The 115,343-nt window shown below is 60.6% G+C and carries 103 protein-coding genes, 2 tRNA genes and 8 pseudogenes (2 of these 113 cut by a window edge); 48 read left to right on the top strand and 65 right to left on the bottom strand.

Annotated features, from left to right (window positions below; translation table 11 throughout):
* The 3 genes from glmS to V1289_RS44735 all read right to left on the bottom strand — a co-directional run.
* Positions 1–955 carry the 5' portion of a glutamine--fructose-6-phosphate transaminase (isomerizing) gene (gene glmS / locus V1289_RS44745; protein ID WP_334405932.1) on the bottom strand. The gene continues 872 nt to the left of window position 1, outside the view, so 955 of the gene's 1,827 nt are visible here — the first part of the coding sequence; the start codon lies at positions 953–955; its stop codon lies off the left edge, out of view.
* Positions 956–1,164: 209 nt separating this feature from the next.
* Complete coding sequence (locus tag V1289_RS44740) at positions 1,165–2,856, bottom strand: hypothetical protein (protein ID WP_334405931.1); 1,692 nt, start codon at positions 2,854–2,856, stop codon at positions 1,165–1,167.
* Positions 2,853–3,968, bottom strand: coding sequence for a DUF4297 domain-containing protein (locus V1289_RS44735; protein WP_334405930.1), 1,116 nt, complete (start codon positions 3,966–3,968; stop codon positions 2,853–2,855). The genes V1289_RS44740 and V1289_RS44735 overlap by 4 nt, the downstream gene beginning before the upstream one ends.
* Positions 3,969–4,283: 315 nt before the next feature.
* Between V1289_RS44735 and V1289_RS44730 the strand changes: the two genes are divergently transcribed.
* A protein-coding gene (locus tag V1289_RS44730) for an IS3 family transposase (RefSeq protein WP_334395110.1) occupies positions 4,284–5,419 on the top strand; the annotation gives its coding sequence in 2 pieces (ribosomal slippage) (positions 4,284–4,542 and positions 4,542–5,419; 1,137 coding nt in all).
* Between the two features lie 736 nt (positions 5,420–6,155).
* Here V1289_RS44730 and glmU read toward each other — a convergent pair.
* Entirely contained in the window at positions 6,156–7,514 is a 1,359-nt protein-coding gene (gene glmU, locus V1289_RS44725) for a bifunctional UDP-N-acetylglucosamine diphosphorylase/glucosamine-1-phosphate N-acetyltransferase GlmU (protein WP_334405929.1), read from the bottom strand.
* Positions 7,515–7,740: 226 nt separating this feature from the next.
* Between glmU and V1289_RS44720 the strand changes: the two genes are divergently transcribed.
* Both V1289_RS44720 and V1289_RS44715 read left to right on the top strand, forming a co-directional pair.
* Complete coding sequence (locus V1289_RS44720; protein WP_334405928.1) at positions 7,741–9,162, top strand: hypothetical protein; 1,422 nt, start codon at positions 7,741–7,743, stop codon at positions 9,160–9,162.
* A gap of 160 nt (positions 9,163–9,322) precedes the next feature.
* The gene (locus tag V1289_RS44715; protein WP_074276703.1) at positions 9,323–9,703 is read left to right on the top strand and encodes a hypothetical protein; all 381 of its coding nucleotides are present in this window, start codon (positions 9,323–9,325) and stop codon (positions 9,701–9,703) included.
* Here V1289_RS44715 and V1289_RS44710 read toward each other — a convergent pair.
* Positions 9,663–11,288 carry a glycoside hydrolase family 17 protein gene (locus V1289_RS44710; RefSeq protein WP_334405927.1) on the bottom strand — a complete coding sequence of 542 codons (1,626 nt, stop codon included), beginning with the start codon at positions 11,286–11,288 and terminating at the stop codon, positions 9,663–9,665. The genes V1289_RS44715 and V1289_RS44710 overlap by 41 nt on opposite strands.
* 253 nt (positions 11,289–11,541) lie before the next feature.
* On the opposite strand from V1289_RS44710, the gene V1289_RS44705 reads away from it, so the two are divergent.
* From V1289_RS44705 to V1289_RS44695, 3 genes are all read left to right on the top strand, one after another.
* The gene (locus tag V1289_RS44705; RefSeq protein ID WP_334405926.1) at positions 11,542–12,114 is read left to right on the top strand and encodes a beta-1-3, beta-1-6-glucan biosynthesis protein; all 573 of its coding nucleotides are present in this window, start codon (positions 11,542–11,544) and stop codon (positions 12,112–12,114) included.
* Between the two features lie 187 nt (positions 12,115–12,301).
* Positions 12,302–14,998, top strand: a complete 2,697-nt coding sequence (locus V1289_RS44700) for a glycosyltransferase (RefSeq protein ID WP_334405925.1) — start codon at positions 12,302–12,304, stop codon at positions 14,996–14,998.
* 247 nt (positions 14,999–15,245) lie between these two features.
* A tRNA-Lys gene (locus tag V1289_RS44695) sits at positions 15,246–15,321 on the top strand.
* Positions 15,322–15,489: 168 nt separating this feature from the next.
* On the opposite strand, the gene V1289_RS44690 is transcribed toward V1289_RS44695, so the two are convergent.
* Together V1289_RS44690 and V1289_RS44685 are read right to left on the bottom strand one after the other, a co-directional pair.
* Positions 15,490–15,681: a hypothetical protein gene (locus V1289_RS44690; RefSeq protein ID WP_334405924.1), complete on the bottom strand. Its 192-nt coding sequence runs from the start codon at positions 15,679–15,681 to the stop codon at positions 15,490–15,492.
* A complete protein-coding gene (locus V1289_RS44685) occupies positions 15,678–16,274 on the bottom strand; it encodes a twin-arginine translocation signal domain-containing protein (protein ID WP_334405923.1) in 597 nt (198 codons plus the stop codon). The genes V1289_RS44690 and V1289_RS44685 overlap by 4 nt, the downstream gene beginning before the upstream one ends.
* A gap of 761 nt (positions 16,275–17,035) precedes the next feature.
* Here V1289_RS44685 and V1289_RS44680 point away from each other — a divergent pair.
* From V1289_RS44680 to V1289_RS44670, 3 genes are all read left to right on the top strand, one after another.
* Positions 17,036–17,302: a hypothetical protein gene (locus tag V1289_RS44680; RefSeq protein WP_334405922.1), complete on the top strand. Its 267-nt coding sequence runs from the start codon at positions 17,036–17,038 to the stop codon at positions 17,300–17,302.
* Between the two features lie 111 nt (positions 17,303–17,413).
* Positions 17,414–17,827, top strand: a complete 414-nt coding sequence (locus V1289_RS44675) for a hypothetical protein (protein WP_334405921.1) — start codon at positions 17,414–17,416, stop codon at positions 17,825–17,827.
* A gap of 387 nt (positions 17,828–18,214) precedes the next feature.
* Positions 18,215–18,385 (top strand): hypothetical protein, encoded by a 171-nt coding sequence (locus V1289_RS44670; protein ID WP_334405920.1) that lies wholly within the window; start codon positions 18,215–18,217, stop codon positions 18,383–18,385.
* Positions 18,386–18,756: 371 nt separating this feature from the next.
* Here V1289_RS44670 and V1289_RS44665 read toward each other — a convergent pair whose 3' ends face one another.
* From V1289_RS44665 to V1289_RS44585, 17 genes and pseudogenes are all read right to left on the bottom strand, one after another.
* A complete protein-coding gene (locus V1289_RS44665) occupies positions 18,757–19,407 on the bottom strand; it encodes an SPRY domain-containing protein (RefSeq protein ID WP_334405919.1) in 651 nt (216 codons plus the stop codon).
* A 55-nt stretch (positions 19,408–19,462) separates the two neighbouring features.
* Positions 19,463–19,993, bottom strand: coding sequence for a hypothetical protein (locus tag V1289_RS44660; protein WP_334405918.1), 531 nt, complete (start codon positions 19,991–19,993; stop codon positions 19,463–19,465).
* A gap of 131 nt (positions 19,994–20,124) precedes the next feature.
* Positions 20,125–20,484 carry a hypothetical protein gene (locus tag V1289_RS44655; protein ID WP_334405917.1) on the bottom strand — a complete coding sequence of 120 codons (360 nt, stop codon included), beginning with the start codon at positions 20,482–20,484 and terminating at the stop codon, positions 20,125–20,127.
* 71 nt (positions 20,485–20,555) lie between these two features.
* Positions 20,556–21,215, bottom strand: coding sequence for a head maturation protease, ClpP-related (locus V1289_RS44650; RefSeq protein ID WP_334405916.1), 660 nt, complete (start codon positions 21,213–21,215; stop codon positions 20,556–20,558).
* Positions 21,216–21,384: 169 nt separating this feature from the next.
* Positions 21,385–22,341 (bottom strand): hypothetical protein, encoded by a 957-nt coding sequence (locus tag V1289_RS44645; protein WP_334405915.1) that lies wholly within the window; start codon positions 22,339–22,341, stop codon positions 21,385–21,387.
* A 73-nt stretch (positions 22,342–22,414) separates the two neighbouring features.
* A complete protein-coding gene (locus V1289_RS44640) occupies positions 22,415–22,810 on the bottom strand; it encodes a hypothetical protein (RefSeq protein WP_334405914.1) in 396 nt (131 codons plus the stop codon).
* Positions 22,807–23,016, bottom strand: coding sequence for a hypothetical protein (locus V1289_RS44635; protein ID WP_334405913.1), 210 nt, complete (start codon positions 23,014–23,016; stop codon positions 22,807–22,809). Before V1289_RS44635 ends, V1289_RS44640 begins: the two co-directional genes overlap by 4 nt.
* Positions 23,017–23,194: 178 nt before the next feature.
* Positions 23,195–24,676, bottom strand: a complete 1,482-nt coding sequence (locus V1289_RS44630; protein WP_334405912.1) for an AAA family ATPase — start codon at positions 24,674–24,676, stop codon at positions 23,195–23,197.
* 183 nt (positions 24,677–24,859) lie between these two features.
* The gene (locus tag V1289_RS44625) at positions 24,860–25,009 is read right to left on the bottom strand and encodes a hypothetical protein (protein WP_334405911.1); all 150 of its coding nucleotides are present in this window, start codon (positions 25,007–25,009) and stop codon (positions 24,860–24,862) included.
* Complete coding sequence (locus tag V1289_RS44620; protein ID WP_334405910.1) at positions 25,006–25,965, bottom strand: ParB/RepB/Spo0J family partition protein; 960 nt, start codon at positions 25,963–25,965, stop codon at positions 25,006–25,008. Before V1289_RS44620 ends, V1289_RS44625 begins: the two co-directional genes overlap by 4 nt.
* A gap of 696 nt (positions 25,966–26,661) precedes the next feature.
* A complete protein-coding gene (locus V1289_RS44615; RefSeq protein WP_334405909.1) occupies positions 26,662–27,513 on the bottom strand; it encodes a hypothetical protein in 852 nt (283 codons plus the stop codon).
* Complete coding sequence (locus tag V1289_RS44610; RefSeq protein WP_334405908.1) at positions 27,503–28,771, bottom strand: tyrosine-type recombinase/integrase; 1,269 nt, start codon at positions 28,769–28,771, stop codon at positions 27,503–27,505. The genes V1289_RS44615 and V1289_RS44610 overlap by 11 nt, the downstream gene beginning before the upstream one ends.
* Before the next feature lie 681 nt (positions 28,772–29,452).
* A pseudogene (locus V1289_RS44605) lies at positions 29,453–30,294 on the bottom strand (IS5 family transposase).
* 414 nt (positions 30,295–30,708) lie between these two features.
* Entirely contained in the window at positions 30,709–30,924 is a 216-nt protein-coding gene (locus tag V1289_RS44600) for a hypothetical protein (protein ID WP_334405907.1), read from the bottom strand.
* Positions 30,925–31,081: 157 nt separating this feature from the next.
* Entirely contained in the window at positions 31,082–31,207 is a 126-nt protein-coding gene (locus V1289_RS44595; protein ID WP_334405906.1) for a hypothetical protein, read from the bottom strand.
* Between the two features lie 106 nt (positions 31,208–31,313).
* Complete coding sequence (locus tag V1289_RS44590; protein WP_334405905.1) at positions 31,314–31,592, bottom strand: hypothetical protein; 279 nt, start codon at positions 31,590–31,592, stop codon at positions 31,314–31,316.
* Complete coding sequence (locus V1289_RS44585; protein WP_334405904.1) at positions 31,589–32,044, bottom strand: hypothetical protein; 456 nt, start codon at positions 32,042–32,044, stop codon at positions 31,589–31,591. Before V1289_RS44585 ends, V1289_RS44590 begins: the two co-directional genes overlap by 4 nt.
* A gap of 475 nt (positions 32,045–32,519) precedes the next feature.
* Here V1289_RS44585 and V1289_RS44580 point away from each other — a divergent pair, with 475 nt between their 5' ends.
* Positions 32,520–32,750 carry a hypothetical protein gene (locus tag V1289_RS44580; protein WP_334405903.1) on the top strand — a complete coding sequence of 77 codons (231 nt, stop codon included), beginning with the start codon at positions 32,520–32,522 and terminating at the stop codon, positions 32,748–32,750.
* 34 nt (positions 32,751–32,784) lie between these two features.
* Here V1289_RS44580 and V1289_RS44575 read toward each other — a convergent pair whose 3' ends face one another.
* The 4 genes from V1289_RS44575 to V1289_RS44560 form a co-directional block, all read right to left on the bottom strand.
* The gene (locus V1289_RS44575; protein ID WP_334395305.1) at positions 32,785–34,545 is read right to left on the bottom strand and encodes an IS1634 family transposase; all 1,761 of its coding nucleotides are present in this window, start codon (positions 34,543–34,545) and stop codon (positions 32,785–32,787) included.
* Positions 34,546–34,813: 268 nt separating this feature from the next.
* Positions 34,814–35,991 (bottom strand): IS3 family transposase gene (locus V1289_RS44570; RefSeq protein WP_442896102.1). Its coding sequence is split into 2 segments (ribosomal slippage): positions 34,814–35,700 and positions 35,700–35,991, totalling 1,179 coding nucleotides; the frame shifts between segments, so codons are not numbered across the junction.
* Between the two features lie 171 nt (positions 35,992–36,162).
* The gene (gene pbpC, locus V1289_RS44565) at positions 36,163–38,283 is read right to left on the bottom strand and encodes a penicillin-binding protein 1C (protein ID WP_334405902.1); all 2,121 of its coding nucleotides are present in this window, start codon (positions 38,281–38,283) and stop codon (positions 36,163–36,165) included.
* Entirely contained in the window at positions 38,280–43,484 is a 5,205-nt protein-coding gene (locus V1289_RS44560) for an alpha-2-macroglobulin family protein (RefSeq protein WP_334405901.1), read from the bottom strand. Before V1289_RS44560 ends, pbpC begins: the two co-directional genes overlap by 4 nt.
* Positions 43,485–43,783: 299 nt before the next feature.
* Here V1289_RS44560 and V1289_RS44555 point away from each other — a divergent pair.
* A tRNA-Arg gene (locus V1289_RS44555) sits at positions 43,784–43,860 on the top strand.
* A gap of 678 nt (positions 43,861–44,538) precedes the next feature.
* Here V1289_RS44555 and V1289_RS44550 read toward each other — a convergent pair.
* Both V1289_RS44550 and V1289_RS50095 read right to left on the bottom strand, forming a co-directional pair.
* A complete protein-coding gene (locus V1289_RS44550; protein ID WP_334405900.1) occupies positions 44,539–45,201 on the bottom strand; it encodes a hypothetical protein in 663 nt (220 codons plus the stop codon).
* 552 nt (positions 45,202–45,753) lie between these two features.
* Positions 45,754–46,113, bottom strand: a complete 360-nt coding sequence (locus V1289_RS50095) for a DUF2493 domain-containing protein (protein ID WP_442896146.1) — start codon at positions 46,111–46,113, stop codon at positions 45,754–45,756.
* A 290-nt stretch (positions 46,114–46,403) separates the two neighbouring features.
* On the opposite strand from V1289_RS50095, the gene V1289_RS44540 reads away from it, so the two are divergent.
* From V1289_RS44540 to V1289_RS44530, 3 genes are all read left to right on the top strand, one after another.
* Positions 46,404–46,547, top strand: coding sequence for a hypothetical protein (locus V1289_RS44540; protein ID WP_334405898.1), 144 nt, complete (start codon positions 46,404–46,406; stop codon positions 46,545–46,547).
* Between the two features lie 81 nt (positions 46,548–46,628).
* Positions 46,629–46,967, top strand: coding sequence for a PilZ domain-containing protein (locus V1289_RS44535; protein WP_334405897.1), 339 nt, complete (start codon positions 46,629–46,631; stop codon positions 46,965–46,967).
* 306 nt (positions 46,968–47,273) lie between these two features.
* Positions 47,274–47,723, top strand: a complete 450-nt coding sequence (locus tag V1289_RS44530) for a hypothetical protein (RefSeq protein ID WP_334405896.1) — start codon at positions 47,274–47,276, stop codon at positions 47,721–47,723.
* A 138-nt stretch (positions 47,724–47,861) separates the two neighbouring features.
* Here V1289_RS44530 and V1289_RS44525 read toward each other — a convergent pair whose 3' ends face one another.
* The gene (locus V1289_RS44525) at positions 47,862–48,119 is read right to left on the bottom strand and encodes a hypothetical protein (protein ID WP_334405895.1); all 258 of its coding nucleotides are present in this window, start codon (positions 48,117–48,119) and stop codon (positions 47,862–47,864) included.
* A gap of 1,193 nt (positions 48,120–49,312) precedes the next feature.
* Here V1289_RS44525 and V1289_RS44520 point away from each other — a divergent pair.
* From V1289_RS44520 to V1289_RS44505, 4 genes are all read left to right on the top strand, one after another.
* Positions 49,313–50,020, top strand: a complete 708-nt coding sequence (locus V1289_RS44520; protein WP_334405894.1) for a hypothetical protein — start codon at positions 49,313–49,315, stop codon at positions 50,018–50,020.
* A gap of 534 nt (positions 50,021–50,554) precedes the next feature.
* Positions 50,555–50,782, top strand: coding sequence for a hypothetical protein (locus tag V1289_RS44515; protein WP_334405893.1), 228 nt, complete (start codon positions 50,555–50,557; stop codon positions 50,780–50,782).
* A gap of 258 nt (positions 50,783–51,040) precedes the next feature.
* Positions 51,041–51,271, top strand: coding sequence for a hypothetical protein (locus V1289_RS44510; RefSeq protein WP_334405892.1), 231 nt, complete (start codon positions 51,041–51,043; stop codon positions 51,269–51,271).
* A 632-nt stretch (positions 51,272–51,903) separates the two neighbouring features.
* Positions 51,904–53,967 carry a hypothetical protein gene (locus V1289_RS44505; RefSeq protein ID WP_334405891.1) on the top strand — a complete coding sequence of 688 codons (2,064 nt, stop codon included), beginning with the start codon at positions 51,904–51,906 and terminating at the stop codon, positions 53,965–53,967.
* 255 nt (positions 53,968–54,222) lie between these two features.
* On the opposite strand, the gene V1289_RS44500 is transcribed toward V1289_RS44505, so the two are convergent.
* Positions 54,223–54,582, bottom strand: a complete 360-nt coding sequence (locus V1289_RS44500; protein ID WP_334405890.1) for a hypothetical protein — start codon at positions 54,580–54,582, stop codon at positions 54,223–54,225.
* A 422-nt stretch (positions 54,583–55,004) separates the two neighbouring features.
* Between V1289_RS44500 and V1289_RS44495 the strand changes: the two genes are divergently transcribed.
* The 6 genes and pseudogenes from V1289_RS44495 (at position 55,005) to V1289_RS44475 (ending at position 59,671) form a co-directional block, all read left to right on the top strand.
* Positions 55,005–55,721 (top strand): hypothetical protein, encoded by a 717-nt coding sequence (locus V1289_RS44495; protein ID WP_334405889.1) that lies wholly within the window; start codon positions 55,005–55,007, stop codon positions 55,719–55,721.
* 88 nt (positions 55,722–55,809) lie between these two features.
* Positions 55,810–56,832: a site-specific integrase gene (locus V1289_RS44490; RefSeq protein ID WP_334405888.1), complete on the top strand. Its 1,023-nt coding sequence runs from the start codon at positions 55,810–55,812 to the stop codon at positions 56,830–56,832.
* Between the two features lie 131 nt (positions 56,833–56,963).
* A pseudogene (locus V1289_RS50090) lies at positions 56,964–57,200 on the top strand (hypothetical protein); the annotation flags it as partial.
* Between the two features lie 29 nt (positions 57,201–57,229).
* Positions 57,230–58,402: a tyrosine-type recombinase/integrase gene (locus tag V1289_RS44485; RefSeq protein WP_334405887.1), complete on the top strand. Its 1,173-nt coding sequence runs from the start codon at positions 57,230–57,232 to the stop codon at positions 58,400–58,402.
* A 439-nt stretch (positions 58,403–58,841) separates the two neighbouring features.
* Positions 58,842–59,135: a hypothetical protein gene (locus tag V1289_RS44480; RefSeq protein WP_334405886.1), complete on the top strand. Its 294-nt coding sequence runs from the start codon at positions 58,842–58,844 to the stop codon at positions 59,133–59,135.
* 131 nt (positions 59,136–59,266) lie between these two features.
* Positions 59,267–59,671, top strand: a complete 405-nt coding sequence (locus tag V1289_RS44475; RefSeq protein WP_334405885.1) for a hypothetical protein — start codon at positions 59,267–59,269, stop codon at positions 59,669–59,671.
* 69 nt (positions 59,672–59,740) lie between these two features.
* Here V1289_RS44475 and V1289_RS44470 read toward each other — a convergent pair whose 3' ends face one another.
* A complete protein-coding gene (locus tag V1289_RS44470) occupies positions 59,741–60,463 on the bottom strand; it encodes a retropepsin-like aspartic protease (protein WP_334405884.1) in 723 nt (240 codons plus the stop codon).
* Between the two features lie 338 nt (positions 60,464–60,801).
* On the opposite strand from V1289_RS44470, the gene V1289_RS44465 reads away from it, so the two are divergent.
* Entirely contained in the window at positions 60,802–60,990 is a 189-nt protein-coding gene (locus tag V1289_RS44465; protein WP_334405883.1) for a hypothetical protein, read from the top strand.
* A gap of 912 nt (positions 60,991–61,902) precedes the next feature.
* On the opposite strand, the pseudogene istB reads toward V1289_RS44465, so the two are convergent.
* From istB to V1289_RS44440, 5 genes and pseudogenes are all read right to left on the bottom strand, one after another.
* Positions 61,903–62,445: pseudogene (istB, locus tag V1289_RS44460) on the bottom strand (IS21-like element helper ATPase IstB); the annotation flags it as partial.
* A gap of 76 nt (positions 62,446–62,521) precedes the next feature.
* Entirely contained in the window at positions 62,522–64,606 is a 2,085-nt protein-coding gene (locus tag V1289_RS44455; protein WP_334405882.1) for a Vgb family protein, read from the bottom strand.
* Between the two features lie 90 nt (positions 64,607–64,696).
* The gene (locus V1289_RS44450; RefSeq protein ID WP_334405881.1) at positions 64,697–66,079 is read right to left on the bottom strand and encodes a hypothetical protein; all 1,383 of its coding nucleotides are present in this window, start codon (positions 66,077–66,079) and stop codon (positions 64,697–64,699) included.
* A 44-nt stretch (positions 66,080–66,123) separates the two neighbouring features.
* Positions 66,124–68,253, bottom strand: a complete 2,130-nt coding sequence (locus tag V1289_RS44445) for a xanthine dehydrogenase family protein molybdopterin-binding subunit (protein ID WP_334405880.1) — start codon at positions 68,251–68,253, stop codon at positions 66,124–66,126.
* A 15-nt stretch (positions 68,254–68,268) separates the two neighbouring features.
* Positions 68,269–68,718 carry a (2Fe-2S)-binding protein gene (locus tag V1289_RS44440; protein WP_334405879.1) on the bottom strand — a complete coding sequence of 150 codons (450 nt, stop codon included), beginning with the start codon at positions 68,716–68,718 and terminating at the stop codon, positions 68,269–68,271.
* Positions 68,719–69,237: 519 nt separating this feature from the next.
* On the opposite strand from V1289_RS44440, the gene V1289_RS44435 reads away from it, so the two are divergent.
* Positions 69,238–69,945: a response regulator gene (locus V1289_RS44435; RefSeq protein WP_334405878.1), complete on the top strand. Its 708-nt coding sequence runs from the start codon at positions 69,238–69,240 to the stop codon at positions 69,943–69,945.
* 543 nt (positions 69,946–70,488) lie between these two features.
* A complete protein-coding gene (locus tag V1289_RS44430) occupies positions 70,489–70,773 on the top strand; it encodes a hypothetical protein (RefSeq protein WP_334405877.1) in 285 nt (94 codons plus the stop codon).
* Here V1289_RS44430 and V1289_RS44425 read toward each other — a convergent pair.
* Positions 70,746–71,684, bottom strand: coding sequence for an IS630 family transposase (locus tag V1289_RS44425; protein WP_334397836.1), 939 nt, complete (start codon positions 71,682–71,684; stop codon positions 70,746–70,748). The genes V1289_RS44430 and V1289_RS44425 overlap by 28 nt on opposite strands.
* Before the next feature lie 119 nt (positions 71,685–71,803).
* Between V1289_RS44425 and V1289_RS44420 the strand changes: the two genes are divergently transcribed.
* Positions 71,804–72,577, top strand: a complete 774-nt coding sequence (locus V1289_RS44420) for a DUF2927 domain-containing protein (RefSeq protein WP_334405876.1) — start codon at positions 71,804–71,806, stop codon at positions 72,575–72,577.
* Here V1289_RS44420 and V1289_RS44415 read toward each other — a convergent pair.
* The 5 genes and pseudogenes from V1289_RS44415 to V1289_RS44395 form a co-directional block, all read right to left on the bottom strand.
* Positions 72,519–72,755: a hypothetical protein gene (locus V1289_RS44415; protein WP_334405875.1), complete on the bottom strand. Its 237-nt coding sequence runs from the start codon at positions 72,753–72,755 to the stop codon at positions 72,519–72,521. The genes V1289_RS44420 and V1289_RS44415 overlap by 59 nt on opposite strands.
* Before the next feature lie 294 nt (positions 72,756–73,049).
* Positions 73,050–73,811 (bottom strand): enoyl-CoA hydratase-related protein, encoded by a 762-nt coding sequence (locus tag V1289_RS44410; protein ID WP_334405874.1) that lies wholly within the window; start codon positions 73,809–73,811, stop codon positions 73,050–73,052.
* An 85-nt stretch (positions 73,812–73,896) separates the two neighbouring features.
* Positions 73,897–74,163, bottom strand: coding sequence for a hypothetical protein (locus V1289_RS44405; RefSeq protein ID WP_309184714.1), 267 nt, complete (start codon positions 74,161–74,163; stop codon positions 73,897–73,899).
* A gap of 19 nt (positions 74,164–74,182) precedes the next feature.
* Positions 74,183–75,580, bottom strand: a complete 1,398-nt coding sequence (locus tag V1289_RS44400) for a TolC family outer membrane protein (protein ID WP_334405873.1) — start codon at positions 75,578–75,580, stop codon at positions 74,183–74,185.
* Positions 75,581–75,638: 58 nt separating this feature from the next.
* A pseudogene (locus V1289_RS44395) lies at positions 75,639–75,947 on the bottom strand (efflux RND transporter permease subunit); the annotation flags it as partial.
* Here V1289_RS44395 and V1289_RS44390 point away from each other — a divergent pair.
* Positions 75,946–76,212, top strand: a pseudogene (locus V1289_RS44390) (efflux RND transporter permease subunit); the annotation flags it as partial. The pseudogenes V1289_RS44395 and V1289_RS44390 sit on opposite strands and share 2 nt — an antisense overlap.
* A gap of 1 nt (position 76,213) precedes the next feature.
* Here the strand turns inward: V1289_RS44390 and V1289_RS44385 are convergent.
* Positions 76,214–78,265: pseudogene (locus V1289_RS44385) on the bottom strand (efflux RND transporter permease subunit); the annotation flags it as partial.
* Positions 78,266–78,361: 96 nt separating this feature from the next.
* Positions 78,362–78,634 carry a hypothetical protein gene (locus V1289_RS44380; protein ID WP_334405872.1) on the bottom strand — a complete coding sequence of 91 codons (273 nt, stop codon included), beginning with the start codon at positions 78,632–78,634 and terminating at the stop codon, positions 78,362–78,364.
* Between V1289_RS44380 and V1289_RS50085 the strand changes: the two genes are divergently transcribed.
* The 5 genes from V1289_RS50085 (at position 78,524) to V1289_RS44360 (ending at position 81,222) form a co-directional block, all read left to right on the top strand.
* Positions 78,524–78,802, top strand: a complete 279-nt coding sequence (locus tag V1289_RS50085; RefSeq protein ID WP_442896233.1) for a response regulator — start codon at positions 78,524–78,526, stop codon at positions 78,800–78,802. The genes V1289_RS44380 and V1289_RS50085 overlap by 111 nt on opposite strands.
* Complete coding sequence (locus V1289_RS44375) at positions 78,772–79,047, top strand: winged helix-turn-helix domain-containing protein (RefSeq protein WP_442896145.1); 276 nt, start codon at positions 78,772–78,774, stop codon at positions 79,045–79,047. The genes V1289_RS50085 and V1289_RS44375 overlap by 31 nt, the downstream gene beginning before the upstream one ends.
* A gap of 406 nt (positions 79,048–79,453) precedes the next feature.
* Positions 79,454–79,657, top strand: a complete 204-nt coding sequence (locus tag V1289_RS44370) for a hypothetical protein (RefSeq protein ID WP_334405870.1) — start codon at positions 79,454–79,456, stop codon at positions 79,655–79,657.
* A gap of 127 nt (positions 79,658–79,784) precedes the next feature.
* Positions 79,785–79,910: a hypothetical protein gene (locus V1289_RS44365; protein ID WP_334405869.1), complete on the top strand. Its 126-nt coding sequence runs from the start codon at positions 79,785–79,787 to the stop codon at positions 79,908–79,910.
* Positions 79,911–80,496: 586 nt separating this feature from the next.
* Entirely contained in the window at positions 80,497–81,222 is a 726-nt protein-coding gene (locus tag V1289_RS44360) for an outer membrane protein (RefSeq protein ID WP_334405868.1), read from the top strand.
* A gap of 250 nt (positions 81,223–81,472) precedes the next feature.
* Here V1289_RS44360 and V1289_RS44355 read toward each other — a convergent pair whose 3' ends face one another.
* Positions 81,473–81,742, bottom strand: a complete 270-nt coding sequence (locus V1289_RS44355) for a hypothetical protein (RefSeq protein WP_309184703.1) — start codon at positions 81,740–81,742, stop codon at positions 81,473–81,475.
* Positions 81,743–82,669: 927 nt separating this feature from the next.
* Here V1289_RS44355 and V1289_RS44350 point away from each other — a divergent pair.
* Positions 82,670–84,211 (top strand): ABC transporter substrate-binding protein, encoded by a 1,542-nt coding sequence (locus V1289_RS44350; protein ID WP_334405867.1) that lies wholly within the window; start codon positions 82,670–82,672, stop codon positions 84,209–84,211.
* A 311-nt stretch (positions 84,212–84,522) separates the two neighbouring features.
* Complete coding sequence (locus V1289_RS44345; RefSeq protein WP_334405866.1) at positions 84,523–84,756, top strand: hypothetical protein; 234 nt, start codon at positions 84,523–84,525, stop codon at positions 84,754–84,756.
* An 822-nt stretch (positions 84,757–85,578) separates the two neighbouring features.
* On the opposite strand, the gene V1289_RS44340 is transcribed toward V1289_RS44345, so the two are convergent.
* The 4 genes from V1289_RS44340 to V1289_RS44330 form a co-directional block, all read right to left on the bottom strand.
* On the bottom strand, positions 85,579–85,806 hold the full coding sequence (locus V1289_RS44340; protein WP_309184699.1) for a hypothetical protein: 228 nt from the start codon (positions 85,804–85,806) through the stop codon (positions 85,579–85,581).
* Positions 85,807–86,251: 445 nt separating this feature from the next.
* Positions 86,252–86,509: a hypothetical protein gene (locus tag V1289_RS44335; protein ID WP_334405865.1), complete on the bottom strand. Its 258-nt coding sequence runs from the start codon at positions 86,507–86,509 to the stop codon at positions 86,252–86,254.
* A gap of 645 nt (positions 86,510–87,154) precedes the next feature.
* Entirely contained in the window at positions 87,155–87,397 is a 243-nt protein-coding gene (locus V1289_RS50080) for a GCG_CRPN prefix-to-repeats domain-containing protein (protein ID WP_375144036.1), read from the bottom strand.
* A gap of 362 nt (positions 87,398–87,759) precedes the next feature.
* Positions 87,760–88,977 (bottom strand): IS256 family transposase, encoded by a 1,218-nt coding sequence (locus V1289_RS44330; protein ID WP_334407198.1) that lies wholly within the window; start codon positions 88,975–88,977, stop codon positions 87,760–87,762.
* 294 nt (positions 88,978–89,271) lie between these two features.
* Here V1289_RS44330 and V1289_RS44325 point away from each other — a divergent pair.
* Both V1289_RS44325 and V1289_RS44320 read left to right on the top strand, forming a co-directional pair.
* Positions 89,272–90,113: pseudogene (locus tag V1289_RS44325) on the top strand (IS5 family transposase).
* A 250-nt stretch (positions 90,114–90,363) separates the two neighbouring features.
* Positions 90,364–90,717 (top strand): hypothetical protein, encoded by a 354-nt coding sequence (locus tag V1289_RS44320; RefSeq protein ID WP_334405864.1) that lies wholly within the window; start codon positions 90,364–90,366, stop codon positions 90,715–90,717.
* A gap of 475 nt (positions 90,718–91,192) precedes the next feature.
* On the opposite strand, the gene V1289_RS44315 is transcribed toward V1289_RS44320, so the two are convergent.
* The 4 genes from V1289_RS44315 to V1289_RS44300 all read right to left on the bottom strand — a co-directional run bounded on the left by V1289_RS44315 (position 91,193) and on the right by V1289_RS44300 (position 94,854).
* Positions 91,193–92,410 (bottom strand): IS256 family transposase, encoded by a 1,218-nt coding sequence (locus V1289_RS44315; protein WP_334407198.1) that lies wholly within the window; start codon positions 92,408–92,410, stop codon positions 91,193–91,195.
* A 22-nt stretch (positions 92,411–92,432) separates the two neighbouring features.
* Positions 92,433–93,665 carry an O-antigen ligase family protein gene (locus V1289_RS44310; RefSeq protein WP_334405863.1) on the bottom strand — a complete coding sequence of 411 codons (1,233 nt, stop codon included), beginning with the start codon at positions 93,663–93,665 and terminating at the stop codon, positions 92,433–92,435.
* Positions 93,666–94,281: 616 nt separating this feature from the next.
* Positions 94,282–94,545 carry a hypothetical protein gene (locus V1289_RS44305; protein WP_334405862.1) on the bottom strand — a complete coding sequence of 88 codons (264 nt, stop codon included), beginning with the start codon at positions 94,543–94,545 and terminating at the stop codon, positions 94,282–94,284.
* A 132-nt stretch (positions 94,546–94,677) separates the two neighbouring features.
* Positions 94,678–94,854, bottom strand: coding sequence for a hypothetical protein (locus tag V1289_RS44300; protein ID WP_171985903.1), 177 nt, complete (start codon positions 94,852–94,854; stop codon positions 94,678–94,680).
* A gap of 208 nt (positions 94,855–95,062) precedes the next feature.
* On the opposite strand from V1289_RS44300, the gene V1289_RS44295 reads away from it, so the two are divergent.
* Positions 95,063–95,287 carry a hypothetical protein gene (locus V1289_RS44295; RefSeq protein ID WP_334405861.1) on the top strand — a complete coding sequence of 75 codons (225 nt, stop codon included), beginning with the start codon at positions 95,063–95,065 and terminating at the stop codon, positions 95,285–95,287.
* 63 nt (positions 95,288–95,350) lie between these two features.
* Here the strand turns inward: V1289_RS44295 and V1289_RS44290 are convergent, their stop codons facing one another.
* Positions 95,351–95,533, bottom strand: coding sequence for a hypothetical protein (locus V1289_RS44290; RefSeq protein WP_334405860.1), 183 nt, complete (start codon positions 95,531–95,533; stop codon positions 95,351–95,353).
* A 123-nt stretch (positions 95,534–95,656) separates the two neighbouring features.
* On the opposite strand from V1289_RS44290, the gene V1289_RS44285 reads away from it, so the two are divergent.
* Positions 95,657–96,016, top strand: a complete 360-nt coding sequence (locus tag V1289_RS44285; protein ID WP_334405859.1) for a DUF6481 family protein — start codon at positions 95,657–95,659, stop codon at positions 96,014–96,016.
* An 82-nt stretch (positions 96,017–96,098) separates the two neighbouring features.
* Here V1289_RS44285 and V1289_RS44280 read toward each other — a convergent pair whose 3' ends face one another.
* Positions 96,099–96,353 (bottom strand): pentapeptide MXKDX repeat protein, encoded by a 255-nt coding sequence (locus V1289_RS44280; RefSeq protein WP_334405858.1) that lies wholly within the window; start codon positions 96,351–96,353, stop codon positions 96,099–96,101.
* Positions 96,354–96,740: 387 nt separating this feature from the next.
* Here V1289_RS44280 and V1289_RS44275 point away from each other — a divergent pair, with 387 nt between their 5' ends.
* Genes V1289_RS44275 through V1289_RS44265 form a run of 3 tightly spaced genes read left to right on the top strand, consistent with a single transcriptional unit; the run spans position 96,741 to position 99,669 of the window.
* Complete coding sequence (locus V1289_RS44275) at positions 96,741–97,763, top strand: TRAP transporter substrate-binding protein (protein WP_334405857.1); 1,023 nt, start codon at positions 96,741–96,743, stop codon at positions 97,761–97,763.
* Positions 97,760–98,314 (top strand): TRAP transporter small permease, encoded by a 555-nt coding sequence (locus V1289_RS44270; protein WP_334405856.1) that lies wholly within the window; start codon positions 97,760–97,762, stop codon positions 98,312–98,314. Before V1289_RS44275 ends, V1289_RS44270 begins: the two co-directional genes overlap by 4 nt.
* Positions 98,311–99,669, top strand: coding sequence for a TRAP transporter large permease (locus V1289_RS44265; RefSeq protein ID WP_334405855.1), 1,359 nt, complete (start codon positions 98,311–98,313; stop codon positions 99,667–99,669). Before V1289_RS44270 ends, V1289_RS44265 begins: the two co-directional genes overlap by 4 nt.
* 129 nt (positions 99,670–99,798) lie before the next feature.
* On the opposite strand, the gene V1289_RS44260 is transcribed toward V1289_RS44265, so the two are convergent.
* Genes V1289_RS44260 through V1289_RS44250 form a run of 3 tightly spaced genes read right to left on the bottom strand, consistent with a single transcriptional unit; the run spans position 99,799 to position 104,320 of the window.
* On the bottom strand, positions 99,799–100,707 hold the full coding sequence (locus V1289_RS44260) for a hydroxymethylglutaryl-CoA lyase (protein WP_334405854.1): 909 nt from the start codon (positions 100,705–100,707) through the stop codon (positions 99,799–99,801).
* The gene (locus V1289_RS44255) at positions 100,707–102,713 is read right to left on the bottom strand and encodes an acetyl/propionyl/methylcrotonyl-CoA carboxylase subunit alpha (RefSeq protein WP_334405853.1); all 2,007 of its coding nucleotides are present in this window, start codon (positions 102,711–102,713) and stop codon (positions 100,707–100,709) included. The genes V1289_RS44260 and V1289_RS44255 overlap by 1 nt, the downstream gene beginning before the upstream one ends.
* Positions 102,714–102,715: 2 nt before the next feature.
* Positions 102,716–104,320 (bottom strand): carboxyl transferase domain-containing protein, encoded by a 1,605-nt coding sequence (locus V1289_RS44250; protein ID WP_334407918.1) that lies wholly within the window; start codon positions 104,318–104,320, stop codon positions 102,716–102,718.
* 267 nt (positions 104,321–104,587) lie between these two features.
* Here V1289_RS44250 and V1289_RS44245 point away from each other — a divergent pair, with 267 nt between their 5' ends.
* Positions 104,588–105,235 (top strand): TetR/AcrR family transcriptional regulator, encoded by a 648-nt coding sequence (locus V1289_RS44245; protein WP_334405852.1) that lies wholly within the window; start codon positions 104,588–104,590, stop codon positions 105,233–105,235.
* Positions 105,236–105,269: 34 nt separating this feature from the next.
* Positions 105,270–105,751, top strand: a pseudogene (locus tag V1289_RS44240) (Lrp/AsnC family transcriptional regulator).
* A gap of 34 nt (positions 105,752–105,785) precedes the next feature.
* On the opposite strand, the gene V1289_RS44235 reads toward V1289_RS44240, so the two are convergent.
* Positions 105,786–106,091, bottom strand: a complete 306-nt coding sequence (locus V1289_RS44235) for an ETC complex I subunit (protein WP_334405851.1) — start codon at positions 106,089–106,091, stop codon at positions 105,786–105,788.
* Positions 106,092–106,321: 230 nt separating this feature from the next.
* Here V1289_RS44235 and V1289_RS44230 point away from each other — a divergent pair, with 230 nt between their 5' ends.
* Entirely contained in the window at positions 106,322–107,473 is a 1,152-nt protein-coding gene (locus V1289_RS44230) for an OpgC domain-containing protein (protein WP_334405850.1), read from the top strand.
* A 33-nt stretch (positions 107,474–107,506) separates the two neighbouring features.
* On the opposite strand, the gene V1289_RS44225 is transcribed toward V1289_RS44230, so the two are convergent.
* Positions 107,507–108,373: a VOC family protein gene (locus tag V1289_RS44225; RefSeq protein ID WP_334405849.1), complete on the bottom strand. Its 867-nt coding sequence runs from the start codon at positions 108,371–108,373 to the stop codon at positions 107,507–107,509.
* 886 nt (positions 108,374–109,259) lie between these two features.
* On the opposite strand from V1289_RS44225, the gene V1289_RS44220 reads away from it, so the two are divergent.
* Both V1289_RS44220 and V1289_RS44215 read left to right on the top strand, forming a co-directional pair.
* Positions 109,260–111,506 carry a TOMM precursor leader peptide-binding protein gene (locus V1289_RS44220; protein ID WP_334405848.1) on the top strand — a complete coding sequence of 749 codons (2,247 nt, stop codon included), beginning with the start codon at positions 109,260–109,262 and terminating at the stop codon, positions 111,504–111,506.
* A gap of 46 nt (positions 111,507–111,552) precedes the next feature.
* Entirely contained in the window at positions 111,553–112,989 is a 1,437-nt protein-coding gene (locus V1289_RS44215) for a SagB/ThcOx family dehydrogenase (RefSeq protein WP_334405847.1), read from the top strand.
* Here V1289_RS44215 and V1289_RS44210 read toward each other — a convergent pair.
* The 3 genes from V1289_RS44210 to V1289_RS44200 form a co-directional block, all read right to left on the bottom strand.
* Entirely contained in the window at positions 112,986–114,101 is a 1,116-nt protein-coding gene (locus tag V1289_RS44210; protein WP_334405846.1) for an amidohydrolase family protein, read from the bottom strand. The genes V1289_RS44215 and V1289_RS44210 overlap by 4 nt on opposite strands.
* A gap of 65 nt (positions 114,102–114,166) precedes the next feature.
* Positions 114,167–114,943 carry a cyclase family protein gene (locus V1289_RS44205; RefSeq protein ID WP_334405845.1) on the bottom strand — a complete coding sequence of 259 codons (777 nt, stop codon included), beginning with the start codon at positions 114,941–114,943 and terminating at the stop codon, positions 114,167–114,169.
* A gap of 35 nt (positions 114,944–114,978) precedes the next feature.
* Positions 114,979–115,343: the 3' portion of a fumarylacetoacetate hydrolase family protein gene (locus V1289_RS44200; protein WP_334405844.1), read on the bottom strand. Its footprint extends 634 nt past the window's final position; the window shows 365 of its 999 coding nt (coding positions 635–999); its start codon lies off the right edge, out of view; the stop codon is at positions 114,979–114,981.

Genomic DNA, 115,343 nt, shown 5'->3' with positions numbered 1-115,343 from the left:
CCCGCGCCAGCCGTTCAAGCCAGTACTTGCCGATGTATCCAGCATAGCTTGCGGTACCGCAGGCGGTGATCGAAATTCGCTGGATATCCTTGAAGTCGAACGGCAGCTTCACCGGCAGCAACACGCGGTCGGTCGCCATATCGACGTACCGGGCAAGGGTATGGCCGACCACTTCCGGTTGCTCGTGGATTTCCTTGGCCATGAAGTGGCGATAGTTTGCCTTGTCGACCAGCGAGGTCGACGCGCTGTGCTTGATCGCGTCGCGGTGAACGATTGCGTTGTCCTTGTCGTAGATCGTGGCGCCCTTGCGCGTCAGCACGACCCAATCGCCGTCCTCGAGATAGCTGATGGTGTCGGTGAACGGCCCGAGCGCAATCGCGTCGGATCCCAGATACATTTCGCCGTCGCCGTAACCAATCGCGAGCGGCGGGCCATTGCGGGCGCCGATCATCAGGTCGTCTTGGCCGGCGAAAATGAAGCCGAGCGCGAACGCGCCGCGAAGTTCCGACAGCGCCGCCTTCACCGCTTCGACCGGATTGATACCCTGGCTGAGATAACTGTCGACGAGATGCAGGACGATCTCGGTATCGGTCTCGGTCTCGAACACCGCACCTTTCTTCTGAAGCGCTTCGCGCAATTCGCGAAAGTTCTCGATGATGCCGTTATGGACCACGGCGACCCGATCGGTGGCGTGCGGATGCGCGTTGTTCTCGGTCGGCCGGCCGTGGGTGGCCCAGCGGGTATGTCCGATGCCGGTGTGGCCCGCGAGCGGTTCGGCCTGCAGCCGCTTTTCCAGGTTCTTGAGCTTGCCCTCGGCGCGGCGGCGTGCGAGGTGATCGCCTTCCAGCGTGGCGACGCCTGCGGAATCGTAGCCGCGATATTCAAGGCGTTTAAGCGAATCCACCAACTGCTCCGCGACCGGACCGCGTCCGAGAATGCCGACAATGCCGCACATGCGGTTTGATATCCCCAAATCGTCGAAAATTTGCCGAACCAGCGCCACGTTCTCTTAACGAGAAACGCGGATGTCGAGATACTCAATAATTATTGCGGATTGAGACAGTGTTAAGTGGAAAGCTTAACAAAGTCCGGCGCTGCTGCCATTTGGCGGTTTGTTGCGCGTTTCGCAAGGCGCAGCCGGCCACGGCGCTCGACGGGCCCCCATCATTGAAGTAGCCTCGCGTAATAAGGCCTTAAGATTTCATGGACTTCTTCGTGACGAGCCGTTTTTAGCAACTTGTTCTTCGTGTCAGTTTCAACAACATGTCCATTATATTTAACGCCATGAAGGCTGACAGTACCTAGGATCAGCTGCGAGTCTGGCGGAGTTTCACTGAGACAAAAGCTTATCATACGCGCAGCGTTTGTCTTATCCTGATCTTGCTGCACGGGTGTGTCGATTACGATCGGGCAGAACGCGGATGTCGAGTGCCGCTTCATGGTGTGAATGAAGGCATAATAGTACGCCAGAAGAGCGCGTGGCAGATCACTGCCTGTTTCGCGGATGATGCTGTCGATTGCCTTATAACTGTCTTCCGAAAGATTTGGGACTCCCAGTTGTTGAACGAACGAGTTCATCTTCTGTAAGTAGAAGCCTTTGATGTTGTCCTGCCGCTTTTTGTCCTCATACGACTTCATGGCCTGAGCCGCTTCGTCGGATTTCATTTCTTGCGCGCCAATCTGAGAGTCGATCTCTTTCTCTTCAGCCGAGAAAGTAGCATCCATCAATTTTTCGCTCTCTCCCTCGATCAAGTCGCGAAGCTTTAGTTCACCCCTCTGTTCATCGAGAATGTTGTTAATTTTATCAATGGAACTAGCGAACGACCCCATCTTCTCCTTCTCGACAGATATTTGCGCTTCTACTGCGTCGATCTCGCGACGAACCTCGATCAGAAATCCGCGGCAGGTATCGACGTCGGAAATTAAACTAAACTTATTGGCAAAGTCATTCGAATGGACCGTTCCGCACGTCGGACAAACAATCTCGTCATCAGTCTCGCGTCGGAGGAACTCGTAGTCTGCGTCAAGATCGGCGAGCGCGTTTTCCGCGATCACAGACTGCTCCGCAAGGATCGCCCTTTTTGAATTTAGTTCTGACAGGATGCGCTGCAGCTTATCCTGCTCACCTTGCAAGGCTTGGCACTCGGCAACGAGGGCGTCGATTTGGTCGACAAACTGATCGGGAGAAAGATTGACGTGTAGTTGCACTCGGTTTGCGCGCAAGCGTTTGCTCGCCCGTTCAAGTGCACGGCGCTCAACTTTTAGGTCGTCTTTCGCCCTGTCGGATGACGATTTCAGTGCCTTTGCCTGGTAATATTCATTTGGGCGTAGTCCAGCGTGAAAATTCGCTACGTCCTTCCGATAATTTTTAAACATTTGGAGGTTAGCGAAGGAAATCCAATTTCCACCCCAACTGACATCCTGATCGACATAGAACGGCAGAAACAGAAACGCTGGCGGAGGTATTAGCAATTCGCCCTGACGATCTGGAAGTGTAAGCTCAAAACTCAACAGCCGAGCAAGCTCCGGACCGATGCCGCGTGTGACGCCTGAACCAGACCAAATGGCATCGCCCTTGCCATTGAAGAGACCGTAATTCGTGCTAGATCGCAATATTCGATACGGTACTCCATCGACTGTGAATTCTACAAAGATATCAACTTTCGCATTGACCCAAGTCGGATTGATTTTAGCTGGGTCTGCACCAAAGGCAGAATATATCGATTTGATAAGACACGACTTGCCAGTATCATTTTCGCCCAGGACCACTGTCGTTTGGGGATCGAATTTGATCAGTTGAGCTGCCTTCTCGCGTGCGGACAGGAGAAGTAGCCTTTGCAAGCGAAAGCTTTTCATGGCTTTTGGTCCGAAGGCTTCTGATCAACTTTTTGTACATTTCCTGGCGCTTCATAGGTCATCACCTCATAGATGATCATCACCTTAACTCGGCTCACACTAATTCCCGAGATTGTTGTCTTTGCAAAATTCCAGACTTTAGTGAACACGTCATCTGTCAGCGGACCTAACGCCAGCGGGGATCCTGCAAGCTGTCCTAATTCGGAGCGGATTCTGGTCCGAACGCGGTTTATGGCTTCATTGCCGGCGCCTAATGCGAGCGTCCTATACAGCTGCCACTGCTTCGCAAGATCGCTTTTTTCCATTGCGCCGAATGTCAATTCACCGCTGAAGGTCGACCATTCCGGGGCGGAGTGACTAAGCTGAATTTGTGAAAGCCAGCCATTGACCTGACTCTTTGTAACGGCTTTGTGCTTGATCAAGTCTGCAAAGGTATCGATGGTACCAGTGTATTTTGATTTTGTACGGCACTCTTCTATGATCGCTTTATAGAGAGTGTCCGGACTATAGCTGATCGTCCCGACTTGGCTCGTTACGAATTCCTGCATCAGTCCCTTTAAGTGCGCTGACGCATCATGTAGGCTTAGGTTAGCTCTGACAAAGTGCATCAGTTTTGCCGTGCTCTTGGTAGCGGCAGGATATTCGACCTTTAACTTTTTTAGGAATTTCGCGAAATCTTGGGGAGCGCAATTTGCGAAACAATGGACCGTCGCGGACGCGTCGATAAATTGGCAGGGAAGGTTTGAGACGAAACTTAGTCTTTCAGTTTCATCGGGAAACAGCGAATAGTTGTCGTACATTTTGCCGATAAACGACGGCAGGAATGCAGTTCCATCCTTGGACTTCTTTCTCTTACCAAGGTCGGTGAGCGTCCAATGGCCGCTTAGTTTCGTTTTGACCTGATAGAATCGCGCATGAGTTGGCACCGAACTACTGTTCAGCCGAACGATGTCATCATGAAATTCGAACGCGATTGCGTAGTCGTCGAGTTCGGCGTGACTCTCAAAAATTAGAGCAAGGCCCCAACTTGCTTGATAATCGTATCGCTCATACCCGGTCTCGCCAGACTTCTCACGCCGCGGCGTTTGGACCAGCTTGTCCGCAAATAACATCAAAACCCCCAACGTGAGCGGTACCTTAGCTTGTCGTTCGAGGAAGACAACCATGACGAGAGTTGCGGGAAGTCCGCGCGGTGAATGCCCATCACCAATGCGCAGAGGCAGTGACGCTATATGCACCTCTTAAGGCCAAGAGTTAGACCTTTCTGTTGAATTATCAAATAGTTATGAGAGATTACCTTACGGATTGAGACGGTCCCAAGCGGAATGCTTAACAAAGTCAGAGCCGGCTCCGGAAATCTGAACAGGGCGATAAGTGGAGTTTCTGCCTGACGGCGGGCAAGATTGGCCCGCGAATCAGGAGAGACGATGAGCAGACGAGCACGCCGGAACCACACCCCGGCTTTCAAGGCGAAGGTGGCACTTGCTGCCGTCAAGGGCGACCGAACACTGGCTCAACTGGCGGAGCAGTTCGACGTCCACCCCAATCAGATCACATCGTGGAAAGCGCAGCTTGAAGGCGGCGCCGCCGATGTGTTTGGGCCAGGTCACGGTAACGCTACGCGGTTACCCGCGATTGATGTGAAGTCGCTGCATGCCAAGATCGGGGAACTGACGCTGGAGAACGATTTTTTAGAAGGAGCGCTCACCAAGGCGGGATTGCTGAGCGCAAAGCGATGATCGACCGTGAGCACGATCTGCCGATCACCAAGCAGGCGAAAGTTTTGAAGATCAGCCGCGGCAGCGTTTATTATCTGCCGCGCCCGGTGTCGTCTGCCGACCTCGCGATCATGCCGCGGCTCGACCGGCTGCACCTGGAGTTTCCTTTCGCCGGTTCGCGCATGTTGCGAGGCCTGCTGGCTTTGCAGGGGTGCAAGATCGGCCGCCGGCATGTCAAAACGCTGATGCAGCGGATGGGGATAGAGGCGCTCTATCGCCGTCCGCGCACCACCAAGCCCGAGCCCGGCCACAAGATCTATCCATATCTGTTGCGCGGCATGGAGATCACGCGCCCGAACCAGGTCTGGGCAATGGACATCACCTACATCCCGATGGCACGCGGCTTCGTGTATCTCGCTGTCGTCCTCGACTGGGCGACCCGCCGGGTTCTGTCGTGGCGGCTGTCGATCACGATGGAGGCAGCCTTCTGCATCGAGACCCTGGAGGACGCCCTTGCTCGTCACGGCAAGCCCGAAATCTTCAATACCGATCAGGGCTCGCAGTTCACCGGCGCGGCCTTCACCGGCGCGCTCGCCAGCAACGGCATCGCGATCAGCATGGATGGCAAAGGAGCATGGCGGGACAACGTGTTCGTCGAGCGGCTGTGGCGCAGCGTCAAATACGAGGAGGTCTATCTGCGGGCCTACGAAAGCGTCGGCGAGGCACGACATTCGATCGGCCGGTATCTCGATTTTTACAACGGCCGACGTCCTCATTCGAGTCTTGACGACATGACCCCGGATCAAGCCTACTTCAACCTTCCGTCGCCCCGCGCGGCGGCCTAACCCCGGCAGAGGCTCCACTTATCGACGCGGAATTTTTGTTCAGACAACCGGGGCCAGCTCTGTCCGCCGCCATACGGCGGTTTGTTGCGCGTTTCGAAACAAGCGACGTGGCCACGGCGCCCGACGGGCAAATCAGCCAAAACCTGTCCAGCCCTGCGCGAAAAAATATTCCGCTTGCCCCGTCGGGGCAAATCAGTGGCATTTCTTCGCCGTCTCACCCGACAAGAGGGGCGGCTCGCGATCGTCACGAAACGCGCGGTGGGATGCGGTGGACGCGGATGTGCCTTTGACGAACGGCGCTGACGCGGACGGCGAAGTCGTGTGGTCCTGGCGCCCGATGCTGGCGCCAAGTTCGTGAGAGCCAAGCTTCTCGCGGGCGATGGTGGCAAAAGAGCCCGGCTCACCAAGGAGAGCGCGAAGTAAGCCGTAAAACCACTGCGCAGGGAAGGCCGGATGCTCTCCGCTGAACCTGTATGCTCGTGTGCGTTTTGCTATGTGCATTTGCACGCGAGACCGCGGGTGCAGCGCGCACCCGGCTTTCCCTGCGCCCTCTGTTCTCGAAGAGGGTGGAAGATATGCAAACCTCGGGCACTTCACGCCGCGAGAACGCGAAAGCCTGTCCAGAATGCCGTCATTGCGAGGAGCGTCAGCGACGAAGCAATCCATACCTTCCTCGCGGCCCGATGGATTGCTTCGCTTCGCTCGCAATGACGATCTCCATCGTACGTTTACGCCGTCAACTCTCTTTCGGCTTCTTGCCCCGCATCTTCATCTCGCGGTAGCGCTTGGCGCCGCCCTCGCGGTTGTTCTGCGGGCTGCGCTCGACGGCCATCGCATCGTCGGGCACGTCCTTGGTGATCACCGAGCCCGAACCGATATAGGCGCCATTGCCGATCTTCACCGGCGCCACCAGCGAGGAGTTGGTGCCGACGAAGGCGCCCTCGCCGATGATGGTCCGGTGCTTGCTGAAACCGTCATAGTTGCAGGTGATGGTGCCGGCGCCGAGATTGGAGTTGGCGCCGACATGGGCGTCGCCGACATAGGAGAGATGATTGACCTTGACCCCGGCTTCGAGCGTCGCGGCTTTGGTCTCGACGAAATTGCCGACCCGCGAACCTTCGCCCAGCGACGTCCCGGGCCGCAACCGCGCATAGGGCCCGACGGAAGCCTTCTTGCCGATCGAGGCCTGCACGATGTGCGAGAAGGAATGGATCACCGCGCCGTCGGCGATGCTGACGCCGGGGCCGATCACCACGAAAGGCTCGATCGTGACGTCGCTGCCGAATGTGGTATCGGCGGCGAGATAGACGGTTTCCGGCGCGATCAGCGTCACGCCGGCATCGAGTGCGGCCTTGCGCAACCGCGCCTGCATCACCGCTTCGGCTTCGGCGAGTTGGGCTTTTGTGTTGATGCCGCGCACTTCATCCTCGCTGGTTTCAATCACCACGGCCTCCCATCCAAAATCCCTGACGATGCCGACCGCATCAGGCAGATAATATTCGCCCTTGCTGTTGGCGCTACCGATCTTGTCGATGATCTGAAGCGCCTTGCGGCCGTCGAATGCCATGACGCCGGCGTTGCACAGCGTCACCTTGCGTTCTTCAGGCGTCGCGTCGGCATGTTCGCGGATCGCCACCAGATGGTCGCCTTCGGCCAGCAGCCGGCCGTAGCCGGTCGGATCGGCGGCGCGAAAGCCGAGCACGGCAAGTGCGGCGCCATTTTTCAGCGGCGCGCGCAGCCGCGCAAAGGTCGCGGCCGAAATCAGCGGCGTATCGCCGAACACGACCAGCAGATCGTCGGCGCCGCGGGCGATGGCCTCGCGGGCCGCCAGCACCGCATGCGCGGTGCCGAGGCGCTCGCGCTGGATGAAGGTCTTGGCATCCGGGCGCACCCGCGCGACCTCGTCGGCGACCGCCTTGTGGTCCGGCCCGACCACGACCGCGAGTGCTGCGCCGGCACCTTGAGGCGCCGCATCCAGCACATGCGAAAGCAACGACTGGCCGGCCACGGGATGCAGGACCTTCGGCAGCGCGGAGCGCATCCGTGTGCCCTCACCGGCCGCGAGCACCACCGTCAGGCTGGATCGATCGGTCATTCACATCCCTTGTTCAAAGCGCTTGTTCAGAGCCCTTGCTCAAAGCCTGTCCTTGCTCAAGCCCTTGGGCGTCAGGCCAATGGCGCCCGGCGCCGTCTTTAATTGTTTTCCCCGGGAGATGAAACCGATTCGCGTCCCCCTGCACGCCCGGATTCAAGTGCGGGGCGCAATTCCTGTTAATGTTTGTTCCGTGATTCGGCAGGCCTCGAGGAGGGCCACAGACGTTTTGGCCAAAGACCCCGACAATCTGGCGCGCAGCTTCGACACCGAAAACACCGGCGGCCTGCTGAGCGGTTTTCTGGCCGAGGAAGACGAACTCGATCGCCACGCGCTGTGGCGGATCGGCTCGTGGGGCGTTGGCGCGGTGGGCGCCGTGATCATTGCCGTGCTGGCCAACCAGTCCTCGCTCGGGTGGCGCCGCGAGCAGATCGCGGCCGTCGACCTGACGCGGCAGGCGCAGCAAATCCAGATGGTCGCCAGGGAAAGCCAGAACGAGACGCGGCGGCTGGCCTCCGCAATCGATACGCTCAGCGGCGACCGCGACCGGCTGTATTCGCGCGTCACCTCGCTGGAACAGGGCCTGGACTCCGTGACCGGCGCGATCGCGCGGCAAGGTCCGGCTCCGACCTCGCAGGCGGCCCCCGCAACCTCCTCCACCGCGGCCGAGCCGCCATCGGTGGCGCCAAGCCCGGTGCCTGCTCCAGCGGTGGCGCCGGTCGCATCAACCCAGCCCGCCGCCGCACCAGCCGACAAGCCCGCCACGGTCGAAAAGCCGCTGGCCTCCGCCGACACGGGCGGGGCGATGGTTTCATCGGTTGCCAAGGACCCGCCGAAGAAGACTGAAACCGCCAAGTCCGATCTTGCCAAGTCCGATCCTGCCAAGTCCGATCCGGCCAAGGTCGCGCCTGTGAAGATCGACGCAGCCAAGACCGACTCGCCGAAGGCCGACAGCGCCAATACGGAAGCCGCCAAGACCGATGATACCGCAAAGACCGATCCCGCAAAGCCTCCGGCGGCGACGCCGTCGACGCCGCTGGTGGCGTCGAAATCGATCATGGCGCCGCCCGACCCCTCGGCCACAAAACTGATCGAACCCATGCAACCGCCGAGCGTGGTGACGGCCGCGCCGATTTCGGAGGTGGTCGCTTCAGCGCCGCCGGCCGATGACGCCGAGCCGGACGAGGCCACGGCTCCGAAGGTCGCGCTCCATCGCACCGAGTTCGGCGTCGATCTCGGCAGCGCCAATTCGCTCCCCGGCCTGCGCGCGCTGTGGCGCGGGCTTTTGAAATCGAGATCCAATGCGCCGCTGGCTGCCTTGCGCCCGATCATCGTGATCAAGGAAGGCACCAACGGCCTCGGGATGCAGCTCCGGCTGGTGGCCGGGCCGCTGAACGACGCCGGCGCGGCGGCCAGGATCTGCGCGGTTCTGACCGAAAACAAGCGCAGCTGCGAGACCGCGATCTTCGACGGACAGCGGCTCTCCGTGAACGGCGACGATCCAGCGCCGGTTTCGACCACCAAGCCTGCGCCACGCCGCCGTGGCGGCGGCAAGCATACCGCCGCGGCCATGGTCGAGGAACCACCGAAGAAGCCGGAGCCGTCCGGCACATCGACGATCTCGTCGTGGTTCGGTAAAAAGGGACAATAATATTTGGCTGCAAGGCATTACGGCCGAATTCTCACCTGTTTTCGCGCACCTGATGTGAGCTTCGGCTTGTCCTGCCAACTATTCCCGACCATATTCGCCGATCATTGGTTGGACGCATTTTCGTGCGGCTAACCGGAACCCACTCCGGGAAAATGCGCACGTGAAGAAAACTCCGTTCCGGCTGACGCCCTACCAGGTCCAGTTTCTGTTGATCGTCGGCTTCGTCACCGTCGGCTATGCGCTCTATCTGCGCTATCTCGCGGTCGAGTATTCGCCCGTCGCGCTGGCCTGCGACGCCGGTCTGCAATCCCTGCTGTGCAAGGCGCGGGTGCTGGCGACCTATCTGTTCAAGAATTCGGTGTTCGGCATTGTCGCGCTGGTCATTGCGACGCTGCACGTGATGCGGCCCTCGATCGTGCTTTTGACCGGCGGCTTGATCGCCGCAGGGCTCGGGATCGTGCTCTACAATATCGCGCTGTCGGGAATTGCGATCGGCCTGCTTATTTTGGGCTTTGCGCGACCCGCGCCCGCCACAGCGTAAGCGCCAGCAGCAGGTAGATCGCGCAGGTCCACATCGACTGCCAGTTGGCGGCGCCCTCGTTGAGGCCGGTGTACAGCGCGGTCACGACCAGCAACCCGGCAAAGCTGGACTCCGCGATCGGCCGCACCCCCGCCTGCGGGCGGTTGAGCAGCATCAGGCCCGCGAACGGCATCACCGCCATCGTCAGCGCGGCGAACGGGAAATCGCGGTAGCGCGGATCGAAGGTGAAGCCGAGCGCGGTTTCGGTTGCGATCAGCGTGGTGACGGCGAGCGCGATCGCCAGCAACGCCGTCGGGAAAGATCCGCCCCTGAACTCGCGCGGGCCGAGCAGTTCCAAAAATGTCGGCAGCGATCGGCCCGACATCGCGGCATGGGTACAGAGCAAGGGCGAGGCGATCGCCGCCGCCAGCAGCGCCCCCCATTGCAGCCAGCCGCCGACGCCGTAGCTCTCGTAGAACATCTTGTCGGCGGCGATCCCGAACAGGATCCCACCCGTCGTCGCCCATAGGCCGACCGCGATCCAGGACGTCGGCCGCGGCGTCCATGGCCGCCGCCGCAGCGTCAGCCACGCCGCCAGGAACACGGCCACGCTGAGCGCCATGCCGCCGCCCATCTGCCATTTCCATAATGGATAATTGCTGATGACCTGGCCTGGCGGATATTTCACCACCCGCTTGGCGGCATCGAACAGGCCCCAATAGCCGCCGACGGTGCCCTCGAGCTGGCGCTTCCAGGGCTGGTCATAGGCTTCGATCAGGTTGACGCGAAAGCCTTCGCGCTTGGCCAGATCGAGGATATCGGAGACGATACGCGCCTGATTGGTCCGCGACGGCAGCGCGCCCTCGCGCATCCGCCCGGCACTCGGCCAGCCGGTCTCGCCGATCAGGATTTCCTTGCCCGGAAACGCCACCGCCATCCGCTTGCGGATCTCATCGACATGGGACGCCGCGAATTTCGCCTTGACCGGAATGTCCTCCCAGTAGGGCAGGATGTGAATGGTGACGAAATCGACCGCGTCATAGATCTCGCGGTTCTTCAGCCAGAATTCCCAGACATCGGCATAGGTGACGGGAACGGTCACCTGCGCCTTGACCGAGCGGATATTGGCCGCGAGGTCGGCGGTGGTCATCTCGCCGCGCAGCAGCACCTCGTTGCCGACCACCAACGCCGTAATGACCTGGGGATATTGCTTGGTCAGGCCCACCGCGATCGAAATCTGCACCAGATTCTTCAGCCGGTCGCTGCCGAGCCAGATGCCCTGGATTACCTTCAGCCCGACCTTTGCGGCGAGACCGGGAACCTGGTCGAGGCCGTTCTCGATCGAATAGGTGCGCACGCAATCGGTGATCTTGGCGAGGTCCACCAGATCCCGTTCGATCTGCTCGGGCCCGATATGTGTGGTCGGCTGCAGCGGCGTCTGCGCGCCACGAAACGGCGCATAGGACACGCATTGCAACTTGGCATCGGGATCGATCGGCGCGCGCACGAGCGTGATCGGCGTGGCCAGCCACCACCACACGGCTGCGATCGCAGATAAGGATGTCAGGAGAAGCGCCAGCGGCGTACGAAAAGAAATCGGTTCCATCCTCCGGGCGGGGCCCGTCGATTAGCCGGTCGGCGCGCATCTGCCAAGAGCGGGATAGGTGCAATACCGGCTTTGTCCTGCGGCCATTTTACCACGTCGCGATAAAGTTGTGACTTTGCTGGACAAAATCCGAAATAACCGTCATGGGAATTGCTTAAGTCTCCGCCGCATTGGGGACCCATTTGGACGGCATCAAGCCAGGCCACGGACCGTCCAAAATTGTCTCTCGGGCAGGAAACATATCGGGGAACGTATGCGTCGACGGGTGCTTGATCCAAGAGTTGCGGTTTTGCGCCATGTTGCCCTTGCAGGCCTCGCGCTCCTGATCGGATCCGGCAGCGTTTTCGCCCAGAGCGGCACCCCCGCCCCCGATCAATCCGGCAAGCCACCGGCCGCCAATGCCGCCGACGCCACCAAGGACAACCAGCGCAAGACCGACGAATTCGTCGAGGCCGCCCAGGTCATCAATGGCCCGGCCGGCAACCCGGAATGCGTCTGGCTCGGCCGTCGGGTGGTAAGCCTGATGTGGCGGGACGATCTCGACACCGCTTTCCGGCACCTCGATCTCTACGACCGGTTCGGCTGCCCCGGCGGGCACGTCCAGGCGGCGTTCCGTTGCCTGACCCGTTTCGGCGGGCAGATCGATCCCAAGGTTGCGGAGACCCTGAGCAGCCGCGTCCATGCCTGCTGGGTCAATCCGGGTGCGCAACCCCAGGCGGCCGCAGCTGCAACGCCGGCCGCGGCATCCGCGACCGCCGGCAATGCCGCGCCGGCGCCGGCCGCGACCCCCGCGCCGGCCGCCTCACCGACCCCGCCGGCGAAGTAATCGCCGGGCTGTCGGAACGATCCGAATTTTTCGCCGTTTGAATCGCTCAGCGCCCTTAAAACGCCATGGCGGGATATCAGTTGTGAAATTGCGCGGCAGGATTATCCTGAAGTTGCCGCCGTGTCGGTCGAACCTAGGGGACGGGTTCGCTTTCCCCTCAAGTAGGCCCCGTATGGTTTAGTCGCCGATGCGCGCCGTCGTCGCCGTTCTGCTGTTTGTGACCGCGGCCCACGCTGCGCTGTGGGGTCTGTTTCAGGAAAAGCAGGCGGCGCCGGATTTCCGTGGCATCCTGCCGAGCGCTTCCTACGCGCCGTTTGAACCTGGCCACACCGTCGCCGACAGCATCGCCGATTCCGAGAAGGTTCGCGCCGACCTGAAGAAGCTCTCCACCCTGACCCGAGCGGTTCGCCTCTACTCTTCGACCGAAGGCAACGAATTGGTGCCGCCGATTGCCGCGGAATTCGGCATGAAGGTCACGGTCGGCGCCTGGATCGACAAGGACGGCGATCGCAACAAGCGAGAGATCGAGGCCGCGATCAACCTTGCCAAGCGTAACAGCAATGTCATCGGCGTCGTCGTCGGCAACGAGACCATCTTCCGCGGCGAGCAGAAGGTCGAAGACCTGATCACGTTGATCAAGCGGGTCAAGCAATCGGTCAACGTTCCCGTCACGACGGGTGAAATCTGGAACATCTGGCGCGACAATCCGGAACTTGCCTCATCGGTCGAATTCATCGCCGCCCACGTGCTGCCCTATTGGGAAAATTTCACCGACAAGCAGGCGGTCGATCAGGCGGTCGAGCGCTACCAGCTGCTGCATGACACGTTTCCCGGCAAGCGCATCGTGATCGCCGAATTCGGCTGGCCGAGCGCCGGCTATAATTTGCGCAATGCCGAACCCGGTTCGTTCGAGCAGGCCTCGGTGCTGCGCAACTTCGTCACCCGCGCCGAAGCCATCGGCATGGACTACAACATCGTCGAGGCGATCGATCAGCCCTGGAAGTTCTTCGAAGGCGGCGTCGGCCCCTATTGGGGCATTCTCGACGCCTCGCGCGAACCAAAGTTCGCCTGGACCGGGCCGATCGTGAACGAGAATTACTGGAAGCTCGCCGCCATTGCGCTGCTGGTCGGCTTGTTTATGTCGCTGCCGATCCTGCGGCTCGCCGAGCCGACAATGATGCAGGCGCTGGTTCTGTCGGCCGCGGCGAACGGCGTCGGCGCCTGGGTCGCCACCGTGTTCGCGTACTGGGCCGGGCATTATTTCGTGTTCGGCTCGGCGTTTGCGATGGTACTCGGCCTGATCCTTCTGGTGCCATTGGTGCTGATCGCGATGGCGCGGATCGAGGAAATAGCTGCGATCGCATTCGGGGGGGCGCCGCGCCGGCTGATCGTCAAGGGCGCAACGGTGGCGCCCGCGACCATGGGCGAGACCATCAGCTTCCCCAAGGTGTCGATCCACATCCCCGCTTATTTCGAGCCGGTGGAGATGCTGAAGCAGACCCTCGATGCCGTGTCGCGGCTGGATTATCCGAATTTCGAATGCGTTGTGATCATCAACAACACGCCCGACCCGGAATTCTGGCAGCCGATCCAGGACCACTGCCGCACGCTCGGTGAGCGCTTCAAGTTCATCAACGCCGAGAAGGTCAAGGGCTTCAAGGCCGGTGCCCTGAAGATCGCCATGGACCGTACCGCGGTCGATGCCGAGATCATCGGCATCATCGATGCCGACTACGTGGTGCGGCCGGACTGGCTGAAGGATCTGGTGCCGGTGTTCGCCGACCCCCGCGTCGGCCTGGTGCAGGCACCGCAGGAGCACCGCGACGGCGACCGTTCGCTGATGCACTACATCATGAACGGCGAATATGCCGGGTTCTTCGACATCGGCATGGTCCAGCGCAACGAGGCCAACGCCATCATCGTACACGGCACCATGTGCCTGATCCGCCGCGCGGCGATGGACATGGCCGGCGGCTGGGCCGGCGACACCATCTGCGAGGATACCGATCTTGGCCTCGCCATCATCGAGCACGGCTGGCTGACGCATTACACCAATGAACGCTACGGCCACGGGCTATTGCCGGACACCTATGAGGCCTTCAAGAAGCAGCGCCACCGCTGGGCCTATGGCGGCTTCCAGATCGTCAAAAAGCACTGGCGAAAATTCCTGCCCGGCGCGAGCCGGCTGACGCCGGATCAGCGCCGCGAATTCTCGCTGGGATGGCTGAACTGGCTCGGCGCCGAGAGCCTCGGCGTGGTGGTCGCGATCCTCAATCTGATCTGGGTGCCGATCGTCGTCTTTGCCGACATCGCCATCCCCGACAAGATTCTGACCCTGCCGATCATCGCCTCCTTCATCGTCTCGCTGGTGCATTTCCTGGCGCTGTACCGGCTGCGCGTGCATATCAAAGTCGGCCAGATGCTGGGCGCCATGATCGCGGCGATGTCGGTGCAATGGACGGTATCGCGCGCGGTCGCCCAGGGCCTGATCACCGAGCATCTGCCGTTCGCCCGCACCTCGAAGGGCGGGTTGTCGGTGATGTCGATCGAATTCCAGGCGTTCTGGGAAGCGGTCATCGGCGTGCTGCTTTTGGTCGGCGCCGCGGTGCTGATCGTGAACAACGACTCCACGCTGATCAAGATCACCGGTAATAAACAGGTGCGCGAAATCTATATTTTCGCGGCGGTCCTGGTGCTGGAAAGCCTGCCCTTCCTCTCGGCGGTGGCGATCGCGATCCTGGAGAACTCCCGGATCAACTCTTTCGCCTTCTGGCGCAACAGCGCGGTGCGGACCGCCGAACTGATCGGGCTCCGCCCGGTGACGATGCCGACGGTCGCCAGCCCCTCGCAGCCGGTGGCATCCGAGATTCACCGGGACAGCTGACCAAAACCGGCGGCAGCACGGTGGATGGATTGGGCCGGCCCAACTTGAAGAGGTTGGGCTAACCGTAAGCTGTGCAAGGGGAATTTGGGACTGGCGATTGGCCCATTTGCGGCGGTTTGCGCTATTGACCGCCAAGGCCCCGCCCCCTACACAGCGCGGGCCGAGCACGATCCGGAAAAACCCTGCCCCGCACGTGGATAGCGAGGTGGACCAGTCTTCCGAAAAGTTCATGCTCAAGCAATAGAGTGAGCGCGTAGCTCAGGCGGTAGAGCACGTGACTTTTAATCATGGGGTCGAGGGTTCGAGTCCCTCCGCGCTCACCAATAAAATCAGAGCTTTCTTGCATTTTTGGCGATGGGGACACGCCCGCTTTGGGGCCGGGGGACGCGGCAGGGACACAAAATCAAAAGCCGCCACCGGCTTGGGACGGTGACGGCTTCTGACTTCCCCGGCGTGAACCGGCGGGCTTCCTTGGAGGGCCCTCGTCGAGATCAGGCGCAATCGTCTCCGCGGACCAAGGTAAGCACCTTGCCCGGCATCTGAGCCGGCTCATCTTCAGCGAGAAATTCGAGAATGAGCCGCCTCGTCAGGTCGAGGACTATCAGCGCGTCCTCGGGGTCATTGGGTAGCGCGGAGGCGATCTGAATCGCGTGCCGGCGGTGTTCTGCTGTTGCTGCCATCATGACGCCACCGCCGTCGTCAGGCTGATCAGGTCGAACGCCACAGAGAAACCGATCGGCGAGGCCCGGCCGCAGTATAGGTGCACAGTGTCATAGACGCCGGACATGCAGGCCTTGAGCGCGAGCTCGTCCATATCTCGGGCGGCGACCATCGCCACGGCCATCTGAGCCTCACGAAAATCATCTTCCGCGCCTATTACCGCCCGCCACAGTCCCATCGTGAGGGAATGCCGATTCTCGCGTTCACGACGATTCCACCTTTTGATTGCGCGGCTGCCGGTCGGTTTGGGGTTTAGCCTTCGCCACTCTTCCGGCAGCCTGTCGGCTGCATCGAAGGCGGCGCGAGCTTCCTTCAGACGGCTGTGGGCGTCATCCAGCGCTATCGCCGCGGCTCGGAGCGCCGGACTGGCGTTCGCGGGGTCCAGCGGGCTTGCCGGCGCGGGCTGGATCGTCGCTAGCGCCATGACGGCGCCACCAGCGGCCACGGCAGCAGCGTTCGTGAGGAAGCGGCGCCGCGACGGGGCGTCCACAGGATGGTTTTGGGATATGGGCGTGTTTGTGGGTGGCGTGATATACACGCGATCAGATTTGGGCATTGAGAGGAGCTCCTTGCTCGGGGTTAGAGCCGGGAACGGTGTTGCAAGCGCCGTCCCGGCTTGCTATAAATGTAATGACACTTAGGATAAAGGTCAATACATTTATGGGACGTCCTCCAGGCAGAATTCAAAGCACGCCATTTCAAATGCGGGCCTCACCGGAATTCCTCAAAGCCGTCGACAAATGGCGCGCCAAACAGGAAGACAAGCCCTCGCGGGCTGAAGCCATACGTCGCCTGGTTGAGCTCGGGCTGAAGACCAAAGGGAAATGATTGCTCCGGATCCGTTCTACAGTCCCAAGCGAACGGTTGCTCGCGGTCGCTATCACATTGCAGACCTGCGGGCCCGAGCTGACGATTTTATGAACGGCAGAGCGCGCGGTACGTATCGCATTGAGAAACGGCCAGACGGCAATCAGCATAAGATTCACTTTGATCGGGACTTCTTTGAGGATCTTTCCTGCATCGCATTTGACGCTGCCAACAATCTACGTTCTGCATTGGATCAAATAGCTTATGCGACTGCCGTTCTGGCGGCTAAGCCCAAAACCAGAAATGCTTACTTTCCGATCGCATCTACGGCATCTGATTTTGACGGCATGATCAAGCGCAGGCGTCCAGACCTCCTTCCTGAAATAATCGCCATCTTCAAGACATTCTGCGGCAATAGATGGCTGAGCATCCTCAGCATACTTTGCAATACTCAGAAGCACGCCGCGCTCATCCCATTCAAAACAGGTGATCTCCAGGTCATGGTACATCATGAACGGGATCACTATCGGCCTTGGCCATCGATGGCATCCAGAGGCCTTCGATCTGGAAATTTTAGGCTCTGGAGGTGCTGACTTTACGGAGGGCGGAGGTTATTTCGCATTCGGGCTTACGTTTACGCATGATGATTTCGTGATAGCTGGCAGCGAGCCTGCAGGCTTGCTGGATGGAGCGGCGATTCAGGTCGATAGGGTGATCAAGGCAACTGAACTAGAATGCCAGCGCCTCGGCCTAATTCCCGGTGAAGGCACTGGATAAGTGGATAGACCAGCAGAAAGAGCCTTACACCCAGGGGTCTTTCGAGAGGATGTGCCTTGTGCTCGCCCCCCAGTTGCGGGATGCTACAACCTCGTCTTGAGGGCAGGCAAGATGGAGATCGTACTCTTCTGGATCGGACTTTCGATCGTGGTTGGCGTCGCCGCCAATGCCCGCGGTCGCGAGGGCATCCTGTGGTTCTTTTTAGCGCTCGTGATTTCACCACTGATCGCATTGCTGGCGGTGCTCGTTATGGAGCGCAAAAATGCGCCAGCTGCGGCTGGTGGCACGGCGCCGACAGCCTTCGAGCCCGATGCCGTGCACGCTGGCATTCCCTACCGCATGCAATCAGACGGCTCGATTGAGGCCATCATGCAGGGCGCGCGCGTGCGGTTTTCGGATTATGCAAAATTCGCCGCTGCTACCGGCGCTGCGCTTCCGCCGCCTGCTCCACCGTCACCGCATAGACCGCTTGAGACGCTTAGAAGTCCAGGCCTTACTGGCTGTTTCAAACGGAGCAAGAAGTGATGCGCGATGCGAACGCCCCGGTGTTGCGGCTGATCGCGTAGGCCATTTTCGATCTCAAGGGACAGAAGATCTATGACCTCAGAGGCGTGAACATTTACAAGCTTTCCGGAGAGCTGGTTGGGCACCTGACAGATCCTCAAAGCAGCAAGAGGCATTTGGACAAATCCACCGACAAGCTGTTCCCGGTAGGTTAGGCGCGGTCTGCAGATTTGCGACGATTGCCAAGCCCTCACGGGCGGCTTTCGCGCGTCTAGTCCCGTGGGTGGTTTGTCGCCCGCGCTTTCCCGCCCCAAAAGGCCCCCCCCGGTTGAAGCCGCGCTAAACCTAACTATTGCAGATTACTCGCTGCGGGGTTGTAGCCTGCCTCCCTTTCGGGAGGGAATTCCAATGAAACGATTAGCTTGGGCGGCTTGTTTATTGATGCTGGCTGGCAGTGCATGGGCGCAGCCGCAGGAGATACCGAGCGAGGGACTGGTTTCCATCGATTTAGGTCAGGCAAAGGCATTTGAGTTTGCCGAACCGTTCGGCGAGATTTTCGCGCCAAAGGGGCGTCGTTGAAGGGCGTTCCGCAGAGCGACCGACAATTTACAATCGCACCACTGACGTCCGGCACGACGCGAATGTTCGTTCGGTCCAAGACCGGCCAGTTAATGTATAACGTGGATGTCGTCGTCGCCCCCGAGCCAGGGCGCTGTGGCTGTGTATTGTACCGAAACAACCTGCGAGCGCCCCCGACAAAGACCTGCCGAAGCCAGACAGCGATTGCAGTCGAGCGGATTTCAAGGTTCAGCAAGGGGGCGGAAGCGCCGAGGTAGCCGCCCCGCTTGAGACGCGGTTCGTTCACTCTTTTCGCGGTGGGGTTGTGGTGTTAGGCTGGCTCCCTTTCAGGGAGGTCCATACGCCGGGCAGACATACATCATCATGAACCGCTAGACCGTCCAGCCGGATGTGAACCCGGAAGGCACAGCACCTGTGAATGCCGATGCACCGAAGTTCGCGGTCCACGATCCGCCCGCGTCGAAACCGGCATATGGGGACAACGTGGTCGCGTTCCAGACGGAAAGCGAAGCACCACCTGTATTAGTAGCTGGGTTTTGCGAGCCTATGGCTTGCCCGTTCCAGTTGCCCGAAGGTGCTTTCCGAAACCAGATTTTGTGGTTATCAAGATCGACTGCAACCCCGATGATATTCCCATCTGCAATATCAACGCCAAGCGAGAGGCCGGAACTGGCATTGTTTGAAAATATAGCCGCGTTGCCGCCTTTCAGGACCATCCCGGCGTCACTACCATTCAGGACATTAATATCCGTCGCTCCTAATTTCATAACCCCTACGGAGCTATTTGTGCCGCCCGCTGCGATGCCCGTCCCCGCCGTAATTTCAAAATACCATTTTCCAGAATTCTTCTGCGCTGTGCTCCTGGCCGTGCCATTACCGCTAGTATGCGTGTATGTAAGATTTCCGTTTGACAGCGTGCCGGCGGTAACAGCACCGTCAAGGGTTGCGTAGGTCACGCCTCCGTCACCGCCGCCTGGTGCCAAACCATAAGAGAACAAAAGCGCTTGCACTGCCGAGGCCATTGTCGATACCCTTCCAAAGAGTTGCGGCGCCTCATCACGACGCCGCAAAGATATTTCAAACTATCGTGTCTCTACCTGCTTCACGATCAGCGATTTGGCGGAGGACAAGATCCTCGAGCGTCGCAGTTAGCTTTCCCCGGTCGATACCGAATTCCTCAGCCAACGTATCGGCAGCGCGAGGCGCCCAGGCCGTCCACGCCTCGGCCTCAACCTTCGCGGCAGCACCGCTTTCGGCTTCGAATTGCATTTTCGCGAGGCGAGCGCGGTAGGTTTCCGCCAGCGCCCTGGCGTTGCCGACCGTCATGAATTTGCCGTCGACCAGAATGCGCTCGACGTCATAGCCGGCAACCGGATCTCGCTCGTCAACTGGTAGACCAGGTGTTGACTGTTGACCGGCAACGCGCCGCCGAGCCGGCCGCGCCATCGCCAAATCAACATTTTTCTTCAGCGCGCGCCTGACCGCTTCAAGGTCGAACTTTCCATTGGAACGCTTTGGGATAGTTCCGTTTTTTGCATGGCGGCTCAGACCGGATTTGTCTCTGCCGAGAGCTTTCGCCAAGCCGCCAAGAGAAAGATATTCTACCATGGTGTTGACCACCCCTCTGCGTGTTGCCTCAATTTCAAACTCTGGCTCATGCGATGTCGCACACTAAGCTGTCCCGTAATTGTCGACCGTGGCGGAGGACCCGGTATAGTTGTACCTATCGGGTTGTTCAATCATGACGGCACCAGATCGCCCGAGAGTCTCCAAGTGTTGTCGCCCGTCTTCCTGAGGGTGACGAAATTGAATGGGGTCAGCAGTGCCAACGTCTTCCCCGCTTCCGGCGTGACGGTCACGCCAGGCGCAGCGGCGACGAGCACCGGGTTGGATCGGCTGCCGAGGAACAGATCAATTTCGCCGACATAGGTTGTGAAGGATGGATCGCCGCCCGATTCGCTAACCAGCGCGGCCGGGTCGGGCGCGAACGTGAAGCCCACGCCCGTTTCAAATGGCGCGTTGGCGTCGCTCTCGACGATCCACCTGACCACCGGATCATAGCCGTCCTGAACGCGCGATGGCACCGACGGCCAGAACATCTTCGGCCGGGGTGATCCGGGCGGACAGGCAATGCCGCAGGTAAAATCAAGATTGTCGCCGTGATAAGATGTCAAGCTCGGATTCCCATCTGTGCTTTGACGATCGCCTGAAGCCGGCGCCATTCGCCTTTGTGGTCCGCCATAGACGCGCTCAGCGCGAGAGCCTTATTGAACGCCTTCGCCGTCCTGGGCGGCAGTTTCGAAGGCTCGAACATGGCGGCCATCCGGACATTGTCGGTAACCTCATCGCAATAGCCCGACTTCTTGGCCTCGGCAGCCGTCATCAGCCTGTCCTCGCGCATCAAGGCTTTGACGCTGCTGAGGCTGTTCCGGCTGCGGGTCGCATAGACGGAGGCGAATTGGTCGGTCATCCTCTGAAGGTTGGCGGCCATGGTGGCGTGATCATCAGACGTTCCGATGGTCATCCCGCTCGGTTGGTGGATCAGCATGAAGGAATTTTCCGGCATCACGATCTTGTCGGCGGCCATCGCGATCAGCGAGGCTGCAGACGCCGCGATGCCATCCACCGTCGCAGTTACCTCGGCGCTGTGCTGTTTGATCGCGTTGAAGATCGCCATCGCGTCGAACACGTTGCCGCCGGGCGAATTGATGCGAAGATTGATGTTCTTCACCGCGCCAAGCGCCTTCAGTTCGGCGTCAAACGCCGGCCAGCTATCGTCGGCGATCTCGTCAAAGAGCAATATCTCGCCGATGTCGTCGGCTGCGCTCATTCTGAAATATGACTTCATCGCCTTCGGTCCTTTTGCCGTTGCGCTCACTGGAAACGTTTCCAGTGAGGCTCTCGAACTCAGTTGATTTGAACCGCGGGCGCTGGTCAGACGGAGAATCCCCAACGTCCGCGGTTCTGCTTTGCCATCCCGACATGGACAACCGGGATGGTTATCGAGGCGCCGGCATCGTGCTCGCAAGTCCGAGCACGGCGCGGATGTCAGCATCAGGGCGCCGGCTTACGGCGAACCCCTTGCTCTCGGCCATTCGGTACAGTTCTTCTTCATCGCGCTCTAGCTCGAGCCGCTTGGCCAGGAGCACCTTCAATTTCGTGGCGCACTGCGCATCGCTCAGCGCGCGCTCGTCGTCGGCGAGTAAGTCGATCTCGCTTTCGAGTTTCGCTATGATCTGATCGGAACAGATGAACGCCAACACTGGTTGAATATCAATTTCACGATGGCCATAAACTGTCGGCCACTGCACGCCGCCCCCGCTTCGACGAAGCAAGCCGGAAACGTCAATCCGGCCAGCCTCGATAAGCCCACTGACGTGATCGCGCGCCTTCTGCTTGGCTTCGGCAGAAGGAAGCGGCGCCGCTTTGACGTCGGAAATGTCGGCGTTGATGTCGTTGATCTCGTTGCGCACGCGGGCGAGCGCGGTCGCCTCGTTTTCACCCTTCAGGAACGACGGCGCTTTGATCGTGTGAAGCGATACGGCGCAGGTCAGCAAATGATCGAGCCCGTAATCTTCGCAGCCCTTCACCAATTGGGTGACACAATTTGCCGCTTGATCGCGATCGGCCTTAATCTGTTGCAGCTCGGCGATATTGGATTCGATCAGAGCGAGTTCTGCGTCAATTTCGGCAAGCGCATCCACTTGAATGGGCCGTCTGCCGGCGACTTCGGTTCTCCGGTTCTTTACGGCGGTTCGGCGGCGCATCAGTGCGTTTAGTTCTTCGCCCGGCAGCATGGCAAGCGCGCGCAAGTCGGTCGATTTTCTCCGGAGCTCAATCAGTCGCTTTACCGCGTGACCGTGATAAAGTTCGACCACATCGTCCGGCCGCTGGCGCGGGCGTTGCGGAGACGGCGCCGGCGAGAAAACCTGCTTTGCGGTGTCGATCAGCGACATTGAATCTTCCTTGCGAATTGATCCTGAGAGAATCCTACGGCGGCTGTCATTGACATCGCCAGAGGCGCGGATGTCAGTCGGAGCGATTATTTTTGAGGATCCGGTAAATCTGCCGCTCGCCGATTGGCTCGTCGACCAACTTCAAGATCTCCCAGAAAAAGCCTGCAATCTTTAACGGATCGGGATTTTGGTGCAGATCCGATTCCACCCGTAGCCACGCGCGCGAGCGATAGCTCGAAAGCCCCTTGGCGATCCCGCACGCTGCCGCCCAGGTCGTTTGCCCCTCGTAAAATTTTCCCGAAACTGTGCGAATCAGGGCGTCGCGAGCCTCGAGACGTTCCTTATGTGACCGCGGCGCCCTGGCGAGCTCGTCGAGAGCGTCGGCCGCGGCTATCGCGTCATCTGGCGATGGGCGGATTTGCGCGCGCAACATGGCGGCGACGCGCTGTAGGGCTGCAGGTCCGCTCAATTCAGCCTCGCTCGATCGAGGACCGGCAAGCCGCCGAGCGTGTCAGCCCAGCTTTCTGCGGCGCGCCGGGCCTCGGCGTAGGTCGAGCCGGTCCACAGCAGGTGTCGGCGGTTGCACGCGCAGGGAGTGACCCAGGCGACCCCGAAACCGAAGCCCGGGTCCATAATCTCTACCCATGTGTCGCGAAGCGCGGCCTGCACGGTCATGCGAACACCGCATTTGCGACAGTACGTTTTTCGCGCCGGCAACCCTTTCGCAACAGCGCAACAGTAGGTGCCCTATCCCTAAAGGGATAAGGGCAACTGTCGCACTGTCGCAAAGTCGTGTCGGGTTGCGACAGTTGCGACACTGTGTTTGCGACAGTTCGAAACACTGTCGCAGGCATCAGCAATTTGCCCACTGATCCACCTCTATGAATGGTCGGTCGTGCCGGGATTCATCGGGGCGCTGAACGACCTTCAGCGCCTTGTTCTCGATCCAGGTCCGCAACAGTGATTTGACCTTGGCCTTCGCTGCCTGGTCGGTCAGGTCGAGCCCAAGCACGTCGGCAACAGCGGAACCAGCCCAGCCGTTAGCGGTCGGGCTTTGCCGCCACGCGCCTGCCGCGATTGCCTTCTGAACGCGGAATAGATCGTCCGTGGTGACGCCGCCGAACGCGGACGGCCATTCCCATGGCGTGACCACGCCGACGCTATCGCCGTGCCCCTGCGGGCCGTTGCCAAGCTGTACGCTTTCGATCTTGAACCAATCGGAACGATCTGCCGGCGGCGCGAGGTTGCTTTTGTCGTTGAATGCCCGGAAATACAGCCGCGGATTGTCTGCGCCACTGTCCTGAGCTTCCTTTTCGGACATGCGATTGATAGCCCGCACCGATCGGCAAGCGTCCGTGAGGGCCTTGGCGCCGCGCGACGATTCCACCGTGACCTCAGTCTCGTTGCTGCCCAGCTTGCGGGTATGGTGGATCAGGTGCACCGCGCAGTTTCCAGCATCGGCCACGCGCGCCCATTCCTTCGCGATCATATCCATGGCGCCGTTGTCGTTTTCTGAGGCCTCGTGGCAGCTCACAAAAGGGTCGATCACGATGACGTCGATCCTGCGGGCGATGATTTCGGCAATCAGGCCATCGACCACCGGCCGAACGATAACCGCGCCGTTGCGCGTCGCCGTCGCCACAACGAGCCGCTGATCTCGTCCGCTGTCGACGAAAAGCCGATCGCCAATATCGTCCGCTGATAGCCGGTAATGCAGCGCGCCAGCCTGGATTCGCCGCGCCGTCTCTTCCTGGGGATCTTCAAGGTTCCAGAGCCAGGCGCGCATAGGCCGCGTGACGACCACACCAAGTAACGGTTTGCCGGACACCATCGCCAACGTTTCAGCGGTGACGAGCGCTGATTTGCCGACGCCGCCGGGTGCGACCGTCGCCGAAAGGAATTTCCTGACCAACAGATGACCGTACAGCCAATCGCGGCGCGGAATGGTTTCGGGCTGACGCCACGCGTAAGGCGTCGCGCTGATGCTTCCAGAAGCGCTTTCCGCTACGGAAGACGTTTTCTCCCCTGGGTCGGCCGTAGCGGCCTCGATCGCCGACGCCATGATGTTCTGCACGGTATCTGGACCGTGATGGTCGACGATGCCGCTCAATTCGGCGGCCGTCCAAAGGTGTTCGGGAATGTCTTTGTCGACCAAGAAGCCATTAAGCTGGACGCGCGTTAATCGTTGCGTAAGCGTTACTAGCGCCCGCAAACCGTCGTCAGGATCGCGGCCGGCAAGGCAATGCCTGGCCTTGGCATATTCGCTGTTGGCCGCAGCCGGCGTCAGCGCGGCCAAAGGCGGAAATGTTAGCGGTTCGGTTGGTGCCGGCATCATTGCACGGCTCCATAGGCGAGCATTGCAATCGTCGCTGCCGTATCGGGCAGCAGACAGAACCGGCGTGCTACACGCCTCGCCTGAATCTCTTGAAGATCCTGCGGTTCTGTGGCAGTGTTGGCGAGCGTTGCTAGCGCATTTTGTTTTCGGATTGGGCCGCCTGCCAGGGCGGCTCTTTCCGTTTCAAGGGGTGGCAATTAGCGCCTCCCGAGCGTGCTCTAAACCGTTCCCGTTCGAAACGGTTTGCGCTGTTTTGCCGCCGACGAATTCCGCCAGCACCCTCGCCGCGGCTGCGGCGTGATCATCGAGCATGATCGGCAGGCGGACCGTCATCGATCGTCCTTCCATGCGTCGGAGAAATCGGCGAGCCACGCGGCTGCCGGGTGAAGACGTTCTGAAATTATGATTGCGGCGTCCGATCCGGCGAACCATCCGGCAACCTCATGAGCTGGGGGCAGGCCGGATAGAGTAATGATTGCCTCGCGCACACGGTCGCAGATCACTGCAGGACCGCGCGCTGGTTCCGACCGGACATTTTTAAGAAATGAGGCCCGAGCATTGTCGCTGGCCGTTTCCCAAAACGCCTGGATGACCTGAAGATCAAATTCGTCGCGCTGTTCTGGAGTCGACTTCGGCGCCGCAAAACGCGCCTTCCGGCTTTTCTTTTTCTTCTTGCGCGTGTCCTGCTTTGACGCAGCAATCCGCTTGATGATGTTCACCTGGGCCGCGGGTGACTTTTCCGTTGCCGCCTCCAACAACGCGGTCCGATTATCATCGAGGCCAGCGTTCCGCGCAGCAGTTTTAGCTTCGTCCGATATGGATGCGACCTTGACAGCCCGCTGAACGTCTCGCTCATTAACGCCGATCTCGCGGGCCGTCGCGGATGCCTTTCCGGGGCGACCTCCCTTGTTGGGTGGAGTTTCCGACATCTTGTCGGAAACCTTAGCGGCCACCAATTCGACCCATCGTGCAATCTGCGTATCGCGCTCCAGCGCGGTCAACTCATTGCGATGAAGGTTCTCGGCGATCTCCTGCATCTGTCGGTTGATCTCATCGCCGGTAACGAAGACGACTTCGATATCGTCCCACTCCAGTCGACGGGCCGCCTCGAGCCGATGCCGTCCGGCGACAAGGTGCGCCGCCGTATTATCCGGAGCGTAAACCGATATCGGCTGAAGCTGGCCGAGAGTTTTCATGCTCTCGACCAGGCGCAGCACCGCGCCCTCGTTAAGCGGCCGAAGCCGCTCGCCTACATGAATACTGTCAACGAAGACGCGCTCGATCTTCATTATTCGGTCCCTCGGGAACGGTTCGTTGGTCGTCTGCTCCGTCACCGGCGCACCGCCGAACCAGTGAAATCCGCAAGGCAACGCGCCGCGGCGTCAGCCTGATCTTCAGATGCGAGCCGGGGTGATAGCCAAGCGAGGTCGCCGCTCGGTGAGTGGTAGCTCACGGAATAGGCTTCGCCGCCCTCGCCCGATCGATCGCGAACGGGCGTGACGGACACGAGTCCGCCAGGACGGCGAATGTCAGCGGCGAAGACGGGATGACGTCGCGCGTTCCCAGCCATCGTCACGATGCCTTCGCCTGAACGATGGGAAGGGACCGGACCCAACGCATCAGCTCGTCATGTTCGATAATCGTAGCCTTGCCGTCTTTTCTGGCAATCAGTTCGCCGCTCTTGATAGCGCCGAAGATTCGGGTTCTCGTTCGACCTGACGCGACCGCGGCGGTAGCTGGCGGATACGCAATCGGCGCCGCCGTCACGTCCGTGACGACAAGGAAAGGCTTTGAGCTATTAGCTGCGGTTGTGTCTGACATCCATGCGCACCCTGTTTTCAGGAAGTCCCACCGAGTACGGCCGGACATGCGCTAAGAGATACGAATATTCAGACTGAAAGATATCGTGATGATCGAGCGCGATCGGCACTGAAAGTTCAGTGTCATTTGGAGCTAATCAGACCCTAAAAATTCCAGGGTCAATTTCAATCAATCGCCCTTTCGCCCTTTACTTGATTGTGTCTGGATCCAAAATGTTTTTTGTAATGTTCTCCGAAAGTGCGGAGAGTGCCGGACTGCAACTGGTTCATTTTATACAAGACATGACTGTCCATTGTTGGCGATCGTGTCGCAGCAATGGATAAGGCGCCGGCTTCCTTGGCGACCCGCCACGTTTCATCGAACCCATTGGTCTGTTTTTCTTTTTTTTCCCAATCCTCAAGCGTGCCTTTGGAAGCGCCTATAGCGGCTCCCACGCGAGCCTGCGCAATTCCTTTCTTAACGCCCTGACCAACAAGAAAGGCGACGTGCTCCAAGGCAAGCGTTCGGGCTGTTGACCATGCGTGCGGGGCTCCATGTTCGCCTGTTACGCGGTGCTCGAAGATCGGACGCACCTCTCCACGATCAAGCGCCAATAAGGCATCCGTAATTTCGAGAAGAAATTGGCGGGGTATAATGACGGTTGCGGGGTCAAGAGCATCGCGATGGGTTGGCGGTCCACTTGCAGCCTCTTGCATCTTCAGAAGCGAACCCAATCTTACTCGGTCGTATAGGTCGCCGTCGGGAACGCCGCCAGTAACATCGTGAATGCACGATAAAATCCATTCGCCGATCTCTGCGGAGATCAGGGACCAGAGCGGGAAGGCGTTTGCTAGTATCCGCTTTGTTTTGTCAACATCGTCGCTCCCGACTTCGCTTAAATGAAGGGCTTTCAAAAGGTGCAGTTTTTCTAGCGCTGTTTTGTGCCGCTCCAGCGGATCAGAAGGAACGTCAACTGGCCGTAGATATGCCTCCCATAGCTCATTCCTTCGTTCCGCTTTGATCGGACTATCTGCCATGCGTCACCCCCTTGAGGATGTCGCCTAGGGTCGTGGCCCATAATTCCATCGCCGCGCGTTTCTCCTTTGCGCGCTCATACAGATCGTAGTGCTTTGAGCCGACGTCGGTCGGCGTGTGATTTAGGCAAGCGTCCCGGTCTTCTTTCGCTACGCCTAGTTCGGATAGCCGCGTTGCGAATGTCCGGCGCAGATCATGCGGCGTCGGCGGGTCGCGCTTCCAAGTTTTACTTCCGGGTCCAGTGAGCTTGTCGCTTTCACTCATGCGACGCATCGCGACCGCGAGCGCGTGGCCGTCAATTGGCGCGGTGCGTTTGATCGGGGATGGAAAAAGGAATGCATCGTCTTCGTCGATAATCTCGCGCGCGCTCTGCACCACTGAGAGGGCCATAGGCGACAACGGAACTAGATGCGCGCGCTTGTTCTTAGTCCGCTCGCCCGGGATGATCCATGAGGCGCTGTCGGCAGATTCCAGCGCCTTCAATTCTCGCAGGTCGATTTCAGCCGCTTCGCTCGGCCGCGTCCCGGTCAGCAACTCCAAGCGCATCGCCAACCCAGTGCCGCGGCTGACAGGGGACAGAAGCGACCGGCGCCAAAAGAGCCGGATCTCGGCGTCCGATAGGATTCGGGTTCCGGCGGTTTCCTCGCCACGCTTGCGAAGTCGGGCACAAGGATTGGCTGACAGTACATCGGCATCAAGGGCGAAGCTGAAAATTGACGATATGAGCGACTGAACCCGGTTCGCCAGAACGGGCTTGCCGGCGGTCACGATGCTTTCGACCAGCTCAATCACGTCGGCGCGGCGGATGTCGTCAATCTGGCGATTTTTCCACTTCGGCAGGACGTGCAAACTCAAGTTGCGGTCGTCCCCGTCCGCCGATCGCTTCTTGCGGCGGGAGTGCTCGACCATGAAGCGCTCGGCAATAGCGCTGAAGGCCCGCTGTGAGGCGGTGGCGCGGCCCTTGCGCTTTTCTACCACCGGGTTGGCGCCGTCGGCCACGGTCGCGCGCATGGCGTCCGCGCGCGCTCTGGCGTCGCCGAGCCCGACATCCGGATAGGTCCCAATCGTCGCCCTGGTCGACGCCCGGGTGACCGGGTCACGAAACCGGAAACAGAAGGTCCGCGAGCCTTTCGACGTGATCCGAAATGAGAGGCCAGCGCATCTCAGATCGGCGAATTCGAGACGGCCGCTTGCGGGGGCGGGTTGAGCCCGGCAAAATGCGTCCGTCAAAGCCTTCCGATTCTCTACGCGCTGATCCATCTGCGTCCCCAAGTCAGTCGCGCCGCTCTGCCCGATTTGCTCCCGGGGACACGCCGGGGACACAAAATAGCTGGATGCAACGGAACAGAACGGGACCTAATGGAACGGATACCGCCTCAAAAGTCAACGAAATAGGGCTTTTTACAGTGCCGTTCGGTCCCGTTGAGTGTGGATACTCTGACTTTTAATCATGGGGTCGAGGGTTCGAGTCCCTCCGCGCTCACCAAATAAATCAAGTACTTAGCTTAATTTCGACAATCTTGGGAAAAGCTCCGTGTGCGCACTGTGTTGGCAAATCAGTTGCCACCCTCGCCGCTCGCGCTGAAAACGGGAATTGGCTCCCCATGACTCTGGGAAGCCCGCTGGTGAGTCCGGCCGCTGCGGGCTATGTGCCGGTCGATCAGCGCCAGCGCACGGGCGAGTCTGTGCTGCTGCCCAGTCGCGCGTTCCGAATCGAAAGGGGCCGCATTACCGCGACCCCTTGCTGATACAAATTTGTACGGAATGAAAAGCCAGCCCCAGCAAGAGCCAGCTTAGTGCTTTCCACAGACATTGAGGATTCCGTACTAACACGGTGTTTACCGGAACCGGGAGTGTCCTAATCCACTTTCGCTCTGTCCACATGCAGGCCGCATCCGCAACAGGCGCGGGACCGAAGCCCCCCTTAGAGTCTGTCCGGGATCATGCTGTTTTTTGACAGAGCTTTCTGAGCATGAGGCGGATTGAGGCAAGGCGCAAGAACGCCAAGGCCTTTCGGTTGAGGCACTCCCAATCCTTGGCCAAGCGGCGACAGCGATTGAGCCAGGCGATGGTGCGCTCGACGATCCATCGCTTGGGCAAGACCGCAAAGCCCTTTGCTGTATCGGAACGCTTGACGATTTCCACGTCGATTTGCCGGAGGATTTTGCGAACGGCGGACTGAAAGATCGGCCCCTGATAGCCGCCGTCGGCATAGAGCTTCAGCAGGAATGGATGCAGGCCAAACAGTGTGGCCATCACCAGCACCCCGCCGTCACGATCCTGGATGTCCGCCGAATGTACAAGGGCGTGGAGCAATAAGCCCTGGGTATCGACTAGGATGTGGCGCTTCTTGCCCTTGATCTTCTTTCCCGCATCGTAGCCATGCGGGTCAATCCACGCCCCCCTTTTTCCGCGCTCTTGACGCTTTGACTGTCGATGATGGCGGCGCTCGGGCTGGGTTCTCGGTTGGCCAACTCCCGACATTGTACATAGAGCGCGTGATGGATGCGATCGAGCGTGCCGTCCCAAGTCCACAAGTCAAAATAACCGTGCACCGTGCTGCGCGGCGGCAGATCCTTCGGGATCGCTCGCCATTGGCAACCGCTGCTCAGCACATACATCAGACCATTGACCACCTCACGCACATCCACCGTGCGCTTGTTTCCGCCTCGCTTGGCTGACGCAATCAGCGGCTCCACCAACGCCCATTCCTCATCGGTCAAATCGCTGGGATAGCGTAGCCGGCTGCGGTCGTAACGACCGCGGTTCTCTTTCGTCCACATCGGCGCTCCTTCAGATTCGGACCGCCTCCCTTGAATCACAAATGATTCCGATGATTCAACATGTTTTCGGACAGACACTAAGTTTAGGAAAGCCGCTGGCGCCACTCTGGAGTCGATCGGCGCGTAGCTAAGTCCGCATGCAGTGATCAGCCACAGTCCTCATCTACACCAATTCCGTCTTGCCAAAGCAGAAACGCCAGCAACGCCATGCCTGGTGTCCAGGATAACATCATTCCCAAGAGTATTGCTTGTAAAGTCGTCATGGGCTTTTCACTCCCTCGACGTTGCTTTGCTCAGGATTAAGCGCTTTGGACCACTGTCGGTTGCCTGCCAAGCTCCCCGCTCCGCACAACACAGCATTATTACTTCTGCATATCGCGGCGCACAAAGAGACAGTCGTTTCATACCGCGTGCTCATGCGTCGGCCCTAAGCTCTTGCTCGATCGCCTTCAATCTTCGGCCGACAGCGCGGTCGATCGCGCGCGCCTCTCTCGTGGTTACATCTCCCTTGACGATTTCGGACATCATGCGTGCCGTGAGCGCTTGAACCTCATCGAGGTTCATCCCTTCAATCTCTGCGATCCGCCTCTCGACTTTGGGGCTCAAACTCGCGGGCTTCTTGTTTCCCATGTTGGCTCCTATCGTTCTGATGATTCTGATCCTGATCCCCGGCGGCGCCGAAACAAGACGCCAGCACCGCCGAGATTGTGGATAAGTTACCGCCGCCGCCTAGCGTGACCCGCCAACCGTTGCCGGTTGCGCTTCCTCATCGATCGGCGCCGGCGCTTCATGTTCGCCTCGCGACGATCGTTCGGACAAGCCCCTTCAGGTCGCCGCAGATCAGCCAGTCGAGGCTGATGCGGTACTTTTCCGCGAAGCACAGCAAATCATAGTGCTTGAGCCGCCCTCTCACCTTTGCGACTCCGATTCGGGTACGCCGCAGTCGGCCGCGATCATGTCGATCCGCCGTCTCATTTTGTCTTTGAAATTTGCCCGCTTTTTCCGTTGGTCGGCGTTCATCATCGCAGCCCCCTTTGGTCGAGCAGGGCCTGCATATAGCCGCTGATGAATTGACGGCCGCTCTCGTCGAGCTCGACGAGCTTGGCCCTAAACTCCCGATCCAGCATTGTGCCGCGCGGGAGCGGCAGCCGGGTGACGGTCGCGGATGGCTGTGCCGCTGCTGCGGCCTTGGCCTCTTTTGTCGACCGTTCCTCCGGTGTGCCGTTCTTCGATCTCCGCGGCTTTTTGGAATGGACTCGGCGGCTGGCGCTGTAGGGAAATTTGACAACGTTGCTCATGCCAGCCCCCCAATATTCTTGAGGGACGCCGCGAAGCTTTCAACCAGGACCGCGGCGTCTGCTCGGTCGTTGATCATCCACTCCGTCTCGAACTCGCTCGACAGCTCCTGAAAGTAGTCCAGCCATGCCAGTAGGCCGGACAGCGTGGTCGGAGGCGTCGCAACGAGCGCTTCAAAAGCCTCGCTCTCGTCATGGCAGGGTTTTGTCGAAACCCAATCCACGCGGCTGCTGATGCCGTATCTTCGTTCAAGGCGATCTTGCAGCTTGAGCGAGGCCATGTGAGCGGCATGGGTCCGTCGGTGCATTTCGATCAGATCGAATACGGGATCAGGCGCCGGCGCAGTAGCGGATTCAGCCGGTGCTATCGTTGCTGCGACGGCGCCGGCCGCAAGCGTCAGGACGTGCCGCCGCGTCTGGTCGACGGGCGGAAACATAGGTCTTTGCAGTGTCATGGTTTGTCGCTCACTGGTTCGGCTGATCAAAGCCGTCGCTCGGTGTCAGACCGAGCAGCCGGGGGTTGATCACCAGCCAGTGAGACTGGTCGAGACGCTTTTAAGGGCCGAAACCCTCTGGACAGCACGCTCGCCCCCGGCCATCATCTGGCCGTTCGGAGCCGCGCCGCCAAGCGCGTCCGTCGAAACCCTGAAGAAGGGTCTCATGCCCGCCGCTCTCGACGCCAATCGAGGGCACTGATCCTTAGATGGATTGCGGGTATTCACTGGTCCGGGTGATCAAACCCAGCGCGCATGCTCCGCTGATTTGGTTAAAAAAGCAATTCCCCTCAACGGGGCCCCTTTGCGCGCGCCCTCGCGCGTGGATAGCGGGCTTTGCGGGGGTACCACGCTATAGTGCTGGAAACCGTCTTTGGGAGAGCGCTTGATCGTCGGAAGCTCCAACCGATGGCGTAGGTCGGCGGTGGAAATGGCCATGGAGTTCACCCGCGTCATTAATCCCGTCGAGGACATAGAAATATGGACCGCGAGCAGCGACGGCTTTTCGTTCGTGATCAGTTATGAGAGCCGCAGCGGTCCCGGCTTTCACGGACCGCCCGGCTATGTGGCATCGTGGCGTCCTATCTATCAGAACAGGGGCGCCATCAGGGTCGGCGGCTCGCCCTTTAAACCGAAGTTTTCACCCATGAATCGCATAAGTATCTGATGCGGTTTGATCATTCGTCCGCGAGGCTACTCGGTTACTGGACACGAACGGGATTGAGCCCGAGCAGATCGAAGGCCGCCTCCTGGAGGGCGGTTGGTTTGGAGTGAAGGGTAAAGCGGTGCTTGGGGCGCGCGGGCACGTGCATGGTGTTGCGAGCGAGTGTTCCGAGATGCGCAATGAGGTCACCGAAGCTCATGACGCGCTGACCGTCTGCCGATCGCCTGGTTGTCTTCTTGACCTTGACGACGTCTGACGGTGCGGTGGCCGCAACTGGAGAAGTTCGCTCCGCTTTGGCTGCTGCCAGATCGGTGTCGTGGAACAACAGCGGCGCTAGGGCCTCCCGTAGGAGCCACTCGACATGGTAGGCGAGCATGCACAGGAAGACATGAGCCCGCACCCTGTCCGCGGTCCAATGACGGATCGGCCGGATTTCCAGATCGACGCTCTTCAGGGATCGGAATGCCCGTTCGACGTGCGAGAGATCCTTGTAGGCCTGAACTGCTTCTGCGGCATTCAGATGCTCGGCAGGCATGCTGGTTCGGATCACATAGATGCCGTCGAGGCGCGCCTCTGCCTCGATCTGATCGAGCCGTCTATGCCAGGAGAGATGACCATCGCGGATCGTAACGACGAAGTGCTTGGCCATCTTTCTTTTGTTAAGAACCGCGCCGACCGCCAGACCTATTTCGGCAGCGTCACGCAAGGGAGCGTTCCTGCGCCGGACCTTGGCTTCGATCCGGGCCAGTTCGCGTTCAGTCACTGCTAACAAGTCCTCACGCTTGCGCGCCCGTTCGGCGGCGAGGTCGTGATTGCGGCACGCGATCAGCCGTTCGCCTGGGAACATGTCCGGCGCGCTGATTTCGGCGAGATCGCGATCATCGAACAACGACAGCTGTAACGGCCCATTTTCCGCGGCCAGCGCCTGCACCGCCGGTGCACGCAGGCAGGTGATCCAATCGAGATTCGCGGGCCTAAGTTCGTCGCGAATGCGGGCCGAGGTGATCATGCCGCGATCTCCGACCAGCACCAGACGACTGATCCTGAAGCGATCCTTCACCTTCTCGATCTGCGCGCTCAAGGTTGAGGGATCCGCGGTGTTGCCGTCGAACACCTCCACGGCGATCGGCAGTCCCTCGCGTGTGCAGAGCAGCCCATAGACAATTTGCGGCCGGTCCTTGCGGTGATCCCGGCTGTGGCCATAGCGCGCCAGCGGGCAGCAGCGGCCCTCGAAGTAAGATGAGCTGACGTCATAGAGGACCAGCACGCCGTCTTCGAGATGCCGCCGCGCCAAGCCATTTTCGACGCGGCCCTGACGTTCGAGCAGCCAATCCAGCGCCTCATAGGCCTCCCGCTCCTTGACCCGGCCAAGGTGCAAGACCGCGCCCAGACTCGATACCGCCGTCTCCTCATCGATCGCGCGGACAAAGCCCAGCTTCGATCGTGGCGCAATCAACCGATCAACCACCATGGCGACAACGAGATCGCAGCAGCGTCGCGAGGCCGGATCCTTCGCCGCACCCAGAATCAACCGGTCGAGGCCAATCTTGCGGATCATTCCAAGCGCCGCCGCAACATGGCCGTGCGGCAATGAGCGCTCGACTTCCAGTTCCTGCGGACCAGTGCCGATGACCGTTCCGCCCTTCAGCACCGCCTTCAACGTATCGATCATATCACGCGGCAGCTTGCTGAGATTGGCCAACGTCCGCTTCTGCGAACGGCCTTGCTCGTCGCGATAACTCTCCCGCAGCAACACCGCAGGCGGAGAGTCTCGATTGGGCACCATCTCGATGAACATGCCCGAATCGAATCATATCCTCGCCGATTTGGGAATCCCCTTACATGGACACAATCACAGGATCATTCCCACCCTAACCCACTGCACTGACTCAAGTCTCTCCTGACGACACGAGCAAACTTCGGTTTAAAACGCTCACTGAGGCCGAAGAAGCTTGCAGGGCCATGCGGGGGTACCTGACGAGCTCGTTGAGCGAGGGGTGATTGCCAAGCCCTCACGGGCGGCTTTCGCGCAGGAACGTGATCTTCCCCCGAAAAAATGGACAGGGTTAAGCTGCTTTTAGCTCCATCTCGATCGGGCTGAGATAGCCGATGGCGGAGTGACGACGCGTTCGATTGTAGAAGCCCTCGACATAGGCAAAGATATCACGTGTGGCTTCTTGCCGTGTTGCATAATGCCGGTGATGGACGAGCTCGGTCTTGAGAGTGTGGAAGAAGCTTTCCATCGGGGCATTGTCGTAGCAGTTGGCCTTGCGGCTCATTGAGGCCCGCAAGCCGGCAGACTGCATCATTTTGCGATACTCCGCCGAAGCATATTGAACGCCCCGATCGGAATGGTGGATCAGGCCGGCACCAGGCCGCTGTGCTGCAATGGCCATCCGCAAAGCCGCCAATGGCAGGTCGGCGCGCAAATGATCCGCCATCGCCCAGCCGACGATCTTGCGGCTGTACAGGTCCATGACGGTGGCCAGATAGAGCCAGCCCTGATCAGTCTCGACGTAGGTGATGTCGGCGAGCCAGATCCGGTTCGGCGCGGCGGCGGTGAAGTTCTGCTCGAGCAGATTCGGGGCAATCGGGAAGTCGTGACGGCTGTCGGTGGTGCGCACCCGGCGTGGCCGCGCCATGATGGCCCTGATCCCGTGACGGCGCATCAGTCGCTCGATGCGACCGCGGCTCGCCCCGCGGCCCTGGGCCTTCAGCTCGGCATGGATGCGCGGGCTGCCATAGCGTCCGCAGGCCTCGCGGTGGACCCGTTCGATGTCGTCGACGAGCGCACGATTGGCGGCGGATCGCCGGCTCTCCGGGCGCGCTCGCCAGGCATAGTAGCCGGCCGGCGAGACACCGAGCACGTCGCACATCAGTGACACCGGGTAGTCAGCGCGGCGATCTTCAATGAAACGGAATCTCATGTCCGCGTCCCAGCAAAGATCGCGATCGACTTTTTTAAAATGTCGCGCTCCATGCGCAGCCGTTCGTTCTCTCGCTGCAAACGAGCGATCTCCGCCGCGTGGTCCGCCGACGGCACCATCGCCTGCGTTGTGGGGCGCCGCGCCGGTGCCGTCGGCTCCCGCCCAGCCCCACGCTGCTCCACCCAGCGCCGCAATACGGAATCGCGCAGGCCAAGTTCCTTGGCCACCGATCCGATCGAGCGACCGCTCGAAGCCACCAGATCGACTGCTTGCCGCTTGTAATCGTTCGTAAACGACCGACGTTGACGTGCTTCCATCCGACACCTCCTGGCTCCTCGAGCCTACTACAGGTGTCCATCAATTCGAAGGAGGTTCAAAAGAGCTGCAACAGTTCGCCTTTTTCGGCGACCGCCCCGCGGTGGCTCCCTCTCACCCGGATTGCTTCGCAATCCGACCTCTCCCCGCAAGCGGGGCGAGGTAAGAGGAACTCACTGCACCCGGATAACAACCGTATCCGCGGCACCGGTCGCATCGATCACCGTCAATCGCGCAAAACCCGGTCCGGGCGGATCGATCAGGCGCTGGCGGCGGCTGTCGATATCGCCGACGGAAACGCCGTTCACCATCATGGTCAGCGGCAGCACGCCGCCGGCGATTTTGACCGGCATCGCCGCGAACCGACCGTCATTGGAACGATCGACGTCGATCCGCGAGCCGTTCAGCGGAAACTGGATGTGCGGCGCCTGCTCGCTGCCGGTCCGCACCAATTCGCCGACGGCGCGGAACCGCCGCAGCGGCAGCGGCAGTTTGGCGTTGCTCGCGACCAGCGCCCCCTTCGGAGGCTTCGGCAGAGCTGAGGGGATTTTGCCGGTACGCGCAAACGCGTCGAACAGGATCGGCGCCGCGGCGGTGCGGCCGACCAGCCCTGGCACCGGCGCGCCGTCGGGGCGTCCGACCCATACGCCGATGGTGATGCGGCCGTCGAAGCCGACCGACCAGGCGTCGCGATAGCCGTAGCTGGTGCCGGTCTTGAACGCGATCCGGTTGTGCACGCCGTTTTCCGGCGGCGGCGTGCCGATCAGGACATTGCCGACCTGCCAGGCCGCAGCCTGATCCATCAGCCGCAGGGGATCGCGCTCGTCTTTCGCCAGCATGATCTCGCGCAGCGGCCGCGTGGAGCCGAGCCGCGCCAGCCCGGAATAGAGCTGCGCCAGATCCTGCAAGGTGACGCCGACGCCACCGAGTCCCATCGCGAGCCCCGGCGCTTCGTCTTTCGGCAGCACCAGATTGCCGCCGGCCTGTTTCAGCCGGGACGACAGCCGGCTGGCGCCGACGCGGTCGAGCAGCTTGATCGCGGGCACGTTCAGCGAGAGTTGCAGCGCCTTGCGCACCGGCACCGTGCCCTGAAAGGTCATGTCGAAATTCTCCGGCGCGTAGGAGCCGAAGCGGATCGGCCGGTCGTCGATCAGGCTTTCCGGATGGACAAAGCCGTCTTCGAACGCGAGGCCATAGATGAACGGCTTCAGCGTCGATCCGGGCGAGCGCAGCGCGCGGGTCATGTCGACCTGCCCGGCCCGCCGTTCGTCGAAATAATCCGGCGAGCCGACCCGCGCCAGCACGTCACCGCTTTCATTGTCGACGGCGATGATCGCAACCGAAATGTTCGGCCCCTGCGCAATGGCACGGTCGCGCGCCAGCGCCTCCAACACTCTCTGCAGGCTCGAATCCAGCGTCAGCCGGATGACCGGCGTATCCTTCATGATCGCGATCGCCGCATCCGAAGAATGCGGCGCCAGGATCGGCATCTGTTTGCGCAGCCGCGGCACCGGGATCGCCCTGGCTTGAACCGCATCGTCCGCCGAGATGACCTGGTCTTCCACCATGCGATCGAGCACCCGATCCCGCGCGGCGCGCGCGTGATCGGGATAACGGTCCAGCCGCCGCGTTTCCGGCGATTGCGGCAGCGCTACCAATAGCGCGGACTCGGCCAGCGACAGCCGTTTCGGCTCCTTGCCGAAATAGGCGATCGAGGCAGCGCGCACGCCTTCGAGATTGCCGCCGAACGGCGCCAGCGCCAGATAGAGATCGAGAATCTCATCCTTGTTCAATTGCCGCTCGATCTGAAACGCGCGCACGACCTGGCGCAGCTTGGCGTAGACCGAGCGTTCGCGCCGAGGCTCCATCAGCCGCGCCAATTGCATCGTGATCGTCGAGCCGCCGGAGACGATGTGGCCGCTGGTCACGAGTTGAAATGCCGCGCGGCCGAGCGCCAGCGGATCGACGCCGCCATGCGAATAGAAGCGCCGGTCCTCGTAAGCGAACAGCAGTTTCAGATATCCGGGGTCGATCGCGGTTTTGGCGTCGACCGGCAGCCGCCAGCGGCCATCCGCCATGGCGTAGGCGCGCAGCAGTTTGCCGTTGCGGTCGACGATGGTGGTGGAGACTTGCCTGGCCTGATCGAGCGGCAGCGGGCCGAGTGAGTAAACCCAGGCGGCGAAGGCGCCGGCAATGATCAGCCCGGCGACGGCTGATACAGCCGCCGCATTCTTGATCCGTCGCCAGCGATGCGCGCTATTCGCCGCCGGCGCTATGGTCGCCTCCTCGCTCATTTCGCCGAACGCACCTCGACTGTGCCGGTGCCGGAACGGCCGTAGCGCGAGGGATTGTACATGTCCTCGACATAGGCCTGCGGCAGCACGTATTTGCCGGGAGATACCGCGCGCACGACATAGGCGACGGTGAACACCGCCTTGTCGTCGCTGGCGCGGTCGATTGCCGCGGTGAAGCGGTCATCGCGGAACTCGGTATTTTCCGGCTCCTCGCCATCCTCGATCCAATCCAGCGTGCCGGAGTCACCCGAGGAAACCAGATGCGGATTGTCGATCTCGAGACCGGCCGGCAGATAATCGGACACCATGATGTGCCCGAATTCCGGCTTGGCCTCGGTGACCTTCAAAACGACCGCGAAGCGATCGTTCTGCCTGGCCTTGGTGACATCGGCCGGCTTGCCGTCGAGCGTGAAATAATTGCGCTCGATCTTGAAGCCGTTCGATGCCGCGGGCTCCGGCGTGATCGGCGAACCGGAGACCGAGACCACCGCCTGTACCGGCGCATCGCCGGTGTTGGTGATCTTGACCGGCTTGCCCGCCATTTGTTCCGCCTTGTAGCTGCGATAGACCGCCGTCTTGCTCGGCTGCCCGTCGATATCGAGCGTCAGCGTCTCCTTCGCCAGCGCGCGCGCTGCCAGCACCATCCACGCATTTTCCTGCGTCGAGGTGTAGGGCGTGAGCCCCCGCGCCGCTTCGACGCGCAAAACCGCCTGCGTCAGCGTCGCCCGCGGGGCGTTGCCTTCGCTGGCAAGCGACACCAGTGCGGCGGCGTCGCGTAGCGCCGAGCCGTAGTCGACCCGCCCGAACTCGATCACGGGCTTTGGCGCCAGCGCCTCAAGCGCGGCACCATAGACACGTTCCGCCCTCGCCTTGTCGCCGACCAATGCCAGCGCCGCCGCCAGTTGCGATTTTGCTATCGGCGTCGCCAGATTGTTCAGCTTGGTGTCGGCGAGATAGCGGAGGTCGCCGATCGGGGCGGCGCCGTTGCGGGCCAGCACATAGAGGCCGTAGGCCAGATTGCGGCCGCCGTCCTTTTCCGGCTCATTGGCGTTGACCACGGAGTTGCGGATGCGGTCGAGCGCGTTCTTGAACAGCACATCCGGCACCGCAAAGCCCTTTTCACGGGCGCGGGTCAGGAAATCAGTCACATAGGCGTCGAGCCAGGCGTCATCGCCGCCCGCCGACCACAGCCCGAACGAGCCGTTCGAGCCCTGCCGCGCCAGCAGCCGGTCGATGGCGTCCTTGATGCGCTCGTCGACCGCCGTATCCATCGCCAGATGGGCGCCGGCCGCGAGATCATTGACGTACAGCAGCGGCATGGCGCGGCTGGTAATCTGCTCGGAACAGCCGTACGGATAACGGTCCAGCGCCTTCAGGATAGTCGCGGCATCGAGCGCGGTGGAGAGGCTCGCCGACAGCGAGACGCTGCCGGTGCCCGGGACCAGATCGGAGAACATGTCCGACGTCAGCGTCAGGCTTTCGCCTTTTGCAAGAGTCCGGATCGAGCGGCGTGCCAGGATCTGCGTCGCCGCCTTGACGTCCAGCGCATAGTGCCGCGACAGCGCCAGCCCGTTCGGCCCTGAGATGTCGACGTCGAGGTTGGCGGTTCCGGAACCGCCGGCGTCGAGCCCCAGCGCCATCGACGTGCGCTGCTTGGCCGCAAGCGTGGCGGCGGTGGTCGGATTGCCGGTCACCTTCACCGGGCCCGAAGTCTTGACGTTGATCGCGTAATCGCCGGGCGCGCCTTCGACATTGTCGAGGTCGATGCTCATCGTGCCGTGGTCGCCAGTGAGCAGGAAGCGCGGCAACGTCGCCGTCAGCACCAATGGATCGCGCACGATGACATCGGTGGTGGCCCGGCCGACCTTGGTCGAACTCCACGCCACCGCCATTACCCGCGCGGTGCCGGCGAATTCGGGAATGTCGAAACTGACCTCGGCTGACCCGTCAGGCCCGACCGTGACAATGCCGGAATACAGCGCCAGCGGCTTTTGCGTGGGCGGTGAGCCCTGCAGCTCGGCGCCGGCGGAATCGCCGCCGGTCTTGAGCTGGCCGCGGGTGCCCTGCATGCCGTCGATCAACTGTCCATAGAGGTCGCGGATCTCCGAGGTCAGGCGGCGCTGGCCGAGATAATAGTCATCCGGCGCCGGCGGCTTGTAATTGGTCAGATTGAGAATGCCGACATCGACCGCGGCGACCACGATCTTGGCGTCCTCGCCGGGGTTGAGCCCGCCGAGCTTGACGGGAATCTTCAGCGAGGTGCCGGGGCGTACGAGGGCCGGCGGCGACAGATTGACCTGCAGCGTGCGGGTCTTCTTGTCGATCCCGAACCATTTTAGCCCGATCGCCCGTCCGGGCATCCGCAGCGCCGCGGCATCGAGCGGACGGCGCAGGGTCGCCAGCACATACGCGCCGGCCCCCCAATCCTTTCCGACGGCAATCTTGACCTGCTGGGTGCCTTCCCTGACGTCGGTGGTCTGCGTCGTCAGCAGGCGGTCGCCGAGCACGTTGATGGTGAGCTTGCCGGCCGAGCGGGCGTTGACCGACACCACCATGGTGTCGCCGGACGCGTATTCCGGCTTGTCGATCGAGGTTTCCAGGAGATCCGGCGTATCGGCGCTGCCGTCGGAATACCAGCCGACATCGAACTGCACCGAGGTGACCGGCCCGTCCGCTTCTGATGATTTGACGTCGAGGCGGTAGCGGCCGGGCTGCGGCGCCAGCGTGACGCGCGACGGCTTGTCGGCCGCCAGATTCAGATCGCCGTCGGCAACCCGGCTGGTCGATTTGACCGGTTCATATTCCCAGGACGAGTTCTGGCGGTACCATTGATAGCGGGATTCCATCTTGAGCAGTTCGTAGCGCAGGCCGTCGCGCGGCAGTTGCTTGCCGTCGGGGGCGACGAACACCACGTCGAATTCGGCCTTGTCGCCTTCGGCGACGCTCTTGTCGCCGAACAGTGGTTTGATGCCGATCAGGTTCGTCGCGGGCGCCACCGGCAGCACCAGCTTGCGCTCGACCGCGCGGCCGCCGGTCTCCGCCATGCGGATGAATATCTGGGCCTCCTGCGGACGGGTCGATGACGGCGGTTTTGCCAATGAGACCGGGAAGGTCGCGACCCCGTTGGCGTCGGCTTCGGGCAGGTTTTCGATCGGCGTGCGCTCGTTGCTGGCGGTCTCCTCGTCGGCGACGCCGAACTGGTAGCCGGGGTAACCCGGCCGTGCCGACGCCGGTGCGACCAGCATGTCACCCTCGAGCTGCAGCCCGGAAGCCGGTGCGCCATACAGGAAATGCCCGTCGACCTTAAGTTCTACTGGAACTTCAGCTTTGATCAGCTTCTCCTTGGCGGTGAGATCGAATTCGATCCGCTCCGGGATGTAATCCTCGACCATGAAGGTGGTTTCGCCAACCGACGCCCCCTTGGGGTCGGTGAAGGCGCGTACCCGCCAGGTCCCGGTCGGGACCGCCGAGTTGAGCGGCACCGCAAAAGTGCGGCCGCCCGCGCCCTGATCCGCCAGCACGGCGCGGCGGAACTCGACGCCGTCGGGCCGCTCGATGACCAGCGTCAGCGGTCCGCCGGTCATGGCGTTGCCCTGCCCGTCGCGTAAGAGCGCTGTGAGATAGACGGTCTCGTTGGAGCGGTAGACGCCGCGCTCGGCATAGACGAAAGCGTCGGCGCCGGCCGGCACGGCCCGTCCGGTGACGCCGCGGTCGGTGAGATCGAACGCGCTGGTCTTCAGGCTGAGGAAGGCGTAGTCGGCCTTCTCGCTCATGACGGTCAGCATGGCGGGCGACAGGCCGCCCTCGCCGCGCGCGAGCCCCGCCTCGAACAGCACGTGGCCGGATTCATCGGTCTTGCGGGCCGCCAAAATCTCGTTGTTGCGCGCAACCAGCTTCACCTCGGCCCTGGCGACCGCTTCCGTCGACGCCAGCGAATTGACGAAGACGTGGATGCCGTCATTGCCCGAGAACGCGGTGAGGCCCATGTCCGAGACGATGAACCATTGCGTCGCCAGCGTGCCGTCATCGTCGCTGCCGGGGCTCTTGGGGGCGGCCGTCATGACATAGACGCCCGGCTGCAGGTCGCCGAGCGCCTGGTCGACCGGGAACGCGGTAATGACGTCCTGGTTGAGCGTGGTGGCGGTCGCGAGTTCGCCGGACCAGACCTTGACGCCCCGCTCGTCGCCGAGATCGTTGAGCTGGTAGCGGCTCAGCGTCTTCTGGAAGTCGCTGTCGATCACGGTGTTGATCAGGTTGCGGTCGCCGATCCGGAATACGTTCACGTTCACCGCGGGCGTATTGACGCTGACCAGCGGGATACCGCGCTGACCGGTACGCGGCAGCACATAGGCGCGGCCGGTGAAGCGCACGAACGGCTTGCGGTCGCGGACATAGATGTTGAATTCAGCCGATTTCGGCAGGCTCTCCTTGACCGTGGACGGCAGGCCGGCGCGCAGATTGATGTTGTAGCGCTCGCCATGCTTCAGGCCGTCGACACAGAGCTGCTTGGCCTCGGCCGTCAGCGCCGGCTTGTCGGTGCCGGCCAGCGCCAGGAACGGCGCGAAATCGACCCGCTTTGCCAAATCCTCGGAGAACTGGAAGCAGGCCCGCGGCGACGCCCCATCGGAATCGACGGTGTAATCCAGCAGCCGGAATCCGTGCTCGTCGCGCATCTTCTCGTACTGGCCGCGGACATCGGCGACCTCGCGCATGTCCAGCGACAGCCGCAGCGCATCCAGCGCCCGCCGCCACAATTTCCGGTCGGACATCGCGCGGCCGAGCACCGCCAGCGCGTCGGCCTCCTCCGCCGGGTTGCCGGCACGCTGGTAGGCGATGTAGGCGGCCGTCGAGGCGCGCTCCAGCAGAAAGGTCTGCTCGCTGGAGCTGGCGGAGCGGATCTGGAAGATCGTCTTGGCCAGACGCAGCCAGTTGGCGCTGTCCTCCGGCGTGGTGGCGGCGATCTGCCCGAGTATCTGCAGCCCGGTCCGGAAGTCGAACCGCTTGAAGGCCGCGTCAGCGTCGGTCCGCAGCGTCGCGTTGGATTTGGCGACCGGGCCCGCCTCGCTCTTGATCTGGGCTTCCAGCTTGATCGCGGAATCGGCGAGATCGTCGCGTTTGAAGGCCTTGTCCGCCGCCTGTGCCGCGACCAGGCCAAGCGCCAGCGTGGCGCAAAATGCTGCGGCGCGAACCAAACCGATCATGATGGAGCTCCCTGCGCGGACGACCGCCGCGTTGAGTTGAGAAAAATGCGCGAAAAGGTGACGGACTGATGGCGGGGGAACCGGCGCGCGAAAAAGTCGCATGCGACATTGCTGAACAATCCTTGGTCGTAGCGGTCCCTGGCTCGCGCCGGCGGGCTACCGGCAGAGCTTTGGGTCAAGGGCGGATCGGACCCAATGGTCCGCCGTCTGGCTTTGTCGCTGACTTGAAGAAATCGGTTCAGAACGGACTTGGCGCGGAAGCGGATTTTTCATATTGGCAGTGCTAGAAGACCCCCGACGGTCCCATAGCTCAACTGGATAGAGTAACGGATTTCTACTCCGTGGGTTGCAGGTTCGAATCCTGCTGGGATCGCCATTCTCACAACCGGAAAAGCCCAATAAAATAAGGCCTTCGGCAAAATTCCGACCGTCGCATTCGAACTCCAACCGGGGAACGCAAGGGGATCAAAGGGGACATATGGGGTCGCTGAGGGACGTAGAGTCCCGGAAAAAGTCCCGGAATAATTTCGACCTGGAGGCCGGCGTACTCTCTGGGTGGCTCGTGGTCGAACACGGCGGCCCAACGATGTTCGCTAGGATCGGCGTCATGCGGGCCTTGAATCGTCACCACGTCCGGGAGCTCAATCCGTCGCGGAAAGAGCCGGCATTGGGGCCGGCGCAAGCTGAAGAGAGATCAGCCATGACCGTCTGGATTTACGTCAACACCAGCAAGCAGGTTGGCGACCGGGGATCACCTGAAGGTCTTCGCGAACGAGGACGCCGCCGAAACGTGGTTCCAGGAAAACGATCCCGAAGGCGTCGCGTTTGAATATGAGGTGCTGGAGTAAGGACAGGCGGGGGCTGACGCCCCCTTTCGTATCCATCGGGACCACCTGTCAGGCTGCGGTTCCGACGCGGAGCACTCGCATCTCACGGGAAGCCCGGCGCAATTTTGCGGCAAATTAGGGCGGTATGTCAACTCAGCCATGAATGACAATGACGCGTTGAAGATCGTCGCGCGCGGCGCGGACAAGGAAGATAAGGTGGTTGCCGCTTAGCTTTGTCGAACGAAGCGGAATTGCTGGGTGCCATGCTCGCGTGGATCGGGGCCACGCTCAGCAATGGCGTAGCTCTGATGGGCAGCAATGAACGCCGCTTCGGGAATCCAGTTTCGCACGTACTTGACGAGCTTGTCTTCTGCGCTCGACAGCGATCCAGGCCCATTGTCGCTCAGGAACGATGTCTGCAACTCAGGCTCTACCGGGACGTCACTGATTGGCACGCGATGCCACAGCATCGTCGCCGGCTGCGTTGCACAGAGCAATCTGACAGTCTCGATTGCGTTCGGAACGTATTGGATAGCGCCGTTGGAATGCATCAACTCGACGTTTCCCAGCCAGTTGGCGGCCTTCCCGATGTCGCTGAAGAACATTAGCCGGTCGGTTGCCAGTTCGCGGGCGCGGGCGGCCATGGCAGGCGTTTCCACCACGGCCCAGCGAATGTCAGGCGACTGTCGGCAAGCGACCTTGTAGTGCAGGCCGGCACCGCCTCCGAAGTCGAGCACCGTTTTCACACCGACCACAAACGGCAAGTCACCGGTCGGCTCATAAACTGCGGTTTTGCGGAAGATCGTCTCAACCAGTTCTTCGTTCTCGTAGCCTTCGATCACTTTACGGGGCGGGAATAGCTTGCGTCGGAGTTTCCGCATCAAGTTCATTTGGTACTCGGACTGTGGTGCTTATTGATGGTGTGCAGCGATAACTACAACCATAAATATTTAGAAACAATACGACCAATAAACAATTGCCAGGCAAATGCCAGATTTGGTGCTGCGCCCGTCCTGGGATGAGGCGAAAGCGTTGCAACGAGCCTTGACCGCGCGAAAGCATTGATGTCCTGGAAACGCGCCTTCGACGATCCGATCCCGCTGGCGCGCGGTCACCAACTCGCCACGCTGAGGGATGCCGCCGACTACATCTTGGCTTTGCCGGCGATGACATCCGCGCAAGAACACTGGCAACTGGCGATGCACATGCTGATCGAGGCCGCTAAATCTGAGACCATGGCGCCAGAGAACCGCCTACTCCGGAACCAACGGCGGCGATGGCTGGTGCTGCCGCTCCCGCCGCGAGATCGCGTCTGCGACCACTTCGTGATTGCGCGCGATCCGTTGCGCCCAGGCCGGATCGAACGCCCCCCGGCTGGGCTGCCAGGATCCGGAGCCGATGCGAAGCCTGCCGGTGCTGTTCAGGCGTCATTAGGAATGCGCTCATGGGTCGACCATGATGACGTCAACGCCGGCGTTGCGGGCGAGAGTGACCATGCCAGCCGTGCCCTTACCGCCGGGGAATGCCACGACCAGGTCGGGCTTTCCCTCGACGAGCATCCGCTGGTTCCGAATCGGGCCGGCTTTGGGGCCGAGACCTTCCCAATCGGCCATATAGACGTCGAAAGGGACACCGCGATTCTTTGCCCACTCAACAGCCAGCGTGTCTGCTCCGCGGGCACCGCCAGCGATCATAGTGCCGAACGGCCGATCGGCATGGAGACGATCGAGCTTCGCATAAACCGTAGCGCGGTCGTCGAAATCCCTGCCGCCGCATACGAGAACTTTCGGCTTGTCTGGCATGGTGCCCTGTGATCCCGCTCTCTGCCTTGACGTTGGCCATTAACCGGTGATTGCGGATCGGATGATGTCAACCATCGCAAGATGCGGCGCGGTCCGCAAGCACCCTACTGGCTTTCGATAATTAGGCATTACCGTTGGTCTGTGACGGAGTTCGCCCGAGGATCGTCTACCTGGTGTCGGCCTCCTACCTTCGGCCACAAAGGCTTAGTGGCTTCACTCCAAGCCAGATAGTCACCGGCCTGAGGAAAGCCTTCCCCATCGCCGCCACATCTACGCCGAGAACCAGACCCGTGAAATTCGCCGCCGATCGACTGCTCGCTAATCCGGAAGCCGCCGCGCGCAAGCTGCTGGAGATCGCCAACTCCGTCGAGCCCGTCCAGGACGGCCGCACAAGAAAGATAGGACGGCTGCGGCCTCGGCATGGCTTGAATTAGATATTATTAACCCGCCTGGCAATACATCGGGAAAAACAAGCAAAAAAGCCGTCTCGCGGCTCTGCAGGTGAGTCATCCGTTATGTCGAAGGAAAGCAGTCCTGATGCCCGCGTCAGGTTTGAGCACGGTTTGCCGGCGCACATGATGGCCATTGACGGCACCTGGCGCCGGGATTGCATCGTCAACGATGTATCTGACATGGAAGCCACGCTGACGGTCAGCACCTCGATGGAAGGCCTGAATTTGAAGGAGTTCTTTCTTCTGCTTTCCTCCACTGGCCTTGCCTATCGGCGCTGCTCTCTGGCCTGGGTCAATGGCGAGCAAGTCGGCGTCACCTTTCTTCGCCAGAGGGGCAAGAAAAAAGCCGCGAAGCCGCCCAGGGATCGGGAGGAGCTCGCCGAAGCCGAGAAGGGCCTGTGAGGCGCACCTGACCACCTAGCTCGGCTTTAGCGCACCCCTCGCGCCGAAAGCCCACATCCGACCGAGATGATGACGGTAGCTTTCGATAATTGGACGTTACCGTTGCTCAGACGAACCTTTCGACGGCCATCCGCTCCACGCTGAGCACCTACCCGCTGTCGTACTGATTTGCCGGGCCTGCGGGACTCGCTGGTGAGGGTCTGGCTTGTGGGCTGTCTTGGGGCCGGGCAATCCCGTTTACCTCACGGCTGTTCAACTGCGCGTCAGTGACCCGGAACATTTGCTGCGAGGCGGACTTCCTATGTCATGACCGATCATTCTCAGTTAGACCGCACCCCGCCGGCCGACCGGCCTGGAAATGGCCGTTTCGTGGTCGCGCTCATCTTGGGCCTCATTCTGGGCGCTGGTTTAATGGCGCTATGGGGAATTTCCGGGTCGGCCCCACCTAAGCAGCCACAGACAGATGTTGCAGCAAACGCTTCAAACGAAACCGCCCAGGCGGTCAAGGATCTGCAGACCACCGAGCAAAAGATTGCCGGCCAGATGCAGTCCCTCCAACAAGCAATCGCTTCAAACCAGGCAGAGACCAAGCAAACCCTGGCAGCGGAGCAGGCGGAGACCAAACGATTATCCGACCAGGTTACAGCCTTGAGCGGTAAACTTGACGCGCTTCAACAATCCTTTGCGAGTGTTCAGCAACAGGCATCCCCTGTTCCCTCTGAACCCGCCCCAGCGTCCGCAAAAAGAAGGCGCTGAGCGCGTACGGCCGAAAAGGCGCGGGACCGAAGCCCCGCGCTTTTGTTTTTGTTCTTACGCAGCGCCATGCGCCGTGCGGGCCTGCGATGGCCTCTGGATGACTCTCTGATGGCCGCCGGTGAGTCCGGGATCGGCGGGCTAGGGCTTCGCAGGTTCAGCGATTGCCGCGCCTTTGGCTTTACCGGCTGCTGCCTGGCGGTCACGCGCAGCGATCAGTTCATTCTTTAGCTTCAACCGTTCATCGGGTGTCATGGCGGCCTTTTCGCGCGGCGATGGCAGATCTTCGACCGGAAGATAGGCGCTTGTTTTCGGAGGCATTGGTGCCTCAGCCCGCGCGTCCATCAGTGATGAACCAGCGGAAGTTGCACAGCCGGCGAGCGAGAGGCTAAACAGCAACGCCGTCCCCGCGACGAACGGTGCTCGCCGCTTACAAACATACCCAATACCCATGCACGATCGTTCCACGACCATTGCGGGCCAATTATGTTCGTTCGCGGTTCCTCATGACGCACACGGGGGGCGAGGTTAATCGAGGGTTACGAAGGGCGCGGGACCAAAGCCCCGCGCCCCGTCTCATCACCGCCGCAGTCGCTTGGCATGACCTGCCAGTCGCTGCCGATTGCGCTTTCTGATCGATCGGCGCCGGCGCTTCATGACGGCCCCGCCTTGCCGTAAAGGCCGGGAAACGTGACGACGTTGTCGGACATCGGTGCCTCCCTCAAACCAACGCGGAAACGAGATGCCGTTCGACCAGGTCGCCGACCTCATGCCGCAAGCTGTAGCGGCTTGTCGAGACCGGGAGGACGGGCGCATTCTTGGGCCATGGGCGGACCCTCGAAAGAACGGGTGTGGGGCGAGACTATCCGGCACGCGGAACAGCGCGCCCGGAGACGCGATCGGCCCCCCCTATAGGGGCCGTAACCACGTAACCGACCGCGGGGTCACATGATGCTACGCTTGTTCGCGTTCCTGCCGTTTTTGATTTCCGCGCACGCTGCCGGCGCGCAAGATCAGCGGCCAGCACAGGATCCACAGCCACCTTTTGTCGGCGGAGCCGCAATACCGCCGACAGACCTACCGTCCGGGATTGGCAACTACTGCATCTATGAAAGCCTCATCTACTCCATTGGCTCGCCTATCTGCATTGGCAAAACAAGTTACGTGTGCGCTCCGACAACAAACGGTACAGGCTTCAATCAGCGGGGATATTGGACGCCTAGACCAGCTGAATCCAACCTTCTCGTTGCGCCCTCCTGCCAATAGTTCGCCTCTCATGAATGTTGCACCGTCCATTTGTCGCCGTATTGGCGGACGAGGCCCTCCGGGAGCAACGCGGCGCGGAGGGAGCGGAAGCTACAACTTCCCCTCGGCTTGCTTTTGTGGCACCCCATTTTTATGAGTAAGTCAATTAAGGGTACCCCGAAAAAGAAGCGCGGCCGCCCTCCTACGACCGGTAGGGGCACGCAAATCGGCATGCGTTGGCAAGATGCCGAACTTTCGGCGATCGACGAATGGCGCGAACAACTGGATGTCGGATCTCGCCCGGAAGCCATCCGCCGGCTGGTCGAGATCGGGCTGAAGGCGAAGAAATGAGCCTCCCGCCCGACATATTCGCAGGGTTAAAGCCTGTAGTCAGGGATTGGCCTGATCTGGGTGCCAACACGCTTCCGTTGAGTGAACGGCGCGTCGGAAACGAGATCCAGCAATCGCTCCACGCCCTGTCCTCTTACGCAAGCGATTTTGGTGCGGCTCTACGGCTCTTCGACGAGAGCTTCAACGAGTATGCACGCGCTACCATAACCAACACGACGAACGATGGTCTTGCGCGAATGTATATAGCGGCGCGCGACGGTGCCGTGACAATCTGGAACTTTGCGAAGACCCTAGAAGGGATCAGTCGGCGCGTTTTCAAAGACTGCCCAACGTTGGCCCGGCACGTCGATCGCACGCAACTTCGATCGGCCAACAAGCTGCTGCGTCAATTATTTCCAGATTACGCTCCGATCCGGCATTCCGTGGCGCATGCCGAGGAGTTAAGAGAGAACGCAGCAGAGCACAAGGTTGATGGAATTGTCGGAGAGGTATTTCCCACGCTGGAGTCGCACCCGCTGGGTGCACTTCACACTGAGATCTTGGTCCGCAACTCCCTCCAGGGGCGGACATTCCGAAATACGTTTGAAGGGCAGCTTCGCGCCTACGAGATCAGCTCGGACTCTCTTGGCGGTCTGAACAAGATCAAGGAAGCTACCTACGCTGCATTCGCGCACTGTCCTACTGTTACATCAGAGAAGCAGTAAGTAGGTTGGATACAGTCAAGACCGCGATGGGATGGTTGGAATTACCGCACTGGCTGATGCTCGCAGGAGCCGTGCTGGTAGTGGTCGGCCTAATTGGCCTTGTGATCAGCCGCCGGCAACGGGCGAAGGTCCAGGACGAACCGGCCACCGAGCCAAGTCCCGAGCCGCGTCCCCAGTTGCCACCGCTGCCGGATCTTCTTGACTCCCGGCCACGAAAGAGTCGGCGTTGACGTTAATCGGAGAGACGCCACCGGGTCCGCCGCCGGTCGAGCTGGGGCTGAAGGTGAGGAAGTAGCGGACAATGCCTCGTAAGGGTATTCCTTGGACACTAGAAGCAGACGATGCATTGCGAAACGCAGTATTCGCGGGCGCCTCGCTTTCTGCAATGTCGAAGGCATTTAGCCGCTCCGAGTCTTCAATAAGGTCGCGTGCCTACATCCTCCGGTTAAGCCTCAGACCAACTTCGCAGAATAAACGATCGCTCGCGTTGCCACATTCGGTATTAGCTAGAGAGACAGGGCTGAAGGAGAAGAAATGACAAGACTTCAGAAGTTCATCGAGCAAGGCGCGTACGGCGAAAAGTCGGGGCGGATCGCTTATGCTTTCGGTTTTGATTCATTGCCTGAAGCGGTCGACGGCATGATCTGGCAAAAGATCGAATCGTTCAATGCTGCCGATGACTTGTTGAAAGACGTCGGTCTCAAGGATGTGTTTAAGCTCGCAATCGAAAAGGGTTGCGCGCTCGTTGCAAGAGCGGGCTAAAGTCGACATGTGAATTGCGGGGATCGGCGCCGATCGACCGGTGCGGTCGTATCGCCGCGCGTGCGACCTACCCCTGTGAATATCCGGGACAAGCGCGCGTTTGCCGGCGGGCACGCGCTGGGCGTGTCATTCTTATCTGGAACGCGATTCGTTTCGCGGGGGAGAGTGAGATGGATTTCGTTTCGTCGGCACTGACCGGCGCTGAAGGACATCCTCAAAGACCAGGACGACACCCGCGCCAGCCAGATCAAGAAGGACGTGCTCGACGCCTTCAAGCCGTTTGCCTCTTCGCTGGCCGGCAATGCCGGCAATCTGGCGCTGTTCAACGATTTCCGCGGCCAGGCCGAGAAGCTGGCGGCGATGTATATCATCGGCGGCAAGACCTCGAGCGATGCCGCGACCCAGGCCTTCGACGATCTGGTTGGCGCCAAATACACGTTTCAATTGTGTAATTTCCGCTTCCCACCGAACCGACAGCTTGACCGCTGAACGTCGCAGAGGAGCTTGCGAAGGCAATGCTCTGCCAGGCGGGAGCGGCAAGCTGGGTGAATGTCGGCGTGCCCCCACCGCCGCCCGCCGCAACCTTCCCCACCCCCAACAGCGACATCGATCCCGAATCTGCGGGAGACGCCGCAAGCAGGATCGCGAATAGCGCCGCGTGAAGGGCCATCAAAATCGAAAGCTTGAGAGTACGCATCACAAATTCCTTTCAATGTGTGTTTCAGATTTGCAGCGGCGAGCTTCCTGCCGCGCTTGTCCCTCGACGCCGTGACGAGCGAACGCTCGCTCTCCTGGCTTTCGATAATCAGACCTTACCGCCAACCAGCGGTGGCTGGCATCCCGTTTCTGGAAGGGGGCATCCACCTCAACAGGGGGTGATGCCGCGCGCTTGTACCTTCAGCATCACGTGTGGACGGAAGCTTACTTCACGGCGCGCTGCTCAACATAATCGTGTAAATGTCCCGTCAAAACCCATAGGTTGAACGTGTTGGTTCGGCGAGATCGCCGAGCCAAGATGGCGGGGATCGATATGAGCGGAGCTGAAGACGCACCTGAACGGGCCTTGTTCCAGATAACAATCGTTGTATGGCGCGATGAGGTCTAGAACGGAAGGTGAGGCCGTGCCTGAACGGTCCGCCCCGCGATCGACCGCTGAGATTTTCGCTGACCTGCGTGCGCTCGCGCAGAGCGACGGTGCCCTGCACGAGATCTCCGCAATCATCTATCGTGACTGGGTCGTCACGGTCGACTTGCAGGAAGGCCGTGTAACTGACGATCCGGAGCACAGATGGTCAACTTCTAAGCTCAACAAGAACGAGCTAATGCTTCTGCTGGGTTTGACAGTTCAGTCACAGAGCGATCGCACCTTCTCGGTTCGAGTGGCTGACGACAAATTTGCTGTGCTTGCCGATCGGCTTTTGCGAGAATTTCATGATCGCATTCTCGAGGATTGTACACCGGCATTCGATAAGCAGTCCGAGAAGTTTGTTGAACTTCCGGATTCGATCGGGCTCAAAGCGCGCGAGGCGATCTATTTCGGCGCCGATAGTCTCTACCTTCACCAGTTCTCGGGCTTCAGCCGGCTCCGCTACCGCGATGATGCGACCTGGCTCCTACAGAATGCCGGCCTTTCCATCCGTCCAATGATCGATATCGCCAGATTCATCGTCGATCGCATCAATGGCCAGATGACGGCCGTAGGTCACATGCGCAAGGAAGGCCACGACTTCACTCACAGCGACCTTACAGACAGCCTTTTGATCTCGAAGGCAGATGTGCGAAAGAAATTTGGACAAAAGGCAAACGCGTTCTTCTCTAAATTTGCAACGCCTGTAATGGCAGCGAACATCGGCTTCGTCGATCCCTTCGCGATCAATGCTGTAGCGATCGCGCCGATCATCGACCTGGGCGAGCACCTCTATGTGCCGAACCAATACCGGCTTTACGAAGGGATTTACGAGAGCCCCTTCTACTGGATGATGGGCGACAAATCCTACCGCGACACCGCGGCGGAGCATCGCGGAAATTTCCTGGAGAAAACCGCTGCGCACATCTTCCGCTCCGTTTTTGGCGCAAACAATGTCTACGAAAACGTGACGATCCGCGATGGCTCGAAGGACATTGCGGGCGAAGTCGACGTGCTCACCGCCTACGGAGAGTTCGTGCTCGTCGTGCAGGCAAAATCAAAGCGCGTGACACTCAAGGCGCGTGCCGGCGATAGAGAGGCGCTAAAGACAGATTTCGAGGGCGCAATTCAGTCTCCCTACCGGCAGGCGCTGGAATGCGCGGAGCTGATCCGAAAGGGGGCGGAATGTGTCACCAGGGATGGCAAGGCGCTCGCCCTCCCCTCGCTGCCTCGACTGTTTCCGGTTGTGGTCCTTAGTGATCCGTTCCCGGCATCAACCTTTCTCTCTGGTACGATGCTGGAGCGTGGCAACAACATCGCACCCGTCATCTGGGACCTAGGCGTGTTGGACTGCGTCGCACGCCTTCTGCCGACGCCAATCGAGATGATCTTCTACCTGAAGTGCCGGTCGGATGTCTTCGACAAGGTGCTCTCGGACAGCGAATACAATTTCCTCGGCTATCATATCAGGGCCAAGCTCGCGCTGCCTGACGACGCTGATTGGATGATGCTGGATCGCGATTTCGCAACTGTCGTCGACGACTACATGATCGCCGCGGATGTGGGCATCGAAGCCCAGCGCCCGCCGGGGATTCTGGAGCGCCTTCAGATACCGATCGTCTCTGATCTGCTGGCGGAACTCAAGAACGCCGACCCGAGAATTGCCTCTGTGGTCATCGACCTCTATGATTTTTCGAGCGCAGCTTTGGAAGATCTGTCGGATCGAATTGTCGAACTCCGCGAAGATGTTGCGGCGACGGGCAAAGTCATCAAAGCGTTCTCAATCCCGACCGCGCAGGGCGGTCTCACCTATGCCGTCACGCGAAAGCGCGATGCGAATGCTGCGCGCGCGGCCGAGGCGATTGGCGCCAAACACAAGTACGACACCAGGAAGGATCGATGGTACGTTGTTCTCGATAGCATCGAGACCGAAAACCCCGTCGACGGTCTCTTGCCTCTTGTATGGACTTGGAAAGAAGACCAGCAGGAGGCTGAGAGTTCCAAGGAAGTAGCCAAGCTCTTCAACTCGCGGCAGGAAACAAAGACGATCGGTGAGTGACGGCCGGAGCCGCTGAAAACGGGCCGCTGGAATAATGGAGGTCGCGAACCGTGCGTCCGATTTTTAGCACGAGGCTGATTTTCCAGATTGCTCGACAGATGGCAGCCGTTGAGTGGTGGAGCGGACCTCGGACTATCTCCGACCTTCCCACGCGGTCGACGTTTGATGACTTCCCTGTTGTTAGGCCACAACTCTGCCTTGCTGCAATTAAGGCGACATGGCTCCCGACTGGCGACAATTACGTGTTATCGATGATCAGCTACGGCTCTCTTTTTCCTTTTGCTTTACCCAACCTCGCAGGCGCTGCATCGCCCGATCGTACTGACCATCATTCGTTTTGGAAAATGGAGAATTGCGCCGCTTAGCCGTGATCGCCGAACGCGTCACCTGCTGATCCCCCAACCCTCGAGAATCGCGGAAGCGGGCCGCCCCTGCCTCTCGTTCTTTGGCTGCGATCCACTTCCGAAGCTTAACCTCATCGAAGGTCCAAGCCTTGAAGAGCTTCGCGGCCCCAGGAATCTCCCCACGTGCCGCGGCCGCCTGAATAGTTCGCTCAGTTTCGCCACTTATCCGCGCCACGTCTTTGACTTTGATACGCTCAGGTGAACTTTTCATTTTTTCTTTGTGGAAAGCCCTGCGTCGAGAAGCTGCCTAACCGCTTCTGGGCGGGTCAATTTGGGCTCTTTCTGCCGCGCGATCCACGCGTCGAGCGCGGCGAGCTGCGCCGGCTGAAGTCGAACGCCGACGAGGGTCCCAATGCCCGTTGGAGGCGGTCCCCTCCGTTTTTTCTCTGATAACACAGTTTGACGTTTCATAGAAACCCTGATAACACAGTTGCGAGCCGGCAGGAAGTTCGAGCTTCCTCCCGGCTCTAACCACCGCGCACGAGGTAAGTCATGGCGAAGGCTGATTCCGACAATACCACGACTCCGTCCGGAGATAGTGCCCCTGCTGACAAAGCAGTTGCGCCATCCCAGACCCCTCCTGTGAATCAAGCCGCCGGCGAGGACCGACCGGCCATTAACAGGAGTAAGAGAATGACCCGACGAAATGCTTTAGCTTCCGCGGCAGTTGGAGTTGCCAGTCTCAGCCTGACGCTTCAGCCGAGCGGCGGCCCATCGACGCGCCGTGTTCCCTCAAATGTGCGAAAGGTCAACGATCGCTCCGACCCGTTCATTCTGGCGCTCAACGACTATCGGCAGGCGGCGGGGCGCCTGGCGCGGGCAGCCAAGGCCGATGAAACCTTCCAGGCCGCACATCGCGACACCCCTGACGTATTCCGTGAACCCTCGATTCAGTTAGGCGAAACGGGATTTCTGGACTCGCACGAAGCGATCGACGCCCACTTCGATCGTATGCTGCAGCAATTCGCTGAGAGAAAGTCGCCTCCTCAATTTGTGGCACTCGCTGCCCGAGACCGAGACCGGTGCCACGCCGAGTTGGATGCGAAGATTGCACACATTTTGGCAACCCGCGATGAACTCGGTTACGCACCCGTTCTAACGGAACGCAAAGCGGCCGAGGCCGCAGAGCACAAGGTGCTTGATCAAGTGATGCAGACGACGCCAACCACCATGCGCGGAGTGCAGCATCTGGGGGCATTCATCCAGAGCATCTTGAATGGCGATCTCGATATCGGCGAATACCAGGTCGAGCTTCAGACTAGCTTAATGCGCGCCCTGGAGCGCATCACCGGTCAACCGACGCCCAAGGTTACGCCCTACTTCTACAACTGGGATGACGTGATCAGTTGACCGTTGAGCCGCCGGCCGAGCTGATCGGCCGGCGGTTTCTTTAATTCGAAGCTTTCGATAACCCTCAATTATCATCACGGAAAATGCCATGGAAACCGAGCTGATCGTCCACGCTACGAATCTGCCTTCGATCATGGAGGAACTCCGGGACCGAGCGGGCGATTACGTCAAGAATGCCCGGTCTAAAAATACTCAGCGAGCCTACCAAACGGACTGGCACCACTTTAAGGAGTGGTGCGCGGCCCACTCTCGCTCCGCCCTTCCCGCAGATCTTCTGGAGACCGTGGTTCCGTATCTGACGGCCTACGCGCCTGCGCTCAAGGTCTCAACACTCCTGCGACGTCTCACCGCCATCCGCGTTTTCCATCGGTCACGCGGGTTCAAGCTCGACACGACCGACGAGCGCTTTCGGGTGTTCTGGCAGGGCCTTCGCAACGCTCGCGGTGTCAGGGTGAACAAGAAGGCACCCCTGATGTCGGCGGATTTGCGTCGGACCATCCAGGCATTGCCGAATAACCTTCAGGGTCATCGTGATCGCGCGCTGCTGCTGATCGGTTTTGCGGCAGGGCTGCGCCGTGCCGAACTAGCGGGCCTTACTGTGTCCCAGGATCTGAACGCTTCGGGATGGATCGAGGCAGCGCCCGATGGTCTGATCATTCAACTGTCACGATCCAAGACCAACCAGGCCGGCGAGGAGGAGTCGATCGGCGTGCCCTTCGGTATCGACGAGAACGTCTGCCCGGTTCGTGCTTACCGCACTTGGCTCGCCGTCTCCGGCATTAAGGAGGGGGCAGCGTTCCGCGCCGTCACCCGCCATGGCAGGATGAGCGACGCCGCCATGACGGGCGCCGCCGTGGCACTCATTGTGAAGCGGTTGGTCAAACGGACTGCTTTGGCGGAAGGCTTAAATAGCGAGGCAGCTCAAGCCCGTGCCGACACTTTCTCAGGTCATTCGCTAAGGGCGGGTCTCGCTACGTCGGCCGCCGAAAATGACGCCCCTGGGCACGCCATCCAGCGACAATTGCGCCACAAATCGTTCACCACCACCATCGGTTATATTCGCAGCGGATCGCTCTTCAAAGGGAACGCCGCAAGCTTCGCGCTCAAATAGTGAGCCTGTGCAATGAGATGTCCTCTCGTTGTCCCATTTTTGTCCCGTGCGATTAGGGATGGCTTCCGGCCACATCGCGATACGAAAGCGGGTTCTATGAGGAACCGCTTGGCATCGAGAGAGATGTGACAATGGAAGGGTTACCCATCAAACGGCCTCAAGATGTTCCCGCAGGTGCGGTGCCCCCGACGATCGAGGCCGCTTTCTCTGTGCATGCGATGCTGGGGACGCAGCAGGTGGCTCGGCTTTTGGAGATGGACGTCAAAACCCTCCGCAAGCATATTGGCGCCGGTGAATTGGTTGGCCGCCTCAAGGGCCTCGGTCGCCGGCGCCGGCACCGGGTCTTTACGCTTGCGGATGTGACGCGTTTTCTGAACCGCCCTGATGAGGATGCTTCATGTCGGTCTATCGTCACAAGAACAGCCCGTACTGGCAATTCGACTTCCAGATCGACGGTTATCGCTTTTCCGGATCGACCGAACTCACCGGTAGTAAACGTGACGCGCAGGCCTTCGAGGACGGGCAAAAAGCGAACGCCCGCGAGCTCCTCGCCAACATCGCCGCCGCCGGTAGTGCCCCCCTCACCCTAAAACGCGCCTGCGACCGCTGGTGGAGCGAACACGGCCAGCATCTCAATGATCCCGATCTCAAGGCCCGGCTGGACTGGATCGCCAGCCAGATCGGCCCGCAGACCCTCTTGCACGCCATTACCGACGACATGGTCTCGAAGATGGTCGAGGCCCGCCGGCTCGACGTACGCCGCTCCGGATGCGACGAGGACGGCAAGCAGTTCTATCGGCCGATCACCGCCCGTACCGTCAACAAGACGACGCTGTCGCTCTTGCGGCGCGTGATGCGCCGCGCCCAGGATAACTGGAACGCCACCATTCTGCGCGAGCCAAAGTGGAAGAACCACTGGCTTAAGGAGACCAAGCGTCCAATTCGTGAGATCTCATTGGCCGAGGACGCCGCGCTCGACGCTGTTGAGGACGCCGATTTCACGGCGCTGCGGCGCTTCGCCATCATCACAGGGCTGCGCCGGCGCAATCTGCTGCTCACATGGCCCCAAGTCGACTTTGAGGCGGCCGTGGTGCGCGTCGTCGCCAAGGGCGGCGTCCCCCGCGTCGTGCCGTTGTCGCAGGAAGCCTACGCCATCCTGTGGGCCCGCCGCGGTCAGCACCCCAGCCAGGTCTTCACTTTCATTGCCCAGCGGACCAGGCCCTGCCCCAAGACCCGCGATCCCAAAACCGGCGAGCGGTTCAAATTCATCAAAGGCCAACGCTACCCGATCACCTATTACGGAATGGGATCGAACAAGCGGAAGTGGGCGAAGGCTGGCATTGACGCCAGGATCCATGACATGCGCCACACCACAGGTTCGCGAATGGTGCGCAAGACCGGCAATCTGAAGGCCGCCCAGCTGTTGCTCGGCCACAGCGATATCGCCGTCACTGCCAAATTCTATGCCAACGTTATGATCGAGGATGTTCGCGCCGCCATGGAGACGACCGCGGCGGCCGAACAGACGGCGAATCCGGCCATCAAGAGGGTGACAAAAATCCCGGAATAATCACCGGAGTGCGTTCGGATTGGAGCGTAAATCATTGGCAAACCAACGACTTTTAGCGGGCGAACAAAGCTTTTCTACTCCGTGGGTTGCAGGTTCGAATCCTGCTGGGATCGCCAATGATTTCAATGCGATGTTGCTATTATTGAGCGCTGAATTTCGGTGTACCGTTCGGCAACGAAGAAAACCCTTTAATTTCAGCCTTTACCGATTGGTCCTGATTAGTCCGTGGTTGGGTTGTCCGAAATGGCATGGTGAAATTTGTCGACTATTGCCGCGACGTTTTGATCCACGATCAATGGAACCTCCCCCAAAAGAGTACCCAGAAGGATGCTACGGCTTCACGCCGAGCCTTACTTTCGGGGGAACTGTTTCCGATCGCAGCGGTGACTTGAATTAGTTTTGAATAGACGCTGCCTCGCAGATCCGCGAACGGCTTCAGTTGCGCGGCCTGTTTGTCGTCAAGATATTTGGCGATGGTCAGGAGGGCACCGGCGATAGCGATGAACCCTCCGACTGCCTTGTGCAGATATCCCAAAAAGCGGCCTGCTGCGGTTCGAACCGAAACTGCGTTACGATTCCCGCAATCGATATTCCGGCAATAAGGCCGAAGAACAGGATTGCGACTGCAAAATTTCGTTTCTTTGTTAAAGTCATCCTGCGCCGATACCTGCTCAACCGGTACAATGCACAACTGCGCGGCTCTCCGCAATGCTTCGAGGCCCGCCGGGCGTGAACCCGGCGGGGCTCGGAGGCTGGTGCCCTCGAGGTGGCGGCCTCAAGCCAACGTGAGGTCCCTTCTTAGGGGCGGCTTCCGCCATTACATGATACTTGGACCTTTACCCTTGGCCTGACGGGAGCCGGATCATGACGAAGAAATTCGCTTGCTTGATTGTTGCCGCCATGGGCTTGGCCGCACCGGCCTACGCGCAGTCCGTCAGAGTAATCACCGGCGACATTGAGCACATCTATGGGCCCGGCGGGCAGATTCTCGACGATGATGCGCTCAGAGCGCTGAATGAACGCGCCGAGAGGGCGAAGATCCTGAGGCTACGGGAAAGAGAAGATGCTATGCGCCAGCAGGAGCTAGACGCCGCAGCCGCCGCCACATCTTATGATGAGCCATATGGCGCGCAAGACGGATCATACTACGTTGGAGCGTTTCGCAGCCGGCACAATCGACACGTTAACTTGCGGCGGATGAACACCGTCGGCGCCGTTTCGGGCAACTCGTTGCAATTCAGACATGCGAATGCACGAGTACGCCGCTGATCCAGAAAAACCCGCCGGCGTGAACCGGCGGGCTGTTCGATCGATGCCCCCCACCGGGGCCACCTCAGTTTAGGCGGGTAACTTGGATGAGTCGTTTCGCTTCCCAGCAGTCGTGGATGCAGCAAAGTGACCGCCGCCTATCGAGTTGGAGGAAGTATGAAAAATCAACAACCTCGCTCGCGTGTCGATTGTGAATGGAGCGATGGCATTGACGACGGGGAAGGCTAGTAGCATCTCACCTGTAGATGAAACCCCGGCCCACACGTTGCGGACAGTATGCCGACCAATCTGCACCTCCCTGATGAGAAGGGTTGGCAGGGTGCGGATCGTGCCATCCGCCATCTTGAAGCGAACAGCTTCCTGCCGAACCCCATAACCATCGCGTACTATTCTGGCAGCGATAGCCTCTGATACCAGGCACGTTGTCGCGCCAGTATCCAACAGCATCCTGCGCGGCTGGACGCCCAATACCACATCTATCATTGCCGACGTGCCATTGTTAGTTGGATAGATCGGCACGCTGTCCGCTACCGGAGCCGATTCAGTAGTTGCGGCGATAGTAGGTGCGGCGACAGGGGTTAAGGCAGCCTCGAGCCGCGAATGCCACTGGGCTTTGTCGGCGACGTAAAGCATCGCGCCTAAAACGGCTGCGATCATGGAGAGGCGATAGAAGAAGGCGTCGGTCACAGGCGACCGTTCGCTCCCAGTGCCGAGTCTGAGGACACTGCGCACTAGGAAGAAAAAGACTGCCATCGCCAGGAAGACGATGCTGTAAGGATCGACCTTGACCATTGTCCGCCTAATCTATGCCCTACCCTTAGCGGCCCACCGGGCGGCCCCAGCGGGGCTTGGGGCTAATCTGGGGCCGCCCATTGCAGCCGGCGGCAACGCGGAAACGAGGGGCCAACGGCCAGCCAAACTACCGCAACCCAGTTGATCGCTCCGAACTAGTTTGGAGTACCTCGGTTTCTTGTTGGCCTCGCTTCCCCGACTATCTGGACGCCCTTCCCCTCGTGGTTCTTGAGGCTGTGCTGGATGCCGAGCGCGACGCTTTCCGGCATCGCCGGCCAAGGCAAATTTAAGTTTTCTAATTCCAGGGAGGGGAGTAGCGTCGGGGGGGAGGGACGAAAATGAAGGACATGCGGGCGTATCTGGAGAAGCTCCGCTGCGACGCCGCAGAATGCGCCATTGTCCGTGATCTAGCGACGGATATTCCGAAACGAGAGTTATTCTCTAGATTAGCCGAGCATTTCAGTTTGCTGGCGTCGGTAGTCGAACGCGAGATCGAGTCGCGTGAACCGCCAGTCAGCGGCACGTAACTTAGGTACGGGCCTGTTTCCGACTTCAGTTGCCGCCTGAAGCAAGGGGGAATGCCATGATAGATTACCCGGCCGCAATCCCACTATTCGCAATTCCGCAACTCCGCTGCCCGAAATGCCGAGCGCGCATGAAGCTTGCGCGCACCTCGCCGGGGCCTACAGGATATGAACTTCGCAGGCTCAACTGCTCCGAATGCGATCACGTCGAACAACTCGCCATACCGTTGGATCCGATGAAATCAGATGCAACTTGCTGGTTCACGGGCGAACTACATCCGCCGAAGTAAGGCCGCCTCAGTTGTCCTTTGGTGCACGTGACCCCGCTTTGTTTTGGGTGTCCTAATTCCCCGCCGTGAGGCCCAAAGAGACGACCCCAGCCGGGCCTTGGCTGGGGCCGTATTCCCATCGCGCCCCTTTCCGAGAAAGGACACGACGCCCAGGAATTCACCAATCAATATGGCCGGTCCAATGTCCTAATTCGGAAGAGTGAGTGTCCTAATTAGGACAGCACCGGACGCCGTGCAGCGCGTCGCACTTAGATTAGGGCAAAGAAAACCCACCGGCGTGAACCGGCGGCCTCACCTCTCATCGTCCGGTTGCCGAGCCCTGGTAGTGGGTTCAGTTTGATTATGGCAGGCTTACTCACTGGAAAACGGACAGTCCGGAGCGCATGTTCGCGGGATGGCACAAGGCTTGTCTGCACCACCATTAACCCGCGAAGAATGTCAAATCGCATGGAATTGCGACCCCGCTTTCGCGTCCAATTCCGACCCCCTCTGAACGATTAGACTTATCCACGTAGTGCATAGGAGGGGCCCGCGGCCGACGGCGCGCGGTCCAGTGCGCTGGCGGTGGCGGCCGCGGGAGGTTCCTGTGCACCCACGTGGGTAAGTCGGGTGGGCTCGGGGGAGCTCAGCTGCGGTTTTTGAATCGCCAGCTGGTATTTCCGGTCTCGATGATGTCGCAGTGGTGCGTCAGGCGATCGAGCATGGCGGTTGTCATCTTGGCATCGCCGAATACCTGCGGCCAATCCGCGAAGGCGAGATTGGTTGTGATCAGCAGCGACGTGTTCTCATAGAGCTTGCTGATCAGGTGGAAAAGTAGCTGCCCGCCGGACTGGCTGAACGGCAGGTAGCCGAGCTCGTCGATCACGATCACATCGTAGCGCAACAGCTTCTCGGACAGCCGGCCGCTACGACCGGCAGCCTTTTCCTGTTCCAACTGATTCACAAGATCGACCAAGTTGAAGTATCGCCCCCTGGCACGGGTGCGGATGACGGCCGAGGCCACCGCTATGCACAGATGGGTTTTTCCGGTGCCGGTCCCGCCAATGAAGATCGCGTTGCGTTTGGCGTCGAGGAAGGTGCCGGTGGCGAGTTCGCGAACTTGCCCTTCATCGACCGGCGTGTCGGCGAAGACAAACTTGTCGAGATCCTTGAGGACCGGGAATTTGGCTCCGCCGATACTAGCGGCGCGCGGCCCCTGCACATTGGCGTCGCTGCCTGCCAGCAAATGACGGGTTGCGGTGCCGCTACGGCGCGCGTGGCGGCCCGATGAGTGGCGTCTTCACAGGTTTGGCCATGCCGTAGAAGACCACGACACCCTGACCAGCGCCTCGTGTGCTGAGGGCTTCGGACGCCTGTCCGAACGCAGCAGCGTCGATGTCCCAGTTGTTCGTCACCCAGACATCACCCGCCGGCCCGATGTCGATGTCGACAAGCTGCTGCATCCCGCCGCCGACATAGCCGCCCTGCGGTGAGATCGCGTCGCCGGTTTTCATGCCCGGCGGGCAATTCTCCGCGCGCACACCGCACAGCTGCACGATGCCGGTTGAGTCGGAGTCCAGGTTGGAGACCCAGACGTTGTCATTGCCGTCGACCGCCACGGCCCACGGGCCTGCCAGCCCCTTGCCGGTAACGGGTGAGAACGGTGCCTTGGAGCCGTCCGGACGCAACACCGTAACGCTGCCACCGTCCCAGTAGCCCGGCTTCTGCGCGGACAGCCTGTGGACAAGCACTTCCGTCGCCTCCTTCTCACCCTTCGCAACCATCGCGGCCAACATTTCGGCTTGCTTCAGGCGCCCGCGCTCCGAACTGCCGAAACGGTCGGCGCGCCAGACGTTGCCCTGGCTGTCTATCGCCATCCCGCTGCCGCCGTAGCCGGCTTCGAATTTCTCGACCTTGGTCGGGTCGGAGACGTTGAAGCGGATCACGGCCGAGCCGATGTTGTTGCTGACCCAGATGCGGTCTTGATCGTCGATGGCCAAATGGAAGGGGGAGACCAGTCCGCACGGATTCTTCAAGGGATCGCTTGTGGCGTTCTGGCAATAGATGTGCGCCTGGGCCGGATCGCCCTTGGGCAGGTGGACGATTTGGCCCTTGCCCTCGTCCACCGCCCAGATGTCGCCCGTGCGGGTGACGATGATACCCTGCATCTCGCCCAGTTGGCCGTTGACGGTCCAGCCCTCTGGCGGAGACAGCGGCTTGCCGGCGTTATCGAAGCGGGCGATGTTCTGGCTGGCGTAACCGCCCACCCAGACGTTGTCCTGCGCGTCGATGGCCAGTCCAAAGCCCACGCCCGAGAGGCCGCCGCCGGTAAAGCCGGTGGTCATCGGGGAAAGCGGCTTGCCGTTCGGGGCGAACTTCGAGAGATTACCGTCCCACAGAATAGACTGGTTCTGCGCGCCGACGAGGAAGTTGTTGCCTACCCAAGCATTCCCCTGGCTGTCAATCATGAGCTTGCCACCCCCGCTGTTACCGCCACCGGCGAACTTCAACGGGAACACCCACGCATTGGGCGCAAAGGTGAGATAGGGCATGTATGGCGTCAACCGCATCTTCTTGCCACTCGGCACCGGATAGAAGGCATCCAGCAGGGCGAAAATCTTGTCCGCGTGGTACCACGGGTACCGGGCGATGGCTTCAACGGCCGTCAACGTGTCGGTAGGCACGACCCCGGTCGGCGGCGTCGCGGCGGCGAACAGTTTCGCGCACGCCTCGGCAGTGACCTGCGTGGTGCAGCCGGCGAGAATGGTGCCGAGTGTCGCGAGATTCGCCATGGTCGGCGTCTGCGAGCTGTTCAGCGCATCCTGGATTGTCACGCCATAGCCGCCGGTCTCGAGGTCGACGAAGTTCGGCACGTTGCCTGCGGCGATGCGCAGGGCGAGCGGCGAACCCTTGATCGCCGTGCCGTCGATGAATTGGTTGTGGGTCCACACCGAGGCGATCGTGGTGAATTCGTTAATCGTTACTCGCGCCGGTGGTTTGGCGCCAACGACCGTCATCAGTGCGATGGCGGGATTGTCGCTGTTCGTCTTGTCTGCCGCCGAGCGACCCCCTCTGGCGACGAGATAAAGGCTCGTTTCCTTGTCCGCTGCATCGAGCGCGTTCAGCGTGAAGCTGCCGTTCGTCCCCGTCGTCGTCTGCGCGAGCTGCTTTGGCGCGCCGGCACTCGCTGCCCAAAGCGTAACCGTCGCGTTCGCGACCGGCGCGCCGCCGCCAAGAACCTCGCCATCGAGGGCGGCCGCGAGAGTCGAGCCGGTCGCCAAGACGCCGAGGGCGAGCGCCGCGCCGAGCACAGGCGCGCGAGAGAAACGGAACACTGCAGAACGTTTCATGAGAAAGCCTCCGAACTCACGACAGTCGAGCGGCAATCGCCTACAACTCTCCCCGCTTGCGGGGAACGCTGCTCACGGCGGAACATCTATTCAAAGTGTCTTCAGGTACTCGAGCAGCGCTTTTTGATCTCCTTCGGAGAGTGGCCGCGGCGGATAGTGGTGACCGGCATTGCTGAGGCCGGGGAGGCTCGTATCGTAATAGTTGCGAACTACCCCTGGACCTGTCGAATTCGGTACTTGCGCGAGATTTTGCACCTCAATACCGACCTTTTGCCTATCGTAGCCATCCGGGCTTCGCGCCCAGGCCTTTGGTCGCTGGTCGGGATTGAGCAGGTCCGAGATGGTCGGGACTGACCCATTGTGGAGATATGGTGCGGTAGCCCATACGCCATCAAGAGGAGGCGCGACGTACCCCTTGGGCTCAATGATTGTTTGCAGCTTACCGTATTCGCCAAACCAGCTTTTGCCGAGGTGAGTCCGAAAATCTCGCGAAAACCCCTGGAGCCGCAGAGGGTCGGTTCCAATTTCGGAAAGCTCAACGGTCTTTTCCGGATAGGTGCCGCCGGGTCCGTAGGTGCCGTGGCACTGAGCGCAGTTGTTGATGAAAATTGGAAAGCCGCGCTGGGCAAGTGCGTTGTCGATCGGCCCAGGATATTTGGGCGCGTTCAGCGAGTCGACCCAAGCATAAATATCCACGAAGTCCGGTTCGAAACTCTTGATCTTCTCCGCCGAATTGGTTGGCACGTTGGTAAATTGCATCATGCCTTCGCGGTACGAACGTTCCACAAATCCATCCCAGTAGAAGAATTTCTTTCGCTTCGATGTCCACCACGCTGGAGTCTTGATCGGTATGACCATAGTGGTCAACGTGTACTGCGGGACAGCCTCCAGATTGAGGTCCTTGTCCCGCATTGACATGAGAATCGCAGAGTCCACGAATGCGTTGTTCACCCCGACTGCATTGACGTTTTGCGGGGGCGGGAAGCCGGCCGGCCAATGAAACGCCGGCGGAGCCAGCTTTTCTCGCTTGATCAATTCAACGATGTCGGAGGCGAGTGCATCGCCCGTGAAGTTCGAGTTTCCCAGGCCGTGATAGTATTGCCCGGCAGCTTTCCCTGCGTGGCACATCAGGCAGGTTGGAGCCAAGCCTCTGCGAGGCATCTTGACCAAGCTGACGGGCAGGTCTCGCCCCTTCTCCTCGACCAATCCGTAACGAGTGAAAATCATCAGTCGACGCTCCGCCGGAGATGCTTTCTCGGCCTGCGTGCGCGCCGGTTCCGGCCAAGCCTTCCACACGTCCCAAAACATGGCCTCCGTCATGATCGGGGGGAGAAAGTCTTTTGTCAGCAGGTTCCGGTAACCCTGGTCGGGATCGGCTCCTGTCGCCGCGGTGCTCAGCATCGATGTGTTGAAGGCAAATAGCGCGCACCCGACGAGGCGCCAAGACCAGACCCGCATCCTTTGCTCGTGCATTTGACACTCCTTTGACTTCTCAGGTTTGACTTCTCAGGCGAAACTCAGCCAAACGGGATCGGCAATTTGCGAACAGGGCGACCGCTAGCTGCGAAAACTGCATTGGCCAATGCGGGAGCGATTGGTGGCACGCCCACCTCGCCGACCCCGCCGATTTTCGCGTCACTCTCGATCAAGTGCACCTCGATCTTTGGCATCTCGGCGAGGCCAAGTACCCGATAGGTGTCAAAGTTCTGCTGCTGAACTATCCCGCCCTCGATCCGGACATCCCCGTGCAAGGCTTCAGAGAGGCCGAGCACGATTCCACCTTCCATTTGCGCCGCCACTGTGTCCGGATCGACAACGACGCCACAATCAATGGCGCATGTCACCCGCTCGACCCGCACAGGCTTGCCGTCGGCGGTCGCGATCTCGACCACTTGCGCTGCGACGCTTCCAAAGCACTCATGCAGCGCAAGGCCTCGGTATCGGCCAGCAGCGAGGGGGTCATTCCAACCAGCGGCAGATGCTGCTTTTTCCAACACCGCGAGATGGCGCGGGCGCGAGACGAGCAACTCCTGGCGAAGGCGCAACGGGTCCTTGCCGGTAGCTCGTGCAATCTCGTCGACAAAGCACTCGACGAAATAGGCATTATGGCTATGTCCAACTGATCGCCAATAGCCAATTGGTACTGGCACATTTTTCATGACGTAGTCGATGTGCTGCGCCTTAATCGCATACGGCAAGTCGACGGCCCCTTCGACCGCGATCGGATCGATGCCGTTCCGCACCGCATCCGGCTCAAAGCGCGACGAAACGGAGGGCGCGACGATGCGGTGTTCCCACGAGATCGGCATGCCGTCAGCATCGAGCGCGGCACGAAGCCGAGACACTGCCGCCGGCCGGTAATAGTCGTGGCGGAAGTCTTCCTCTCGCGACCAGATTAATTTGACTGGACGGCCCGCGTCCCTCGCCGCGGCGACTGCCTGCAGCACAAAGTCAGTTTCAAGCCGACGGCCAAACGCTCCCCCTAGAAACGTTGTGTGTACACGGATTTGCTCGGGAGTCAGTCCCAGCATCGACGCGACCTCGCGCTGGACCCTGCCCTGCACCTGAGTGGGAGCCCATATCTCCACGCCATCCGGTCTGATATGCGCAGTGGTGTTCATCGGCTCCATCGGGGCGTGCGCAAGAAACGGCACTTCGTAGATCGCCTCGACGTTCCTGGTCGCGCCGGCAGAGGCCGCTTCAACACTTCCAATTGTCCGTGCAGTTGCGCCTTTATCGCCGAGCCCGTCATGCAGGGTTCGCCTGAGGGCCTCGTTGGTCAAATTCGCGTTAGCGCCGTAACTCCATTCCGGCGACAGGGCTTTCGCGCCCTTCAGCGCGCTCCAATAGCTGTCCGCCAATACGATCATCGCATTGTGGAGACTGACGACAGAATGCACGCCGCTCACGGCAAGCGCCGGCGAATTGTCGACCCGCACAAGCGTGCCGCCAAACACCGGGCACGCGATCACGGTGCCGACCAGCATGTCTTCGAGTTGAACATCGATGCCAAAGACAGCACTCCCTTCGACCTTTGGCAGCGTATCCAGACGAGGCGGCGAGGTGCCAATCAGCCGCCATTCGGACCGTCTCTTCAATTCAATGGAACGTGGTGGCTGTTGCCGCGAGGCGGCGTCGGCCAAATCACCGTAATCTGCCTCTCGTCCCGAATCCTTGTGGACCATCCGCCCTTTGATCGCGTTGCACTCACTCGGCGCGACGTTCCAACGTTCCGCCGCGGCTTTCCGGAGCATCTCGCGCGCGGCGGCGCCGGCATGACGAAGCGGATCGAAAAACGCCGTAACGCTCGTGCTGTTGCCAGTGTACTGAACGCCCGATTCGGGATGGGCGTAGACCGGCGACGCCGGGGCCATTTCGGCGCGTACGTTCTTCCAATCACATTCCAGTTCCTCGGCGACGATCATGGGCAGCGCGGTGTAAACGCCTTGTCCCATCTCCGAGACGGGGACCATGATCGTCACTATTCCGTCGGGAGCGATGTGCAGCCACGCATTGATTGGGGCGGAGCCAGAATTCTCAGCGGTCGCGGAGAAAGCCTTGGGCGGCAGGCAGAAGCCGAGCCTAAGGCCGACGGCGGTTGCCGCCGCAGTGACGAGGAAGTGACGCCGATCCGCAGTGATCGCCATCGTCCGCACCTCTCACTATTTTGCCGCCAGGACTATCGCTTGCCGGATGCGATTGTAGGTTCCGCAACGGCAGATATTTGTTATTGCTGATTCGATGTCGGCTTCGTTAGGCTGTGAAGTTCCGGCAAGAAGTGCCGCCGCCGCCATGATCATTCCGGATTGGCAGTAGCCGCATTGCGGAACTTGCATCTCGACCCACGCCTTTTGGACGGGATGGAGACCATTAGTGCCGAGCCCTTCGATGGTCGTAATCGATGCTCCGCTCGCGGCTGCGACTGGCAGCATGCAGGATCGCAATGCCGCGCCGTTGAAATGAATGGTGCAGGCACCGCAGACACCGATGCCGCAGCCGAACTTGGTCCCGGTCAGGCCGAGCTTTTCACGCAATACCCAGAGCATCGGGGTATCGGGCTCGACATCGACCTGGTGCGGTTTCCCGTTCACATGCAAAACGAATGGGCTCATTCGAAAAGGCCTCTCTGTGGTACAAACGCCTCACAGCAGTTGGGCGACCGTCTAGCCTTCGTTTACTTGGGGGGATACTGGACTTTGATTCAGTGTCCTTCCGCTTGGGGTCAGGGGATGCCCTCGTACATCATCGGTAACTGCGGCTTGATGTAGCCACTTGATACGGACCAATACGGTTTTGCCGACACTGCACGGCTTCGACGACCGAGACTGCTGCCCACCTGCACGGTGGCTTGCACGGCCCGAGCCAACTCGAAATGTGGCGGCGATCTGCGGCAAACCCGCTCCATGCGCCAACGCGTTAAGTGTCCGAATGTAATGCCGCGTCACGTGACTCGCAAGATGGGCGCGCGGTCGGTGGCCGAACTGGCCAAAATGGCGCAGACCCTCGGCATTTCGTCCGAATAGTGTGAAATATACGCATGTATGATTCCGAGGGCGACCCGCCTGCCCAAATAATGGACGGAGAGAACCACGCGCGAGGTGCACGGTGCTGCCCTCATGAGGAGCACGGTTTTGCCGACACCTCACATCTCTGTCATCGATGACGACGATTCCGTCCGGGAGGCGATGAAAAATCTCGTCAACGTCTTGGGCTATTCTGTTGATGCGTTCGCTTCGGCGGAAGCGTTCCTGACGTCAAGCCGGATCAACTCTACCGCCTGCGTGATTGCCGATGTTCAGATGCCGGGCATGAGCGGCGTCGAGCTGCAACGGCGCCTATTGACCGGTGGCCACCCAGTGCCAATCATTTTCGTAACAGGTTACCCCAATGAATCGATCCGAAGAATTCGCCTCGTTGCAGCACTGCGCCAAGGGTCCGATGCACCGCACAATCCCGCCCGAACACAAAGACCGACTGATCCAACTAGGATACATACTGGAATTGCCGGGCGAACTTCGACTAACGAACGCTGGCAGGCAAAGGATTGCGGAAGGCGAATGACAGACAAGCATCCCAAACGCCCCAGGGACCGCATTCTAGCCTTGGTGATTTTGGCGATCGGGACGGTATCAATAGAGCCGGTGGCGGCCCAGACGTATGATCCGGCTTACCCGGTTTGCCTGCGGGTCCACGCCCACTATTACGAATGCAGATACACGTCGCTGCCTCAGTGCAACGCGTCGGCATCGGGCCGCGCCGCCCAGTGCTTCATCAATCCATATTTCGCGGGCGCAGAAGAGCCCGCGGGCTATCGGTGGCATCGCCGCCGCGTTTACTAAGGCGGGTCGCTAGAGACGCCGGCCCGCCGGCGTGAACCGGCGGGCGGGCTGGCTTCGAAGTGGCCTCAATGCCGCGTGGCCATCATGTCCTGAAACGCGTCCCAAGCGGCATCGTGGTTCCTGTGCTTGCCGGGGACGCGTACCCATGCTTCGCGCGCTGTGCGGCTTCCATCGGGCTTGTATTCAAAAACCTCAAACTCAAGGCGAAGGCCTTCAAGGTCGTCGATGGCGGCGGCCTTTACATCTTGGTCTCGCCCACCGGCACCAAGGCGTGGCGCCGTTGCGGTATGCGTGATTTCGTTTGGGTTCGCCGACGGGCTAAGCGAAGCCATCAATTCCAGCCGAACGAGCCGGACAACTCGAAACAGGCTTGCGCCCGCCCTCGTTTCTCGCGATTCCGGCGTGGCCCGTCTTTGGACGGCTATGTTTTTGCTATGAAATGCACTGCGAATCCATATCGATTTCCAATGTCACACTCGGCAAATGATCCACGTCAATCCGTCAGAAGGGTCCGATCCACGGGCCTGGAAACAGGAGCGGAGTTTGTCGCGCGGAAATTTGCTTTGCGGCATCGTTGTCGCGGTCGGACTGCTGCTAACAAGCGGTCCGCTCGCTCTCGCCGAATCCACGGCCCAGCCCGCGCAGGATGGCATGCTCAGGAACGGGCCGCCAATCTGGGACGCCAACCGCGACGGCGTTTACACCTGCGACGAATGGAAGAGTTTTGCGGAGCGGCTTTTTGCATCCGCCGATCGCAACCATGACGGCAAGCTAGAGCGCTTTCCACTTGATATGGGTCACTACGCGTATCCGGCATGTCGAAAGTAGTTCGCGCACTGCTCGGGTGCAAATGTCTTGATGAGCCTGCCGATCAGCTTCATCAGCGTTGTCACGGTGCGAGCGGCCCCCTTGCGCAGCGCTGTCTTTAGCTTCGAGAATGCCATTTCGATCGGATTGAGGTCGGGCGAGTAGGCCGGCAAATAGCGCACCTTGGCGCCGACCGCTTCGACCGCCTGGCGAACGCCGTCGATCTTGTGGGTGCGCAGGTTATCCATGAATACGATATCGCCTTTGCGCAGCGTCGGCGCGAGGATCTGCTCAACATAAGCGAGGAACGATGGCCCATCCATCGCGCCGTCAATGACATAAGGCGCCGTCAGGCCATTGATGCGCAGCGCGGCAACGAGCGTCAGCGTCTTCCAGTGGCCGTGCGGCACGCTCGCAACGAGACGCTCGCCACGCGGTGAGCGGCCGCGATGCCGGACCATCTTGGTCGTAACCGCCGTCTCGTCGATGAAGACGAGGCGCGGCGCATCAAGCTTGGATTGCTCGACCCTCAGCGCGGCACGCGCTGCAGCGACATCAGGACGATCCTGTTCGGCGGCGTGCAGAGTTTTTTTGAACGTGATGTCGTGGCGTTCGTAGAAGCGCCAGACCGAGGTCGTACCGGTTTTCAGCCGCTTCTCGGACTTGAGCCGCGCGCGAATCTCTTCGAGCGTCAAGTCCGGCTCCGCTGCGACCAGATCAAGCAGCCATTGGCGATGCGCCTCGAGCGGCGAGCGGCTGTGGCCCGTGCCGGGCAATGCCGCTACACTGCCCGTTGTCGCCCAGCGCTCGATCCAGCGGATTGCGGTCGAGGCGCCGAGACCGAGCACCCGCGCCGCTTCCCGTCTGCTCTCGCCGTCTTCGACAAGCGCGACCGCCCGCGCCCTGAGGTCTTTCGAGTATCCCTTCGCCATCGCGCGACCTCGCCGTTGCTGTCAAAGCAACTCGAATCTGATTTGCGCGCCTCTGGGAACCCCCTTACTGTTCCGATTCACATCAACCGAAAACCGCTCTAGATCCTTTCAAGATAGCGTTGAACGCCGAATTGCAGTTCGGCGCGCCGGCCGAGCGCGTGCGGAAATTCGACGAACCGGTCCGGATATTCGTGGCGAGCCAGGGCCAGCCTGACCGCGCACCGGAGATTGCCTCGATCGTTGCCGACATTCGCGCGCATGTGAACCACCTCGACGTCGCGATCACGAGCGACAAGAAGGCCGCCAACTTCTTCGTCACGCTGGTCGCCGAACGGGATATCAAGAAGGTCATTCGCACGCGCTATGGCAGCGGCAAGGCGGCGCGGATTCAGCAATCGCTCAATCCGCAATGCCTGTCAGGAATCGGCAAGGACAGCAACTACCGCATACGACGCGCCGAGGTGATTCTGCCCGTCGATGCCGGCGAATTCACCTTCTACGACTGCGCCTATGAAGAACTGCTGCAGGCGCTTGGCGCGATCAACGACGACCGGTCGGTGCCCTGGACCATGTTCAACGATGACGTCCAAATGGGTTTCTTCGACGTCTACGACCAATATCTACTCAACATCCTCTATGACCCGCGCGTTCGCGCCGGCATGACCAAGGCTGAGGTCAATGGCCTGCTGCCCAAGGTGCTCCCGACCGTGCGGGTATGGATCAATAGCGCCAATCCCGCGCGCCACGCGGATGGCCGCGAAGCACCCAACACGCAGGGGGAAAACGGCCCGTTGCCTCGATCAACGGACGCGCAGACGGCTGACCCCGGACCGACTAGCGATAGCCGTGCCCTCGCGGCGGATTCCTCGCAGACGAGGAAGAGTATTCCGTGATCGCGACGTCGGGATTTCGCGCCAGCCGATTGGTGCGCACCAGATGCGTGGTCGCGACCTGGCTGGAGTGACCGTACTTCGAAGGTGCGCTGGCCGACGCGCCGGCCTGGGCGGGTTGCGACGCCAATAGTGCGACGGCCGCAGCGGCGAGCGTGACGGTGGCAAGGCATTTAGACATGACAGCCTCCATTTGGTTCGAGACAACCCAAACCGAACAGGCCTTCAGCGGAATAGGCCTCGGTGTTTTCAGCGTTTCCTGTCGACGACTCTGTTCGGCGTCGTGTTGGTCCCTGTGAATCATGATGATCCCGGGTTTTGCGAAGCGCAAGGATCAGTCCGCGCCTTGCTCGAAAGATCAGCAAGTCGATTGATCGGTGAAAGAATTGGCAGCGGATCGAGTGGGAAGAAATCGCAGCGGCGAAAACTTATCCCGCAGTGCGACAAAAGGCCAAAGGCGGCATCGAGCCAAGCGTCATCGCTTCTTTCGCAGGAAGAAATTCTGAAACGCCGCGATGGCCTCCGGCGAACGCATCCGCTCGCCGAAGAAATGATCTTCCTGACCGATCCGGCGGACCAGATCCTCGGTCGGCAGCTTCAACAGCTTCCGAGCGATTGCGACAGCATCCGCCGGCAGCGCGCAGATCTCGCGCGCCACCTTTCGGGCCTCGACGACGGCATGGCCGGGCGGAACAACCATGTTGACGAAACCGGCCGTGCGGGCGTCTTCGGCGGTCATTGGCCGTCCCATCACCAGCATCGAAAACGCACGCTGATGACCCACCATTTGCGGCACCAACAGGCTGGTCGCGCCATCTGGAACGAGGCCGTACTGGATAAACGGAGAGGAGAACGACGCTGTCGTGCTCGCGACAACGTAATCGCAATGAAACACCATGGTGGTGCCGATACCGATGGCGATGCCGTCGACAGCCGCGATGATCGGTTTCTTGTTGTTCACCAGCGATTGCAGGAAGATCACGGCATTTCTCGGCCGTGCCGCTTCGTGTTTTTCGGTTGCTGCCTGCAGAAAATCCCCTATGTCGTTGCCGGCCGTAAATACCCCCGAACGGCCGGTCAGGATCAGGCAGCGGATCGCAGGATTGGATTGCGCCGAGTCGATCGCATCGCTCATGGTGAGGTACATCTCTTGCGTCAGCGTGTTCTTCTTCTCCGGACGCCGCATCGTGATCGTGCGCGTAGAGTCTTCATCCTCGACAATGATGTGCTCGGTCATGCTATCCCCCGGAAATGTGATGCAGGTGGTCCTCGCAGGCCGCGGCGTGCCAAGGCAACGTCTTCACACCTGACGCGGTTCATCCTCAGTTTGATTTTTTCGTGCCCTTCCCCGGTTCGGGCGGGCGAGCGATGCCCCAAGGATCATATTTCTGGTCGGGGACCGGTATTCGATCGAGCGCGGCCTTGTAGGCTTTTTCGTCCACCGGCGGATGCGTTTCGGCCGGGGGCGGATTTGAAGGGCCGCCGCTCTTTCTGTTTTGGATGCTCTGGGGATACGCCGGGACCACAAGCCATGAAATGACGGCCGCGGCCACCGCGAGGGTCGTCATTGCTCTGGTTCGGCCGGTCATGTGTCTAGCCTCGTGATGATCATTGACCTGCGGGCGTACGGACTCCGTGCCACGCATCCCGGACCTGGTGGTAGTGGACCTCGGGCAGGTAGTCCGGCGTGTTCAGATTGAGGGTATGTACGTCGAGCCGGCCGACCGCGCTCAGCAGCGTGTAGGATGCGATCACCCGGTCGCGCTGAGCCTGGATCAAGCGGGACCGGGCGGTGGTCAGGTCCTGCTGCGCATTGAGGACATCGATAGTTGTGCGCTGGCCGCCCGCCGCCTCGCGCCGGACTCCCTGGAGCGCGGTATCAGCCGCGCGTACTTCGGACTCCGCCGCCGTGAGGGCGACCTTGGTTCCTTCATTGGATACCCAGGCACTGACGACCGCTGTTTTCGCCTGGTTTCTGACCTGCTCCAGCACCATGCGGCTCTGCGACGCCACCTCCTTGGCTTGCCGGGTCTGCGAGGCCGCGGTGCCGCCGTCGTAGATCGGCACGTTGATCTGGCCCAGGATCGAGGCCTGATCGGTGCCGAAGGTGCCGAGCGTCTGGTCCGACTGCTTGGACCGGCTGGCGCTCGCCTGCACCGCGACCGTCGGCAGCAGGCTGCTTTCCGCGACCTTGATCGTAGTTGTGGCAACGTCGACATCGAAGCCGGCGCCGAGAACTGCGGGATGCTCGTGGTTAGCGGTTTCGGTCGCGGCCGCCAGCGCAATCGGCGACAGCCGGTCAACCGGCGCGGCCGCAACCAGCTGCAGCGGCGCCTCACCGATGATCTGGGTATAGGTCGCCTTGCTGACGGCCAATACGACCTCCGCCGCATTGAGATCGGCCAGTCCCCGGCTCAATCGGGCTTCGGCCTGGGCGGTGTCGGTTGGCGTGACGTCACCGGCGTCCAGACGCTTTTTGGTCGTCGCCTGGATCTCGCGCAGGACCGCGACATTGGTGCGCTGCGCCTCGACCAGCGCCTGGTTGGCGAGCACGTTCATATAGGCCGTCACGGCGTCCAGCAGCACGCCCTGGCCGGTGTTGCGCAACGCCTCGCGCCCGGACTGCACCTGAAACTCCGCAACCCGAACGCTGTTGGCGGTCTTGAAGCCGTTGAACAGGACTTGCGAAACCGTGACGCCAATCGTCCACGGACGCAGCGTGTCGCTCTGCACCGTGTTGTCGGGCAACAGGTTGCGAACCGCCTGCAGCCCGGCGCTTAGACTCGCCACGATCTGCGGCCGGTAGCCCGCCAACGCCTGCGGCACATTTTCGTCGGTCCCGCGCTGGCGGGCGCGATCCGCGTTGAGTTGCGGGTTCGACTGGTAAGCCTTCACCAGCACTTCCGGCAAGCTCTCGGCCGCGCAGGAAGCGACATCAGCGAGAGTTACGAACGCAACGAGGCAGAGCAGCGGCGCCGTGAATCGAAGCCCCGTCCTTCGCAACATCGGTGCGCATTCGGACGCGACGCTACTCACCGCTCACCTCGTCCACCCACTTGGCCCATCATTCCGCCGGCGCCAGATTGCCTTCGGGAGCCAGTCCAGGCCGGCTTCGCCGCGAGAACATCGAGATCAGCGCCGGCAATGTGACGAGAATGACGACAGGCGCGAGCATCATGCCGGCGACCACCACGACCGCCAGCGGCTTCTGCACCTGCGATCCAATTCCGGACGATAACGCCGCCGGCAGCAGACCAATGCCCGCAACAACGCACGTCATCAAGACCGGGCGCAACTGCAGCTCTCCGGTGCGCAGGATCGCCCTGCCCCGCTCCATGCCTTCATCGATGAGCTGGTTGTACTGCGAAATGATCAAGACGGCGATCGGCGGCGACAGCGCCGGCGATCTGTACGAGCCGGGCAGCGATCGCCATTTCCCGATCATCGTCCGGCTGGCGCCGCAATATCGGCGGAGCGCGGAGGCCATCCAGAATTTGCGGATCGGCGTGCAGGGTCCGAACGGCATCACGCAGGTTCCGCTCAGCGAGGTGGCGTCGATCAAGCTGGTGTCGGGTGCAGCCTACATCTACCGCGAACAGCAGGAGCGCTACCTCCCGATCAAATTCTCGGTGCGCGAATGGGCTGGCCGAGCGAAGTAAAGACCGCAAGGTCGGTAATACCCTGCACCGTGGCGAGCACGGCCTTGATCTTGTTGGCTGTGTCAGTAAGCGCCTCCAGGTCGTTGCCGTACAGCTTGATGGAGTTCTCTCCCTTCACGCCGGAAACCGCCTCCGAGACGTTGTCCTGAAGATATTGCGAGAAATTGAACTCGACGCCTGGAAACCTGTCCTGCAACTGCGCCAGTAGCTTGGCCGTCAATTGGTCCTTGTCTTCCCCGTCGGGCCACTGCTTTGCGGGCTTGAGCGGCGCGAAAAACTCCGCGTTGAAAAAGCCCGCCGCATCGGTGCCGTCGTCCGGTCGGCCATGCTGCGAAACCACCGCATCGACCTCCGGCAAGTCGGCAATCACCTTGCGCATCTCGTTGACATAGGAATTGCCTTCCTGCAGCGAGATCGTCGGTGGCAACGTCGCCCGGATCCATAGATTGCCTTCCTCGAGCTTCGGCAGGAATTCGAGCCCCAGCAGGCGAACGGCGATCACGGTCATCACGATCAGTGCCGCCCCACCCATCAGCACGACTCGGCGGCTGGCGAGCGAGCGCGCCAGCACCGGCATGTAGATGCGGTGCAGGATCCGCATGATGAAGGTCTCGGTCTCCTCGACATGCGCGGGCAGAATGATGGCGCTCAGCGCCGGCGTGACCGTGAACGTCGCGAGCAGGCCGCCGGCCAGGGCATACGCGTAGGTACGGGCCATTGGGCTGAAAATATTGCCTTCGACGCCGCTCAGTGTGAACAACGGCAGGAACGCCGCGATAATGATGGCGGCGGCAAAGAAGATCGACCGCGACACGTCGACCGCAGCACTCAGGATCGCGTGCTTCTTCATGTCCAGGACGGTGTTGGCCGAGATCGCGGCCTGCTCGCTCGCCGAGAGCTTGTTGGTGTGTGATAGCCGCCGAAATATCGCCTCGACCATGATGACGGTGGCATCGACGATCAATCCGAAATCGATCGCACCGACCGAGAGCAGATTGGCGGACTCGCCGCGCAGCACGAGGATGCTGACGGCGAAAAACAGCGCAAACGGAATGGTCGCCCCGACGATCAACGCGCTGCGCAGATCGCCCAGAAACAGCCACTGCAGGAAAACGATCAGCGCGATCCCGACCACCATGTTCTCCAGCACGGTATGCGTGGTGGTCTCGATCAAATCCTTCCGGTCGTAGATCCGCTCGATCCGGACTCCAGGCGGGAGGATGGTGGAGTTGTTGATGCTTGCAACGAGTTCCTCGACGCGGGCGATGGTTGGCGAACTCTGCTCGCCGCGCCGCATCAACACGATGCCCTGGACGATATCGTCGTCCTGATTCTCACCCGCAATACCAAGTCGCGGCTGCTCGCCCACAGTGACCGTCGCGACATCCCGGACAAGAACCGGGGTGCCATTGCTCGACGCGACCATGGTGTTGCCGAGGCTGTCGATCGACCGGATTAGCCCCACTCCGCGCACGACTGCCGACTGCGGACCGATATTGACGGTGTTGCCGCCAACGTTGATGTTGGCGTTGCTCACGGCCTGTAGCAATTGAGGCAGCGTCAGCCCGTTTGCGACCAGTTTGTTGAAGTCGACCTGAAGCTCATAGGTTTTCGTCTTTCCGCCCCAGCCGGTGACATCGATAACCCCGGGAACGACGCGAAAGCGGCGTTGCAGAATCCAGTCCTGCACGGTTTTGAGATCGAGCACGGAGTAATTTGGCGGCCCGACAAGCCGGTATCGATAGATCTCGCCGATTGGACTTAAAGGGGAAATCTGCGGCTGGGCGTTGTTCAATAGCGGCGACAGTTGCGACAGCCGGTTCAACACCTGCTGCAGCGCCTGGTCGTAGGTGTAATCGAACGAAAACTGGAGTTTGACGTCGGACAAGCCGTACAGCGATATCGTACGGATCACCTTCATGTTCTTGATGCCGGCGACCTGCGTCTCCAGCGGAATTGTGATGTAGCGTTCGATCTCCTCAGCCGACAGCCCCGGGCTCTGGGTCACGATGTCGACCATCGGCGGCGTCGGGGTCGTTTCGAAGCCAACGTCATCAAGCGACCATTCCAGGTTCCGGCCTCGGCTTCTGGATCGCGGCCACCTTCGTCCGGGCAAATGGCGGAACGATCAGCATATCAAGCCGAGGCCAGGGACAGGGAACCACGGCTTCCATTGTCCTGCCCGCCCCAGACCAAGCGACGGTTTTGGCCGATGAATAAACCATCCAATGTCGTTCTCCTGATCGAGGACGAACCCAAGATAAGACGGTTCCTTCGCGCGGGTTTTGAGATTCACGGCTTTTCCGTCCTGGAAGCCGAGAACGCCGCTGACGGACTGAAAGCGGCAACGTTCAACGCCCCTGATCTCATTATCCTCGATCTGGCGCTGCCGGACGTTCATGGAAAGGACGTTCTCGAACGGATCCGGTCATGGTCGAACGTGCCCGTCATTATGCGTTGCGGCGATACTTCAAGAGCGCGACCGAAAATCCGGTCGTCGCAGCCGGCCCTCTATCGATTGACCTCGTCGCTCGAACAGTGGCGCTCAACACGAACCCGATCCGATTGACCCGAAAGGAGTACCGCCTGCTGCATATCCTGGCGACGCATGTCGGCCTCGTGGTGACGCACGACCAGTTGCTCAAGGACATATGGAGCGGCAACCAGCGGGACAATATTCAGTACCTGAGAATCCTCGTTCGCAAGCTCCGGCAGAAAATCGAAACTGACCCCAATAACCCTCGCCTTCTGGTGACCGAATCGGGTGTCGGCTATCGCCTTCAAGCCCGTCTCGAAACCAGTTCGGTGGAGTGAAACTCAAACCGCGCCCGGCGATCGCAGCGATGGACTCCTTGCCCAAATCCGTCTCCGGAATGGCTCGGCCGGATGTTTCGCGAATCGAGACCGACGATCGACCGGGTTTGGCTTGATCATGCTCCGTCCTTCACCACGCCGATCGTTCTACGTGATCGTTTTCCGGACGGAGAACGATCCGGGCTGGTGCTGGGAAATACACCGCAAAAGAAGGCCTATGGGCGTCAGGCTGCGTGAATGCGGCTTTCCGTCGCAACGCAGTGCGCAACTGGCGGGAAAGCTTGCGTTGGAGGATTTCCTGAACGGATTGTCGCTGGACCCCGGATTGCGATCCGGCGCTGAGGCCGGCGCTGGAACGGAAATTGCTAGATCGCGGCATCGGGCATTGCGCAAATGAGGTGTTGCCGTGACCTTCATAGTGCAGGCGTCACGCGGCGAAGACGTCACGACGACGATCCGCTTGAGTGTTGTGGTGGCGATTGCCAAGGCGCTGGCTCTTGCCGAGGACGGGTGGCAGGTTTTCATCATCGGGCCCGACGGCGTCCGTCACTATCCGTCCGAATTCGAGAAGCTGCTGTCGTTTAGTCCCGCACTTCAGTCCCGCGAGTGATTTAAAGCAGCCTTGATAGCGTGGGTCGGCCTGGTCTTTCCGGACCGCGCCGCTCGATCCGCTCAATATAAGAATAATATATTTCTTCGGCCAAAGCCCCTATCTTGCACAAAAATCGGGGGCCGAGGTGGCTAAGTTTCTGGTTGAGCCTTTCACCGTTCTGGGTTTCGAAGGCCAGAATTGGATGCTCATCGTGGTCGGGGTGATCGTCGCCTATGTTTCGTTCGTCTGGCTCACTCGTGATCGGCGCTGACGCAACATTTTCGAAATCTAATTTGTAGTGCGCCGCCAAAATCGGGTGTTAGCATTTAACTGCGGTGCCCTTGAACAAGGCTTCGTGTTTTACTCCCAAGTGAGCCCGCCCGAATTCCAGCTTCGGGCGGGCTTTTCATTTGCCGGCAACGTCAGATGATGGACGCCTGACGACGCGCGCGCGGCTCCCAACCTCTTCTACAATTTCGGTATTGCGTTTGACGCCGTGAACGCGATGCCGTCGTTCCGATCGGCCGCCGCCCACACCGGGAAACGATCATCGTTTCGTTGTTTTGAGACGAGCGGGCGTTGCCGAGAGAATGAAAATTGCCGATATCGGCACGCGATCTCACGCGCAGCTCTGAAGTTTATTATTTCTATATTTTTTTGAATGAATTTTGATGTCACGAGTGCGCAACGCGCGCCCGAAAAGTGCACTGCAATGGCCGGTACAGCGCAGTTCGCAGTCGCACACATCGCATATTCGATCTAACTATATTTCAGGATCGTGAATCGTTGATGGCCGCGGCCACACGGGGGATTACATGCGTCGACATATGAAATTGGCTTTCGCTGCAGGTGTTTTGTTGGCTCTCGGTGCAACCGGTACTGCTTCTGCCGCAGACCTCGCCGTCAAGGCCCGGCCGGTTGTCGCACCGATCATGGCGACGCCCTGGACCGGATGTTACATCGGCGGCAATGTCGGCGGCGGCTGGAGCCGAATCGACACCACGCGGGTACAGACCGACCTGGTTACACCGGACTTTGCGAACTACGGCCGTGAAAACGACAGCGGCTTTGTCGGCGGTGGCCAGATCGGCTGCGACTTCCAGACCGGCAATCTGGTGCTTGGCGTCCAGGGTATGTTCGACTACGCCAACATCAACGGCCGGCACGCATTGACGGACTTCCCGGCTTTCTCGGAGACGAACAATCTTCGCTCCATCATTACCGGGACCGGCAGGTTCGGCTGGCTGTTCACGCCGACAGTTCTCACCTACGGCAAGGTCGGTGCTGCATGGTTGAACAACCGCAATCAGGTATTCACGCCGGGCGGCGCGCTGATTGAATCCTCCAGCTTCACGGTGCCTGGAATGACCGTCGGCGCCGGCATCGAATGGATGTTTGCGCCGAACTGGTCGGTATTCGCCGAATACAATTATATGTGGTTCCTGGACGACACCGCGACCCACATGAACCCAAATCCCGGCTTTGTGGGCGAGGTGCTCAACGTCAGCCAGCGGGCGCAAACCGCGTTGGTCGGCGTCAATTACAAATTCCACTGGGAAGGGCCGGTCGTCGCAAAATACTGATCTTTCCTTCTCCTATCTCCAGGAAGTCTCAGAGCCCCGGCATCGCCCGGGGCTTTCTTTGTGCAAAGGTGATTTCTCGCCCCGCGGGGCGCCGACCCCGCGCCCTTATGCGGCGGCTATGAGATCGCGATCTTGTCGCCATCGAATTCATATCCAGCCGGGAAGATATTGGGACCATGAGTCAAGCGGTCTCCCGATCGACGAAAACCAATCTGACATTCACAGACGGTAGAAAATAGGTAGCGCGATGTCAGTACCGGTACGTTGTCCTGGCGGACCGCGGCCGCTTCGGCGCGACGCCGACGGTCTCACCGCTCGGCCACGGGCCTGAGCTCTGGCCCCCGTTGCGCCGGTAATTAGGATCGGTATAGGGGTTGCCCGGACCCTTGTTCTGGCAATTGGCATTTGGATAAAAGAACGCGCAATAAGCGGGCTCTGACATCACCTGTTGTGCCGGAGCCGGCGTGAAGCTCATCGCGGTCAGCACTGCTGCCGCGCCGAGTTGCTTGAGGATGAACATTGTGCTTCCTCCCATCGCGCGAAAAACGCGCACCAGATGCTCGGAGAATACACCCAAGAGAAGGGCGCCATCCGCTCGGCGCGATCACTCCGCTGTGAGCGTTGGGCGGTCAGGCCAATCGAAAAAAAGCTGTGGGCGTGACCGTGCACAGGCGCGGCATTACGAAAACAAAAAGGTCCCAATCAGCAGACCCGCCGCAAAGGCCCACAGCCCCAACGTACAGGCTGAAACGAGGCGGGCGAGGTTGCGGAGGTCCGCATCCTGCGGGATTTCACGTGATTGATCCGTCATTTGCAGCCCCCCTGCAGTGGCCGCCAGCCTATGGGGAAATTGGCATCCTTCCTGAGACCATTCCAAAACCGTCCCCCTCATAGGTGCCCAAAAGAAGGCAAGGACGGTCACGGGGTATCACGATTTTGGCAAGCCCGGCCCAATTCGCAAGTTAGACGCCGTCCCGGTTTCCCCACCTGGGACATGCCTGAATGTCCCAAATCGTCCCGCAGTACTGACGCCATAGAGTTGCGACACGCTGTTGTGCCGATAAATGGCTGCTTTCTTGGATTTGCGACACGGGAAACCCGCATAAAATCAGCACTTTTGCGTGTCGTGGCTTCTGGCACTAATCGCCAACCAATCAAACAGAAATGCCAAATATATAAGGGTTTCTTAGACATCGGGGACTTCGTCCAGGCGCTCGTTTTTCGTGACTTCGTCCCTGGATTGAGGTAGCTTTTTTCTTTCCCTCGCGGCTCCCGAAGCCTCGCGGGGACAAGAGACGGAGCCGCCTCTCAGGCGACCGCGCTTTCGATCCTCACTATTTTTTCGGACCCCTCCTTTTTCGGAGTCCTTTTGCCACTCAGGCACGCGCCTGCCGCAAGAGGAGCCGAGGCAGCGCGCTCAGGCACCCTTGCTCCGGGAGGCCCATCCGTGAAAAAGCGAACATTTTTGAGCTCAATTACGCAGACCCTGGTTGCTGCCGGAGCGAGCTTGCTGATAGCGGTGGGAACGGCTGCAGCACAGAAGCAGGGCGGCAGCATTACGGTGGGCCAGGAATTGGATATTCCCGGCTTCGATCCCTTGAAGGTCGGCGTGTATGATACATCCGCGCAATCCGCGGCGGCGCTGATCTACGATACGCTAACCTACCTCGACGATAAGGGCGAGCCGCAACCGAAGCTTGCGCTGTCGTGGACCCATTCAGAGGATTTCAAGACCTGGACTTTCAGGCTCCGGCCGGGCGTGAAATTCCATGACGGCACGCGGTTCAATGCGCAAGCGGTGAAGGAAAATTACGACCGCTGGAGGGATCCCGCCAACAAGTGCCGCTGCGCGTTCTACATTTCCGGCATCCACGACGTGCTGGCGCCCGATGAACTGACGGTCGTCTTTAATCTGAATAATCCGGCGGTGAACCTGCCAGCCAATTTCAGCTTTCCAGGCCCCACCAACGTCACCCATTCGCCGACTGCCTTTAAGACCAAGGGCGACGACTACAACCGCAATCCCGTCGGCACCGGTCCCTACATCCTGAAATCGTGGACTGCGGGCGACCGCATCGTGCTCGAAAAGAACCCGGACTACTGGAACAAGGGCCATCCCTATTTTGACCGCATCGCCCTGAAACCGCTACCCGATGCGCAGTCGCGCTTTGCCAGCCTGCAGTCGGGCGAGGCCGATATCATCTGGGATGACGAGTACGATGCCGACAATATCCTGAAGGCGCAGAAAGATCCCAAGCTGACCGTGCACACCTATACCGGGTCCGGTGCGCAGGTGTGGGCCTTCAACACCAAGGTCGCGCCGTTCGACGACGCGCGCGTGCGACAGGCACTCGTCATGGCGCTCGACCGCAAGAAGTGGTCGCAGGCGGCGACCAATGGTCTTAGCCGACCGGCGACCAATCCCTACGGCGACGGCTCCTGGGTCAAGTGCAAGGATGACGGTGCATTGCCTTACGACGTCGAGAAGGCGAAGGCGTTGATCAAGGACTATGGCAAGCCGGTCGACTTCAAAATGATAGTCACCGCAACTCCGCGCGGCCGCACCAATGGGCAGGTGCTGCAGCAGTTCTGGAAGCAGGTTGGAGCCAATGTCGAGATTGAGCAGGTCGACCAGGCCACCATCCCGCCGCGCGCTTTCATGCGCCAGTTCCAGTTGACGCCGTGGCGCATCATCGATTTCCCCGATCCAAGTCCGCAAATGTATGCGAATTTCCACACCGGCAGCCCGGTCGCGCTCGCGAATTATTCCGATCCCGAACTTGACCGATTGCTCGAACACGCCCGGTCCACGGCCGAGTTGGAAACGAGTACCGAGGACTATTGTGCGATCAGCCGGCTGGTCAACAAGGAGGCGATCTGGTTCTGGGCTTTCCAGAACACCTACTACGCTATTTCAACGAGCAGGCTGAAGGGCCTTCCAAAGCTCCATGCCGGAGTGATCGACGTTTCCAACGCCTGGCTGGAATAAACCCCAGGCCGGGATTTTTCGCGAGCAGGCTGCTTTGTATCGAGCCGGTGCTACTTCAATGACGGTGACAGTGCACTCAATAGAAACGTTGCGGCCGATCGCGAGCGACGTTAAGTGCACCGTCACCGCAATTCCGGTGGCGCGTTTGACCCTTCCGGCATGACCGGTATTTCAGCGATGCTTCCGGCCGGCGGATGGCGTCGAGTGAAATCGGCAAATTCATCTGGCCGAATCGTCCCACCTCTGTGAGCCAAGTCACAGGGGACTTCCTTCCCCCGCTGCAAACTGCCGGTTTACGGAGGGCTCAAGCCATGACGCAACTATCTGCGAAAATTCTCATCCGGCGCATCATGATCGTGTGCCTGATGATCCTCATACCTGCAACGGGCATCGCGATCGCAACCGTACCTCAGGCGGAACCCATCAAAAACAACGTTAAAGCCTATGCTGAACCCGTACTCAAATACACATCCATGGTGGGCGGATCGATACCCCTCATCCAAATTGTGAAAGCACTGGTTCACAAGGGTTGGAAGCACGCGTAATGCGGTTTGCCGATGTCGAGCGGCCCGCGCTTTGATGCGGCATGCTCCAACGGCGTCGCCCCGTCCAACTCAGTCGCATGCCGATTGCGGTCCTGACGCCGCGAGGCACGGTTCGGACGCGCAAGAAGCCCGTCCCCAATTGGCATGAGCGGATTGGGCATGGGCTGCCGTTCAGCAAAGATTGGAACGCTCGTCCCTGATGTGCCGTCGGCGATTAAGGTTGAGCGGTTAGCTTAACGAGCGACGATTGTTGCGAAGCCGCTCTGCCTGAGTATTGATTTCGTTACCGAACAATTTCCCCAAGATGCGTTCGGGCCCACACCGGCAAAGCCGTCAGGCGATCATACTCCGCCTGGCGGCTTTGTTTTTCCGCGAAGGACTGAGCAATTCTTAAGGACCTGAAAAAGCGAGACTGGATATTCGTGGCGATATGCGTTGCCGCCTCAATTTCTCTCGGAATCTACAGCGTCAAGCTTGCCCTCGCCTACAAGGCGCAAAATGACCCGCTCCGTGCGATACAAAGGCCAACCTGATCAGTTGCAACCTGATCAGTTGATTGAGCTTGCCGTCATGCGAGCCTTGAACCGCTGGAATTACGGTGTCAGGAATTTCGGTGACAGTGCACTCAATAGAAACATTGCGGTGCACCGTTCGCGAACGACATTAATTGCACTGTCACCGTAAGCAGCGCCTGGGGCAAGCGGGACGCCGATGGCCGCCCGAACTTCAACCGGAATGCCAGAGTGCCTATCGGCGGCATGGGGTATCGGATAATCGCAGATGCCTGATCGCCCGTTGCCGCCGGACGCCGCCACTCTCCGGTTACATTCCGTGGCTCTGGAACACCTTCTGGCAACCCTTGCTCAGCTTCGTGCGATTTTGCTGCAAACATTGCTGAACCGCGTTGTCGTCGCCCAACTGCTTCCGGCAAAATCGCTGTGCGTCTCGTGTGCACGCCTGTTGTTCCTGCGGGGTGCCCATATGGCCCTGAGCCAATGACGATGACGCTCCGATCAATAACGCGATGGCGGCGAGCATTAGTTGGCGCATCGATCATCTCCATGAATTTGTGTTTAGACCCAATCGCGGGATAAGGCGGCAACCCGTTATGCGGTTCCTCCGGGTCCGGTTTGATGTCCTTGGGGCCAGGGAGATGTCAAAGCATACAGGCTGGGGCCGTGATTTTGACGACCCGATCCCCTGCCCGACGGCGGCCAGTTCGTCATGCTCAAGGATGGTGCCGACTACATTGTAGCGTAACGCTGCCGGCGAATACGTCGGCGCAAGATGACCGGCAATTCGCAATGAAAATTCTGATCGACGCGGCTAATCGTGCCGGCATCGTCATACTGCGCGGATTGCAGTGCTGCGGGCGCTGAACCACGACGAGCCTGATCCATCTGTCGCGCCACGGCGCAAGCGCGTCAAACTCTACAGACTTGTAAAATGAGAACCCGCCGCCTCAGCCCGGCGGTTTTCCTCCGCACGCAGAAGGTTACTTGGATTTTGCACCTGCCGTGGATCCGGTTGTTTGACCAGGTGCATAGCCGGACGCACCAGGGCTTCCCTTCTTGGCGCCCTTCGCCTGCATCTCCTGCCCTGGTGCGTAACCGGAAGCTCCGAGGCTACCTTTCTTGGAGCCCTTGTCCTGCATCTCGTGGCCTGGCGTCTTGCTCGATACGCCTTGTGCCAATGCAACCGGCCCGGACACCAGAATGGCCACGGCAGAAAGTGTGATGATTGGGAGTCTCATTTAGTTCTCCTCCTTGGATGAACCCCGCCAACCAACCTCTCGAACCAACAGCCGTTCCATGAACCAACAATCTCGCCGGGCCTGTTCCCTTTATGTGCCCAGCCCAGCGCGCCCCAATCGTCAAAGTTCCAATAACGCCCCCCTAATTGAGGGGCGCGTTCCGTTAACGTACGTCCCGCAACAATTAGCGATTGCATACGGAACCGCTCGCGATCCCGTGAGCCTGTTTCTTGGGACAGGTAGGACGAAACAGGCCGAGCCCTCCGACGAAGCCCGTTTCCATTCTCGCGAAGATTTCCTGAAACAGACCGGCCCTAGGCTCTGGAGTCTGGCTTAAACAAGAGGGTCAGGTCATGTGGGATATCATCAACATACTGTACCGCGAATATTGCCTGTCACGCATGATTGAGATGCGGCAGTTCGAACTCAAGCACTAACGCTGACCTCGATGGGGAGCGAGAAGCCAGTTAGGGCTGCGATTGTTGCGGCGCTACCGATCGCCGTTGTCGTTTGGGCAACGGTTGGCCCGCCGCATCAAACGACAACAACAATCCGTCTCGCCGGCAAATCGTAGGCCCATCACCTATTCCGGCTCATAACATTGGCATTGCTTGCCGAGGATCAATTGCCTCATGTCGCAGCGCCTTACTCCGCCGGGAAACATGCTCGCTTACTCCGGCGCCAGACGTACCCATAACCACCACACGGGGGGCGAGGCTGGGCCCCGGCGGGGCACTCGTTCCATATGCGGGCGCCGGTACCCCAGCCGTCGACGACGCATGCGCCACCGGGCGTGCTATGGCAACCGGGCCCGCATCCGTCTGCGGCGTTAGCGGGGCCGATGCCGGCAACGATGGCGAAAAGAGCCGCGATCAAAAAGGTTCTCATACCGCTCTCCTTCTTTTGGTCGATAGCAACACCCGGCAGAGGCTCGAAGTTCCCTAAGCGCAGGTGAGCGAATTACGGTGACCGTGCACTCAATAGAACCATTGCGGTGAACCGTTCGCGAGGGACCTTAAATGCACTGTCACCGTAATTCCGAAAGCTGAAGAGAGACGAATGACCGTTGTTTAGGCTCGGTGACGAGCGGCAGCCCGGGTTTTTTGTTCCGCCTCAACCACAATCCTGATTTCCTGTGCGCTACAGAGTGCCCGCCTGATGTTTGGATCTTCCGAACCAAATTCGGGTGCCGTCGGAGAAGTGGTTGGAATTGGGCGTGGCGCATTCTCCGGGAACATGAGGGTATCGTTTCAGGCTGCGAGGTCAATCGGCTGATTGCCAGGCTTTACGGCGAGCGTCTGCCATCCATCGACCTTGCGCATGTTGATCTGTCCAGAGGCGAGCAGCGCCCAGAACAACATGGCTGCGGTGTCTGCTGACGGCAGCACGGTTTGCGTCTTGATTCTTCGCTTGAACTCTTCGTGCAGCCGCTCGATTGCATTGGTGGTGCGCACGCTGCGCCATTGGCTCGGCGGCAGGCGCGTGAAGGTGAACAAGCGTTCTCCTGCCTCCTCCAGGCTGTCGGCGACGGCGCGATGCTTGAGCCTCCATTTGCGGATGAAGGCTTTGCGGCGCGCTTCGATCTCCTCAGGCGTCGTCGCGTAGATCATGTCGTTGTAATCAGCGGTGATCTCGTCATGCAGCCGCTCTGGGGCATGTGCGAACAGGTTCCTGTGCTTGTGGACCGTGCAGCGCTGGACCGGCACGCCGTCCCAGACGGAGGCGATGGCCTTGTCGAGCCCCGGCGCGCCATCGACGATGAGGAATTCCGGACGCCGCAGCCCGCGATTGATGAGGTCAGCAAGGACAGTGCGCCAGGCCTCGGCGCTCTCGCCGCCCATGCTCTTGATCGCGAGCAGCACCTTCTGGCCGTCCTCGCGCACGCCGAGAACGACCAGCAGCGAGATGGAGGTCGCCTTGCGGTCGAGCCGCACGCGCACCACGGTGCCGTCGAGGATCAGGCGCACGATCGGCTCTCCAGTCAGCGAGCGGGTGTGCCAGGCGTCCCAGTCGCTCTTCACCTTGCGCCAGGTCCGGCTCACCGTGTCCTTGCCGACCGTCCCGCCGAACAAGGCCGCGAGCGCGCGACGCACCCGCCGCGTGTTGGTGCCAGCGAGATACGTGCTCGCGATCAGCGCGTCGGCGGCCAGTGTGCGCCGCTGATAGGCCCGCAGCGTCTGGCTCTTCCATTCGGTCGTCTTGCCATCGGCAGTGGTCAGACGGGCGCGCGGCACCGCGATCTCGATCGGTCCGAACGTGCCGGTCAGCGATCGCGTCCGGCTGCCGTGGCGGTGGCCCGCAACGCTCGCTCTTCCTTCGTTGCCGGACATCGGGATGCGCCCGTAACGTGGCCGCGAAAGTGCCGCCTCGAGCTCGCCGCGGAGCAGTTCTTCGATGAACTCACGCGATCGAGCCCGCACTTCGGCCTCAAGCGGATCAAACCAATTGTCGAAAAGATCGCCGGCCATATCGGCCGCAGGCTGCAAAGAATCAGGCTTCGTGGTAGTGCTCGTCATGGCGTGGTCTCCAGTCCGACGCTTCAACGCCGGATGATTCGAGGTTGATCACCCCGGAGACTACGCCACACTCAATTCCTACCAACCCCGCGACGGCACCCAAATTCGAACGTAATGAGCCTGTTGCAGTGCGCGCAGTTAATCTGGAAATTAGGTCTGACCTTCTGAGTGTCTGTCCGAAAACATGTTGAATCATCGGAATCATTTGTGATTCAAGGGAGGCGGTCCGAATCTGAAGGAGCGCCGATGTGGACGAAAGAGAACCGCGGTCGTTACGACCGCAGCCGGCTACGCTATCCCAGCGATTTGACCGATGAGGAATGGGCGTTGGTGAAGCCGCTGATTGCGTCAGCCAAGCGAGGCGGAAACAAGCGCACGGTGGATGTGCGTGAGGTGGTCAATGGTCTGATGTATGTGCTGAGCAGCGGTTGCCAATGGCGAGCGATCCCGAAGGATCTGCCGCCGCGCAGCACGGTGCACGGTTATTTTGACTTGTGGACTTGGGACGGCACGCTCGATCGCATCCATCACGCGCTCTATGTACAATGTCGGGAGTTGGCCAACCGAGAACCCAGCCCGAGCGCCGCCATCATCGACAGTCAAAGCGTCAAGAGCGCGGAAAAAGGGGGGCGTGGATTGACCCGCATGGCTACGATGCGGGAAAGAAGATCAAGGGCAAGAAGCGCCACATCCTAGTCGATACCCAGGGCTTATTGCTCCACGCCCTTGTACATTCGGCGGACATCCAGGATCGTGACGGCGGGGTGCTGGTGATGGCCACACTGTTTGGCCTGCATCCATTCCTGCTGAAGCTCTATGCCGACGGCGGCTATCAGGGGCCGATCTTTCAGTCCGCCGTTCGCAAAATCCTCCGGCAAATCGACGTGGAAATCGTCAAGCGTTCCGATACAGCAAAGGGCTTTGCGGTCTTGCCCAAGCGATGGATCGTCGAGCGCACCATCGCCTGGCTCAATCGCTGTCGCCGCTTGGCCAAGGATTGGGAGTGCCTCAACCGAAAGGCCTTGGCGTTCTTGCGCCTTGCCTCAATCCGCCTCATGCTCAGAAAGCTCTGTCAAAAAACAGCATGATCCCGGACAGACTCTGAGCCCGCTCCCTAAATACCTGGGAACACTTCGTGCATTTGATTCTGACCTTATCGTCGATCATGAAAGGCCCCGAAAGAGGCAAATCATCTCCCGCAGATCTTAAGGGACTGATAATTTGATTACGTCATGGCGGCCCGCTGTCGATACCCGCAATTGGCGGGGGCTCGGGTCTGTTCCGGACCCAACGTGTAGAGCCATTTGCCTGCCCGCTCGCGGCGAGATCCAATGGCGCATGCCCGCCGTTGCAAACAAGCCCAACCAAGCAGAACATCCGCCGGGCCAATACCGGGGAAATGCAATGAAGGTCTTTGCCGCGACACTTACCTTGCTTGTTTCAAGTGCTGCCGCCGCTGAAGAGTGCCAGACGTGCTCAATGGCCGACGCCTGCATAAAGGCGTACCTTAAGGCTACGTCGGAGGCCCAAAGCGCCACCAAGCAGGCAATCCGGGATTGGAAGCAGAATCTGGACAGAAAAGCCTCCGCAGAATTGTCCAGCAGGGGCACGCTCGCATTACAAGACGCCATGGAGTCGCAAATTCGTTTGGAGCTTGAGCGCCTGAAGGAGTGCTTGGCTAAGATTAGGTAGCTGAGACCCGCGCGGTCGCCAACGCTTACGCCGTGCGAGGGAATTACGGTGACAGTACTGTCACCGCAACTCCGTTGTGCGTTTCCAGCTCGTTTCAAATTGAAGCGGCCCCAGGAGCCGCGTGGCCTGGGGCCGCCCAATCCAAGCGCTTGCCTACGGGGGCCAGGATAAGCCGGCGCTTAATGATTGCGCTCCAAAGAAGACATCGACGCAAGGCTAGCGGTGGGGTTTTGCTCGGTCCATTCGCGGTACCCCTAATCTAAATTGGGGCGAACCCGCCCCCCGGGCACGGCGCAGTCCATTGAACAGGGCGACGGCAGCGGAAGCCGTCATCGCTATGCGTCCGACTTTTCGAACAACCTTGCTGCCAGATCAAACCACTAATGACTGAGTTTTAGGTGATGGATGGCGGTGCCGTCGGAGAAGTGGTTGGAATTGGGCGTGGCGCATTCTCCGGGAACATGAGGGTATCGTTTCAGGCTGCGAGGTCAATCGGCTGATTGCCAGGCTTTACGGCGAGCGTCTGCCATCCATCGACCTTGCGCATGTTGATCTGTCCAGAGGCGAGCAGCGCCCAGAACAACATGGCTGCGGTGTCTGCTGACGGCAGCACGGTTTGCGTCTTGATTCTTCGCTTGAACTCTTCGTGCAGCCGCTCGATTGCATTGGTGGTGCGCACGCTGCGCCATTGGCTCGGCGGCAGGCGCGTGAAGGTGAACAAGCGTTCTCCTGCCTCCTCCAGGCTGTCGGCGACGGCGCGATGCTTGAGCCTCCATTTGCGGATGAAGGCTTTGCGGCGCGCTTCGATCTCCTCAGGCGTCGTCGCGTAGATCATGTCGTTGTAATCAGCGGTGATCTCGTCATGCAGCCGCTCTGGGGCATGTGCGAACAGGTTCCTGTGCTTGTGGACCGTGCAGCGCTGGACCGGCACGCCGTCCCAGACGGAGGCGATGGCCTTGTCGAGCCCCGGCGCGCCATCGACGATGAGGAATTCCGGACGCCGCAGCCCGCGATTGATGAGGTCAGCAAGGACAGTGCGCCAGGCCTCGGCGCTCTCGCCGCCCATGCTCTTGATCGCGAGCAGCACCTTCTGGCCGTCCTCGCGCACGCCGAGAACGACCAGCAGCGAGATGGAGGTCGCCTTGCGGTCGAGCCGCACGCGCACCACGGTGCCGTCGAGGATCAGGCGCACGATCGGCTCTCCAGTCAGCGAGCGGGTGTGCCAGGCGTCCCAGTCGCTCTTCACCTTGCGCCAGGTCCGGCTCACCGTGTCCTTGCCGACCGTCCCGCCGAACAAGGCCGCGAGCGCGCGACGCACCCGCCGCGTGTTGGTGCCAGCGAGATACGTGCTCGCGATCAGCGCGTCGGCGGCCAGTGTGCGCCGCTGATAGGCCCGCAGCGTCTGGCTCTTCCATTCGGTCGTCTTGCCATCGGCAGTGGTCAGACGGGCGCGCGGCACCGCGATCTCGATCGGTCCGAACGTGCCGGTCAGCGATCGCGTCCGGCTGCCGTGGCGGTGGCCCGCAACGCTCGCTCTTCCTTCGTTGCCGGACATCGGGATGCGCCCGTAACGTGGCCGCGAAAGTGCCGCCTCGAGCTCGCCGCGGAGCAGTTCTTCGATGAACTCACGCGATCGAGCCCGCACTTCGGCCTCAAGCGGATCAAACCAATTGTCGAAAAGATCGCCGGCCATATCGGCCGCAGGCTGCAAAGAATCAGGCTTCGTGGTAGTGCTCGTCATGGCGTGGTCTCCAGTCCGACGCTTCAACGCCGGATGATTCGAGGTTGATCACCCCGGAGACTACGCCACACTCAATTCCTACCAACCCCGCGACGGCACCTGGATGGCTGCTCCTAAGCTGCAATCCACCGGCGATACCTACACCCAGGACGTAAAGCCATCCCTCGTGAAAGTCGAACAGGTGAGAATTGACGAGGCTGCTGATTACATTCTGCACAACGACGATAAGTCCAATCCAGCTGATCAGGGTAGTTCCTGGAAATAATGAGAAGTGAAAATACCACATCGCGAGGAGAATCATTGTGCCGAACAATCCCCACTGGATCGCAACGTAAAGCGTCTGGTTATGGGGATTGCGGATCAAGTTGCCCCACTCTCCCGTTTTTCCCTCGGCCTGCCGTTGAAAAATTTCTTTCGTCGAGCCCGTGCCGTGGCCAAGCAAGGGGGCCTCCATGATCGATCTGACCGACGCGCGCCAGTACGCAAGACGTTCGCCGTCTGAGGTGGCCACCTCGGGAGTGTCACGATTGAGCTTGTAGTCCCGGACAACAAAATTGACGCGAGTGTTAAGATAGGGAGATGCGAATCCAACGACCGCTGTCGCCATGAAGCCGATCAGGCAAACCAGAATTGCCTTGTTCCGTGTAAAATATTTGGCTGCGAACAAGATTTCCAGAACAGGCGCGTAAAGCACTGCCGTTCGCGCCAAGGCGACAAAGGTCATATTGAGATAAAACCCGAGCGCCATGCCACCGCAAAAAATGGCCAAGGCCATCTGCCGCTTTTCGATGAGCGTGAGCACGATCACCAATAGCGCGAAGATGCAGATCGCAAATTCCTGGCTCTGATCGATGTAATTTCGAACCGGCACGCCGGGGAATTTGGTTGCTTCGATCTTCAGATCAGGTGCGAAGAATGCGATGAATGACACCGCCAGCAATATCGAGCAGGAGGCGAGAAAGGCGACCAACGCCCAATGCCCACGCTGAGAGCGCTGGAAATGATAGAACAGGAACGGCATCGCCAGGAGCTTGGCGACAGGCCTTAGTCCATCAAGTCCTACCGTCCACGAATCGTCCGCCCAGGACATTCCGAGGATGGCTAGTCCAAAAAAAGCGATTGGAAGAAAACTGGCAGGACTTTTCAGAGAGCTGAAAAACGACCGGTAGTTGATCGTCGGCAACAAGACGATGAACCAGATTGACATGAAGGCAGCGACTGCAGTCGTCGACCACGGAAGCGCCGCAGCAGAAAGAGCCGGATACAAATCCGCGCACAACAGCCAAAACCACGACTGTGGCCAGGATGCGATAGTCCGCAGAACAGACGGTCGCGGAAGAACTGATGCTATTTCTGACATTGAGGCCCCCAAAGCAGGGAACCATGTCCAGTACTGCTAAAATAAGAGCCACCTTAGTATTAGTCGTATGGATAAACGCGCTCTTCCGCCACTGGTTGTAGCCTGCTACTCTTCGCCCCCGGGTTGGCTCAATCGCTCCCAGTGTGGGCCGATCGATGGCAAGGCCCCCGAATTCCGAAAAACCTGGCGGCGATCCCTCAGGGGCCCCAAACCGCATGTCAGGTCAGCGAAACTTCCCAGGAAGTTCAACGTGATTTGCCCTGTCCAGTCCTGCGCGAAAAAACATTCCGCTTAACCCGTCGTGTAAATCAGCGCTACCAGCTCGCCCCGTCTCACCCGATGAGGGGGCGGATGCGGTCGTCACGAACGCGCGGTGGGATGCGGTGGACGCGTAAGCTGCGACTGACGAGCGTGGCCGAAGCGGACGGCGAAGTCGTGTGGTCCTGGCGCGGTGCCCTGAAGGTTAACTCCGCGGTCGCGCGCACGGCTCCTTAACCTTGCGGACTGACGCGGACGCCGTGTGCTGCACCCTGGTGCAGGTCGTCCAGACGAACGCGATCCGGCTGCATTCCCAATTCGGGCCAAGCGCCGCACCGGAAACCGGTTCCGGAGAGGCCAGGCCAATCGCAAGCACCGCCGCGACGCAGCCAAGCGACACGATGGCAGCGACGAGAGCGATATTCTTGCGGGTCCACAGATTGCGCAACATGGCGGCTGTCCTGTTCACGGGCGCTGTCCTGTTCACGGCGGGAGAATAGGATTGCGCCAGCCTCCCCTGTGTGAGCGAAATCACAGGTTTTCGGCCTTTTGGCAGCGCGATTTGCCGCAGGGCAGCACAACCCGAAATAGCGGGTCGTTTTCACTGCGCGGGCTGAATGACGTTGCAGTTGGTACGGCCCGACATCAGGCAATCCTGCATCTTGCTGGCCGCCGTCAGGTCGTGCGCCAGCCACAGGCCGACCGCCAGCATCGCGACCGCGATCAACAATCCGGCGATCGCGCCGCGCCGGTTCGGGCTTTCTTCGGGATCGGTCATGATCGCGTTGGTTCCAAAACGCTCGCTACCTTTATTGGCCGCGAGCTTGTGCCACCCATCAGCGTCACGCCAGAGTTCGGCGGATCAATTCTGCAACACTGGCAGGATTAAACATACGAGACGGGTATAAGTGTCGCAAATCCGTTGCGCTCGCGCGGACGTTGAGAAACACTGTTCACTCGGGGAAAGCGCGTGTGCGGGGCGTGCCATGAGTAAGCAGGAAGCGGGCTACGACTATCATCGTTACCGGAAATTGCTGGCGGAAGCGGTCGACGACAGCAAGCGGCTTGAGCTGATCGACCTCTTGATCCAGGAGAAGGCCCGCGACAGGCTGGAAGCCCAGCGGACATCCGACCGGGTCGCGATGACGACGATAACGGTCGCCAAAATCCTGGGTCCGTCCGGGCGCCGCGACAATTTCAAGCTCGGCTAGCGCGCGCCGAGACCCAAGGAAACGCGATTTGCGGGACCAACCCGCCGCTGGCGGCGGCTAGCCTCATTTCTGCGACGCGAACATCACCAGCGAGCCGACCAGCCCGAATACGGCGCAGGTCAGCAGCCCATATTGCAATACCGCAACCGCCTGCCGCGGGGCTTCGGTCGCGGTCGTCATGTCGTAAATCAGCCAGGCCGAGGTCGCCCCACTCATCAGCATCAGTTTCGGCCACTTGCTGTTCACGGAAATCTCCCTGTCTGTGCCCGTTGGACGCTGGTATTTTGCCCCGGGTTCACTTAAGCCGAGCGCCAAGCCAATCTCATCCCGCGTCCCACAACCGATACTGAAAGCGACAAGGCCTCTTTTATGAGTGGATTCAAGGAACCAAGTTTTGCCGACCGCCAAAAGGCGGCGCAGCAGGCGCGGCAGGACATTTTGAATAAATTCCGCGCCAAGCCGGGACCTGACGATCCCGAGGTCAAGCAGCGTCAGGCCGAGCGTGAGGCACAGGCCGCCGCGCGCGCCAAGGTCAGGGAAGCCCGCGAGGCCGCCAAGGCCGAGCAGAAGGCGCGTGAGGTCGAGGCCGCAGCACTTGCCGCCGCCCAGCTCGCCCGTGAAAAGGAAGAAGAAGCCGCTCGCCTGGCCGCGCTCGAGGCCGAGCAGAAGGCCAAGCGCGACGCCCGCTATGCGGCCCGCAAGGGCGGCGGCAAAGGCAAGAAGAAGTAACTGATACGTTCGGGCGGTACCGCCGCAGACGACACAGGCCCGCCCTGGGGGCAAGGCGAGCCTGTGAGACGGCGAAGCGCGATCAGTTCTTCTTCATGCCGTCCTTCGCCATCCCGTCGTCTTTCTTCATGCCGTCCTTCATCATCCCGTCGTCTTTCTTCATCGCGTCCTTTTTCATGCCATCGTCATTCTTCATGGCATCCTTGGACATCGAGTCCTTCTTCATGCCGTCATCCTTGCCCATCTTGTCCTGGGCGAAGGCGGCGGGCGCAAGCGCGAGGCTGAGCGAGAGAACGGCAGCGGAGAAGCCGAGGCCGAAACGGGTGCTGATCGTCATGGGTTGGTGATCCTTGTTGGGGTCGATGTTTGAAAGCGACTTCTTGCCGCTCTCCCCACGACGATCCCGGGATATCTTTTGTTACGCGCCGGCCCCAACGTTCCGGCGTTGTAACGGATAGTTGAACCAGGCATTCGCGATGGCTGCGAGAACGATCCCGCGCTAACAGGGATTGGACGTATTGTTGGCGGAGTCGGCGTGAGAAATCCTCCCGTCCAAACACCCGCCCAGGAAGTCGATCGAGGGTGCACCGCAGCAATTTCGGGACTTGCCGCCGCGCTCGACCTCGAACTATCAGACTAGAGAAACTCCGGCCCGATACCGGCTAACATGCGCGCAACGCCGGCACAGAACGCGCCCAACAAGAACAGCATCAGGGGAAAACACATGCTCACACGCCGCCACGTCATCGTCACCGCGCTTGCCGCGCCCGCCATCCTGCGCTTCGGAACCGGGACTGCGCACGCCGCAACCACGCTGAAAATCTCGCACCAGTTTCCCGGCGGCACCGTCGACAAGGGCGATTTCCGCGACCGCCTGTGCCGGATGTTCGCCGCCGAAGTGGCCAAGCGCAGCAATGGCGATATCGCCGCCGAAGTCTATCCGAACTCCTCGCTGATCAAGACCAACGCGCAGTTCTCGGCGATGCGCAAAGGCGCGCTGGATATCAGCCTCTATCCGATGCCCTATGCCGGCGGCGAATTGCCGGAGACCAATATCGGCCTGATGCCGGGCCTGGTTGCGACCTACGATCAGGGCATGCGCTGGAAGAAAGAGCCGGTCGGCAAGGCGCTGACCGATTTCCTGGCCGACAAGGGCATCATCCTGCTCAGCTGGGTCTGGCAGGCCGGCGGCGTCGCCAGCCGCTCCCGTCCGCTCGTGGCGCCGGAAGACGCCAAGGGGCTCAAGGTTCGCGGCGGTTCGCGCGAAATGGACATGGTGCTGCAGACCGCCGGCGCCGCCGTGCTGTCGGTGCCGTCGAACGAGATCTATGCGGCGATGCAGACCGGCGCTTGCGACGCCGGCATCACCTCCTCCACCAGCCTGATCTCGTTCCGGCTGGAGGAGGTCGCGAAGTCGCTGACTTCGGGCGCCGGCGCCTCCTACTGGTTCATGCTGGAGCCGCTGATGATGTCGAAGGCTATCTTCGATGGCCTACCGAAGAACCAGCAGGACATCATCCTCGCGGTCGGCGGCGAACTGGAAGCGTTCGGCCGCAAGGGCGCGCAGGACGACGATCTCGAGGTCGCCAAGGTCTATGAAAAGGCCGGGGCCAAGGTCAGCGCGCTTGATGTGGCAACCGTCGGCAAGTGGCGCGACATTGCGCGCGATACCGCGTGGAAGGACTATAGTGCCAAGACGACGACCGCAGCCAATCTCTTGAAGCTTGCCAGCGACGTCTCCGCATGATGCACGGTCCGATTGCGGATCAAGCCGAGGTTTCCAGCACTGCCACGGGTTCTTCGCCTGTGGCAGCGCTCGAACGTGCGCTTTCCTTCTGCAACAATGTCATCGTCGTCTTCGCAGCACTCGCGCTGATCGCGGCCTGCGTCATCCTGAGCTACAGCGTGCTCGGCCGCGCCTTGTTCCACAGCGCCAATTACTGGCAGGACGAGGCGGCGGTGTTCCTGCTCGTCGGCGCCACCTTCATGACGTCGGCCTATGTGCAGCAGCAGCGCGGCCATATCGGCATCGAGGCGTTCGTCGGATTGCTGTCGCCGATGGCGAACCGCATCCGGCTCTGGCTGGTCGATGTCGCAAGCTTGCTGTTCTGCGCGTTCTTTGCCTGGAAATCCTGGACGCTGGCGCATGAGGCCTGGGTCGACGGTCAGGTGTCGAATTCGATGTGGTCGCCGCCGCTGGCGATCCCCTATGGGCTGATGGCGGCGGGCATGACGCTGTTGTGCGTGCAGATCCTGCTGCAGATCGTGATCCCGCTCAGCGGTGCGGCGCGCCGATGACCGTGCTCGGAATTGGGATCAGCTACGGTCTTGCGACCCTGCTTGCGATGTTTTCGGGCATGCCGATCGCGTTCGCACTCGGCGCGGTCGCCGTCGTGTTCATGGGCATCTATATGCCACACGCGTCGCTCGATACCGTGACGCAGAACGTCTACGAGGAAATGGCCTCAATCACGCTGCTGTCGATCCCGCTGTTCATCCTCAAGGGTGCCGCGATCGGCAAATCCCGCGCCGGCCAGGACCTTTATTCGGCGCTGCATGCCTGGCTGCATCGCGTGCCCGGCGGGCTTGGGGTCGCCAACGTGTTCGCCTGCGCGCTGTTCGCGGCGATGGCGGGCTCCTCGCCCGCGACCTGCTCGGCGATCGGCTCGGCCGGCATCCCCGAGATGCGCAAGCGCGGCTATTCCGGCGGTTTCGCCGCCGGCATCATCGCTGCCGGCGGCACGCTCGGCATTCTGCTGCCGCCGTCCATCACCATGATCCTGTTCGCGGTGGCCGCGGAAAAATCGCTCGGCCGGCTGTTCCTCGCCGGCATCGGGCCCGGGTTGTTGCTGGTAACGTTGTTCGGCATCTATGCGGTGATGCGTTTCCGCAAGGAGTACGCCACCGCGCACGCGCTCTACACCGCGACCGGCACGGACTCGGCCATTCTCAAGCGCGACGATTTTACCATGGCCGAGCGGTTCAACGTGCTGCCGCGCGTGCTGCCGTTCGTGCTGCTTTTGACCGGCGTCATGATCGCACTCTATGGCGGCTACGCGACGCCGTCAGAAACCGCAGGGCTCGGCGGCTTGCTGGCGCTGGTGCTGATCGGGCTGATCTACAGTGTGTGGCGGCCTTCCGACCTGGCGCCGATCCTCAAATCCACCATCCGCGAATCCACCATGCTGATGATGATCATCGGCATGTCGCTGCTCTATTCCTATGTGATGAGCTATCTGCACATCTCTCAATCGGTCGCCGAATCGATCGTCGCGATGCATCTGCCGCGCTGGGAATTGCTGTTCGCGATCCTGGTCATGGTCGTCGTGCTCGGCTTCTTCCTGCCGCCGGTCTCGATTATCCTGATGACCGCGCCGATCATCCTGCCCCCGTTGCGCGCCGCCAATTTCGACATCATCTGGTTCGGCGTGGTCATGACCATCGTGATGGAGATGGGCCTGATCCACCCGCCGGTCGGCCTGAACATCTTCGTCATCCGCAATGTCGCGCCGGATATTCCCTTAAGCGAAGTGATCTGGGGCACGCTGCCGTTCGTGCTCCTGATGATGCTGGCGGTGCTGTTGCTGTGCTTCTTCCCGGGGATTTCGACGTCCCTGCCCGATCTGGTGATGGGGCCGGATGGGGGAAGGTAGCGAACTCGTCATTGCGAGGAGCCAACGGGTCGCGCGAATGCGCGCCCGATGACAGGCTCCGCGACGAAGCAATCCATTCTTTTTTGCGCGGCGAAATGGATTGCTTCGCTTCGCTCGCAATGACGGTGGTTAGTTTTGCGCTCGCCTCTTCGCATTCAACGCCGCGGCCACCCGGCTCACCGGCGGACGCCCGATCAGCTTGCTGACCTCATTGGTCGCAGCCACCAGCTTCGCCATATCGACGCCCGTCGCAATCCCCATGCCCTCCAGCATGTAGACCACATCCTCGGTCGCAACATTGCCGGTCGCACCGGGCGCATAGGGGCAGCCGCCGAGGCCGCCGGCGGCGGAGTCGATCACCCGCGCGCCCTCCTCCATGCCGGCATAGAGATTGGCCAGCGCCTGGCCGTAGGTGTCGTGGAAATGCATCGCGAGGTTAGCCATCGGCACGCTGCCGGCAACCGCCCGCATCAGCTGCCGCGCCTTGAGCGGGGTGCCGACGCCGATGGTGTCGCCGAGTGAGACTTCGTAGCAACCGAGGTCCCACAAGGTTTTGGCGACGTCGACGACCCCCTGCGGCCTGACCTCGCCGTCAAAGGGACAGCCGAGCACGCAGGAGATATAGCCGCGCACCTTGATGCCATCGGCCTTGGCGCGGGCCAGCACCGGCTTGAAACGCTCGATCGATTCCTTGACCGAGCAATTGATGTTGGCGCGCGAAAACCCTTCCGAGGCGGAAGCGAACACCGCAATCACCTTGGCTCCGGCCGCTTGCGAGGCGTCATAGCCCTTTTCGTTCGGCACCAGCACGTGGAATTCGGCGCCCGCGATATGGCTGACGCCGCGCAGCACCTGGTCGGAATTGACCATCTGCGGGATCGCCTTCGGCGATACGAAAGCGCCAACTTCGACAGTATGCAGCCCGGCGCCGATCAGCGCCCCGATGAAGGCGATGCGATCGGCAACGCTGATCGGAGTCTTCTCGTTCTGCAGGCCGTCGCGCGGGCCGACTTCAACGATGCGGACGGTGTCGCTCATCAGGCCGCCGCCGGCTCGATTTCGGCGAGTTCGACGCCCTCACCGACGATATCGCCGACCTTGCATTTGATCTTCTTCAACACGCCGGCAAACGGCGCGCGCAGGGTCTGCTCCATCTTCATGACCTCCAGCGTCAGGATCGCCGCACCCTTCTCGAGTATCGCCCCCTCCTCGGCCAGCAATGCCACCACCGTACCCGGCAACGGCGCCACGATCTTGTCTTCGCCGACCTGTTCCTCGGTCTCGCCGCCAAACGGGTCGACCCAGTGCAGGTCGAAACGGCCGTTGCGGGTGCGCAGATAGAGTTCATGGCCCTCGATCACGGCTACGACACGCGATTTCATCCCGTCGAGCGTCAGATCGAAACCGCCGTCCTCAACCGACGACGCGGAAAAACCGAATTCGCGCTCGCCGATCGAGAGCGTCGACGGCCCGCAGCCGTAGTGCAGGGTGACCTTCTGCTCGGCGCCCTGCCCCTGGCGGAACGCGAACACGCGCTGCCGCCGGCCGACCGGCATCCAGCCAGAAGTCTGCCACGGCGAGTGCGCTTCCTTGCGCGCCGCCCTCTGCTCCTCGCCGGTGATGGCCGCTACCGCGGCGCAGAGTTCGAGATCGCCCATCGTGCTCGACGACGCCGTCAGGCCTTTCAACTCGCGCTCGATGAAGCCGGTATCGATCGTATTCGCCCGCACGTCGCGGTGTGTCACCAGCGCCGACAGGAACGGGATGTTGGTGACGATGCCGCGGACGTCGGTCTCCTCCAGCCCGCGATTGAGCCGCTCGATCGCGGCCGCCCGTGTTGGCGCCCACGCGATCACCTTGGCCAGCATGGCGTCGTAATGGGGCGACACCGCATCGCCGGCGCGATAGCCGGCATCGACGCGCAGGCCGTCGGTGGCGTCGGGCGTCCGCCAGGTCTTGATGCGGCCGACCGAAGGCATGAAATTCTTCTGCGGATTTTCCGCATAGACCCGCGCCTCGATGGCGTGACCGTTCAGTTTGATTTCGTCCTGCTTGAGCGGCAGCTTTTCGCCGAACGCCACCCGCAATTGCCATTCGACCAGATCGACGCCGGTGATCAGTTCGGTCACGGGATGCTCGACCTGCAACCGCGTGTTCATCTCGATGAAGAACACATCCTTGCCGTCGGAGACGAATTCGATGGTGCCGGCGCCGACATAATTGACCGCGCCCGCCGCCTTGCGCGCCGCGGCGCAGACCGCATCGCGCTGCGTGGCATTGAGTGTCGGCGACGGCGCTTCCTCGATCACCTTCTGGTGCCGCCGCTGCAGCGTGCATTCGCGTTCGAACAGCGACAGCAGATTGCCGTGGCTGTCGCCGATGATCTGCACCTCGATGTGGCGCGGATTCTGGACGTATTTTTCGATCAGCATGCGGTCGTCGCCGAATGCCGCCTTGGCCTCGCGCTTGGCGCTGACGATGGCGGCGGAAAGCTCGCCGGCCGAGGTGACGACGCGCATGCCGCGGCCGCCGCCGCCGGCGGACGCTTTCACCAGTACCGGGAAGCCGATCTCGTCGGCGGCCTTGGCCAGAACCGTCTCGTCCTGGGCCTCGCCGTGATAGCCGGGCACCAGCGGCACGCCGGCCTGCTCCATCAGGAATTTTGAGCCTGATTTCGAGCCCATCGCCGTCATCATGGCGGCGGTAGGACCGACGAACACCAGGCCGGCATCGAGGCAGGCTTGTGCGAATTCGGCGTTCTCCGACAGGAATCCGTAGCCGGGATGCACCGCCTCGGCCCCGCTCTGGTGCGCCGCTTCGATCACGCGCGCAATGTTGAGATAGCTGTCGCGGGCCCGCGCCGGCCCAAGCAGCACGGCCTCATCGGCCTCAGCGACATGAAGGGCGTCGCGGTCGGCCTCGGAATAGACCGCAACCGTGCGCAGGCCCATGGCCCTGGCGGTGCGGATCACGCGGCAGGCGATCTCGCCGCGGTTGGCGATAAGGAGCGTGCGGAAACGCCGGTATAATTTTGAGCGATCCATCGTCACATCCTGAACAGGCCGAATTTCGTCGGCTCGATCGGCGCATTCGATGCCGCCGACAACCCAAGGCCCAACACCAGCCGCGTATCGGCGGGATCGATCACGCCGTCATCCCAGAGCCTTGCTGTGGCGTAATAGGGATTGCCCTGGCTCTCATATTGGGCGCGGATCGGGCTGCGGAATTTGTCTTCCTCTTCCGCCGACCAGGTGTCGCCCTTGGCCTCGATATTGTCGCGGCGGACCTGGCTCAGCACCATCGATGCCTGCTCGCCGCCCATCACGGAGATGCGGGCATTCGGCCACATCCAGAGGAAACGCGGGCTGTAGGCCCGCCCGGACATGCCGTAATTGCCGGCGCCGTAGGAACCGCCGATCACGACCGTGAATTTCGGCACACCGGCGGTTGCCACCGCCGTCACCAGTTTGGCGCCGTCGCGCGCGATACCGCCGGCCTCGTATTTCTTGCCGACCATGAAGCCGGTGATGTTCTGCAGGAACACCAGCGGGATATTGCGCTGGCAGCACAACTCGATGAAATGCGCGCCCTTCAGCGAACTCTCGCTGAACAGGATGCCGTTATTGGCGATGATGCCGACCGGATAGCCCCAGATATGGGCGAAACCGCAGATCAGCGTCTGGCCGTACAGCTTCTTGAATTCGTCGAATTCGGAGCCATCGACCAGCCGCGCGATGATGTCATGGACATCGAACGGTTTTCGGCCGTCGGCGGAGACCACGCCGTAGATCTCTTCGGCGGGAAACAGCGGCTCCTTCGGCTCGCGCATATTCAGCACGGCGCGCGTCGGCTGTTTCAGCGTCGCGACGATGCGCCGCGCGATCCCGATCGCGTGCGCGTCGTTCTGGGCGTAGTGATCGGTGACGCCGGATTGCCGCGAATGCACGTCGGCGCCGCCGAGTTCTTCCGCGGTGACCACCTCGCCGGTCGCGGCCTTCACCAGCGGCGGACCGCCGAGAAAGATCGTGCCCTGATTGCGCACGATGATGCTCTCGTCGGACATCGCCGGCACATAGGCGCCGCCGGCGGTGCACGAACCCATCACGATGGCAATCTGCGGAATGCCCTGGGCGGACATTTGCGCCTGGTTGTAGAAGATGCGGCCGAAATGCCGTTCGTCGGGAAAGATCTCGTCCTGCATCGGCAGGAAGGCGCCGCCGGAATCGACCATGTAGACGCAGGGCAGATTGTTCTGGCGGGCGATATCCTGCGCGCGCAGATGTTTCTTCACGGTCATCGGATAGTAGGTGCCGCCCTTGATGGTGGCATCGTTGGCAACGATGACGCATTCGCGGCCCGAGATACGGCCGACACCGGTGATGACGCTGGCGGAATGGACGTCGCCGCCATAGAGGCCATGGGCGGCCAGCGGCGACAATTCAAGGAACGCGGTGCCGGGATCGACCAGGAGATCGACGCGCTGGCGCGCCAGCATTTTGCCGCGCGAAACATGCCTCGTGCGCGAAACTTTGCCGCCGCCGCCGGCCACCTGATTGAGCTTTTCGCGAAGCTCCGCGACCAGGCCGCGCATCACGTCGGCGTTGCGGGCGAACTCGGAGGATTTGGGATCGATCGTGGAGTGAAGCGGCATGGTCATTGGCTGGCCGTTGAAATGTTGCCTTCAAGTCAGTTGTAATAGGCCATCTCGCGAGGTTGCGCGACCGGCCATCAGGTTAAAAACGATCATACGTTTTTTTAATCGACTAGCAAGGGGACGCTGCGTTTTTGGCACTATTCGCTGAATGCAGCCGTTATGCCGTTGAAATTCCTAGCATCTCGTGCAATAATCATACGATCGCTTGTATGTTTAGATGAGTTCCGTAGAGCGCCTCGATCGACAAGCACCCTTGAGGACAAGATGGCACGCACGATCGGCTCATACGGCCCAAAGACGCTGGAAGCGATCCGGAAGGCCGGGCTGCGCCTGATCTTCGAACATGGCTACGGGGCGATGAGCCTGCGCCACCTCGCCGCCGAGGTCGGAATCCAGGTTGGGTCGCTGTACAATCATATCAGTACCAAGCAGGAGCTACTGTTCGGCCTGGTGCAGGACCACATCAACGAGTTGCTTCGTCAGCTCGATCTCGCGCTGGAAGGGAAGCAAGGGCCGGTGGAAAAGCTCCGCGCCTTCGTCGCATTCCACGTCACCTACCACATGAGCCGGAAACGCGAGGTCTTCATCGCCAATTCCGAACTGCGCTGCCTCGAGCCGAAGAACTACGATGCGATCGTCGCGCTGCGCACCGCCTATGAGCAACGGCTGGCGGGAATTCTCGCGGAGGGAGTTTCCGAAGGCGTCTTCGAAGTCGTCGATGTTCAGGTGGCGACGTTTGCGATCCTGGCCCTTCTGACCGGCCTCTGCGCCTGGTACCGGCCGGGAGGACGACTGACCAAGGAAGCAATCGTCGCCGCCCACGAAAAGCTGGTGCTGTCCGGCGTTTCGCCCCAGGCCGCGATTTCCTCCCGAAGTGCCCGCAAGCATCCGCGGCGCATTGCGTCCGTCTAGCGGCGGCGACTTTTGGAGCGCAGACGAGGCACCCATGACAGACCAGCAAGAGCTCGACGAAATCGACTTGAGAATACTGTCCGAGCTTCAGAAGGATGGGCGCATCCGAAATAACGAACTGGCGAACCGTGTCGGCGTCTCCGAGCCTCCCTGCTGCGGCGCGTCCGGTCGCTGCGCGGCCGAGGCGTGATCAGGGCGATCCGCGCCACCCTCGACGAGCGGCACCTCGGCTACGAGGTGGCGTCATTCGTCTCGATTCAACTTACGAGCCAGACCCAGGCGACGCTGCAGGCGTTCGAAACTTCGATCAGGGCGCTACCCCTCGTCCTGCAGTGCTGGCGCATTTCGGGAGAAGCGGACTTTCTGCTCAAATGCGTCGCGACAAGCGTCGAGGGGATGCACCAGCAGCTTCTGCAGTTTGCGGCCATGCCGGAGGTCCGAAACATCAGAAGTTCCCCGGTGCTTGGCGTATCGAAGGATGCGCCACTGCCGATACCGGGATATCCGGCAGCATAAATAGCCCGAGCCGACCCTTAGTGGGTCCAAATCCTCAGTGGGTCCAAGGTTCGCCGCGCCGGAATGCGAAATTGTCGGCATAGGCGATTTGGCGGGGCGTGGACGCCTTGGGTTCGATCACCTGATACGGGATGCCCTTGCGCTCGCAATAGGCCACCGCGTCTTCCCTGGTGTCGAAGTGAAGCGTGAGCTGCTGTTTCATGTCGCCGGACGAGGTCCAACCCATCAAGGGTTCGATTGCCCGGGGTTGCTCGGGTTCGTAGTCCAGTTGCCATTCCCTGGTTTTGGCCCTGCCCGATTGCATCGCGTTTTTGGCGGGCTTAAAAATGCGTGCGGTCATGGATGGTCGGACCTCGTGAGATATGCGACATGGTAGCGTTTGGCGGAAACGGCCGGGATAGTATAGAGAAACCTTTCAGGGATTTGATCGGTGATTCCATCGCCCCGGATGATACAGTTCCGGACCGGTATAGTCATTATGCTGCACTGTGACAATCTTGGGTCGCCTGGCGGCCGGGGCGCTGTTCTGCGGCACGATCTTGTCGAAAGCATTACTTCGAAACGGCACCCATGAAAATCAACGCCACCCTGCCCGAAAAAGGACGCGACCTCCGGCTCGACCTGTTTCGCGGGGTCGCGAACTGGGCGATTTTTCTGGATCATATTCCAGACAATGTCGTGAACTGGATCACCACCCGAAACTACGGCTTCAGCGACGCCGCCGACCTGTTCGTCTTCATTTCCGGATATACCGCCTCCTTCGTCTATGCCCGGATGATGCTGGACCGCGGCTTCATCGTCGGCGCCACGCGGCTCACCAAGCGCGTCTGGCAGCTCTATGTCGCCCACATCATCCTGTTCGTGATCTACATCGCCGCGATCAGCTACCTGGCGCTGCGTTTCGGCGATTCCGAGATCATCAACGAGTTCAACGTGGCGGGCCTGGTCGATAATGCGACCGAAACGCTGCGGCAGGGATTGTTCCTGAAATTCAAGCCGGTCAATCTCGACGTGCTCCCGCTCTACATCGTGCTGATGGGGCTGTTTCCGCCCGTGCTGTGGATGATGTTGCGCCAGCCCAACTGGACGATGCTGGCCTCGATCGCGCTGTGGCTGGTGGCGCGGCAGGCCGGCTGGAACCTGTCTGCCTATCCCGGCGGAACCTGGTACTTCAATCCGTTCTGCTGGCAGGTGCTGTTCGTGTTCGGCTCGTGGTGCGCGCTCGGCGGCGCCCGGAAGAACATGGGTGTCATCAATTCGCCAATCACGCTGTATTTCTGCATCTTCTATTTGCTCCTAGGCCTGGTCATGACCATGGCCGGCAAGTTTCCGGATTTCGGCGCGCTGTTTCCGCACTGGCTCTATTCAACCTTCAATCCCAACGACAAGACCAATCTGGCGCCCTATCGCTTCCTGCATTTCGTGGTGATCGTGATTTTGGTGATCCGCTTCGTGCCGAAGGACTGGAAGGGGCTGGAATGGAAAGTGTTCGATCCGCTCGTCGTCTGCGGTCAGCAATCGCTGGCGGTGTTCTGCGTCGGCGTGTTCCTATCCTTTGTCGGGCATTTTGAGCTGATGATGAGCTCGGGCTCGCTGTTCGCGCAGATCTTCGTCAGCGTGACCGGCATCGCGATCATGACCATCGTGGCCTATTACATCTCCTGGTCGAAACGGCAGGACAAGCCGTTGCCCAAAACGCCGGCGGCCGCCAAGGCGGGTTGATCGGGTCAGGTTGGGATCGGTTGCATTCGCGGTCTAACGCTTGGACTTGCTGACGACCTTGCCTCTCGATGAAATCCCGCCCCATTCGGCGGTCCAGGTGAGTTCGGGCGCCGCATCCTGCCCGATCGCGTCCTGGCGACGCGTTCCCTGCAACGCGAACATGGCGCCCTGGGGGTCGATGCATCGGACGATCCAGCCGCCTTCCGGCAATTCGACCGGGCCCTGGGCGATCCGGCCACCACCGGCCTTCACGCGCTCGACTGCCACGTCGACGTCGCCGATATTAAAATAATATAGCCAGAACGGCACGGGTGCCCGCGGAAGTTTGGTGAAGATGCCGCCGAGCGTTTGCCCGCCGGACGCGAACAGCCGATACGAATCCATCAGACCGGTTTCGGCCGCGGCCTGCTGCCAATCAAACAGTTCGCGGTAAAAGGCGAATGCCGTCCTGCAATCAGCGGCAAGCAGCTCATGCCAGCCGACATGTCCCGGCTCGCCCAGCCCGGCCTGCTCCGGCCGACCGGGCTTCAACCCTTTGACCAGCGCAAGCGTTGCCGTTTGCGGGTCAGCCACGACCGAAATGCGACCGATGTTGGTATTCGTGGGCGGGACGTACACGGCGCCACCGAGGCGCTCGACCAGGCCGGCGGCTTTATCCACATCGTCGACGGCGACATACCCCACCCACCGCGGCGTCGCGCCCATTTTCCGCGCCTCTGGCGGCAGGTCCATGAATGCCCCGACTGGAGCCTGTCCGGCGGTGAACAACGTGTAGGTGAACTCGGGCGTCGAAGCATCCTGTTCGCCCCAGCCCACGACACTGCCATAAAAAGCCCTCGCGGCGGCTATGTCCGTCGTCAAAAGCTCGTACCAGACGAAACGTCCGTGATGATCGGTCAACGCGAATTCTCCCGTTCCAGCCGCAAGCCACCGCGCTGCAACATTGCGGTTCCGGATAATAGTCTATGAGTTATTTCATGAGCGCGCGAAGGGCGACTCGCGCCAGCGGCCCGTGATCACTTTCACGTTGTAGCGGCCTTCACGAACGGATCATGGATACCGTTCACACCCGGTTCATGGATGTCGTGGTTTGATGGATCGTGGCCGATTTTGTTCATCAAGATGAACCGACTAAGATGCAAAATCGAAAAACACTGTGAGGCGCAGCCAGTCTTGCAGGCCGCTTTCGCCAAGCGTACAATCGCATGGCTGGACTCGAAACATATATTACCAGGTAATGGAGGATGCGACGATGCCACGGGTGAAGCAAGCTTCGAAGTCGAAGCGTGTGACCAAAGCCGCCGTACCCGCATTGGGTGCCGCCGGTTTGACTTTCTCGCTAGTGGGGGGCGCATCCGCAGCGGCCGTGCCAACCGCGGACGTGCAGCAGACGCCGAACTACGTGCCGACACAAGCGCTCACGCTCGGCGAAGAAGAAATTGCGGACGTCAGTCTCGCCACGTTCCATTTGTTCGACAAGGAGAACACCGGAGCCGCCAGCGGCGCTGTGCAGATGGCCTGGGGTTGCCGGTGCGGCGGCTGCCGAGGCTGCCGCGGCTGCAGAGGCTGCCGTTGCGGCGGCTGCGGGGGCTGCGGTTCTTGCTGTGCATCGTGGGGGATCTGCCGCCTCTGCTGATCCAGCGCAGCTTTCGAACACGTTGACAAACGCAAGGCGTCATGGCCGGGTTCGACAGGGTCGACCCGGCCATTTTATGTCTGACGTTGCCGGAGAACACGCCTCACAATGGCGATCCGCAGTGACAAGCAAGGTACGCGTACGAAACTCATGACAGGCCATCGCAAGACCCGCGCCACGCGTCAAACCGGCAAAGACGTTGTGCAGTTCGCGCCGAATTTCACCGTCTACGTGCTTCCCCCCGATGTCGTGAGCCTCTATTCGGAGGACCGGAAATTCTTTCTGCACGGCGAGCTCTATGTCGCGCTCGCCGAGGCGATCGGAAAGACCGGAAAAAGCCTTGGCCGGCTCGTCCGCGAGCTGGAGCGCAAGTTTCCGTCCGATCAGATCAATGAAGCCCTCAAGCGGCTAGGTGACCGTCGCTATATCGTGCCTGCCTCGCCTGCCGCCGACGGCACGGTCGCCGGCTATTGGGCTAGCCTCGGCCTGCCGTCGGAGGTTGCGGAAAGCAATCTCAAAAATTGCCGCGTGCGCATTGAGGCGATCGACGTCATGGGCGCAACCGAACTCGGCGCCGCGTTGGGCGAACTCGGCGTTCGCCTCGTCAAGAGTTCTCCCGACCTGACGATCACGCTGGTGAGCGATTATCTGGAACGACATCTCGCCCAGCTGAACCGACAGCGGGTGTCGGACAAGACGCCCTGGCTGCTGGTGCAGCCCTCGGGGGTTTTTCCGCTGGTGGGCCCGGTGTTCAAACCCGGCGAGAGCGCCTGCTGGACCTGCCTGTTCGACCGCATGATCCGCAACCGCGAGATCAAGGGATTCCTCGATCGCGGAGGGGCGCAGCCCGTCGCGGTTTCGCCACTGGTCCGCAACACTTTCGGGCAAAGCGCGATCCAGTTCGCAGCCGTCGAGATTGCCAAGGCGATCGCCTCCGGCTTTCGCACCGACTTGCGCGATCATATTGCGAGCTTCGACCTGATGGGCGCGACGATCGCCAAGCACTATGTCGCGCATCGCCCGCAATGTCCGACCTGCGGCGCCAGGAAATTGCAGAACCCGCGCCGTGCGCCGCAGCCGATCGTGAATGGCCCCGGCGCCAAGCTGATCATGACCAGCGGCGGATATCGCACGGTGTCGTCGCGTGTCACGGTTGCACGCTACCGAAAGCATGTCAGTCCCCTCACCGGCGTCGTGAAACGGCTGGAGCGGATCGAAGCCGATCTGCCGATGAACACCAACTTTTTCGCGCAACATAATTTTTCCGCGCCGGCCATGAGCGTCGATCAACTGAGATCGGGACTGACTGGCGGCAGCTTCGGCAAGGGCTCAACCGCCGAGCAGGCCGAAGCCAGCGCGCTGATGGAAGCGATCGAGCGCTATTCCGGAATTTTCCAGGGCGACGAAATCCGGATGAAGCGGCGCTTCACCGATTTCGCACCGGGCGATGCCATTCTGGCCAACGACGTCCAGCTGTTCAGCGAGGCGCAGTTTGCCGCGCGGCACGAACCTGCAGGCGACGATTCACATCCGATCCCGGAGCCGATCGATCCCACCGCCAAGATCGAGTGGTCGCCGGCCTGGTCGTTGCGCGACCAGCGATTCCGGTATTTTCCGACCGGCCTGATGTATTTCTTCTACCGGGACGCCCATACCGATTCCAACGGCTGTGCCGCCGGCAACACGCTGCAGGAGGCCATCGTCCAGGGCTTTCTCGAACTCGTGGAGCGCGATGCCTACGCGATCTGGTGGTACAACCGGTCACAGCGGTCGGAGGTCGATCTCAGCGAGTTCGACGATTCCTACATCCGCGATATCAAGACTCAATTTACCGACGCCGGACGCAAACTGTGGGTGCTCGATGTCACCAACGATCTCGGCGTTCCCACCTATGTCGCGGTCATGCACTGGATCAAGGACGGCCAGGAGAATATCGAGTTTGGCTCCGGCGCGCATTTCGACCGCCGCATTGCGCTGCTGCGTTCGCTGACCGAACTGAGCCAGTTCCTGTCGATCGGCCTGATGGGCGGCGGCAGCGGCGACAAGTCGAGCCTCGACGGCATCACGCCGTTGCGCCTGGAGAATTATCCGTTCCTGATTCCGGCGAGCCGTCCGGTGGTGGTGCCGGAACTCGGCATCAATGTCCCGCTCGACAGCGCGCGCGAGCAGGTGGAAGCGTGCGTTGAGATCGCCCGGCGCGCCGGGTATGATTTCCTCGTCCTCGATCAGACCCGCCCCGACGTCGAAGTCTCGGTGGCCCGGGTCATCGTTCCCGGACTGCGGCATTTCTATCGCCGCTTCGCACCCGGCCGGCTGTACGACGTTCCAGTCAAGCTTGGTTTTCTCGACCGCCCGTTATCGGAAAGCGAACTGACGCCGTTCCTTCCGCACACCTGAAGGAGGTACGGCCTTGCGCGCGCCTGCGAAAAAGCGAGGGCGAAAAGTGACACCCGCCATCGCGGCCCGGCTGAACGCGCGCGTCTCGCTCGAAGCACAGGCGGATGGCAACGTCGCCGCCCGCTTCGACGGGTACGCGGCCGGCCTTGGAAAGTTCAGCGCCGAAGCGATCGATCGCGCGCACGGCTTGCGCACCGGTCTGCCGCTCGCTTCGTTTTCGCCCCCGCGCAAGGCGATCGACCGCGAAATCGATCTCCTGGTCCGGCGCCTGGCCGAACACGGGCTGTTGGAATACCGGCTCGGGCGCGAGCGCGGCAAGGACGACCTCGTCGTCATCGAACCGCAAATGCCCGGTTATTGGCCGCAAACGCCGAAGCTTGCCGACTCCGCGACGATCGTATTGTCGCGGTTCGCCTACATGCGACGGCGCGGCAATGACATGGTGCTGGAATCGCCGCGCGCCGGCGCGTTGTTCAATATCAGCGAGCCGAAGGTCGCAGCTACCATTGCCACGCTGTCCGCGCCGCAGAAGATCGGCCAGATGCGGCGGCAAGCAGGATTTCCCGGCCTGGAGCTGCTCGGATTGCTGCTGGATTGCAAAATCCTCTTCAAGATCGACGCCAAGGGCGGCGACGGCCGCCGCGCAAATGAGGGCGACGAAAACCTCGTGCTCTGGGATTTTCACGATCTGCTGTTTCACACCCACAGCACCGAAGGCCGGCAGGCCAATCCACTGGGGGGACTCTACCCCTACGCCGATGTCATCGCGCCGCCACCGGCGGTGCGATCGCCCTGGCCCGGCACGACCATCGATCTGCAACCGCTTTCGGCCGCGGCCCATGAAACGCCCTCGCCATACGCAAAGCTGCTGGGCGAGCGCCATTCGACACGCGACTTCGACGACCGGCAACCGATCACACTCACCGAGCTCGCGCAATTTCTCGAAAGCACCGCGCGGGTGCAGTCGAAGTGGACCAGCAAGCTCGATTTTGACGGCGACGGTCCCGATATCGCCTACACCACGCGGCCGTATCCCGCCGCCGGTAGCGCGTACGAACTCGAACTTTATCTGAACGTCGCCAATTGCGACGGGCTGGAGCGCGGCTTCTATCACTATGATGCCGACAGGCACGCGCTGGTGAAGATCGATGCCCACGAGCAAGAGCTCGATGCGCAATTGGGGTCGGCTGAATTCGCGATGGACGCGCCCTCCTCGACCCAGATCCTGATCACGATCGCCGCGCGCTTTAACCGCGTTTCATGGAAGTACAGCTCGATCGCCTATTCGCTGATCCTGAAGGATGTCGGCGTGTTGCTGCAGACACTGTATCTGACGGCGACCGACATGGGCCTTGGTGGCTGCGCCATCGGCACCACCAATATCGATCTGTTCGCCAGGATGACGGGCATCGATTTCCACGTCGAAGGCCCGGTCGGCCAATTCGCGCTTGGACGCGGCATCAAATCCGATGCCGCGGACTAGCTTGCCAGCCGGGGCAACAATTTCTGCGCGTTGCCATGCTCGATGGCACCGAGCTGCTCGTCGGTGAACACCCCCGCCTCGCGCAAACCCTTCACGTGGTCGATGCTGGTTCGATAGGGATAGTCCGTTCCGAACAGGATCTGCGACACCGGAATAATGGCCGAGAGCGCCGCCATCGAGCCCTTGTTCGACGTCTGCGCCGTGTCGTAGTAAAAGCGCCTGAGTTCGGCCAAAGTGCCGTCCGGCACGGTTGCCTTGGCCTTCGGATCCAGAAATGCATTGCGGACGAAGCGCTCGATCAGGAACGGCATCGTTCCGCCCGCGTGCGAAAATATCCAGCTGATGTCACGAAACTTCTGCGCGTTACCGCTGAAGATGATGTCGGCGATGGTTCGGGTCGTGTCGGTGCCGAATTCGATCATGACGGGTTGCTGGGTGCGGACGAGATTGACGCAACAATTGGCCGCCGTTGGGTGGGTATAGACGACAGCCTTGCGCCGGTTGAGTTCTTCCATCACAGGCAAGAACGCGGGATCGCCGAGCCATTTGTCGCCGTAGCTCGTCATCAGGCCGATGCCGTCGGCCTTGAGCGTGTCGAGCGCGTAGGCAATCTCCTGCAGGCTGCCTTCGACATCCGTCAGCGGAACCACGGCAAAACTTCCAAAGCGTGCCGGATGGTCGGCAATCAGCTTCGCTGCATAGTCGTTGCACTCGCGCGCCAGCTTGCGCGCGGTCTCCCCCGACGTGAAATTGAGGGCCGGCGTCGTCACCGAAAGCATGGCGACGGCGACGCCGGCCCTGTCCATATCCTCGAGCGATTTCGCCGGCGTCCAGTTCTTCATCAGGGGATCGCCGAAATTGCTGGCGCTGGAAGCGGCGATATAGGTTGGCGGCGACAGATGATGGTGAACATCGATGCGAAACGGCCTGGCGCTATCCGCGGTCTGCGCCACCGCGTCCGGCGACTGACCAAGACCGACCGCAGCCAGCGCCGCAGCACCCGTCATTCCCTGCAGGAAATGGCGCCGGCTGAGTTTTGCGCCCGACAGCGAGAGCGTACTTCCATCGCAGCAAGCGCATCCCCGATACGACCAGCGGTGTTGGCCTTTCATCACATCCTCCCTGTCGGTCTCTTCGGACCTTATGCTCTGGCCTGCCGTGAACGCGCAGTAGAACTTTAACCGTCGAGAATGGCAACCGCCCGAGTCCAGCCGGCGGAAGCGCGCTCGATCTTGACCGGAAAGCACGACACCATGAATCCCGTCGATGGCAATTGCTCGAGATTATGCAGCTTCTCGATATGGCAATAGCCGATGTGGCGGCCCGCCTTGTGGCCTTCCCAGATCAGGCTGGCGTCTTTGGTCTCGGCATATTTCTTCGCGGTGTAGACGAACGGCGCGTCCCAGCTCCAGCCGTCGATGCCGGTCAGCCGCACGCCGCGCTCCAACAGATACATCGTCGCCTCATAACCCATGCCGCAGCCCGAGGTGACGTAGTCCTGCCGGCCGTATTTGGCTCCCGCGCTGGTATTGACCACCACGATCTCCAGCGGCGACAGCGTATGGCCGATGCGCTTGAGTTCGGCTTCGACATCCCTGGCGGTCGCGACATAGCCATCCGCGAAATTCCGGAAGTCGAGTTTGACGCCGGGCTGCAGGCACCATTCCAGCGGCACTTCGTCGATGGTCCATGAGCGCTCACCGCGGTTCATGGTCGGATGGAAGTGCCAGGGCGCATCGAGATGCGTGCCGTTGTGGGTCGAGAGTTGCACCTGCTCGACCGCCCAGCCCCGGCCATCCGGCAGGTCTTCGGCCTTCAACCCCTCGAAGAACTGCAGCATGCGCGGCAGGCCCTGCTGGTGATCGATGTACTGGATGGTCGGGTGACCGCCGGGCGGATCGGCCGGCACGTCGTTTTGCAGGGGAACGGAGATATCGATCAATTTACGCGCCATGGCGTTTCCTCACTCTGTGATTTCTTGTTTGGGCCTTAAGCGGCCTTCGCGTCCTGGCGTTCGACCCGATTTTTCAGGACGCCGATCTTCTCGACTTCAAGTTCGATCTCATCGCCATGTTCCAGATACCAGCCGATTTCCAGTCCACAGCCATTGCCGACCGTGCCTGAGCCAATGAATTCGCCGGGCATCAACGTCTCATCCCTGGTCACGTGCTCGATGATCTCCTCGAACGAAAATAGCATGCCGTCGGAAACCCCTTGCGAACGCATCTTGCCGTTGACGCGGACTTCCATCTTCAAATGATAGGGATCGCCGATCTCATCTGGAGTCACGATCCACGGGCCCATGACATTGCCGCCGTCAAAACTCTTGCCCTTGGCGGGGCCAAGCCGGCCCT

Source organism: Bradyrhizobium sp. AZCC 2289 (assembly GCF_036924615.1).
Lineage (GTDB): Bacteria > Pseudomonadota > Alphaproteobacteria > Rhizobiales > Xanthobacteraceae > Bradyrhizobium.
The sequence above is the reverse complement of the archived record's forward strand: the minus strand, read 5'-3'. Positions and strand labels throughout refer to the sequence as shown.

Bases quoted from the DNA above. Each gene is read 5' to 3' on its own strand.
- V1289_RS50080 (WP_375144036.1), bottom strand. From the start codon at position 87,397: ATGAGAACCTTTTTGATCGCGGCTCTTTTCGCCATCGTTGCCGGCATC.
- V1289_RS44630 (WP_334405912.1), bottom strand. From the start codon at position 24,676: ATGATGCCGGCACCAACCGAACCGCTAACATTTCCGCCTTTGGCCGCG.
- V1289_RS44655 (WP_334405917.1), bottom strand. From the start codon at position 20,484: ATGTTCTGGCCGTCGGTGCCATCGCGCGTTCAGGACGGCTATGATCCG.
- V1289_RS44560 (WP_334405901.1), bottom strand. From the start codon at position 43,484: ATGATCGGTTTGGTTCGCGCCGCAGCATTTTGCGCCACGCTGGCGCTT.
- V1289_RS44380 (WP_334405872.1), bottom strand. From the start codon at position 78,634: ATGAACGTCCGGCAGCGCCAGATCGAGGATAATGAGATCAGGGGCGTT.
- V1289_RS44495 (WP_334405889.1), top strand. From the start codon at position 55,005: ATGACCCGACGAAATGCTTTAGCTTCCGCGGCAGTTGGAGTTGCCAGT.
- V1289_RS44530 (WP_334405896.1), top strand. From the start codon at position 47,274: ATGACCGATCATTCTCAGTTAGACCGCACCCCGCCGGCCGACCGGCCT.
- V1289_RS44535 (WP_334405897.1), top strand. From the start codon at position 46,629: ATGTCGAAGGAAAGCAGTCCTGATGCCCGCGTCAGGTTTGAGCACGGT.
- V1289_RS44330 (WP_334407198.1), bottom strand. From the start codon at position 88,977: ATGGCCGGCGATCTTTTCGACAATTGGTTTGATCCGCTTGAGGCCGAA.
- V1289_RS44465 (WP_334405883.1), top strand. From the start codon at position 60,802: ATGAAGGACATGCGGGCGTATCTGGAGAAGCTCCGCTGCGACGCCGCA.
- V1289_RS44210 (WP_334405846.1), bottom strand. From the start codon at position 114,101: ATGAAAGGCCAACACCGCTGGTCGTATCGGGGATGCGCTTGCTGCGAT.
- V1289_RS44260 (WP_334405854.1), bottom strand. From the start codon at position 100,707: ATGAGCGACACCGTCCGCATCGTTGAAGTCGGCCCGCGCGACGGCCTG.
- V1289_RS44280 (WP_334405858.1), bottom strand. From the start codon at position 96,353: ATGACGATCAGCACCCGTTTCGGCCTCGGCTTCTCCGCTGCCGTTCTC.
- V1289_RS44600 (WP_334405907.1), bottom strand. From the start codon at position 30,924: ATGGGAAACAAGAAGCCCGCGAGTTTGAGCCCCAAAGTCGAGAGGCGG.
- V1289_RS44615 (WP_334405909.1), bottom strand. From the start codon at position 27,513: ATGGCAGATAGTCCGATCAAAGCGGAACGAAGGAATGAGCTATGGGAG.
- V1289_RS44275 (WP_334405857.1), top strand. From the start codon at position 96,741: ATGCTCACACGCCGCCACGTCATCGTCACCGCGCTTGCCGCGCCCGCC.
- V1289_RS44500 (WP_334405890.1), bottom strand. From the start codon at position 54,582: ATGAAAAGTTCACCTGAGCGTATCAAAGTCAAAGACGTGGCGCGGATA.
- V1289_RS44285 (WP_334405859.1), top strand. From the start codon at position 95,657: ATGAGTGGATTCAAGGAACCAAGTTTTGCCGACCGCCAAAAGGCGGCG.
- V1289_RS44320 (WP_334405864.1), top strand. From the start codon at position 90,364: ATGCCCGCCGTTGCAAACAAGCCCAACCAAGCAGAACATCCGCCGGGC.
- V1289_RS44520 (WP_334405894.1), top strand. From the start codon at position 49,313: ATGAGCCTCCCGCCCGACATATTCGCAGGGTTAAAGCCTGTAGTCAGG.
- V1289_RS44625 (WP_334405911.1), bottom strand. From the start codon at position 25,009: ATGACGGTCCGCCTGCCGATCATGCTCGATGATCACGCCGCAGCCGCG.
- V1289_RS44670 (WP_334405920.1), top strand. From the start codon at position 18,215: ATGAAACGATTAGCTTGGGCGGCTTGTTTATTGATGCTGGCTGGCAGT.
- V1289_RS44700 (WP_334405925.1), top strand. From the start codon at position 12,302: ATGCGCGCCGTCGTCGCCGTTCTGCTGTTTGTGACCGCGGCCCACGCT.
- V1289_RS44425 (WP_334397836.1), bottom strand. From the start codon at position 71,684: ATGGCGAAGGGATACTCGAAAGACCTCAGGGCGCGGGCGGTCGCGCTT.
- V1289_RS44345 (WP_334405866.1), top strand. From the start codon at position 84,523: ATGACGCAACTATCTGCGAAAATTCTCATCCGGCGCATCATGATCGTG.
- V1289_RS44355 (WP_309184703.1), bottom strand. From the start codon at position 81,742: ATGTTCATCCTCAAGCAACTCGGCGCGGCAGCAGTGCTGACCGCGATG.
- V1289_RS44315 (WP_334407198.1), bottom strand. From the start codon at position 92,410: ATGGCCGGCGATCTTTTCGACAATTGGTTTGATCCGCTTGAGGCCGAA.
- V1289_RS44660 (WP_334405918.1), bottom strand. From the start codon at position 19,993: ATGGTAGAATATCTTTCTCTTGGCGGCTTGGCGAAAGCTCTCGGCAGA.
- V1289_RS44340 (WP_309184699.1), bottom strand. From the start codon at position 85,806: ATGCGCCAACTAATGCTCGCCGCCATCGCGTTATTGATCGGAGCGTCA.
- V1289_RS44705 (WP_334405926.1), top strand. From the start codon at position 11,542: ATGCGTCGACGGGTGCTTGATCCAAGAGTTGCGGTTTTGCGCCATGTT.
- V1289_RS44515 (WP_334405893.1), top strand. From the start codon at position 50,555: ATGACAAGACTTCAGAAGTTCATCGAGCAAGGCGCGTACGGCGAAAAG.
- V1289_RS44650 (WP_334405916.1), bottom strand. From the start codon at position 21,215: ATGAGCGCAGCCGACGACATCGGCGAGATATTGCTCTTTGACGAGATC.
- V1289_RS44455 (WP_334405882.1), bottom strand. From the start codon at position 64,606: ATGAAACGTTCTGCAGTGTTCCGTTTCTCTCGCGCGCCTGTGCTCGGC.
- V1289_RS44440 (WP_334405879.1), bottom strand. From the start codon at position 68,718: ATGAGCCCATTCGTTTTGCATGTGAACGGGAAACCGCACCAGGTCGAT.
- V1289_RS44250 (WP_334407918.1), bottom strand. From the start codon at position 104,320: ATGCCGCTTCACTCCACGATCGATCCCAAATCCTCCGAGTTCGCCCGC.
- V1289_RS44740 (WP_334405931.1), bottom strand. From the start codon at position 2,856: ATGAAAAGCTTTCGCTTGCAAAGGCTACTTCTCCTGTCCGCACGCGAG.
- V1289_RS44690 (WP_334405924.1), bottom strand. From the start codon at position 15,681: ATGATGGCAGCAACAGCAGAACACCGCCGGCACGCGATTCAGATCGCC.
- V1289_RS44405 (WP_309184714.1), bottom strand. From the start codon at position 74,163: ATGACCGGCCGAACCAGAGCAATGACGACCCTCGCGGTGGCCGCGGCC.
- V1289_RS44665 (WP_334405919.1), bottom strand. From the start codon at position 19,407: ATGGCCTCGGCAGTGCAAGCGCTTTTGTTCTCTTATGGTTTGGCACCA.
- V1289_RS44450 (WP_334405881.1), bottom strand. From the start codon at position 66,079: ATGCACGAGCAAAGGATGCGGGTCTGGTCTTGGCGCCTCGTCGGGTGC.
- V1289_RS44220 (WP_334405848.1), top strand. From the start codon at position 109,260: ATGACAGGCCATCGCAAGACCCGCGCCACGCGTCAAACCGGCAAAGAC.
- V1289_RS44265 (WP_334405855.1), top strand. From the start codon at position 98,311: ATGACCGTGCTCGGAATTGGGATCAGCTACGGTCTTGCGACCCTGCTT.
- V1289_RS44470 (WP_334405884.1), bottom strand. From the start codon at position 60,463: ATGGTCAAGGTCGATCCTTACAGCATCGTCTTCCTGGCGATGGCAGTC.
- V1289_RS44580 (WP_334405903.1), top strand. From the start codon at position 32,520: ATGGAGTTCACCCGCGTCATTAATCCCGTCGAGGACATAGAAATATGG.
- V1289_RS44485 (WP_334405887.1), top strand. From the start codon at position 57,230: ATGTCGGTCTATCGTCACAAGAACAGCCCGTACTGGCAATTCGACTTC.
- V1289_RS44645 (WP_334405915.1), bottom strand. From the start codon at position 22,341: ATGTCGCTGATCGACACCGCAAAGCAGGTTTTCTCGCCGGCGCCGTCT.
- V1289_RS44610 (WP_334405908.1), bottom strand. From the start codon at position 28,771: ATGGATCAGCGCGTAGAGAATCGGAAGGCTTTGACGGACGCATTTTGC.
- V1289_RS44620 (WP_334405910.1), bottom strand. From the start codon at position 25,965: ATGAAGATCGAGCGCGTCTTCGTTGACAGTATTCATGTAGGCGAGCGG.
- V1289_RS44735 (WP_334405930.1), bottom strand. From the start codon at position 3,968: ATGTTATTTGCGGACAAGCTGGTCCAAACGCCGCGGCGTGAGAAGTCT.
- V1289_RS44205 (WP_334405845.1), bottom strand. From the start codon at position 114,943: ATGGCGCGTAAATTGATCGATATCTCCGTTCCCCTGCAAAACGACGTG.
- V1289_RS44270 (WP_334405856.1), top strand. From the start codon at position 97,760: ATGATGCACGGTCCGATTGCGGATCAAGCCGAGGTTTCCAGCACTGCC.
- V1289_RS44575 (WP_334395305.1), bottom strand. From the start codon at position 34,545: ATGTTCATCGAGATGGTGCCCAATCGAGACTCTCCGCCTGCGGTGTTG.
- V1289_RS44675 (WP_334405921.1), top strand. From the start codon at position 17,414: ATGGAGATCGTACTCTTCTGGATCGGACTTTCGATCGTGGTTGGCGTC.
- V1289_RS44685 (WP_334405923.1), bottom strand. From the start codon at position 16,274: ATGCCCAAATCTGATCGCGTGTATATCACGCCACCCACAAACACGCCC.
- V1289_RS44400 (WP_334405873.1), bottom strand. From the start codon at position 75,580: ATGTTGCGAAGGACGGGGCTTCGATTCACGGCGCCGCTGCTCTGCCTC.
- V1289_RS44635 (WP_334405913.1), bottom strand. From the start codon at position 23,016: ATGACCGTGCAGGCCGCGCTTCGCGACACATGGGTAGAGATTATGGAC.
- V1289_RS44550 (WP_334405900.1), bottom strand. From the start codon at position 45,201: ATGAACTTGATGCGGAAACTCCGACGCAAGCTATTCCCGCCCCGTAAA.
- V1289_RS44445 (WP_334405880.1), bottom strand. From the start codon at position 68,253: ATGGCGATCACTGCGGATCGGCGTCACTTCCTCGTCACTGCGGCGGCA.
- pbpC (WP_334405902.1), bottom strand. From the start codon at position 38,283: ATGAGCGAGGAGGCGACCATAGCGCCGGCGGCGAATAGCGCGCATCGC.
- V1289_RS44300 (WP_171985903.1), bottom strand. From the start codon at position 94,854: ATGACCGATCCCGAAGAAAGCCCGAACCGGCGCGGCGCGATCGCCGGA.
- V1289_RS44410 (WP_334405874.1), bottom strand. From the start codon at position 73,811: ATGACCGAGCACATCATTGTCGAGGATGAAGACTCTACGCGCACGATC.
- V1289_RS44310 (WP_334405863.1), bottom strand. From the start codon at position 93,665: ATGTCAATCTGGTTCATCGTCTTGTTGCCGACGATCAACTACCGGTCG.
- V1289_RS44235 (WP_334405851.1), bottom strand. From the start codon at position 106,091: ATGACCGCACGCATTTTTAAGCCCGCCAAAAACGCGATGCAATCGGGC.
- V1289_RS44335 (WP_334405865.1), bottom strand. From the start codon at position 86,509: ATGAGACTCCCAATCATCACACTTTCTGCCGTGGCCATTCTGGTGTCC.
- V1289_RS44710 (WP_334405927.1), bottom strand. From the start codon at position 11,288: ATGGAACCGATTTCTTTTCGTACGCCGCTGGCGCTTCTCCTGACATCC.
- glmU (WP_334405929.1), bottom strand. From the start codon at position 7,514: ATGACCGATCGATCCAGCCTGACGGTGGTGCTCGCGGCCGGTGAGGGC.
- V1289_RS44245 (WP_334405852.1), top strand. From the start codon at position 104,588: ATGGCACGCACGATCGGCTCATACGGCCCAAAGACGCTGGAAGCGATC.
- V1289_RS44680 (WP_334405922.1), top strand. From the start codon at position 17,036: ATGAACGGGATCACTATCGGCCTTGGCCATCGATGGCATCCAGAGGCC.
- V1289_RS44590 (WP_334405905.1), bottom strand. From the start codon at position 31,592: ATGAGCAACGTTGTCAAATTTCCCTACAGCGCCAGCCGCCGAGTCCAT.
- V1289_RS44585 (WP_334405904.1), bottom strand. From the start codon at position 32,044: ATGACACTGCAAAGACCTATGTTTCCGCCCGTCGACCAGACGCGGCGG.
- V1289_RS50095 (WP_442896146.1), bottom strand. From the start codon at position 46,113: ATGCCAGACAAGCCGAAAGTTCTCGTATGCGGCGGCAGGGATTTCGAC.
- V1289_RS44230 (WP_334405850.1), top strand. From the start codon at position 106,322: ATGAAAATCAACGCCACCCTGCCCGAAAAAGGACGCGACCTCCGGCTC.
- V1289_RS44475 (WP_334405885.1), top strand. From the start codon at position 59,267: ATGACGAAGAAATTCGCTTGCTTGATTGTTGCCGCCATGGGCTTGGCC.
- V1289_RS44490 (WP_334405888.1), top strand. From the start codon at position 55,810: ATGGAAACCGAGCTGATCGTCCACGCTACGAATCTGCCTTCGATCATG.
- V1289_RS44255 (WP_334405853.1), bottom strand. From the start codon at position 102,713: ATGGATCGCTCAAAATTATACCGGCGTTTCCGCACGCTCCTTATCGCC.
- V1289_RS44415 (WP_334405875.1), bottom strand. From the start codon at position 72,755: ATGTCTAAATGCCTTGCCACCGTCACGCTCGCCGCTGCGGCCGTCGCA.
- V1289_RS44295 (WP_334405861.1), top strand. From the start codon at position 95,063: ATGAGTAAGCAGGAAGCGGGCTACGACTATCATCGTTACCGGAAATTG.